This is a genomic window from Agilicoccus flavus, from assembly GCF_014857905.1.
Taxonomy (GTDB): Bacteria; Actinomycetota; Actinomycetes; order Actinomycetales; family Dermatophilaceae; genus Agilicoccus; species Agilicoccus flavus.
In genome coordinates this window covers 57672-170664 of record NZ_JACYXE010000009.1, presented here as the reverse complement: position 1 = coordinate 170664, position 112993 = coordinate 57672, and the positions used below count along the sequence as shown (strand labels likewise).

At 73.9% G+C, this 112993-nt stretch carries 106 protein-coding genes, 2 tRNA genes and 1 pseudogene (1 of these 109 running past the window's edge); 60 read left to right on the top strand and 49 right to left on the bottom strand.

What is annotated here, in order from left to right:
* The 7 genes from treZ to ICW24_RS14200 form a co-directional block, all read left to right on the top strand.
* Window positions 1–1646, top strand: partial view of a malto-oligosyltrehalose trehalohydrolase gene (gene treZ, locus ICW24_RS14230; RefSeq protein ID WP_226346380.1) — the 3' portion only. It extends 145 nt beyond the left edge of the window; 1646 of the gene's 1791 nt are visible here — the last part of the coding sequence; the start codon falls outside the window, past its left edge; its stop codon occupies window positions 1644–1646.
* A gap of 31 nt (window positions 1647–1677) precedes the next feature.
* A complete protein-coding gene (locus tag ICW24_RS14225) occupies window positions 1678–2391 on the top strand; it encodes a hypothetical protein (RefSeq protein WP_226346379.1) in 714 nt (237 codons plus the stop codon).
* A gap of 232 nt (window positions 2392–2623) precedes the next feature.
* A complete protein-coding gene (gene pstS / locus ICW24_RS14220) occupies window positions 2624–3754 on the top strand; it encodes a phosphate ABC transporter substrate-binding protein PstS (protein ID WP_226346378.1) in 1131 nt (376 codons plus the stop codon).
* A 47-nt stretch (window positions 3755–3801) separates the two neighbouring features.
* Window positions 3802–4800, top strand: a complete 999-nt coding sequence (pstC, locus tag ICW24_RS14215) for a phosphate ABC transporter permease subunit PstC (RefSeq protein ID WP_226346377.1) — start codon at window positions 3802–3804, stop codon at window positions 4798–4800.
* On the top strand, window positions 4797–5810 hold the full coding sequence (gene pstA, locus ICW24_RS14210) for a phosphate ABC transporter permease PstA (protein WP_226346376.1): 1014 nt from the start codon (window positions 4797–4799) through the stop codon (window positions 5808–5810). The genes pstC and pstA overlap by 4 nt, the downstream gene beginning before the upstream one ends.
* A 38-nt stretch (window positions 5811–5848) precedes the next feature.
* The gene (gene pstB, locus ICW24_RS14205; RefSeq protein ID WP_226346375.1) at window positions 5849–6625 is read left to right on the top strand and encodes a phosphate ABC transporter ATP-binding protein PstB; all 777 of its coding nucleotides are present in this window, start codon (window positions 5849–5851) and stop codon (window positions 6623–6625) included.
* 232 nt (window positions 6626–6857) lie between these two features.
* On the top strand, window positions 6858–7124 hold the full coding sequence (locus ICW24_RS14200; protein ID WP_226346374.1) for a hypothetical protein: 267 nt from the start codon (window positions 6858–6860) through the stop codon (window positions 7122–7124).
* Window positions 7125–7370: 246 nt separating this feature from the next.
* Here the strand turns inward: ICW24_RS14200 and ICW24_RS14195 are convergent, their stop codons facing one another.
* From ICW24_RS14195 to ICW24_RS14180, 4 genes are all read right to left on the bottom strand, one after another.
* Window positions 7371–8309: an NUDIX hydrolase gene (locus ICW24_RS14195; protein WP_226346373.1), complete on the bottom strand. Its 939-nt coding sequence runs from the start codon at window positions 8307–8309 to the stop codon at window positions 7371–7373.
* A complete protein-coding gene (locus tag ICW24_RS14190; protein ID WP_226346372.1) occupies window positions 8306–10570 on the bottom strand; it encodes an RNA degradosome polyphosphate kinase in 2265 nt (754 codons plus the stop codon). Before ICW24_RS14190 ends, ICW24_RS14195 begins: the two co-directional genes overlap by 4 nt.
* A gap of 90 nt (window positions 10571–10660) precedes the next feature.
* On the bottom strand, window positions 10661–11617 hold the full coding sequence (gene mshD / locus ICW24_RS14185; protein ID WP_226346371.1) for a mycothiol synthase: 957 nt from the start codon (window positions 11615–11617) through the stop codon (window positions 10661–10663).
* 83 nt (window positions 11618–11700) lie between these two features.
* Window positions 11701–12405 carry a winged helix-turn-helix transcriptional regulator gene (locus ICW24_RS14180; RefSeq protein ID WP_226346370.1) on the bottom strand — a complete coding sequence of 235 codons (705 nt, stop codon included), beginning with the start codon at window positions 12403–12405 and terminating at the stop codon, window positions 11701–11703.
* 74 nt (window positions 12406–12479) lie between these two features.
* On the opposite strand from ICW24_RS14180, the gene ICW24_RS14175 reads away from it, so the two are divergent.
* The 8 genes from ICW24_RS14175 to ICW24_RS14140 all read left to right on the top strand — a co-directional run bounded on the left by ICW24_RS14175 (window position 12480) and on the right by ICW24_RS14140 (window position 18695).
* Window positions 12480–12743, top strand: a complete 264-nt coding sequence (locus ICW24_RS14175) for a MoaD/ThiS family protein (RefSeq protein ID WP_226346369.1) — start codon at window positions 12480–12482, stop codon at window positions 12741–12743.
* A 225-nt stretch (window positions 12744–12968) separates the two neighbouring features.
* On the top strand, window positions 12969–13712 hold the full coding sequence (locus ICW24_RS14170; protein ID WP_226346368.1) for a hypothetical protein: 744 nt from the start codon (window positions 12969–12971) through the stop codon (window positions 13710–13712).
* A gap of 49 nt (window positions 13713–13761) precedes the next feature.
* On the top strand, window positions 13762–14265 hold the full coding sequence (locus ICW24_RS14165) for a heme-binding beta-barrel domain-containing protein (RefSeq protein WP_226346367.1): 504 nt from the start codon (window positions 13762–13764) through the stop codon (window positions 14263–14265).
* Between the two features lie 78 nt (window positions 14266–14343).
* On the top strand, window positions 14344–15378 hold the full coding sequence (ygfZ, locus tag ICW24_RS14160; protein ID WP_226346366.1) for a CAF17-like 4Fe-4S cluster assembly/insertion protein YgfZ: 1035 nt from the start codon (window positions 14344–14346) through the stop codon (window positions 15376–15378).
* Between the two features lie 123 nt (window positions 15379–15501).
* Window positions 15502–15984, top strand: coding sequence for a helix-turn-helix domain-containing protein (locus ICW24_RS14155; RefSeq protein WP_226346365.1), 483 nt, complete (start codon window positions 15502–15504; stop codon window positions 15982–15984).
* 34 nt (window positions 15985–16018) lie between these two features.
* Complete coding sequence (locus ICW24_RS14150) at window positions 16019–17344, top strand: hypothetical protein (protein WP_226346364.1); 1326 nt, start codon at window positions 16019–16021, stop codon at window positions 17342–17344.
* Between the two features lie 188 nt (window positions 17345–17532).
* The gene (locus ICW24_RS14145; RefSeq protein ID WP_226346363.1) at window positions 17533–17868 is read left to right on the top strand and encodes a DUF2516 family protein; all 336 of its coding nucleotides are present in this window, start codon (window positions 17533–17535) and stop codon (window positions 17866–17868) included.
* Complete coding sequence (locus ICW24_RS14140) at window positions 17865–18695, top strand: alpha/beta fold hydrolase (RefSeq protein ID WP_226346362.1); 831 nt, start codon at window positions 17865–17867, stop codon at window positions 18693–18695. The genes ICW24_RS14145 and ICW24_RS14140 overlap by 4 nt, the downstream gene beginning before the upstream one ends.
* A gap of 13 nt (window positions 18696–18708) precedes the next feature.
* Here the strand turns inward: ICW24_RS14140 and ICW24_RS14135 are convergent, their stop codons facing one another.
* Window positions 18709–19491 carry a class I SAM-dependent methyltransferase gene (locus tag ICW24_RS14135; protein ID WP_372360764.1) on the bottom strand — a complete coding sequence of 261 codons (783 nt, stop codon included), beginning with the start codon at window positions 19489–19491 and terminating at the stop codon, window positions 18709–18711.
* Window positions 19492–19622: 131 nt separating this feature from the next.
* On the opposite strand from ICW24_RS14135, the gene mshA reads away from it, so the two are divergent.
* The 3 genes from mshA to ICW24_RS14120 are packed head-to-tail and all read left to right on the top strand — an operon-like array spanning window position 19623 to window position 22242.
* A complete protein-coding gene (mshA, locus tag ICW24_RS14130) occupies window positions 19623–20957 on the top strand; it encodes a D-inositol-3-phosphate glycosyltransferase (protein ID WP_226346360.1) in 1335 nt (444 codons plus the stop codon).
* The gene (locus ICW24_RS14125; protein ID WP_226346359.1) at window positions 20954–21502 is read left to right on the top strand and encodes a type III secretion system chaperone family protein; all 549 of its coding nucleotides are present in this window, start codon (window positions 20954–20956) and stop codon (window positions 21500–21502) included. The genes mshA and ICW24_RS14125 overlap by 4 nt, the downstream gene beginning before the upstream one ends.
* A complete protein-coding gene (locus tag ICW24_RS14120; protein WP_226346358.1) occupies window positions 21499–22242 on the top strand; it encodes a phosphoglyceromutase in 744 nt (247 codons plus the stop codon). Before ICW24_RS14125 ends, ICW24_RS14120 begins: the two co-directional genes overlap by 4 nt.
* Window positions 22243–22356: 114 nt before the next feature.
* Here the strand turns inward: ICW24_RS14120 and phoU are convergent, their stop codons facing one another.
* Window positions 22357–23025: a phosphate signaling complex protein PhoU gene (gene phoU / locus ICW24_RS14115; protein WP_226346357.1), complete on the bottom strand. Its 669-nt coding sequence runs from the start codon at window positions 23023–23025 to the stop codon at window positions 22357–22359.
* A gap of 220 nt (window positions 23026–23245) precedes the next feature.
* On the opposite strand from phoU, the gene ICW24_RS14110 reads away from it, so the two are divergent.
* Both ICW24_RS14110 and ICW24_RS14105 read left to right on the top strand, forming a co-directional pair.
* Window positions 23246–24505 (top strand): sensor histidine kinase, encoded by a 1260-nt coding sequence (locus tag ICW24_RS14110; RefSeq protein ID WP_226346356.1) that lies wholly within the window; start codon window positions 23246–23248, stop codon window positions 24503–24505.
* A complete protein-coding gene (locus ICW24_RS14105) occupies window positions 24502–25182 on the top strand; it encodes a winged helix-turn-helix domain-containing protein (protein ID WP_226346355.1) in 681 nt (226 codons plus the stop codon). Before ICW24_RS14110 ends, ICW24_RS14105 begins: the two co-directional genes overlap by 4 nt.
* 215 nt (window positions 25183–25397) lie before the next feature.
* Here the strand turns inward: ICW24_RS14105 and ICW24_RS14100 are convergent, their stop codons facing one another.
* Window positions 25398–26060 carry a hypothetical protein gene (locus ICW24_RS14100; protein ID WP_226346354.1) on the bottom strand — a complete coding sequence of 221 codons (663 nt, stop codon included), beginning with the start codon at window positions 26058–26060 and terminating at the stop codon, window positions 25398–25400.
* 421 nt (window positions 26061–26481) lie between these two features.
* Between ICW24_RS14100 and ICW24_RS14095 the strand changes: the two genes are divergently transcribed.
* The 9 genes from ICW24_RS14095 (at window position 26482) to rlmB (ending at window position 34049) form a co-directional block, all read left to right on the top strand.
* A complete protein-coding gene (locus tag ICW24_RS14095; protein ID WP_226346353.1) occupies window positions 26482–26964 on the top strand; it encodes a CarD family transcriptional regulator in 483 nt (160 codons plus the stop codon).
* Window positions 26961–27671, top strand: a complete 711-nt coding sequence (gene ispD, locus ICW24_RS14090; protein WP_226346457.1) for a 2-C-methyl-D-erythritol 4-phosphate cytidylyltransferase — start codon at window positions 26961–26963, stop codon at window positions 27669–27671. Before ICW24_RS14095 ends, ispD begins: the two co-directional genes overlap by 4 nt.
* On the top strand, window positions 27668–28165 hold the full coding sequence (gene ispF, locus ICW24_RS14085) for a 2-C-methyl-D-erythritol 2,4-cyclodiphosphate synthase (RefSeq protein WP_226346352.1): 498 nt from the start codon (window positions 27668–27670) through the stop codon (window positions 28163–28165). Before ispD ends, ispF begins: the two co-directional genes overlap by 4 nt.
* A 123-nt stretch (window positions 28166–28288) precedes the next feature.
* Window positions 28289–29371: an S-(hydroxymethyl)mycothiol dehydrogenase gene (locus ICW24_RS14080; protein ID WP_226346351.1), complete on the top strand. Its 1083-nt coding sequence runs from the start codon at window positions 28289–28291 to the stop codon at window positions 29369–29371.
* Window positions 29368–30027 carry an MBL fold metallo-hydrolase gene (locus ICW24_RS14075; protein WP_226346350.1) on the top strand — a complete coding sequence of 220 codons (660 nt, stop codon included), beginning with the start codon at window positions 29368–29370 and terminating at the stop codon, window positions 30025–30027. The genes ICW24_RS14080 and ICW24_RS14075 overlap by 4 nt, the downstream gene beginning before the upstream one ends.
* 402 nt (window positions 30028–30429) lie before the next feature.
* Window positions 30430–30918, top strand: a complete 489-nt coding sequence (locus tag ICW24_RS14070) for a hypothetical protein (RefSeq protein WP_226346349.1) — start codon at window positions 30430–30432, stop codon at window positions 30916–30918.
* Window positions 30915–31520: a hypothetical protein gene (locus ICW24_RS14065; protein ID WP_226346348.1), complete on the top strand. Its 606-nt coding sequence runs from the start codon at window positions 30915–30917 to the stop codon at window positions 31518–31520. Before ICW24_RS14070 ends, ICW24_RS14065 begins: the two co-directional genes overlap by 4 nt.
* 96 nt (window positions 31521–31616) lie before the next feature.
* Entirely contained in the window at window positions 31617–33083 is a 1467-nt protein-coding gene (cysS, locus tag ICW24_RS14060; protein WP_226346347.1) for a cysteine--tRNA ligase, read from the top strand.
* Between the two features lie 6 nt (window positions 33084–33089).
* Complete coding sequence (rlmB, locus tag ICW24_RS14055) at window positions 33090–34049, top strand: 23S rRNA (guanosine(2251)-2'-O)-methyltransferase RlmB (protein ID WP_226346346.1); 960 nt, start codon at window positions 33090–33092, stop codon at window positions 34047–34049.
* A gap of 63 nt (window positions 34050–34112) precedes the next feature.
* Here rlmB and ICW24_RS14050 read toward each other — a convergent pair whose 3' ends face one another.
* The 4 genes from ICW24_RS14050 to ICW24_RS14035 form a co-directional block, all read right to left on the bottom strand.
* Window positions 34113–35360, bottom strand: coding sequence for a DUF4032 domain-containing protein (locus tag ICW24_RS14050; protein ID WP_226346345.1), 1248 nt, complete (start codon window positions 35358–35360; stop codon window positions 34113–34115).
* Between the two features lie 137 nt (window positions 35361–35497).
* Window positions 35498–36577 (bottom strand): ABC transporter ATP-binding protein, encoded by a 1080-nt coding sequence (locus ICW24_RS14045; RefSeq protein WP_226346344.1) that lies wholly within the window; start codon window positions 36575–36577, stop codon window positions 35498–35500.
* A 187-nt stretch (window positions 36578–36764) separates the two neighbouring features.
* On the bottom strand, window positions 36765–37595 hold the full coding sequence (gene otsB / locus ICW24_RS14040) for a trehalose-phosphatase (protein WP_226346343.1): 831 nt from the start codon (window positions 37593–37595) through the stop codon (window positions 36765–36767).
* Between the two features lie 47 nt (window positions 37596–37642).
* Window positions 37643–39070: an alpha,alpha-trehalose-phosphate synthase (UDP-forming) gene (locus ICW24_RS14035; RefSeq protein WP_226346342.1), complete on the bottom strand. Its 1428-nt coding sequence runs from the start codon at window positions 39068–39070 to the stop codon at window positions 37643–37645.
* Between the two features lie 260 nt (window positions 39071–39330).
* Here ICW24_RS14035 and ICW24_RS14030 point away from each other — a divergent pair, with 260 nt between their 5' ends.
* The 10 genes from ICW24_RS14030 to ICW24_RS13990 all read left to right on the top strand — a co-directional run bounded on the left by ICW24_RS14030 (window position 39331) and on the right by ICW24_RS13990 (window position 47815).
* Window positions 39331–41427 carry a serine/threonine-protein kinase gene (locus ICW24_RS14030; protein ID WP_226346341.1) on the top strand — a complete coding sequence of 699 codons (2097 nt, stop codon included), beginning with the start codon at window positions 39331–39333 and terminating at the stop codon, window positions 41425–41427.
* 513 nt (window positions 41428–41940) lie between these two features.
* A complete protein-coding gene (locus ICW24_RS19750; protein ID WP_307781353.1) occupies window positions 41941–42573 on the top strand; it encodes a transglycosylase family protein in 633 nt (210 codons plus the stop codon).
* Window positions 42574–42740: 167 nt separating this feature from the next.
* Window positions 42741–42813 (top strand) — tRNA-Thr (locus tag ICW24_RS14020).
* Between the two features lie 376 nt (window positions 42814–43189).
* Window positions 43190–43504 (top strand): hypothetical protein, encoded by a 315-nt coding sequence (locus ICW24_RS14015; protein ID WP_226346340.1) that lies wholly within the window; start codon window positions 43190–43192, stop codon window positions 43502–43504.
* A complete protein-coding gene (locus ICW24_RS14010; RefSeq protein ID WP_226346339.1) occupies window positions 43494–43739 on the top strand; it encodes a YlcI/YnfO family protein in 246 nt (81 codons plus the stop codon). Before ICW24_RS14015 ends, ICW24_RS14010 begins: the two co-directional genes overlap by 11 nt.
* A gap of 604 nt (window positions 43740–44343) precedes the next feature.
* Complete coding sequence (locus ICW24_RS14005) at window positions 44344–45420, top strand: SDR family oxidoreductase (RefSeq protein WP_226346338.1); 1077 nt, start codon at window positions 44344–44346, stop codon at window positions 45418–45420.
* Window positions 45421–45610: 190 nt separating this feature from the next.
* A complete protein-coding gene (locus ICW24_RS14000) occupies window positions 45611–46030 on the top strand; it encodes a DoxX family protein (RefSeq protein ID WP_226346337.1) in 420 nt (139 codons plus the stop codon).
* A 112-nt stretch (window positions 46031–46142) separates the two neighbouring features.
* Window positions 46143–47438, top strand: a complete 1296-nt coding sequence (locus tag ICW24_RS13995; protein ID WP_226346336.1) for a TRAP transporter large permease subunit — start codon at window positions 46143–46145, stop codon at window positions 47436–47438.
* On the top strand, window positions 47357–47539 hold the full coding sequence (locus ICW24_RS19955; RefSeq protein ID WP_372360721.1) for a TRAP transporter large permease subunit: 183 nt from the start codon (window positions 47357–47359) through the stop codon (window positions 47537–47539). The genes ICW24_RS13995 and ICW24_RS19955 overlap by 82 nt, the downstream gene beginning before the upstream one ends.
* Window positions 47540–47554: 15 nt before the next feature.
* Window positions 47555–47815 (top strand): hypothetical protein, encoded by a 261-nt coding sequence (locus ICW24_RS13990; RefSeq protein ID WP_226346335.1) that lies wholly within the window; start codon window positions 47555–47557, stop codon window positions 47813–47815.
* A 41-nt stretch (window positions 47816–47856) separates the two neighbouring features.
* Here ICW24_RS13990 and ICW24_RS13985 read toward each other — a convergent pair whose 3' ends face one another.
* The 5 genes from ICW24_RS13985 to ICW24_RS13965 form a co-directional block, all read right to left on the bottom strand.
* Window positions 47857–48723, bottom strand: coding sequence for a carbohydrate ABC transporter permease (locus tag ICW24_RS13985; RefSeq protein ID WP_226346334.1), 867 nt, complete (start codon window positions 48721–48723; stop codon window positions 47857–47859).
* A complete protein-coding gene (locus tag ICW24_RS13980) occupies window positions 48723–49574 on the bottom strand; it encodes a carbohydrate ABC transporter permease (protein WP_226346333.1) in 852 nt (283 codons plus the stop codon). The genes ICW24_RS13985 and ICW24_RS13980 overlap by 1 nt, the downstream gene beginning before the upstream one ends.
* 110 nt (window positions 49575–49684) lie before the next feature.
* Window positions 49685–51106, bottom strand: coding sequence for an ABC transporter substrate-binding protein (locus ICW24_RS13975; RefSeq protein ID WP_226346332.1), 1422 nt, complete (start codon window positions 51104–51106; stop codon window positions 49685–49687).
* Between the two features lie 156 nt (window positions 51107–51262).
* Complete coding sequence (locus ICW24_RS13970) at window positions 51263–52048, bottom strand: hypothetical protein (RefSeq protein WP_226346331.1); 786 nt, start codon at window positions 52046–52048, stop codon at window positions 51263–51265.
* Between the two features lie 165 nt (window positions 52049–52213).
* Window positions 52214–52987 carry a hypothetical protein gene (locus ICW24_RS13965; protein ID WP_226346330.1) on the bottom strand — a complete coding sequence of 258 codons (774 nt, stop codon included), beginning with the start codon at window positions 52985–52987 and terminating at the stop codon, window positions 52214–52216.
* 127 nt (window positions 52988–53114) lie between these two features.
* On the opposite strand from ICW24_RS13965, the gene ICW24_RS13960 reads away from it, so the two are divergent.
* Complete coding sequence (locus ICW24_RS13960) at window positions 53115–53840, top strand: hypothetical protein (protein ID WP_226346329.1); 726 nt, start codon at window positions 53115–53117, stop codon at window positions 53838–53840.
* A 13-nt stretch (window positions 53841–53853) separates the two neighbouring features.
* Here ICW24_RS13960 and ICW24_RS13955 read toward each other — a convergent pair whose 3' ends face one another.
* Window positions 53854–54999 carry an acyl-CoA dehydrogenase family protein gene (locus ICW24_RS13955; protein ID WP_226346328.1) on the bottom strand — a complete coding sequence of 382 codons (1146 nt, stop codon included), beginning with the start codon at window positions 54997–54999 and terminating at the stop codon, window positions 53854–53856.
* 123 nt (window positions 55000–55122) lie between these two features.
* On the opposite strand from ICW24_RS13955, the gene ICW24_RS13950 reads away from it, so the two are divergent.
* From ICW24_RS13950 to ICW24_RS13935, 4 genes are all read left to right on the top strand, one after another.
* On the top strand, window positions 55123–55539 hold the full coding sequence (locus ICW24_RS13950; RefSeq protein ID WP_226346327.1) for a TOBE domain-containing protein: 417 nt from the start codon (window positions 55123–55125) through the stop codon (window positions 55537–55539).
* An 89-nt stretch (window positions 55540–55628) separates the two neighbouring features.
* The gene (gene modA, locus ICW24_RS13945) at window positions 55629–56399 is read left to right on the top strand and encodes a molybdate ABC transporter substrate-binding protein (RefSeq protein WP_226346326.1); all 771 of its coding nucleotides are present in this window, start codon (window positions 55629–55631) and stop codon (window positions 56397–56399) included.
* Between the two features lie 89 nt (window positions 56400–56488).
* Entirely contained in the window at window positions 56489–57232 is a 744-nt protein-coding gene (locus tag ICW24_RS13940) for an ABC transporter permease (RefSeq protein WP_307781352.1), read from the top strand.
* Window positions 57229–58428, top strand: a complete 1200-nt coding sequence (locus tag ICW24_RS13935; protein ID WP_226346324.1) for a sulfate/molybdate ABC transporter ATP-binding protein — start codon at window positions 57229–57231, stop codon at window positions 58426–58428. The genes ICW24_RS13940 and ICW24_RS13935 overlap by 4 nt, the downstream gene beginning before the upstream one ends.
* Here the strand turns inward: ICW24_RS13935 and ICW24_RS13930 are convergent.
* Together ICW24_RS13930 and selA are read right to left on the bottom strand one after the other, a co-directional pair.
* A complete protein-coding gene (locus ICW24_RS13930; protein ID WP_307781351.1) occupies window positions 58425–60275 on the bottom strand; it encodes a SelB domain-containing protein in 1851 nt (616 codons plus the stop codon). The genes ICW24_RS13935 and ICW24_RS13930 overlap by 4 nt on opposite strands.
* 26 nt (window positions 60276–60301) lie before the next feature.
* Window positions 60302–61660 (bottom strand): L-seryl-tRNA(Sec) selenium transferase, encoded by a 1359-nt coding sequence (selA, locus tag ICW24_RS13925; protein WP_226346323.1) that lies wholly within the window; start codon window positions 61658–61660, stop codon window positions 60302–60304.
* 170 nt (window positions 61661–61830) lie between these two features.
* On the opposite strand from selA, the gene ICW24_RS13920 reads away from it, so the two are divergent.
* On the top strand, window positions 61831–62799 hold the full coding sequence (locus ICW24_RS13920) for an immunity protein CdiI family protein (RefSeq protein ID WP_226346322.1): 969 nt from the start codon (window positions 61831–61833) through the stop codon (window positions 62797–62799).
* Between the two features lie 30 nt (window positions 62800–62829).
* Here ICW24_RS13920 and cobF read toward each other — a convergent pair whose 3' ends face one another.
* The gene (gene cobF, locus ICW24_RS13915; protein WP_226346321.1) at window positions 62830–63603 is read right to left on the bottom strand and encodes a precorrin-6A synthase (deacetylating); all 774 of its coding nucleotides are present in this window, start codon (window positions 63601–63603) and stop codon (window positions 62830–62832) included.
* Between the two features lie 47 nt (window positions 63604–63650).
* Window positions 63651–63746, bottom strand: a tRNA-Sec gene (locus ICW24_RS13910).
* A 116-nt stretch (window positions 63747–63862) separates the two neighbouring features.
* Here ICW24_RS13910 and selD point away from each other — a divergent pair.
* Window positions 63863–64891 (top strand): selenide, water dikinase SelD, encoded by a 1029-nt coding sequence (gene selD, locus ICW24_RS13905; RefSeq protein ID WP_226346320.1) that lies wholly within the window; start codon window positions 63863–63865, stop codon window positions 64889–64891.
* A gap of 181 nt (window positions 64892–65072) precedes the next feature.
* Entirely contained in the window at window positions 65073–66104 is a 1032-nt protein-coding gene (locus ICW24_RS13900; RefSeq protein WP_226346319.1) for an asparaginase, read from the top strand.
* Between the two features lie 222 nt (window positions 66105–66326).
* Here ICW24_RS13900 and nrfD read toward each other — a convergent pair whose 3' ends face one another.
* The 3 genes and pseudogenes from nrfD to fdh form a co-directional block, all read right to left on the bottom strand.
* The gene (gene nrfD, locus ICW24_RS13895; RefSeq protein WP_226346318.1) at window positions 66327–67508 is read right to left on the bottom strand and encodes an NrfD/PsrC family molybdoenzyme membrane anchor subunit; all 1182 of its coding nucleotides are present in this window, start codon (window positions 67506–67508) and stop codon (window positions 66327–66329) included.
* On the bottom strand, window positions 67505–68695 hold the full coding sequence (locus tag ICW24_RS13890; RefSeq protein WP_226346317.1) for a 4Fe-4S dicluster domain-containing protein: 1191 nt from the start codon (window positions 68693–68695) through the stop codon (window positions 67505–67507). Before ICW24_RS13890 ends, nrfD begins: the two co-directional genes overlap by 4 nt.
* Before the next feature lie 152 nt (window positions 68696–68847).
* Window positions 68848–72117 (bottom strand): annotated as a pseudogene (gene fdh, locus ICW24_RS13885) (formate dehydrogenase); the annotation flags it as partial.
* A 203-nt stretch (window positions 72118–72320) separates the two neighbouring features.
* Here fdh and ICW24_RS19745 point away from each other — a divergent pair.
* From ICW24_RS19745 to ICW24_RS13870, 3 genes are all read left to right on the top strand, one after another.
* A complete protein-coding gene (locus tag ICW24_RS19745) occupies window positions 72321–74537 on the top strand; it encodes a DUF6421 family protein (protein WP_307781354.1) in 2217 nt (738 codons plus the stop codon).
* A complete protein-coding gene (locus ICW24_RS13875; RefSeq protein ID WP_226346315.1) occupies window positions 74534–75346 on the top strand; it encodes an SDR family NAD(P)-dependent oxidoreductase in 813 nt (270 codons plus the stop codon). The genes ICW24_RS19745 and ICW24_RS13875 overlap by 4 nt, the downstream gene beginning before the upstream one ends.
* Before the next feature lie 86 nt (window positions 75347–75432).
* Window positions 75433–76524, top strand: a complete 1092-nt coding sequence (locus tag ICW24_RS13870) for a threonine aldolase family protein (RefSeq protein ID WP_226346455.1) — start codon at window positions 75433–75435, stop codon at window positions 76522–76524.
* Between the two features lie 49 nt (window positions 76525–76573).
* Here the strand turns inward: ICW24_RS13870 and ICW24_RS13865 are convergent, their stop codons facing one another.
* Together ICW24_RS13865 and ICW24_RS13860 are read right to left on the bottom strand one after the other, a co-directional pair.
* The gene (locus ICW24_RS13865) at window positions 76574–77578 is read right to left on the bottom strand and encodes an aldo/keto reductase (protein WP_226346314.1); all 1005 of its coding nucleotides are present in this window, start codon (window positions 77576–77578) and stop codon (window positions 76574–76576) included.
* A 72-nt stretch (window positions 77579–77650) separates the two neighbouring features.
* On the bottom strand, window positions 77651–78607 hold the full coding sequence (locus ICW24_RS13860; RefSeq protein ID WP_307781350.1) for a class I SAM-dependent methyltransferase: 957 nt from the start codon (window positions 78605–78607) through the stop codon (window positions 77651–77653).
* 98 nt (window positions 78608–78705) lie between these two features.
* Here ICW24_RS13860 and ICW24_RS13855 point away from each other — a divergent pair, with 98 nt between their 5' ends.
* Complete coding sequence (locus tag ICW24_RS13855; RefSeq protein ID WP_226346313.1) at window positions 78706–79368, top strand: winged helix-turn-helix transcriptional regulator; 663 nt, start codon at window positions 78706–78708, stop codon at window positions 79366–79368.
* A gap of 27 nt (window positions 79369–79395) precedes the next feature.
* On the opposite strand, the gene ICW24_RS13850 is transcribed toward ICW24_RS13855, so the two are convergent.
* Both ICW24_RS13850 and ICW24_RS13845 read right to left on the bottom strand, forming a co-directional pair.
* Window positions 79396–80121: an SGNH/GDSL hydrolase family protein gene (locus ICW24_RS13850; RefSeq protein ID WP_372360761.1), complete on the bottom strand. Its 726-nt coding sequence runs from the start codon at window positions 80119–80121 to the stop codon at window positions 79396–79398.
* A gap of 56 nt (window positions 80122–80177) precedes the next feature.
* Window positions 80178–80867, bottom strand: coding sequence for a uracil-DNA glycosylase (locus ICW24_RS13845; RefSeq protein WP_226346311.1), 690 nt, complete (start codon window positions 80865–80867; stop codon window positions 80178–80180).
* 122 nt (window positions 80868–80989) lie between these two features.
* On the opposite strand from ICW24_RS13845, the gene ICW24_RS13840 reads away from it, so the two are divergent.
* The 4 genes from ICW24_RS13840 to ICW24_RS13825 all read left to right on the top strand — a co-directional run bounded on the left by ICW24_RS13840 (window position 80990) and on the right by ICW24_RS13825 (window position 84066).
* A complete protein-coding gene (locus ICW24_RS13840) occupies window positions 80990–81283 on the top strand; it encodes a DUF3263 domain-containing protein (protein WP_226346310.1) in 294 nt (97 codons plus the stop codon).
* Between the two features lie 302 nt (window positions 81284–81585).
* On the top strand, window positions 81586–83220 hold the full coding sequence (gene groL, locus ICW24_RS13835) for a chaperonin GroEL (protein ID WP_226346309.1): 1635 nt from the start codon (window positions 81586–81588) through the stop codon (window positions 83218–83220).
* Window positions 83221–83449: 229 nt separating this feature from the next.
* Window positions 83450–83677: a DUF2191 domain-containing protein gene (locus ICW24_RS13830; RefSeq protein WP_226346308.1), complete on the top strand. Its 228-nt coding sequence runs from the start codon at window positions 83450–83452 to the stop codon at window positions 83675–83677.
* Window positions 83668–84066: a PIN domain-containing protein gene (locus tag ICW24_RS13825; RefSeq protein ID WP_226346307.1), complete on the top strand. Its 399-nt coding sequence runs from the start codon at window positions 83668–83670 to the stop codon at window positions 84064–84066. The genes ICW24_RS13830 and ICW24_RS13825 overlap by 10 nt, the downstream gene beginning before the upstream one ends.
* Before the next feature lie 11 nt (window positions 84067–84077).
* Here ICW24_RS13825 and ICW24_RS13820 read toward each other — a convergent pair whose 3' ends face one another.
* Both ICW24_RS13820 and ICW24_RS19740 read right to left on the bottom strand, forming a co-directional pair.
* A complete protein-coding gene (locus tag ICW24_RS13820; RefSeq protein ID WP_226346306.1) occupies window positions 84078–85085 on the bottom strand; it encodes a serine hydrolase in 1008 nt (335 codons plus the stop codon).
* The gene (locus ICW24_RS19740; RefSeq protein WP_307781349.1) at window positions 85082–85906 is read right to left on the bottom strand and encodes a LysR family transcriptional regulator; all 825 of its coding nucleotides are present in this window, start codon (window positions 85904–85906) and stop codon (window positions 85082–85084) included. Before ICW24_RS19740 ends, ICW24_RS13820 begins: the two co-directional genes overlap by 4 nt.
* A gap of 118 nt (window positions 85907–86024) precedes the next feature.
* Between ICW24_RS19740 and ICW24_RS13810 the strand changes: the two genes are divergently transcribed.
* Window positions 86025–87974 (top strand): penicillin-binding transpeptidase domain-containing protein, encoded by a 1950-nt coding sequence (locus ICW24_RS13810; protein ID WP_226346305.1) that lies wholly within the window; start codon window positions 86025–86027, stop codon window positions 87972–87974.
* Window positions 87975–88146: 172 nt separating this feature from the next.
* Here the strand turns inward: ICW24_RS13810 and ICW24_RS13805 are convergent, their stop codons facing one another.
* The 3 genes from ICW24_RS13805 to ICW24_RS13795 form a co-directional block, all read right to left on the bottom strand.
* Window positions 88147–89064, bottom strand: a complete 918-nt coding sequence (locus ICW24_RS13805) for an NAD(P)-dependent oxidoreductase (protein WP_226346304.1) — start codon at window positions 89062–89064, stop codon at window positions 88147–88149.
* A 172-nt stretch (window positions 89065–89236) separates the two neighbouring features.
* Window positions 89237–90673: a four-carbon acid sugar kinase family protein gene (locus ICW24_RS13800; protein ID WP_226346303.1), complete on the bottom strand. Its 1437-nt coding sequence runs from the start codon at window positions 90671–90673 to the stop codon at window positions 89237–89239.
* Window positions 90674–90811: 138 nt separating this feature from the next.
* Window positions 90812–91531, bottom strand: a complete 720-nt coding sequence (locus ICW24_RS13795; RefSeq protein ID WP_226346302.1) for a FadR/GntR family transcriptional regulator — start codon at window positions 91529–91531, stop codon at window positions 90812–90814.
* Between the two features lie 90 nt (window positions 91532–91621).
* On the opposite strand from ICW24_RS13795, the gene ICW24_RS13790 reads away from it, so the two are divergent.
* Entirely contained in the window at window positions 91622–92383 is a 762-nt protein-coding gene (locus tag ICW24_RS13790; RefSeq protein ID WP_226346301.1) for a DUF4031 domain-containing protein, read from the top strand.
* Window positions 92384–92422: 39 nt separating this feature from the next.
* On the opposite strand, the gene ICW24_RS13785 is transcribed toward ICW24_RS13790, so the two are convergent.
* The 14 genes from ICW24_RS13785 to ICW24_RS13720 form a co-directional block, all read right to left on the bottom strand.
* Window positions 92423–93193: an HD domain-containing protein gene (locus ICW24_RS13785; protein ID WP_226346300.1), complete on the bottom strand. Its 771-nt coding sequence runs from the start codon at window positions 93191–93193 to the stop codon at window positions 92423–92425.
* Window positions 93190–93522, bottom strand: a complete 333-nt coding sequence (locus ICW24_RS13780) for a DUF3349 domain-containing protein (RefSeq protein ID WP_226346299.1) — start codon at window positions 93520–93522, stop codon at window positions 93190–93192. Before ICW24_RS13780 ends, ICW24_RS13785 begins: the two co-directional genes overlap by 4 nt.
* 223 nt (window positions 93523–93745) lie before the next feature.
* Window positions 93746–94102 (bottom strand): DUF3349 domain-containing protein, encoded by a 357-nt coding sequence (locus ICW24_RS13775; protein WP_226346298.1) that lies wholly within the window; start codon window positions 94100–94102, stop codon window positions 93746–93748.
* A gap of 122 nt (window positions 94103–94224) precedes the next feature.
* Window positions 94225–94515: a hypothetical protein gene (locus ICW24_RS13770; protein ID WP_226346297.1), complete on the bottom strand. Its 291-nt coding sequence runs from the start codon at window positions 94513–94515 to the stop codon at window positions 94225–94227.
* A 13-nt stretch (window positions 94516–94528) separates the two neighbouring features.
* Complete coding sequence (locus ICW24_RS13765; RefSeq protein WP_226346296.1) at window positions 94529–95749, bottom strand: inorganic phosphate transporter; 1221 nt, start codon at window positions 95747–95749, stop codon at window positions 94529–94531.
* A gap of 189 nt (window positions 95750–95938) precedes the next feature.
* Window positions 95939–96232, bottom strand: coding sequence for a WXG100 family type VII secretion target (locus ICW24_RS13760; protein ID WP_226346295.1), 294 nt, complete (start codon window positions 96230–96232; stop codon window positions 95939–95941).
* Between the two features lie 171 nt (window positions 96233–96403).
* A complete protein-coding gene (locus ICW24_RS13755) occupies window positions 96404–97690 on the bottom strand; it encodes a S1C family serine protease (protein WP_226346294.1) in 1287 nt (428 codons plus the stop codon).
* Window positions 97691–97778: 88 nt separating this feature from the next.
* Entirely contained in the window at window positions 97779–99317 is a 1539-nt protein-coding gene (locus tag ICW24_RS13750; RefSeq protein WP_226346293.1) for a sensor histidine kinase, read from the bottom strand.
* Window positions 99314–100051: a response regulator transcription factor gene (locus ICW24_RS13745; protein ID WP_226346292.1), complete on the bottom strand. Its 738-nt coding sequence runs from the start codon at window positions 100049–100051 to the stop codon at window positions 99314–99316. The genes ICW24_RS13750 and ICW24_RS13745 overlap by 4 nt, the downstream gene beginning before the upstream one ends.
* Window positions 100052–100123: 72 nt before the next feature.
* A complete protein-coding gene (locus ICW24_RS13740; protein ID WP_226346291.1) occupies window positions 100124–101812 on the bottom strand; it encodes an alpha/beta hydrolase in 1689 nt (562 codons plus the stop codon).
* A 148-nt stretch (window positions 101813–101960) separates the two neighbouring features.
* Window positions 101961–103196: an MFS transporter gene (locus ICW24_RS13735; RefSeq protein ID WP_226346290.1), complete on the bottom strand. Its 1236-nt coding sequence runs from the start codon at window positions 103194–103196 to the stop codon at window positions 101961–101963.
* A gap of 162 nt (window positions 103197–103358) precedes the next feature.
* On the bottom strand, window positions 103359–104987 hold the full coding sequence (mdlC, locus tag ICW24_RS13730; RefSeq protein WP_226346289.1) for a benzoylformate decarboxylase: 1629 nt from the start codon (window positions 104985–104987) through the stop codon (window positions 103359–103361).
* A gap of 106 nt (window positions 104988–105093) precedes the next feature.
* Window positions 105094–106773 (bottom strand): DNA repair helicase XPB, encoded by a 1680-nt coding sequence (locus ICW24_RS13725; RefSeq protein ID WP_226346288.1) that lies wholly within the window; start codon window positions 106771–106773, stop codon window positions 105094–105096.
* Window positions 106770–107606 (bottom strand): FkbM family methyltransferase, encoded by an 837-nt coding sequence (locus ICW24_RS13720; protein ID WP_226346287.1) that lies wholly within the window; start codon window positions 107604–107606, stop codon window positions 106770–106772. Before ICW24_RS13720 ends, ICW24_RS13725 begins: the two co-directional genes overlap by 4 nt.
* 571 nt (window positions 107607–108177) lie before the next feature.
* On the opposite strand from ICW24_RS13720, the gene ICW24_RS13715 reads away from it, so the two are divergent.
* From ICW24_RS13715 to ICW24_RS13705, 3 genes are all read left to right on the top strand, one after another.
* Window positions 108178–109359, top strand: coding sequence for an acyltransferase family protein (locus ICW24_RS13715; protein WP_307781348.1), 1182 nt, complete (start codon window positions 108178–108180; stop codon window positions 109357–109359).
* 305 nt (window positions 109360–109664) lie between these two features.
* Window positions 109665–110600 carry a hydroxymethylglutaryl-CoA lyase gene (locus tag ICW24_RS13710; protein WP_226346285.1) on the top strand — a complete coding sequence of 312 codons (936 nt, stop codon included), beginning with the start codon at window positions 109665–109667 and terminating at the stop codon, window positions 110598–110600.
* Entirely contained in the window at window positions 110597–111118 is a 522-nt protein-coding gene (locus ICW24_RS13705; RefSeq protein WP_307781347.1) for a GNAT family N-acetyltransferase, read from the top strand. The genes ICW24_RS13710 and ICW24_RS13705 overlap by 4 nt, the downstream gene beginning before the upstream one ends.
* A gap of 361 nt (window positions 111119–111479) precedes the next feature.
* Here ICW24_RS13705 and ICW24_RS13700 read toward each other — a convergent pair whose 3' ends face one another.
* Together ICW24_RS13700 and ICW24_RS13695 are read right to left on the bottom strand one after the other, a co-directional pair.
* A complete protein-coding gene (locus tag ICW24_RS13700; RefSeq protein ID WP_226346284.1) occupies window positions 111480–112205 on the bottom strand; it encodes a VOC family protein in 726 nt (241 codons plus the stop codon).
* 252 nt (window positions 112206–112457) lie between these two features.
* Window positions 112458–112970 carry a sulfite exporter TauE/SafE family protein gene (locus ICW24_RS13695; protein WP_226346283.1) on the bottom strand — a complete coding sequence of 171 codons (513 nt, stop codon included), beginning with the start codon at window positions 112968–112970 and terminating at the stop codon, window positions 112458–112460.
* Between the last annotated feature and the right edge of the window lie 23 nt (window positions 112971–112993).

Sequence of the window (112993 nt, the reverse complement as noted above, 5' to 3'; positions counted from 1 at the left end):
CCGCTGCCGACGGCGCCCGGTACGGGTTCTCGATCGACGGATCAGAGCCGCTGGCCGACCCCCGCGCTCTGCGCATGCCGGACGGGCCGCACGGGCTCTCGGCGGTGTTCGACCCGGCGGACTTCGCCTGGAGCCCCGGCGAGTCCGACTGGGAGGGTGTCGAGCTCGCGGGCAAGGTCGTCTACGAGATGCACGTCGGCACGTTCACCCCCGAGCGGACGTTCGAGGCCGCCATCGGCCACCTCGACGACCTCGTCGAGCTGGGCGTCGACATCGTCGAGGTCATGCCCGTCGCCGGCTTCCCCGGCCGGCACGGCTGGGGCTACGACGGCGTGGCGCTGTGGGCGGTGCACGAGCCGTACGGCGGGCCGGAGGGGCTGCTGCGGTTCGTCGACGCGGCGCACTCCCGCGGCCTCGCCGTCGCCCTCGACGTCGTCTACAACCACCTCGGCCCCGACGGCAACTACCTCTCGTCGTTCGGCCCCTACTTCACCGAGCGCCACGAGACGCCGTGGGGCGCGGCCGTGAACCTCGACGGTCCCGACTCCGACCCGGTGCGGGAGTTCGTCATCGGCAACGCGCTGCACTGGCTGCGCGACTTCCACGTCGACGCCCTCCGGCTCGACGCGGTCCACGAGCTGCGCGACGACCGCGCCCTGCACCTCCTCGAGGAGCTGGCGATCGCCGTCGACGACCTCGAGGAGGAGACCGGCCGCGCCGTGGCGCTCATCGCCGAGTCCGACCGCAACGACATCCGCACCGTGACGGCCCGCGAGTTCGGCGGACTCGGGCTCGACGGACAGTGGGCGGACGACGTGCACCACGGGCTGCACGCGGCCCTCACCGGCGAGTCGCAGGGGTACTACGGCGACTTCGCGCTGCCCGGCGTCCTCGAGACCGTCCTGACGACGCCGTTCCTGCACGCCGGGTCGTGGTCCACGTTCCGGGGGCGCACGCACGGCCGCCCGGTGGATCCGTCGCGCGTGGACGGGTCGCAGTTCGTCGCCTCCCTGCAGACCCACGACCAGGTCGGCAATCGGCGTGCGGGCGACCGCCTGTCGCACCAGATCGACCAGCGGCGCCTCGCGTGCGGGGTCGCGCTGCTGCTGACCGGCCCCTTCACGCCCATGCTCTTCATGGGGGAGGAGTGGGCCGCCTCCACGCCGTGGCAGTACTTCACGGACCACACCGACGACGACCTCGCGCAGGCGGTCCGCGACGGGCGGCGCGGCGAGTTCGCCGCCCACGGGTGGGACGAGGACTCGGTGCCCGACCCGCAGTCCGAGGACACCGTGGTGGCCTCCACCCTCGACTGGGGCGAGCGCGCAGAGGGCGACCACGCGAGGACCCTCGCCTGGTACCGCGCCCTGCTCGCCCTGCGCCGGGCCCGCGCCGACCTGCGCGACGGTGACCTGCGGGAGGTGCGGGTGCAGCGCACGCCGACCGCCGGGGCGTTCGTCGTCGAGCGCGGCCGGCACCGCGTCGCCGTCAACCTCTCCGACGAGCCGGTCCGTCTCGACGTGCGCGTCCCGGGGGTGCCCCGCCCCGTCGTCCTCCTCTCGCTCGACCCGACCGTCGAGCTCGCCGACGGGCACGTCGACCTCGCCCCCGAGTCGGTCGTCGTCGTCGGCCCGTCGGCGCCGTGACCGGCGGCGGTGAGCCGGCGGTGAGCACGCGATGACGTCCCCGCAGCGCCCGCGCCGGCCGGCGTACCTGCCGCCGTCGGCGATGGACGCCTTCGCCCAGGAGCGCCTCGACCCGGCCGTCATCACCCAGGTGGCCGACGAGAGCGCCGCGGTCCTCGTCCGGGTCGGGCGCAGCAGCGACGACCCGGTGCTCACCGCCCGGCTCATCGACCTCGTCGACGAGATCGGGCTCGCGACCCTCGCGGAGATGTGGGCCGACCGGCCCGCCCGGAGCCTGGCCGGCGCCCTGTGGCGGCTGTACGTGCTCCGCGAATGGGTGCGCCGCGACCCGGCCGGCGCGAGCCACGACTACCGGGACGGCGTCGTCCACGCCGACGTCGCCGGCGTCGTGGCCGGCGTGGCCGACCCGCCCGGCCCCGACGAGCTGCGTCGCCTCGTCGACGACATCCTGCGCGGGATCTTCACCGGCGACTTCGCCGTCGCCCTCGAGCGCGCCGCCGCCTTCTGCCGCGTCGTCGCCGCGGGCCGCGGCACGGACTCCGCCGCCGATGCGGACGCCCGAGCCGACTCCGCGGACGACGCCGGTCGATCCGGCGCGACCGGCACGCCCGTACCACCTGGCCCGAACTCCCTTGGACTGCAAGGTATTTGGTCCGATCGGGCCCGTCGGGGGGCGGCTCTGCTGACGACCGCCGACGACCTCGAGGCGACCGCCCGGGCGTGGCGGATCGACCCGCTGGCCTGAGACCGTCCGCGGGCCACGGCACCCACGGAGGCCGTGCGCAAAGGGCGCGCCCGGGGCGTCGAGACCCCGTGTGACCTGCGCGTCCGGGGCGGTCGTCGCCCGACGCACGGCTGGTGTTCATCGCCAGTTCACCCACCGCCACCGAGCAGGACACCCGTCCTCCCTACCGTCACGCTTGGCGGTCGTCGGCCGCCCGCACACCCCGGTAGTTCAGCGGAGAGGTACTCAGATCGTGAAGACCCAGCGTTTGGCCGTAGTTTCGAGCCTTGCCCTCACGGGCGTCCTCGCCCTCGCCGGATGCGGCGGCGGGAACTCCGGGTCGACCAACCCGGGCGGAGGCGGCGGTGAGACCCAGGCCGCGGAGAGCGGCGACGGCAACTGCTTCTCGGGCAACCTGACCGCCGAGGGCTCGTCGGCGCAGAAGAACGCCTTCGAGGAGGCGGTCAACCTGTACTCCGAGAACTGCCAGGACGCCAAGATCTCGTACAACCCGACCGGTTCGGGTGCGGGGATCAAGCAGTTCATCGCCGGTCAGGTCAACTTCGCCGGCTCCGACTCGGCGCTGAAGACCGAGGCGAAGGACGGCAAGATCGAGCAGCAGCAGGCCGACGCCGCCTGCGCCTCGCCCGCCTGGAACATCCCCATGGTCACCGGCCCCATCGCCATCGCCTACAACGTGCCGGGCGTCGAGAAGCTCACGCTCACGCCGGCGGTCACGGCCGACATCTTCACCGGCAAGGTCAAGACGTGGAACGACCCGGCCATCGCCAAGGTCAACGCGGGTGTCAACCTCCCCGCCACGCCGATCAAGCCGTTCTTCCGCTCCGACGAGTCGGGCACGACGGAGAACTTCACCAAGTACCTCGCGGCCGCCGCGCCCAAGAACTGGACCGCCGAGCCCGCCAAGAAGTGGTCCGGCAAGGGCCAGGGCGTCGAGAAGTCCGCGGGCGTCACGAACGGCGTGAAGGGCACCGAGGGTGGCATCACGTACACCGAGCTCTCGTACGCCAAGGACGCGGGCCTGAAGTACGCCCAGATCGACAACGGCGCGGGCCCGGTCGAGCTCACGGGTGAGTCGGTCGGCAAGGCCGTCGCCGCCGCGAAGCCGGCCGGCGAGGGCAACGACCTCAAGCTCAAGCTGGACTACGCCACGAAGGAGGCCGGCGCCTACCCGATCCTCCTCGTCACCTACGAGATCGTCTGCTCCACGTACAAGGACCAGGCGACCGGCACCAACGTGCGCAGCTTCCTCACGTCGTTCGCGTCGCAGGACACGCAGACGGCCATCGAGGAGATCGGCTACGCCCCGCTGCCCGCCGAGGTGCGCAGCAAGGTCGAGACGGCCATCGCCGCCATCAAGTGACCGGCGCCCGCCCGACCGGATCCCAGCAGTAGAGGACAACAGGACCCATGACCAGCGTGACCGGCGTCTCGGCGCCCGATCCCAGCCCCACGTCGTCCGTGGCCTCCCGGTCGACGGGACGCCTGGGTGACCGGGTGTTCTCCGGACTCTCCATCGGCGCCGGCACGCTGGTCGTCGTCCTCGTCCTGCTCATCGGACTCTTCCTCGTCACCCAGGCCGTGCCGGCCCTGCAACGCAACGAGGTCAACTTCCTCACGTCCTCCGAGTGGACGGTGAGCGGCGAGCACCCCCGCTTCGGCGTCGCCGGCCTGCTCTGGGTGACGGTGGTGTCGTCGATCATCGCGATGCTGCTCGCGGTGCCGGTCGGCGTCGCGGTGGCGCTTTTCCTCACGCAGTACGCCCCCACGTGGCTGGCCCGGCCCGCCGCCGGCACCATCGACCTGCTCGCGGCGGTCCCCTCGATCGTCTACGGCCTCTGGGGTCTGCGGCAGTTCGGACCGGTGCTCGTGCCGGTCCAGCAGTTCTTCGCCCAGTACTTCGGGTGGATCCCGATCTTCGCCCCGAACAACGGCCTCAGCGGCAACGTCTCGACGATCTTCGTCGTCGGGGTCGTGCTCGCGATCATGATCCTGCCGATCGTCACCGCCCTGTCGCGGGAGGTCTTCGCGCAGACCCCGAGGGCGCACATCGAGGGCGCCATGGCCCTCGGGGCCACGAAGTGGGAGACGATCCGCACGGCCGTCCTGCCCTTCGGCAAGCCCGGTGTCATCAGCGCCGCGATGCTCGGCCTGGGCCGCGCCCTCGGAGAGACGCTCGCGGTCACGATCATCCTCGCGACGCTCGCGCCCGGCACGCCCTGGGTGGCCAGTCTGTTCAACGGTGGCGAGACGTTCGCGTCGAAGATCGCCAACAACGCCGGCGAGTTCGACACCCCGCAGAAGACGGGCGCGTTCCTCGCCGCGGGCCTCGTCCTGTTCCTGTTGACCTTCGTCGTCAACGCCATCGCCCGTATCGTCATCGAGCGCCGGAAGGCCTTCAGCGAATGAGCGCCAGCACGCCCAAGCAGGGCCGACCCGACGCCGCCGCGGAGGACGTCCGGACCCTCGAGGCCACCCCCTCCTGCTCCGCGACCCGCGTCGTCGAGCGGGACGCCGAACCGGCCGGTCCGGCCGGCAACCCCCGGAACGAGGGCGCGAGCGGCCACAAGTCGGGCGGCCGCGCCGCCGCCGACGTCGCGGCGCGGATCATCATGTGGGGCGCGTTCGTCCTCGCGGTCATCCCGCTCGTGTGGATCCTGTGGTCGGTCGTCTCCAACGGTCTCGAGCTCGTCGGCTCGCCGCGCTGGTGGTCCGACGACGCGGCCGGCACGAGCGCCCGCCGCCCGGGCGGGGGCGCGCTGCACGCCATCGTCGGCACCCTCGAGATGGCGGCCGTCACGGCCCTCATCGCCGTCCCGATCGGTGTCCTCACCGCGGTCTACCTCGTGGAGTACGGCCGGGGCCGCCTCGCCCGACTCGTCAGCTTCATGGTCGACATCCTCACGGGGGTGCCGTCGATCGTCGCCGGTCTGTTCATCTACGCCTTCTGGGTGACCACCCTGGGAGGCCAGCGCATCCCGTTCGCCGCGACGCTCTCGCTCGTGCTGCTCATGATCCCCGTCGTCGTCCGGTCGACGGAGGAGATGCTCAAGCTCGTGCCCAACGAGTTGCGCGAGGCGTCCTTCGCGCTCGGTGTCCCCAAGTGGAAGACGATCGTGCAGGTGGTCCTGCCGACCGCGTTCTCCGGGATCGTCACGGGCATCCTGCTGGGCCTGGCCCGCGTCATGGGCGAGACGGCGCCGCTGATCATCCTCGCGCCGTACACGAAGTATCTGCAGGGGGACCTGTTCGCCAACCTCATGGCCACCCTGCCGACGATGATCAACGACAACCGTACCGAGGTCACGCAGGCCGCCATCGACCGCGCGTGGGCCGCCTCGCTCACCCTCATCCTCATCATCCTCGCCTTCAACCTGGTCGGCCGGCTCATCGCCCGCACGAGCAAGGTCAAGGCCTGAGCACGCCGCCCCGCACACCGAAGGAAACGACGACCTCCATGGCCAAGCGCATCGACGTCCAGGACCTCGACATCTACTACGGCAAGTTCAAGGCCGTCGAGGGCGTGTCCATGCGGATCGAACCCCGCTCCGTGACCGCCTTCATCGGCCCCTCCGGCTGCGGGAAGTCGACCGTCCTGCGCACCCTCAACCGCATGCACGAGGTGATCCCCGGCGCGTCCGTCGACGGCCAGGTGCTGCTCGACGACAAGGACCTCTACGCCAAGGACATGGACCCGGTCGCCGTGCGCCGGACCATCGGCATGGTGTTCCAGCGGCCCAACCCGTTCCCGACGATGTCGATCTTCGACAACGTCGCCGCGGGTCTGCGCCTCAACGGCGTGAAGAACCGCAAGGTGCTCTCCGAGACGGTGGAGCGCTCCCTCAAGGGCGCGAACCTGTGGAACGAGGTCAAGGACCGCCTCGACAAGCCGGGTGCGGGCCTCTCCGGCGGCCAGCAGCAGCGCCTGTGCATCGCCCGCGCGATCGCGGTGTCCCCCGAGGTGCTCCTCATGGACGAGCCCTGCTCGGCGCTCGACCCCATCTCGACCCTGGCGATCGAGGACCTGATCCACGAGATCAAGGAGAAGTACACGATCGTCATCGTCACGCACAACATGCAGCAGGCGGCCCGCGTCTCCGACCGGACGGCCTTCTTCAACCTCGCGGCGACCGGCAAGCCCGGGAAGCTCATCGAGATCGACGACACGCAGAAGATGTTCAACCGGCCGTCGGAGAAGGCGACCGAGGACTACATCTCGGGCCGCTTCGGCTGATCGCCGGCTCCCGACACGGCACGGCCCCGGGCGCGACGATGGTCGCCCCCGGGGCTTTGCTGTGCCTGCTGCCGGCCGATTGAGCAAACGAGCGGATCCGGTCCGGCCGACCGCCCTCCGTCGCTACCCTGGAGTAGAACGACCGACCAGGTCGATCGACCGTCGATCGGATCCCCCCGCGCCACCGGACGGCTCGGAGGTCGATCTCGATCTCGTCCCGCGAGGAGGCTGCATGCGCAGGTGGCCGCGACCGTGGGCCCGGAAGGCCCGCCCTGACGTCGTCGAAGAGCTGCCCCGCCCTCTGGTGGAGCGCGGCTCGTTCGCCCACGGCGTGTGTATCTCCTGCGGCTGGGAGGGCCCGGGGCGCCGCGCCCGCTCCGCCGCCCTCACCGATGCCGAGCTGCACGGTATGGCCGGCTGCCCGCCGGCCGCCCTGCCCGAGTCCGTCCCGGCGGTCCCGGCCGTCGACGCGCCGTCCTCGCAGCCCGAGCGCGTCTGAGACAACCGGGTCGGTCAGGTCCGTCCCGGCTCACGACGCAGCAACGCCCGGTGGAGGACCTCCACCGGGCGTTCGTGCGTGCGCCGGACCGGGAGCGCCTCACGGCGCACGGCCGCTCGTGGCGGCGTATTTCGGGACCCGGGGCTACCGCGGCCCGGCGCACATCCCGTTCCAACCGACGAGCCGCCCGTGATGTTCCCGACGGGGCGTCGAGTTCGACGAATTCCTCGATGATCCCCGGCGGGGTCAGTCCGAGGCCGGCGCGTGCCGCTCGACCGCCACGACGCGCGGCTCGGCTCCGCCGACGACGTGGGAGACGAGGATCTCGCCCTTCTCGAGGTTGCCGATCACGGCCTCGTCGAGCGCGACCCGCACCTGGCCCTCGGCTCGCGCGGCGAGCGCGGCGAGGAGGTCGGGCAGCACCGGGCCGTGCGAGCACAGCGCCACCGTCCGGTCGCGGACGATCTCCCGCTCGAGCGTCGCCACGGCCCGCTTGGCCGACGCCGCGTGCCCCTCCTCGGACAGGTGCTTCGTCGTGACGAACTTCGCGCCCGAGCGCTTCGCGTAGGGCTTGACGGTGTCGACGCAGCGCACCGACGTCGAGCTGACGATCCGGTCGAACCGGTAGGCCCCGAGGACGGCGACGAGGTCGGCGGCCTCACCCGTGCCGCGGGCGTCGAGCGGCCGCCGCCAGTCGGGCTTCTTCCACTTCTTGCGGGGGCGGGCCTTCGCGTGGCGCACGACACCGAACGGGCGCGTGTCGAGCGCGCCGACGCCGAAGGCGGCCTCGAGGGCGTCGAGCTGCTCGGCGTCGTCGTCGCGGCTGAGCCGGCGCCGGGCCTCGTCGGGCGCGCACCACGCGACGTCGTCGACCTCGTGCTCGAGGACGCCGTCGCCGCCGACGACGGTCGCCGCCCAGTAGCGCACGACCTTCGGGCGCCCGCTCACGTCGTAGCGCGAGGTGGGCAGCGCCACGCCCAGCCGGACGTGCAGGCCGGTCTCTTCCACCGTCTCGCGGGCGGCGGCGACGCTCCAGTGCTCGCCCTCCTCGAGCTTGCCCTTGGGCCACGACCAGTCGTCGTAGCGGGGCCGGTGGATGAGGGCGACCTCGAGCGTCCCGTCGCGTAGGCGCCACGGCAGCGTCCCCGCAGCCTCGACGACCTCGAGCGAACCCGACCCGGTCACCGCTGACGGCTCCGGCGCCGGCGGGAGTGCTCGGCGATGAGCGCGCTCTGCATGTCGACGAGCGGCTCGCCGTCGGGCCCCTTGTGGTGGCGCGTCCAGCGGCCGTCGCCGTCGAGGTGGAAGCTCGACGTCTCGTCGCTCATCCCGCGCCGCAGCAGCGAGGTCAGGTCGTCGAGGTGGCGCGGGTCGGTGATGCGCACGAGCGTCTCGACGCGGCGGTCGAGGTTGCGGTGCATCATGTCGGCGCTGCCGATGTAGACGCCGTTGCCGCCCTCGGGGCCGAAGACGAAGACGCGGGAGTGCTCGAGGAAGCGTCCGAGGATCGAGCGGACCCGGATGTTCTCGGAGAGCCCGGGCACGCCCGGCCGGAGCGCGCAGATGCCGCGGACGAGGATGTCGACGTACACGCCCGCCTGGGAGGCGCGGTAGAGCGCGTCGATGAGGGCCTCGTCGACCATCGAGTTGACCTTGATGCCGACGTAGCCCGGCCGCCCGGCCTCGGCCTCCGCGATCTCGTGGTCGATGCGCTCGAGCAGGCCGGAGCGGACCGTGCGGGGGGCCACGAGCAGCCGCTTGAACTTGCTCCGCGGTGCCCACCCCGAGAGCTGGTTGAAGAGCTTCGTCAGGTCCTCGCCGACCTTCGGGTCGCACGTGAACAGGCCGAAGTCCTCGTACAGGCGGGCCGTCTTGGGGTGATAGTTGCCGGTGCCGACGTGGCAGTAGCGGCGCAGCCCGTCGGCCTCCTGGCGCACGACGAGGGACAGCTTGCAGTGGGTCTTCAGGCCGACGACGCCGTAGACGACGTGGACGCCCGCGTGCTCGAGCTTGCGGGCCCACTCGATGTTGTTCTGCTCGTCGAACCGCGCCTTGATCTCGACGACGGCGAGGACCTGCTTGCCGGCCTCGGCCGCGTCGATGAGGGCGTCGATGATCGGGGAGTCGCCGCTCGTGCGGTACAGGGTCTGCTTGATCGCGAGGACCTTCGGGTCGGCGGCGGCCTGCTCGATGAACGCCTGCACCGACGTCGAGAACGAGTCGTAGGGGTGCTGGACGAGCACGTCCTTGGCCCGGACGGCCGAGAGGATGTTCGCCGCCTTCGAACTCTCGACCCGGGCGAGGTCGGGGTGGGTGCGCGGGACGAACGGCGGGTACTTCAGCTCGGTCCGGTCGAGGTCGGCGACGGAGTTGAGGCCGCGCAGGTCGAGCGGAGCCGACAGGCGGATGACCTCGCGCGGGTTGACGGCGAGCTCGCGCGCGAGCAGCTCGAGGACGTGATCGGTCACCTCGGCGTCGACCTCGAGGCGCACGGGCGGGCCGAAGCGGCGCCGCGTCAGCTCCTTCTCGAGGGCCGTGAGGAGATTCTCCGCGTCGTCCTCTTCCACCTCGAGGTCCTCGTTGCGCGTGACCCGGAAGGTGAAGTGCTCCCGCACCGTCATCCCCGGGAAGAGCTGGTCGAGGTGGGAGGCGATGACCTCCTCGAGGGGCACGAACCGCGCGGCGTAGAGGTCGTCGCCGTTCTCGACCCGCACGAAGCGGGGGAGCAGCGGCGGCACCTTGACCCGCGCGAAGTGCTCGGTGCCCGTCTTGGGGTTGTCGAGGACGACCGCGAGGTTGAGCGAGAGCCCCGAGATGTACGGGAACGGGTGGCTCGGGTCGACGGCGAGCGGGGTGAGGACCGGGAACACCTGGTCGGTGAACCACGTGCCGAGGCGGTCGCGCTCGTCGTCGGAGAGGTCCTCCCACGAGACGACGGAGATGTCCTCCTCGGCGAGGGCGGGCCGGACCTGGTGCTCGAACACGGCGGCGTGCTTGCGCATGAGCTCCTCGGCGACCGAGTGGATCGCCTCGAGGACCTCGCGGGGCTCGAGGCCCGACGCCGAGCGCACGGCGAGCCCGGTGGCGATGCGCCGCTTGAGGCCGGCCACCCGGACCATGAAGAACTCGTCGAGGTTGCTCGCGAAGATGGCGAGGAACCTCGCCCGCTCGAGCAGCGGCATGGTGTCGTCCTCGGCGAGCTGCAGGACGCGCTCGTTGAACTGCAGCCAGGAGATCTCGCGGTCGAGGAACCGGTCGGGCGAGAAGGTGTCGCCGGAGCCGTCGGCATCGTCCTCGTCGAGCCGCACGAAGCGGCCGTTCGAGCTCCGCGGCCGCGTCGACACGGTGGCCGCCACCGTGACGGGGGCAGCGTCCTGGGCGGAGGCGGCGTCGGGGGTGTCGGCGGCGGACTGCGCGGCATCGGCGGGCGTCGTCATGGGGTCCATGGTGTCACCGTCGGGGTCGTCGATGGGCGGCGCGTCCGGCCCACGAGGTCGCCGCGAGCCCTGGCGCTCGGACGGCCGTCGAACGCGTCCTCAGCCCAGTTGCACGTCGAGGGCGACGCGCTCGAAGCCCTGGCGCCGGTACGTGGCGATCGCGGCGGCGTTGTCGCCGTCGACGTAGAGGTCGACCTCGGGAACGCCCCGCGACCGCAGGTGGGCGAGGCCGGCCCGGGTCACCGCGCCGCCCAGCCCCGACCCCTGGTAGGCCGGGTCCACGCCGACGACGTAGACCTCGCCGAGACCCTCCTCGATCTTGGTCCAGTGGAACGCGGCGAGGCGGGGGGCGCGTTCGTCGCGGACGTCCTCCACGAGGAGGAATCCGGCGGGGTCGAACCACGGCTGCTCGGTGCGGGCGCGCAGGTCGGCGGGGCCCAGGCGGCCCTGCTCCGGGTGGTCGGCGAACGCCGCGGCGTTGACGGCGAGCCACGCCTCGCCGTACGCCGGGGTGAACGTGCGGAGACGGAACCCCTCGGGGAGGGGGACGTCGGCCGGGTCGTCGCCGACCGTCGCGGCGAGGTCCGCCGCGGTGACGGACATGCGCCACAGCTCGCGCCGCACGCTCAGTCGGTGGGCCGCGGCGAACGCGCGGGCCGGATCGAGGAACCCGTGGGCCCAGAACAGCGGTGGCGCCTCGGCCGCGGCCCGGACCCCGGCCAGGAGGGCGGAGCCGGAGCCGCGGCGCCGGGCCCCCGGCGCGACGACGATCTCGGCCGCGGGCGCGTCACCGGCCGGGTCGTCAAGGGCGGCGTACCCGCGCAGCTCGCCGTCGACGACGTCGACCAGATGGAGCCATCCGGTGTCGGCGGTACGTGGCCGAGTGTCGGCCGAGGGGTCGGCCGAGGGGTCGGACGAGGGGGAGTCGGGGGCCAGGCGCAGCCGTGCCTGCTCCGACAGCGCTCCCACCCCGTCCTGTGCGGAGGCTTCCGCCGCGAGGGCGAGCGCGGCCCGGGCCAGGGCGGGGGTCAGGGCGGGGGAGGTGGAGACGGCCATGCCCCATCACAGCACGGCGCGCCGACCCTGCGACCTCGCGCCCCGGCGCCCACCCGGCACCCGCCCCCGGGCGGGACGAGCGATCAGGCGGTGTCGCCGGTCGCGTGGTCGCCGGCGTCCGGGACGAACCGGTACCCGACGTTGCGGACGGTCCCGATGAGGGCCTCGTTGTCGCGGCCCAGCTTGGCGCGCAGCCGACGCACGTGGACGTCGACGGTCCGCGTGCCGCCGAAGTAGTCGTACCCCCACACCTCCTGGAGGAGCTGGGCGCGCGTGAACACCCGGCCCGGATGCCGGGCGAGGTGCTTGAGCAGCTCGAACTCCTTGTAGGTGAGGTCGAGCGACCGGCCGCGGAACCGGGCCGTGTACGCGTCCTCGTCGATCTGGAGGTCGCCGGTGTCGAGGGGCCCCGCCTCGGGCGCCGCGCCGAGCAGGGACCGCGCGCGACCGGTGGCGACCCGCAACCGCGCCTCGACCTCGGCGGGGCCGGCGGTGTCGAGGACGACGTCGGCCACGGGCCACTCCGCGCTCAGCGCGGTGAGCCCGCCCTCGGTGAGCACGACGAGGACGGGGGCGCTCAGGCCCGTCGTGTCGAGCAGGCGGCACAGCGTCCGGGCCTGCGCGAGCTCACGCCGGGCGTCGACGAGGACGGCGTCCACGTGGTCGTCGTCGAGCAGGGCGGACGCGTCGGCGGGCACGACGCGCACGTGGTGGGCCAGCAGTCCCAGCGCCGGGAGGACCTCGGCGCTCAGAGCGAGCGCATCGGTCATGAGCACGAGGGAGGCCACACCAGACAGGTTAGTCGGGCCCCGCCCGACTCCCTCGTTGGCGTGGCCGGGGCCGACCTGAGAGGGTGTCGTGCGTGACCGCCGACCCGCCCGCCACGCCGATCCCGCTCACCGTGCGGTACTTCGCCGCCGCGGCGGCCGCGGCCGGCGTGGAGCAGGAGACGCGGCCCCCCGGTCGAGTCGGCGACGTCCTGGCGGGGGCCTGCGACGCCCACCCCGGCCTCGAGACGGTCGCCGCGGTCTCGACGTTCCTCCTCGACGGTCTTGCCGTCGACCGCGAGCACGACGCGCCCGCCGGCTCGACGCTCGACGTCCTGCCCCCGTTCGCGGGCGGCTGAGCCGTGCCGTCCCACGCCGCCACGCCCTCGGACGCCGCCGAACCCTCCGGGTCCGCCGGCGCGTCCGGGCCGAGCGGGGCCCGAGGCCGACGCGGGTCCGGCCGTCCCGCGGGGACGCCGGATCCATCGGGGCCGCGGCGCCCGTCGGGGTCGCCCCGCAGCGCGACGTCGCCGGCCGTCCACCCCCGCCCGCCGCTGCGGCCCCCCCGTCCGATCGTGCCGGCGGTGGCGGCCCTCGCGGCGGTCGCGCTCGCGCTCTCGACCGCCTGGACCCCCGCCCTCTTCGTCGTCGCCGGCGCGGGCATGCTCGGGCTCGCCGCGGGCTGGGTGCTGCTCCTCGGGCTGCCCAGCCCCCGCGGCACGACCGCGACCCTCGTGGGCGCCTCGGTCATCCTCCTCGCGTCGGGGCTGCTGTCGCGCGAGCTGCGCGAATCGGTGCTGCCGGGGGCGCTCGCGCTGGCGATGATCGTCGAGTTCGTCCACCAGCTCGCCCGCCGCGACGGACGCCCGCGCCTCGTCGAGTCCGTCTCGGGATCGATCACGGGCATCTCCGTCCTCACCTCGATCGCCTGTCTCCTGCTCATCCCCGACGATCCCGACGGCGTCGCCGCGACCGCGACGGTCATGGCCGCCGTCGTCGCGGGCTGCCTCGGCGACGTCGCGCGCGTGGTCGGATTCGCCGATCGCACGTCGGCGTTCATCGCGCTCGCGGCCGGGGGCGTCGCGGCCCTCGGGGCGGGGCTGGCGCTCTCGCTCGACCTCGGCTGGTGGGTGCTGCTGTTCGCCGGCGTCCTCACCGGGGGTGCGAGTCACGGGGTGCGCCAGGCGCAGTCGATCCTGCCCACGCTCGCCCGCCGCCGGGCCCGCATCGCCAGCGGCCTCGCGTCGGTGCTCTCGGTGGGGGTCGTCGCCTACGCCCTGGCCTGGCTGTCCCTCGGCCCTGAGATGATGGCCGCGATCACCCGCTGACCCGCATCCGCTTCGCCGGGCGGCGTCACCGCAGACGAGGGAGCCGACCGTGCCGTTCGAGATCGACCCGACCATGGACCACCGCCTGGCCCCCCTGGCCTGGCTCATCGGCTCCTGGGAGGGCGCCGGGGTCGTGGGCTACCCCGACACGGAGTCCGAGAACTTCGGCCAGGAGCTCGACATCACCCACGACGGTGGGCCCTTCCTCGAGGTGAGCAGCCGCGCCTGGGTGCTCGACGAGTCGGGCGCCAAGGTGCGCCCCCTCGCCCGCGAGGTGGGTTTCTGGCGCGTGCTCGACAGCGGCGAGATCGAGCTGCTCGTCGCCCACCCGACCGGCATCCTCGAGATGTACGTGGGCCGCCGCGACGCCGATCGGCCCGTCGTCCAGCTCGCCACCGACGGCGTCATGCGCTCCCCGGAGGCGCGGCGCTACGACGCGGCCGAGCGCATGTACGGCCTCGTCGACGGTCAGCTCATGTGGGTCCTCGACATGGCCGCCGAGGGCCACCCCATGCAGAGCCACATGTCCGCCCAGCTCAAGCGCGTCGGCTGACCGCTCGCGTCGGCGACCCGGCTCCCGCCTCCAGCTCCCGGCCCGAGCCGGCCGCGCGGGCGTGCGTAGGGTGGTGACGTGGAGAGCGAGCCGACGGGCGGGTACGTGTCGGAGCTGCTGAGGCGGCCGGGAGCCGTGGCGGCGTCGGGGATCGACGCCGGCGTGGCCGCCCATTACGGCGATCCGCACCGCGAGCAGCGCCTCCTCGAGGAGGGGCTCGCGGTCGTCGACCTCTCCCACCGGGGCGTCGTCACCGTCACGGGTCCCGACCGGCTCAGCTGGCTGCACTCGCTGACGACGCAGCACCTGACCGGTCTGGCGCCGCGGACGTCGGTCGAGTCGCTCGTCCTCTCACCGAAGGGGCACGTCGAGCACGACCTGCACCTCGTCGACGACGGGGAGACGACCTGGATCACGGTCGAGCCGACGACCGCCCCCGACCTCGTGGCCTGGCTCGACAAGATGCGGTTCATGCTCCGCGTCGAGGTGGCCGACCGCTCCGACGCCTACGCGGTCGTCGGCGAACCCACCGGCGCCGAGGGGCTGCCGGGCGAGCCGGTGACGTGGTGCGATCCCTGGCCGGGCCTGTTCGGCGACACCGCCGCGTACGCCGGCGCCGACCCCCACCCGGGCGCCGACCGTCCCTGGCGCGAGATGATCGTCGAGCGGGACGCGCTCGCCGCCACCGTCGGCGACCGGCCCCTCGCCGGGACGTGGGCCGCGGAGGCCGTGCGCGTCCAGGCCTGGCGGCCCCGCCTCCTCGTCGAGACCGACCACCGCACGATCCCGCACGAGCTCGACTGGCTCCGCACCGCCGTCCACCTGCACAAGGGCTGCTACCGCGGGCAGGAGACCGTCGCGCGGGTCCACAACCTCGGGCGCCCGCCCCGCCGCCTCGTCTTCCTCCACCTCGACGGCTCCGGGCACGTCCTGCCCGACCCCGGCGCCGAGCTGTCGTTCGGCGGCCGGGTCGTCGGCCGCCTGACGACGGTGGTGCGCCACCACGAGGACGGGCCCGTCGCGCTCGGCGTCGTCAAGCGGAACACGCCCGTCGACGCCACCTTGGAGGCCGGGACCGTCACGGCGGCGCAGACGGTGATCGTCACCCCCTGACCGGTGCCGACCGGGCGGCGCAGCCGACCTCGGGCAGCCGACCTCGGGCAGCCGGCCGCCCGCAGTGCTAGCCCTGGTTAGCGTGCGCTTGCATGTGCTCGCACGTCCGCGCACACTGGCGATGTGCCCAAGCTGACCCCGAACCTGCCCGGCGTCTCCGACCTCGGCGCGTACCTGCGCGAGCAGCGCGAGAACGCCCAGCTCTCGGTGCGCCAGCTCTCGCGGGCCGCGGGCATCTCCAACCCCTACCTCAGCCAGATCGAGCGGGGCCTGCGGCGGCCGAGCGCCGAGATCCTGTCCTCGCTGGCCAAGGGCCTCGAGATCTCCGCCGAGACGCTGTACGTGCGCGCGGGTCTGCTCGACGACAGCACCCAGGCCCAGAGCGTCGACGCGCGAGCCGCCCTCGTGCTCGAACGCCGGCTCACGGCGCGTCAGCGGCGGATCCTGCTCGACCTCTTCGACTCGTTCGTCGCGGCCGACGACCCGGTCGGCTTCGACGGGCCCGAACCCGACGCCCGCCCCCACCTTCGGTCGGTCGACACGCACGACCCCGTCATCGATCCGGCCCCCCACCCGGCGCCGCCGGCGGGGTCGACCACCGCCTGACCGTCCATCCGACGTCGACCCGAGGACACCACCCATGACGCTCGCCAAGAAGTTCCGCGACGACCTCATCGGTCTCACGCCCCTGTTCGCCGTGGTCGGGGCCACCGACCTCGCCGCCGCCAAGCTCCGCGAGCTGGGCGCAGACCGGCCGCGTGGCACGGAGGTCGAGGGCGAGCCCGAGCGCCGTGGGGTCACCCACGACGTCGAGCTGCTCGTCCGCGGCGCCCGCCGCGTCCCCGGCTTCGCCATCGAGCAGGCCGTCAACCGCGTGACCCTGACCCAGACGGCGTACGAGGACCTGGCCGGCCGCGGTCGCCGCCTCGCCGGCCGCGCCCGCGCGGAGGGCGAGCAGGGCGCCGAGGCGGGGCAGGAGCGCGCAGCCGAGGCCGTGCGCACGGCCGGCCGGCGCGTCGACGCGACCCGCCGCCGCGCCCGCACCGTCTTCGACCGCACCCGCGAGGGCGTCGCCACGACCGCGTCCACCGCCGCCGCGACCGGCCGGCGTGAGGCCGGCGAGGTCGTCGACGCCGTCGAGCACGGTTCCCGCCCCCGCCGCGGCCGCGTGGGTGTCACGGAGCCCCAGGCCCCGCACACCCCGCCGCGCCGCCGCCGCACGAGCGCGGCGGCCCGCACGGCGGCGCCCGCCCCCATCCGTCCCGCCGTCGTCGAGCCCGACCCGAGCGGCGCGCCCTCGCCCGCCGGCGGGGGCATCGAGTCGGCCGCGGCCACGCCGCGCCTCGCGGGCCGTCCGAGCACCCGGCGGAGGCCCACCCGCGACGTCCCCGAGGTCGCGAGCCCCGCGGGTGACGCCGCGGCGGCCACCCCGGTGCGTCGACGCCGCCGGGCCACAGCCTCGGCCACGCCGGGCGAGCAGCCCGACCTCGTGTCCGTGACCCCCGACGTCGGCTCGGTCACGCCGTCGAGCACTCCGGCCCCCGCCGCCACCCCGGCCCCGGCGCCGACCGCGACGGCGGCCGCGACCCCGACGACCACTCCGGCCGCCGCGCCCGCCTCGGGCCTCGGTGCCGGGTCCGCCGGGGGCGCCGGCCCCTCCGCCGTCGGCGCGCCGACGACGACTCCGCGCCGACGCCGCCGCCCGACCACCACGGCCGCGGCGACGACGAACGCCGCTGTCTCCGAGGGCGCGGGGGACGCGGGCCCGGCCCGGGCGGTGCCGACGACGCCCGCGGCGCCCTCGACGTCTGCGGTGCCCACGACGACGCCGGCGCCGTCGAGCGCGGCGGACGGCACGCCCCCGGCGACGCGCCCGGCCCCCCGCCGCCGGACCCGGCCCACCTCGGCCGCCGCGGACCGCCCGATCCCCTCGCCCGCGGACAGCCCCCTCGACCCCGAGGCCTGACCCGGCCGCCCGACCGGACCCGACCGAGCGGACCCGTCCGCTCGTGACGACGAGGCGCTCGGGCCGGGTGGCCCGGCGCCTCGCCGACCGGCCGACGGCGCGGTCCCGGGCCCGCTCTGGCGCCTCGCCGGGTCGCCGGAGCGAGCGGACGCGGCGGGCTCCCAGCTCGCCCCCGTACCCTGGAGCGCATGGAGATCTTTGGCGACCTGCAGCGGGTGCTGCTCCTCGCGCTCGGGGTCGCGGCCCTCGCCCTCGAGATGTACGCCCTGGTCGACGCGCTGCGCTACCCCAAGGAGGCGTACCCGGCGGCGGGCAAGCTGACGAAGGCCGGGTGGGTGGGCATCCTGGCCGTCGCGACCGCGGTCGGTGTCGTCACCGTCGGCTACGTCATGGGCTTCGGGGTGCTCGGGGTCGTCGCGGCCGGCGTGTACCTCGCCGACGTGCGACCCGCGCTGCGCGCCATCTCGCCGCGTCGCCGGGGCCGCCGCGGCGCCTCGGGGTCGGGGCCGTACGGCTCCTGGTGATCTCGGGCCCCGTCGAGTACCGGACCGTCGGCTCGGGCCGGCCGAGCACCGTCGTCGCCCACGGGCTGGGCGAGTCCATCGAGACCACCCGCCCGTTCGCCTCGGGGCTGCGGGGGCGGCGCACGTTCCTGCACTTCCGCGGCCACGGGGGTTTCCGCGCGACCGCGCCCGTGGACGCGACGGGGGCAGCGGCGGCGACCGGCGATGCCGAGCACGCCGCCGACCCCTGGACGTACGAAGGGCTCGCCGACGACCTCGAGGGGGTCGCCGACCGCGTCGATGCGACGCGCGCGATCGGGGTCAGCCTGGGGACGGGAGCCATCCTCGCCCTGCTCGCGCGGCGGCCCGACGCGTTCGAGGCCGCCGTCCTGCTGCTCCCGGCCGCCCTCGCCCGGCCCCGGCAGGGCGCCGGGGTCGCCCGGTTCGCCGCCATGGCCGACCTCGTCGACGCCGGCAGGGTCGACGACCTCGCCGCTCTGCTCGTCGACGAGCAGGCCGATCTCGGGGCCGACCCCGCCCGCGACGACGTCCGGGCCTGGGCCCGCCGCCGGGCCGAGGCGATGACCGCCGCCGGCCTCGCGCCGGCGCTGCGGGCGATGCCCGGGCGGGCACCGCTGCCGCACCCGGCCCATCGGGCACTGGCCCGGGTCAGCGCCCGGTGCCTCGTCGTCGGCGCCGAGGGCGACGACGTCCACCCGGCGTCCGTCGCGGCCGACCTCGCGGACGCGCTGCCGGACGCCCGGCTCGAGATCCTGCCCCCGGGCGGGCTCGTGTGGGCCCACCGCGACCGCCTCCGGCACCTCGTCACCGACGCGTTGCGGGCGTGAACCGCCCGCCGGATCACGGGGCGACGGCCGACCAGGCGACGGTCAGCTCGCCCTGACGCCACCGCCGCGGTTCGCGCGCGATCGGCCAGCGCGCCGTCGCGTCGGCGACGGCGGAGAGGAAGCGCTGGCGACGGCCGAACGACGCCGCCGGCGCGGCCCGGGCCCACGCGCCGTCGAGGTCGGCGAGGAAGGCATGGATCGCCTCCCCGGGCACGTTGTGGTGGATGAGCGCCTTGGGCAGGCGTTCCGCGAGGTCGGACGGGGTCTCGAGGTGCCGCAGGCTCATCGCGAGGGTGAGGGTGACCGGGCCGCGACGGTCGAGGCACACCCACGTCGCGCGGCGGCCGAGCTCGTCGCACGTGCCGTCGACGGCGATCCCCTCGGGGTCGAGCCGAGCCGCGAGCCGCTCCCAGGCACCGGCGACCTCCGCCTCGTCGTACTGGCGCAGGACGTTGAAGGCCCGGACGACGCGGGCGTGAGCACCGCCCGGCAGCGGGACCTCGAACCCGCCGACGGCGAACCGCAGCCCCTCTCGCTCGTGGGGCCGGGCCACCCGCACCCGCTCCGGGTCGATCTCGAGTCCGACGACCTCGACGTCGCCGGCCACCCGGCGCAGGCGGCGGTGCAGCTCGACCGCGGTGACGGGCGACGCACCGTAGCCGAGGTCGACGACGACCGGCGGGCGCGCGCCCCCGCGCAACCGGAAGGCCTGGGGCCCGGCGAGCCACCGGTCCACCTTGCGGAGGCGGTTGGGATTGGTCGTCCCCCGCGTCACGGTCCCCACCGGTCGTGTCACCGCCACCCCAGCAGGGTAGGCGGGCGATGCGCGCGGCCGGGCGGCGCCCGGACGGGCCTGGTCGCGAGACGCCCACGCGCGTGGGCGAAGATGGCGCGGGCGGGCACGAAGCCGCCAGGACGGAGGAGCGGATGGGCACCGACCCGCGACGCGTCGCGATGATCTCGCTGCACACCTCGCCGCTCGACACCCCCGGTTCGGGCGATGCGGGCGGGCTCAACGTCTACGTGCGCCAGAGCGCCGACCGACTCGCGAGGCTCGGGGTCGAGGTCGACGTCTTCACCCGCGCCCGAGCCGCCACCGATCCTGTCGTCGTCGGTCTCGCTCCGGGCGTCCGCGTGCACCACGTCGCCTCCGGGCCGTTCGAGGGGCTCGTCAAGGACGACCTCCCGGCCGAGATCTGCTCCTTCGCGGCCGGTCTCGCGCGGGCGATGGCCGCCCGCCCCGAGGGCTTCTACGACGTCGTCCACTCCCACTACTGGCTCTCGGGGCGGGTCGCGATGATCGCGTCCCGGCGGTGGGGCCTGCCCTTCGTGCACACCATGCACACGATGGCCCGGGTCAAGAACCGCGGCCTCGCCGGCGGCGACCGGGCCGAGCCGCCGGCCCGCGAGCGGGGCGAGGCGCAGATCGTCGCCGTCGCCGACGCCCTCGTGGCCAACACCGAGCTCGAGGCCGGCGACTTGGTGCGCCTCTACGGCGCCCGTCCCGAGCGGGTCCGGGTCGTGCCGCCCGGCGTCGACCTCGACGCGTTCGAGCCGCCGGGGGCCGACGGCGGCGACGAACGCGCCCGCACCCGCGCCGAGGTGGGGCTGGCGGCCGACGACCTTGTCGTCCTCTTCGTCGGCCGCATCCAGCTGCTCAAGGGGCCGGACGTGCTGCTCCGCGCGATCGCGGTGGCCCGGGAGCGGGCCGCGGCCACGCATCCCGACGTCGCGCGCCGGTTGCGGGTCGTCGTCCTCGGCGGGCCCAGCGGAGAGGAGACCGCCACGCCCGGTCGGCTCGCGGACCTCGCGGCCGACCTCGGGCTGACCGAGGTCGTCCGGTTCGTCGACCCCGTGCCGCAGCCCCGCCTCGCCCGCTGGTACCGCGCCGCGGACCTCGTCGCCGTCCCCTCGCACAACGAGTCGTTCGGTCTCGTCGCGATCGAGGCGCAGGCGTGCGGCACGCCCGTGGTCGCGGCCGACGTCGGCGGCCTGCGGACCGCGGTCGGCGGCGGGGTGCTCGTCGACGGCCACGACCCGGGGGACTGGGCCGACGCCCTGCTCGCCCTGCTCGCCGACCCCGGACGCCGCGCGCGGCTCGGCCGGGCCGCCCGCGCCCACGCCCTCGAGTTCGGGTGGTCGCGGACGGCGGGGCGGCTCGTCGACGTCTACCGTGAGGCCATGGAGAACCGCGCACACCCCGCATCCGGCGCCGGCCGGGGCCGATCCGGATCCGGCCCGTCGCCGGAGCGTCCGCGATGAGCGCCGGGCCCGACCGCGAGGAGGTCGTCGAGCGCCTGCTGGCGTTCGCGCGCTCGGCCGAGCTCGACGCGGAGCGCGGCAGCCGCGGCGGCGAGGTCGTGCTCGTCCTCCCCGGGGAGAAGAAGCTGCGCACCGTGCTGTCGCTCGTCGTGGGGGAGCGGGACGTGTCCGCGTCGGCGTTCGTCGTCCGCAACCCCGACGAGAACCACGCCGAGGTCTACCGTTTCCTCCTGCGCCGCAACCTGCGGACGCCGGGGCTCGCGTACGCGATCGACGCCGCCGGAGACGTCTACGTCGTGGGCCGCCTGCCGATCGCCGCGCTCGACGACGACCCGCTCGACCGCCTTCTCGGAGTCGTGCTCGACGCCGCCGACTCGTGCTTCAACGACCTGCTGGCCCTCGGTTTCCTCACCTCGATCCGGCGGGAGTGGGCCTGGCGGACTTCGCGCGGGGAGTCCCGGCGCAACCTCGAGGCATTCGCCCACCTCATGGAGGAACAGGGCGATTCGCAGGGCGAGGGGGGTCCTCCTAGGGTGGAGGCATGACCTACACCCTCGTGCTCCTCCGCCACGGCGAGAGCGAGTGGAACGCCAAGAACCTGTTCACCGGCTGGGTCGACGTGGGCCTGTCCGACAAGGGTCGCGAGGAGGCCGCGCGCGGCGGCAAGCTGCTCGCCGACGCCGGCGTGCTGCCCGACGTGCTGCACACCTCGCTCCTGCGCCGGGCCATCACCACCGCGAACCTCGCGCTCGACGCCGCCGACCGCCTGTGGATCCCCGTGACCCGGTCGTGGCGGCTCAACGAACGGCACTACGGCGCGCTCCAGGGCAAGAACAAGAAGGAGATCCGCGACGAGTACGGCGAGGAGCAGTTCATGCAATGGCGTCGCTCCTACGACGTCCCGCCGCCGCCCCTGCCCGCCGACGACGAGTGGAGCCAGGCGGGCGACCCGCGGTACGCCGACATCGACGGCACGGCGCCCGACACCGAGTGCCTGAAGGACGTCGTCACCCGCATGCTCCCCTACTGGGAGAGCTCGATCGTCCCCGACCTGCGCGCCGGCAAGGTCGTCTGCGTGGCCGCCCACGGGAACAGCCTGCGCGCGCTCGTCAAGCACCTCGACGGGATCTCGGACGAGGACATCGCCGGGCTCAACATCCCGACCGGCATCCCGCTCGTCTACCGCCTCGACGAGGACATGTCGCCGACCGTCCCCGGCGGCGAGTACCTCGACCCCGAGGCGGCCAAGGACGCGATCGCCGCGGTCGCGGGACAGGGCCGCTGAGGCGGTCCGAGCAGCTCAGGCACGTCACGACGAACACGAGGCCGGGACCCGACGGGTCCCGCCTCGTGTCGTGCGACCGCCGCGAGCGGGGGCCGCTCACGTGTCGAGCGTCGGTCAGGCCTGCTCCTCGGCGAGGATGCGGTGCTCCCACTCGCCGGTCACGAGGTAGACGACCTGGCGGGCCACGGAGACCGCGTGGTCCCCGAAGCGCTCGAAGTAGCGACTGAGCAGGGTGAGGTCCACCGACGTCTGGGTCGGGTGCGCCCAGGAGTCGGCGGCGAGCATCGTGAAGACGCTGCGGTGGAGCCGGTCCATGAAGTCGTCGTCGGCCTCGAGGGACTTAGCCGCGTCCACGTCCTTGGCCGCGATGATCGACCCGGCCTGCGAGATGAGGCGCACGGCGACCTGGCCCATGTCGGTGATGATGCCGCGGGCCTCGGCGGGCACCGCGGAGTCGGGGAAGCGCAGCCGCGTGACCTTCGCGACGTGCTCGGCGAGGTCGCCCATGCGCTCCAGGCTCGAGGCCATGTGCAGTGCCGTGACGACGATCCGCAGGTCGGTCGCGACCGGCTGCTGGCGGGCGATCAGCTCGACCGCGAGGTTGTCGATGTCGTTGCGGATGGCGTCGATCTGGTGGTCGGCGTCGATGACGCTCTCGGCGAGCTCGAGGTCGGCGTCGAGCAGCGAGGTGGTCGCCCGCGACATCGCTGACCCCGCGAGCCGCGTCATCTCGACGAGGCGGTCGGAGATGTTGTCGAGGTCCTCGTGGAACGCGTCGCGCATGGTGTCCTTCTCGGTCGAGCTCGGTCGAGCGCTGGGTGGGCGCCGCCCGGCGCCGAGGCGGGCCGGGCAGGCGTCACAGGTGGTCCGCGAGCCGCGGACCGAGTCGACCGTGTCAGGCGTCCGTGAACGCGGATGGCCTCCCAGGTGAACACTTCCCGACGCGGGCCCGCCCGGCCGCCGCGTGGACGTCCGCACCACCGGGCCGTCGTAGCCTTCGGGAGTGACTGTGTCGGTGCCGCTCCTGCTCGCGTCGCTGGTGGCCGGCGCCCTCGTCGGGTTCCTCGCGGCTTCGTGGGCGGCCGCCCGGCGGGGCCGCCCGGGCCACCTGGGTTCGCCCGCGTCGGCCGAGCCGGCCGGGTCGCCCGTCTCGCGCGGAGGCCACCGGATCGGCGGCGGCTCCGTGAACGGGGCTGCACCGTCGGGGGCCGCGTCGGCCGACCTCGGCATCGAGTCGCTGCTGCCGCTGCTCGCCTCCGCGGGAGTCGTGCTCGACCCGAGCGACGCGGTCGTCCACGCCAGCCCGGGGGCCCGGCGGCAGGGGCTCGTCCGCGGGCGGGAACTGGTCCACGCCCAGCTGCGGGAGCTCGCGCGGGCCGCGCGGCGCGACGAGGCGATCCACGAGGCGGAACTCGACCTCGCCCGGGGTCCGGTGGGTGAGGGCCGGCTCAGCGTCGCGGCGCGCGCGGCGCGCCTCTTCGACGGCGACGTGCTCCTGCTCGTCGAGGACCGGACGCGGGCGCGGCAGGTCGAACACGTCCGGCGCGACTTCGTCGCCAACGTCAGCCACGAGCTCAAGACCCCGGTCGGCGGGATCGCCCTCCTCGCCGAGGCCGTCCTCGACGCGAAGGACGACCCCGAGGCCGTCGACCGGTTCGCCCGGCGCATCGTCATCGAGAGCAACCGGCTCACCAAGCTTGTCAAGGAGATCGTCGACCTGTCGCGGCTGCAGGCGTCGGAATCCGTCACCGAGCCCGAGCTCGTCCGCGTCCGCGACGTGGCGCAGGACGCCCTGGAGATGACGAGCGCCCTCGCCGAGGGCCGCGACATCACCGTCGCCCTCGCCGTCGAGGGCGATCCGTGCGTCTACGGCGATCCCGCCCTGCTCCGGACCGCCGTGTCCAACCTGCTGTCCAACGCGGTCAACTACTCCCCGAACGACACCCGCGTCGCCGTCTCGGTCCGGCCGGTCGGCCAGACCGTCGAGATCGCGGTCGCCGACCAGGGCACCGGGATCAGCCGCGCCGACCAGGCCCGGGTCTTCGAGCGGTTCTACCGCGTCGACGCGGCCCGCTCGCGGGCCACGGGAGGAACCGGCCTCGGCCTCGCCATCGTCAAACACATCTGCACCAACCACGGGGGCGAGGTGACGCTGTGGAGCTCGCCCGGGCACGGGTCGACCTTCACGATCCGGATCCCCCTGGCCGGGGAGGACGCCCGGCCGACACCCGAACCCATGCTCGACCGAAAGGACGCACGATGACCCGGATCCTGGTCGTCGAGGACGAGGAATCGTTCTCCGACCCGCTGTCGTACCTGCTGCGCAAGGAGGGGTACGACGTCGCCGTCGCCGAGACGGGCCCCGACGCGCTCACCGAGTTCGAGCGATCCGGAGCCGACCTCGTGCTGCTGGACCTCATGCTCCCCGGCCTGTCGGGGGTCGACGTCTGCCGCACGATCCGACAGACGTCGATGGTGCCCGTCATCATGCTCACCGCCAAGGACGGGGAGATCGACAAGGTCGTCGGGCTCGAGATCGGCGCCGACGACTACGTGACCAAGCCGTACTCGACCCGCGAACTCCTCGCCCGCATCAAGGCCGTGCTCCGCCGGCAGGCCGAACCCGAGGCGCTCATGTCGAACGTCGTCGAGGCGGGACCGGTCCGCATGGACGTCGAGCGGCACGTGGTGACGATCGACGGGGCGACGGTGTCGCTGCCGCTCAAGGAGTTCGAGCTGCTCGAGATGCTGCTGCGCAACTCGGGGCGCGTCCTGACCCGCCTTCAGCTCATCGACCGGGTCTGGGGCAGCGACTACGTGGGCGACACGAAGACCCTCGACGTGCACGTCAAGCGCCTGCGGGCCAAGATCGAGCCCGACCCGTCGCACCCTCGCCACATCGTCACCGTGCGCGGGCTCGGCTACAAGTTCGAGACCTGACCACGCCCTTCCAGGAGGCGACGACATGGGTGCCGACCCCGCCGGCCTCGCGGAAGTCGCCGCCGTTCTGTGCCGCCGCCGGAGCGCGAGAGAGCGCCTGAACGCGATCCAGGCCTGAACGCGATGCAGGGTGCCGCCGGCGTCGACCCGTGGGCCCGACCCTCGGAGCGGGGCCGCCCGGCCTGCGGGGCCGTGGGCCGTCGACGAGTGTCGGCTCAGCCTGCGGTGGACGTCGGGGTGGCCGGAGCCGTCTGCGTGGTCTCCGGCTGCGTGGCGGTCGGGGCGGGCGTCGCCGTGGTCGTGGGTGCCGGCTCCTGGGTGCCCGTGGCGGCGGGGGGCGCCGAGCCGGTGGGCTGGGCGGCGCCGCCGGTGGGGGCCAGTGTCTTGTAGTACTCGGTGGCCGGCAGCACCGGAGCCTGGATGTCGGTCCCGCCGACGCTCGTCTCGATGCGGACGTTCGTGTACGCGCCCGGAGCCGCGTCGACCTTCGCCAGGGTGGTGGCGGGGCCGTTCGCCTGCGTGAGCTGCGCCGAGCCCCGGGCCGGGACGACGATCTTGGCGCCGCCCTGCGCGCCCGCGACGCTCACGTCGACCGGCTGATCGGAGGAGTTGACCGCGTAACCGACGACGTTGCCGGGTCCGCCCTGCTTCTCGGCGACGACGAGCACGTTCCGGAGCTCGAGCGGGCCCACGTTCGCCTCCCAGCCGTCGGCGGGGACGTACTGGCGGTCGGTCTGGATCGTCGACGTCCACTGGCACGCCCCGAGGGTCAGCGTCGCGGCCGCCGCGAGGGCGGCCACCTTGGCCGTGCGCGCACCGCGGCTCCCGCGGCGGGAGGCGGTGGGGGTCGGGTCGCTGCCGGCGTGTCGTCGCATCACGCGGTCAGGATACCGGCCCGGGGCCGGCTGCGTCGCGGAGCGGCCCGCGCTTCGTGAGCCCCGCGTCGTCGCAGCGGCCGGGGGGGCGGGCCACCCGCCGCCGGGGGGCGCTCACCGGCGTGTCCCGGAGAGGCCCGCGACGGGCCGACGGAGGACGTGTGCAGGGGCCGCGGCGGACCTGCGAGGGGCCACCGACGGGCCGTCGCGTCGTCCCCGGTCGGAAGCGGTGGGCGACCCGTGGTGGGCGCCCCGGGGGGCGGCACTATGTCGCGCGATACCCGCACGACTGTCCAGGTGTCAACCCCTACCCGCGGGTCATTTCGCGACGCCGAGGCCCTGACCAGCGCAGATATCGACGTCGCAGTTCCGTGGAGCACGCGGGGCGTGTTAACCTGGAAGCCGCGAAAGGGGTCTATCACACATGGTCTTCAAGGTCGGCGATACGGTCGTTTACCCGCATCACGGGGCAGCACTCATCGAACAGATCAACACCCGCACCATCAAGGGCGAAGAGAAGATGATCCTCGTCCTCAAGGTCGCCGAGGGTGACCTCACCATCCAGGTTCCGGCCGACAACTGCGACCTCGTGGGTGTCCGCGACGTCGTCGGTCAGGACGGCCTGGATCGCGTCTTCGAGGTGCTGCGCTCCCCGCACGCCGAGGAGCCGACCAACTGGTCGCGCCGGTTCAAGGCCAATCTCGAGAAGCTGGCGTCGGGCGACGTCATCAAGGTGGCCGAGGTCGTCCGCGACCTCTGGCGCCGCGAGAAGGACCGCGGCCTCTCAGCCGGCGAGAAGCGGATGCTGGGCAAGGCGCGCAAGATCCTCGTCTCCGAGCTCGCGCTCGCCGAGAACACCGACGAGATGCGTGCCGAGACGCTCCTCGACGAGGTGCTGGCCTCCTGAGCGTCGCCGTCCTCGTCGTCGCGGCCGGTGCCGGCCTGCGACTGGGGGCCGGTGAACCCAAGGCCTTCGTCCGCCTGGCCGGGCGTCCACTCCTGCGGTGGGCGCTCGACCAGGCGTTCGGCGTCCCGGAGGTCGGCACGGTCGTCGTGGTCGCGCCCCCCACCCACCTCGACCAGGCCCGTGAGCTGTTGAGTCCGCTCGAGGCGCAGGCCGCGGTCGTCGTCCCGGGTGGGCCCGAGCGGAGCCACTCGGTGGCCCTCGGTCTGTCCGTCCTGCCTCCCGGGCACGACGTCGTGCTCATCCACGACTGCGCCCGCTGCCTCGCGCCGCCCGCGCACTTCGAGCGGGTCGTCGCCGCCGTCCGGGCGGGGGCCGCCGGCGTCGTGCCCGGTCTGCTCGTCACCGACACCATCAAGGCGGTGGACGCCGCCGGGCGCGTCGTCGCCACGCCCGACCGGGGCAGCCTGCGCGCCGTCCAGACCCCGCAGGGGTTCCGTCCCGACGTCATCGCCGCTGCCCACGCCGGCGGCGGGCTCGCCACCGACGACGCCGCCCTCGTCGAGGCCATGGGCGAGACGGTGGTGGTCGTCGAGGGCAGCGACCTAGCCTTCAAGATCACCGGCCCCGACGACCTGCGCCGCGCCGAGGCGCTCGTGTCCGCCGGCCTTGCGGCGCGAACGCCGGCGGGGCAGGGGGGACGCCCGTGACCGCGCCGCCGGGGCTGCCCCTCGTCGGGATCGGCACCGACGTCCATGCGTTCGCGCCTCCGGACCGGCCCCGCCCGCTGTGGGTGGCCGGCCTGCGGTGGGAGGGACTGCAGGGGCTCGAGGGCCACTCCGACGCCGACGTCGCGGCCCACGCCGCCTGCGACGCGCTCTTCTCGGCGGCCGGCATCGGTGACCTCGGCGCCCACTTCGGCACGAGCCGACCCGAGTGGGCGGGCGCGTCGGGGGCCGCCCTGCTGGCCGAGGCGGCCCGGCTCGTGCGGGCCGCCGGTTTCGACGTGGGGAACGTCGCCGTGCAGGTCATCGGCAACGTCCCCAAGATCGGCACCCGGCGCGACGAGGCCCAGCGCGCGTTGTCGGAGGCGTGCGGGGCGCCCGTCCGCGTGTCCGGCACGACCACCGACGGCCTCGGCCTCACCGGCCGGGGCGAGGGCGTGGCCGCCGTCGCCACCGCCCTGCTCGTCCCGCGCGGGTGACCCGACCCGCCGCGCGCCGCAGGTCGGCCCGACCTCGCCGGTGCGTTCACTTGTCGTGACGGCCCGACATGAGGAAATGTGGCGGTCGTCGCAGGTCCACAGGAACACGGCGGAGGAATCCACATGAGCAGCACCGTCAAAGGCGTCATCGCACGGTCGAAGGGAGCTCCCGTCGAGCTCGTCGACATCGTCGTGCCCGATCCGGGTCCGGGGGAGGCGGTCGTCGACATCCAGGCGTGCGGCGTCTGCCACACCGACCTGCACTACCGCGAAGGTGGGATCAACGACGAGTTCCCCTTCCTCCTCGGCCACGAGGCCGCGGGCGTCGTCAGCGCCGTCGGCGAGGGCGTGCGGGAGGTCGCGGTCGGCGACTTCGTCGTCCTCAACTGGCGGGCCGTGTGCGGCCGCTGCCGGGCCTGCAAGAAGGGCGAGCCGCAGTACTGCTTCGCGACGCACAACGCCACGCAGAAGATGACGCTGACCGACGGGACGGAACTGTCACCGGCGCTCGGCATCGGCGCCTTCGCCGAGAAGACCCTCGTCGCGGCGGGGCAGTGCACGAAGGTCGAGCAGGCCGACCCCGCCGCCGTCGGCCTCCTCGGCTGCGGGATCATGGCGGGCTTCGGCGCCGCCGCCAACACGGGCGCGATCCGCCGCGGCGAGTCGGTCGCCGTCATCGGGTGCGGCGGCGTGGGCTGCGCCGCCATCGCCGGTGCGTCGGTGGCGGGCGCGACGACGATCATCGCCGTCGACATCGACGACGAGAAGCTCGGCAACGCGAAGCGGTTCGGGGCGACCCACACGGTCAACTCGGCCCAGACGGACCCGGTCGAGGCGATCCGTGACCTCACGGGAGGGAACGGCGCGGACGTCGTCATCGAGGCCGTGGGCCGTCCCGAGACCTACCGCCAGGCGTTCTACGCGCGCGACCTCGCCGGCCGGGTGGTCCTCGTCGGCGTGCCGACGCCGGAGATGACGATCGAGCTGCCCCTGCTCGACGTCTTCGGGCGCGGAGGCGCGCTGAAGTCGAGCTGGTACGGCGACTGCCTGCCGGAGCGCGACTTCCCGATGCTCGTCGACCTCTACCGGCAGGGGCGGCTCGACCTCGACGCGTTCGTCACCGAGCGCATCGGTATCGAGGACGTCGAGGCGGCCCTGGAGAAGATGCACGGCGGCAAGATCCTGCGCTCGGTGGTGGTCCTGTGAGCACCCGTGTCACGACCCCGGCCCAGGTGGAGGGCATCCGCGTCGACCAGGTCGTCACGTCGGGCACGTTCAGCCTCGACGGGGGGACGTGGGAGGTCGACAACAACGTCTACGTCGTGGGCGACGACGACGAGTGCGTCGTCGTCGACGCCGCGCACGACGCCCGCGCCATCCTCGACGCGGTCGACGGTCGCGTGGTGCGCGCGATCCTGCTCACCCACGCCCACGACGACCACATCGACGTCGCCGGCGAGCTGCACGACGTCACCGGCGCCCCGCGCCTTCTCCACCCCGACGACGCCGAGCTGTACGCCCGGGTCTACGACTCCCCGCCCGAGGGCGAGCTGTCCGACGGCCAGGTGATCGAGGTGGGCGATCTGCGGCTGCGGGTCCTGCACACGCCGGGCCACGCCCCCGGGGCGTGCTGCTTCCACGCCCCGGCGCTGTCGGCCGTCTTCAGCGGCGACACCCTGTTCCAGGGCGGCCCCGGGGCGACCGGGCGGTCGTTCAGCGACTTCCCGACGATCGTCGAGTCCATCAGCGGCCGGCTGCTCACCCTGCCGAGCGAGACCCTCGTCCTCACCGGCCACGGCGACGCGACGACGATCGGCGCCGAGGCGCCGGACCGACAGGAGTGGATCGACCGCGGCCACTGAGACCCTAACCGTGATCAGATCGTGACCTGATCGTGATCCGATTCGGTCGATCGGCGGCTCCCGACGCGAAAGTGCTTGTCGGGAGTCCCCGTTCGCGTGTTCGGCCGGCTCCGGCCGCAGTGTCGTGGGCGCGGTCGAGCGCCGCGAGAACCGGAACGCTCGTTCAGGACGGGTGGACGAGTCCCACGGCGCTCGGGCATGATGGATCCGTCCGGCGGTGCCACGATCGCCCCCGATCCATGCGGATCGACGCGGGGGAGAGGGGCCACACGGACGCGAGCGGCCGACCGCGGCCGCGCATATCGACGACCTCGCCCGCACGGGCGAACGCGAGGCATCACCGGCTGGGGGGTCGGCGCCCGCGTGGTCGCGTATGAGCCGTTCGAAGGGGGAGGAACATCCATGTCACAGCACGTCTCCGCGGCGACCTCGGTCGCGCGGCTGCCGCACCCGTCCACCGAACCGGGCCTCGTCGTCCTCGGTGATCTGCCGCAGGGGTGGACCGCGCAGATCGACCGGGTCGCCGTCCTGCTCGGTCCCCGCCGCGGCGACGGTCCCCGCCCGGAGCTGCGCCTCAGCGTCTCCCGCGACGCCGCCGGTCTCGACGCCGCGACCCAGGCGTTGATCGGCCGTCTCGTCACCGAGCGCCCCGACCGTCTCGTCGCCGGGTGCGACATCTGGCCCCACGTGCGTTTCGGCGAGGGTCGCTATGTGCAGACCGCGCACGTCGAGGGTCCCGAGACGCTGGCCCACGACGTCTACCTCTTCACGCACGAGGGCCTGCGCATCCAGGTCGAGGTCGACTGCCGGCTCGTCGACCTGCTCCACATCGAGGAGCAGGTCGCCTCGATCGTCGGGCGCCTCGCGGTCGAGACCGGGGCCGGGGCGTGAGCGCCGTCACCGGGCGGGCCACCGCCGACCCGAACGCCACCACCGAGACCACTGCCGAGGGCATCGCCGGCGTCACAGGCGGCCCCGCCGCTGACCCGCAGGTCCTCACGCTCGTCGAGCGCAGTGCCGCCGGCGTCGTCCGGACCCGCGTCGCGGTCACCGCCGGCGCGGTCCTCGTCGAGGGCCCGGACGGTCCCCGGACCGAGCCCGCCGACGCCCTGCCGCTCGTCCTCGGCCGGTTCGCCGGCCTGCGGCCCTCGCCGATCCTCGACGGCGACGAGACCCTCGTCGACCGCGCCGTGCTCGAGGCGCGCCTGAACGACCCGGCGACCCCGGCCCCGGCCGACGCGCCGGAATGGCTGCGCCGAGCCTGGGCGGCGCCGTGGCGCCGCTGGACCGTCGAGACCGACGCCGCCGACCTGCGTCTGCTCGACCACATCGACGCCGCCGAGGCGGGCCAGCTCGTCGTCCGCCCCCACGACGCCACGCGGGTCGCGATCCAGACGCGGCCCGAGGGCCTCGTCTGGGGCGAGCTGCAGACGGTCCCGGCGCTCCTTGCCGCCGCCCGCGGGGAGATCGACCCCGACGCCTCGGAGTGGTGACCCTGCAGGCTGAGCGCGACAGAAGAGTCCGCACACGCCTGCGCGTGACCTGCGCACCCGTCGGGGGCGGGGTCGGCGCCCGGTAGGCTCCAGTTCGTGAGTCTGCATCTGTTCGACACGGCCGCCCGCGAGCTGCGGGAGTTCCACCCCCTGTCCGAGGGCCGGGTCGGCATGTACATCTGCGGGCTCACCACCCAGGGGACCCCGCACATCGGTCACATGCGGTTCGCCGTCGCGTTCGACATCCTGCGGCGGTGGCTCGAGCTGGGTCACGGTTACGAGGTGACCCTCGTCCGCAACGTCACCGACATCGACGACAAGATCCTGCGCAAGGCGGCCGACGCCGGCGCTCCGTGGTGGGCCTGGAGCTACCGTCACGAGCTCGAGACGGCGCACGCCCTCGAGACCCTCGGGGTCGCGGCTCCGACGTACGAGCCGCGCGCGACGGGTCACGTCACCGAGATGGTCGAGCTCATGGACGCCCTCGTCGAGCGCGGGCACGCCTACGCGGCGCAGGACGGGAGCGGCGCCGTCTACTTCGACGTGCGGTCGTTCCCCGAGTACGGCTCGCTGACGAACCAGTCGATCGACGACATGGAGGCCGCCGCCGACGCCGACCCGCGCGGCAAGCGCGACCCGCGCGACTTTGCGCTGTGGAAGGGGCACAAGGAGGGCGACCCCGAGACGGCGAGCTGGCCCACCCCGTACGGCCGCGGGCGGCCCGGGTGGCACCTCGAGTGCTCGGCGATGGCGCGCAAGTACCTGGGCGACACGTTCGACATCCACGGCGGCGCCGTCGACCTGCGCTTCCCGCACCACGAGAACGAGCAGGCGCAGTCCCACGCCGCCGGGCTCGGTTTCGCGCGCTACTGGATGCACAACGCGTGGCTGACCGCCGCCGGCGAGAAGATGAGCAAGTCGCTCGGGAACGGCATGACGGTGGCCGAGGTGACGCGCACGACCCGCCCGCTCGCGCTGCGCTACTACCTCGGGGCCTCCCACTACCGCTCGACGATCGAGTACCAGCCCACCTCGCTCGAGGAGGCCACGAGCGCCGTCGAGCGCATCGAGGGCTTCCTGAGGCGCGCCGGTGACCTGGCCGACGCGCCCGGCACGGGAGGCGCGGCCGCCGACGTGTCCGCCGACCCGTTCCCTGCCGCGTTCCGTGAGGCGATGGACGACGACCTCAACGTCTCCGGGGCGCTCGCCGTCGTCCACGACACCGTGCGCGCCGGCAACTCCGCCCTAGACGACGGCGACCCCGAGGCGGCCGCTGCCGCCGCGACCGCGGTCCGGGCGATGACCCGCGTGCTCGGCATCGACCCCGAGGACCCGGTCTGGGGCGAGGGCGAGCGCGGCGGCTCGGACGCCCACGCCGCCCTCGACGCCCTCGTCGCGGACCGCCTGGCCGCCCGCGCCCAGGCCCGCCGCGAACGTGACTTCGCCTCCGCCGACGCCATCCGCGACCAGCTCGTCGCGGCCGGCATCGCCGTGGAGGACACCCCGTCCGGGGCCAGGTGGAGCCTGGCCCGGACTCCCGACACCCAGCAGGAAGGCCGGTGATCGGCCATGGCCGGTAACGCCCACCGCCCCGGCGCCACGCGCCGCGGCGGTTCCAAGAAGGGCGCGACCGTCGGCAGCGGCGGTCAGCGCCGTCGCGGTCTCGAGGGCCGCGGCCCGACCCCCAAGGCCGAGGACCGCGTCAACCACAAGGCGCACAAGCAGTCGAAGCGCGACGACAAGCGGCAGACGTCGGCGCCGGGGCGGCGCCCGACCCGACGCCCCAAGGGTTCGAGCGAGATCGTCGCGGGGCGCAACCCCGTGGTCGAGGCCCTGCGCGCCCACGTCCCGGCCTCGACGCTGTACGTCGCGAGCCGCATCGACTCCGACGACCGCGTCCGGGAGGCCATCACGCTCGCCACGCAGCGCGGCATCCCCACCCTCGAGACCCCGCGCGGTGAGCTCGACCGACTCACGGACGGGGCGACCCACCAGGGCCTGGCCGTCCAGGTGCCCCCGTACGAATACGTCGACTGCCGCGACCTGCACGACCCCGACCTGCCCGGTGTGCCGCTCGTCGTCGCGCTGGACGGCATCACCGACCCCCGCAACCTCGGGGCCGTCATCCGCTCGGTGGCCGCGTTCGGTGGGCACGGCGTCGTCGTGCCCGAGCGCCGCTCGGTGGGCATGACGGCGTCGGCGTGGAAGACGAGCGCCGGTGCGGCCGCCCGCGTCCCCGTGGCCCAGGCGACGAACCTCACCCGCGCGCTGGAGGACTTCCGCAAGGCCGGCTTCTTCGTCGTCGGGCTGGACATGGACGGCGACGTCAGCCTCCCGGGCCTCGCGCTCGCCGACGAGCCGCTGGTCGTCGTCGTCGGTTCCGAGGGCAAGGGCCTCTCGCGGCTCGTGCGCGAGACGTGCGACCAGATCGTGTCGATCCCGATGGCGGGCGAGATGGAGTCCCTCAACGCCGGCATCGCGGCCGGTGTGACGCTGTACGAGATCGCCCGCTCCCGGGCTCAGCGCTGACCCGTCCGAGCGCTGGACAGCGGATCGAGCGGCCGGGCCGAGCGGTCGGGGGCGTCGACGGGCTCAGTCGTCGAACAGGGCGATGACGGGCATCTCGACGGTGTCGACCCCGACCACCGACTGCTCGTCCGGCTTGGCCGGGAGGACCTCCGCGAGGTAGTCGGCGAAGGCCCACTGGGTGGTGACGTCCATGTCGTGACGCTCCGACAGGTACCAGCGATGTTCGAGGACCTCGTGGAACACCTGGGCGGGTTCGAGCTTGCGGGCGAGGTCGCGCGGGATGTTCGCGGCGATGGGTTCGTACACCTCGCGCATCCAGTCGTGGGCGACCATCTCGTCGCTGTCGTTCTGACGGCCGACCGCGGCCTGATAGGCGTCGAGGTCGTTGAGCAGGCGGCGGGCCTGGTTCTCCTCGACGTCGAGCCCGGTCAGGCGCATGAGGCGGCGGGAGTGGTGGCCGGCGTCGACGACCTTGGGCTGGATCTGGATCGTCGTGCCGTCGAGGTCGGTCGAGATCGCGAGCTCGTCCACGTCGAACCCGATCTGGTTGAGGCGCCGGATCCGCTCGTCGACCCGCCACTTGTCGCCGGTCTCGAACCGCTCGACCTCGGTGAGCTCGCCCCACAGCTGCTCGTAGCGGGCGACCATGCGGCGGGAGATGAGGATCGGGTCGGCGCCCTCCTCGAGGACGCCGCCGGCCTCGAGGTCCATGAGCTCCCCGGCGATGTTGACGCGGGCGATGTCGAGGTCGTGCTCCCGCTGCCCGTCGGACAGCGCCGGAAGGAGCTGCCCGGTCTCGGCGTCGACCAGGTAGGCCGAGAAGGCGTCCGCGTCGCGGCGGAAGAGCGCGTTCGACAAGGAGACGTCGCCCCACCAGAAGCCGGCCAGGTGCAGGCGGACGAGGAGGACGGCGAGGGCGTCGAGGAGCTTGTCGGCCGTGCCGGGCCGCAGCCGCTGGCTGAACAACGCGCGGTAGGGCAGCGAGAACTGCAGGTGCCGGGTGAGCAGGCAGGCGTCCAGCTCGCGGCCGTCGGGGGTGGTGCGGCCGTCGATGACGCCGTACGCCTTCACGCACGGCATCTCGAGGCGGCGGAGTTGACGGAGCATGTCGTACTCGCGCCGGGCGATGTCGCCGCGGATCTCCTTGACCGCGATGACGCGCCCGCTCACCTCGACGAAGCGGACGACGTGCCGGGAGATGCCCCGGGGCAGGGCCGCGAGCAGCGCTGGGTCCCACTCCTCGAGCGGTTCGTGCCAGGGCAGATCCAGCAGGGTGGAGTCTGCGCGGTTCGCGGTGATGTTGAGCGCCACCGCACCATGCTGGCACGTGCCGGCACGTCCACGGGCCAGAGTCCCCTCCGGCCGGAGGGCGGACCCCGGGCGGGGGACGCCGACGGGCCGCCCTCGTGGAGACGAGGACGGCCCGTCGGCGTGCCGGGTGGTGAGGGTCAGTCGCCGAGGCGCAGGCCCGTCTCCACGTCGAACAGGTGCACGTGGTCGGCCTTCGGCTTCACGTGGATGACGTCGCCCTTCATCGGAGGCCGGCGGCCGTCGACGCGCGCGATGATCGGGCGGTCGCCGGGGTCGGTGCCGGCGACCGAGCCGTACACGTAGGCGTCCGCGCCGAGCTCCTCGACGACGTCGATGTTGATGGGCAGGCCGTCCTCACCGGAGACCTCGAGGTCCTCGGGGCGGACACCGAGCGTGATGCGGTTGCCGGTGGATCCGAGCACGGAACGGTCGACCGGGTGCACGCCGTTGCCGAACTTCACGCCGCCCTCGGCGACCGGGACCTCGAAGAGGTTCATGGCCGGCGAGCCGATGAAGCCCGCGACGAAGACGTTGTTCGGGTGGTCGTACATGCGACGGGGGCTGTCGCACTGCTGGAGGATGCCGTCCTTGAGGACCGCGACGCGGTCACCCATGGTCATGGCCTCGACCTGGTCGTGCGTGACGTAGACCGTCGTGATGCCCAGGCGGCGCTGCAGCGACGCGATCTGCGTGCGCGTCTGCACGCGCAGCTTGGCGTCGAGGTTGGACAGCGGCTCGTCCATGAGGAAGACCTTGGGCTCACGCACGATGGCGCGACCCATGGCGACGCGCTGACGCTGACCACCGGAGAGAGCCTTGGGCTTGCGCTCCAGGTAGGGCTCGAGGTCGAGGATCTTGGCGGCCTCCTCGACGCGGCGGCGGATCTCGCCCTTGTCGATGCCGGCGATCTTGAGCGCGAAGCCCATGTTGTCGGCGACGCTCATGTGCGGGTAGAGCGCGTAGTTCTGGAACACCATCGCCACGTCGCGGTCCTTGGGCGAGAGGTCCGTCACGTCCTTGTCGTCGATGAGGATGCGACCGCCGTTGACCTCCTCGAGGCCGGCGAGCATGCGCAGGCTGGTGGACTTGCCACAGCCGGAGGGTCCGACGAGGACGAGGAATTCGCCGTCCGCGATGTCGATGTCGAGGGCGTCCACCGAGGGCTTGTCGTTGCCCGGGTAGAGGCGGGTGGCATTGTCGTACTTGACCGTGGCCATGACGTCGTTGTCCTTCCTTCACCGGCAGGAACGTGCCGGACGATCCGTTGTAAAGGGCCGGCACAGGCGATGTGCCGTTTGCCACGCCGGTCAGCGCGGTGTGCTCATCGTGCCACCTGCGTGGGTGTGCGACGACACACCGGGACCAGGAATCCGCGTTTCGCGCAAAGCTCGTCGGAGGCGAGGGTCAGCGCGTATCGGGCGAGGACCCCGTGCGGGCCTCGACGAAGACCCGGAACGCCTCGGCGACCGAGCGCTCGTCGGGCAGGCGGCACACGGCGGCGCTGTCGCCCGCCCCGACCTTGACCGTGACGTCCCCGGAGGCCGGGTCGAGGATCGTGAAGACCGTCTCGTCGGTGACGTCGTCGCCGAAGTAGCACGTGACGTCGACGGACAGGGCGGCGCCGACGGCAGCCAGGGCCGTGCCCTTGCTGACGTCGGTGACCGCCAGCTCGACGACGTCCTTGCCCTGCAGGGGGTGGGTGCCGTCGACGGCCGCGCCGATCGACAGGGCGGCGGCGCCCGCGGCGGCGCCCGCCTCCGTGGCCATCCCGCGCGTGTGCAGGACCACGGCGGCCGGCTTGCGCTCGATGCGCGCGCCGGGGTGGGCCTCGACCAGCTCGACGAGCCGGGCGTCGAGGTCGGACAGGGCCCGGGTCTGCGCGTCGGTCAACGGCGGGTGTTCGAGCAGGTCGGGGCGGCTGCCCTGGCCGCCGTGGCTGCCGAGCAGCACGATCGGGTCGTCTTCGCCGCCCGCCGAGGTGAGCGTCGCGAGGGTCTGGAGGTCCCGGCCCGAGACGACGGCGACCGTCACCCCCTCGAGCTCGGTCGCCGTCCGCAGCAGCTCCATGGCCCCGTCGACGGGACGCACCGCCATCGGGTCGTCGCCCAGCGGGGCCAGCACCCCGTCGAAGTCGGTGGCGAACAGGACGCGCCCCGCCCGGGCCGCGGCCTCGAGGCGCTCCCGCAGGTCGGTCGGCACATCGGGGCCGGTCTGCGGCCCGGTGGTCTCGGTCATCGTGGCTCCGGTCTGCGCCGATGGGGGAGGGGTGGGGCGGCTCGACGTCAGTCGGGTCGGCCCGGGGCGGCGGCCAGCGCGTCGAGGAACCGCGAGGCCCAGCGCTGGACGTCGTGGTCGCGGACGCGCCGGCGCAGCGATCGCATGCGCGTGCGCTTGGTCCGGTCGTCGTCGAAGATCGCCCGGAGGATCGTGTTCTTCAGGCCCTGGATGTCGTGCGGATTGTGCACGTAGGCGCCGCTGCGCAGCTCGTGGACCGCGCCGGTGAACTCCGAGAGCACCAGCGCGCCGCCGTTGTCGGCGCGACAGGTGACGTACTCCTTGGCGACGAGGTTCATGCCGTCGCGCAGGGGCGTGACGAGCATGACGTCGGCGGCCTGGAACATCGCGGCCATCTCGGCGCGGTCGAAGGACTGGTGCAGGTACTGGACGGCCGCCGCACCCACCGTCGAGTAGTCGCCGTTGATGCGGCCGACCGTGCCCTCGATCTCCTCCTTGAGGTGCCGGTACGCGTCGACGCGCTCGCGGCTCGGCACGGCCACCTGGATGAGGCCGACGTCCGGGGGCGCGATGCGGCCGTCGGCGAGAAGCTCCTGGTAGGCCTTCAGCCGGTGCCGGATCCCCTTGGTGTAGTCGAGGCGGTCTACGCCGAGCATGAGCACCCGCGGGTTGCCGACCGACTCGCGGATCTCCTGCGCCCGGGCGCGGACCTCGGGGGAGCGGGCGAGCTCGTCGAGCTGACGGAAGTCGATGGAGATCGGGACGGCGCTCGCGCGGACCTCGCGCGTCGTCTCGCCGGACGTGGTCGTGACGACGTCGCCCCTCGTCTTCTTGCCCGCCAGCTGCCGGCACGCGCGCACGAAGTTGCCGGCGTCGGCCGTGCGCTGGAAGCCGAGGTAGTCGGCGCCGAGCAGTCCCTCGATGATCTTCTCGCGCCAGGGGAGCTGGGCGAACAGCTCGACGGCGGGGAACGGGATGTGGTCGAACCAGCCGATGCGGACGTCGGGGCGGAGCTCTCGCAGGAGGGCGGGCACGAGCTGGAGCTGGTAGTCGTGCACCCACACGGTCGCGCCCTGCGCGGCGACGTCGGCCGCCGCCTGCGCGAACCGCTCGTTGACCCGGCAGTAGGCGTCCCACCAGCGCCGGTGGAACGTCGCCGGGACGATGACGTCGTGGTAGATCGGCCACAGGGTGTCGTTCGAGAAGCCCTCGTAATAGTCGCGGACGTCCTCGGCCGACAGGCCGACCGGGCAGAGGTACATGCCCTCGTCGACGAAGGGCTCCGGGGCGTCCCCGGGGTCGCCGGCCCACCCCACCCAGGCGCCGTCGCGCCCGCGCATGACCGAATCCATGGCGGTGACGAGACCGCCGGGACTGCGTCGCCACTCGGTCTGCCCGTCCGCCACCTCGACGCGGTCGACGGGCAGACGGTTGGCGACGACGACGAAGTCGAAGGGCGGGCTCGGTTCGCTCATCTGGGACGACTCATCTCCTCGAGAGGGTTTCGGCCGCTCCGATCCTAGGGCCACGTCGTCACGCCCGCTCGGTGACCGCCCAGGTCGGCGGCCTCCCCCGGGACGCTCGACCGGCCTCCGGCCCGGCGTCCAGGAACGGTTCGGGGTCGGCCGCTATGGTCGGGACAGGAGTGGCCCGGGTCGTGGGCCCCGGCCTCGATCCGGCGCCGGTCGAGCGCTGACCATCCGCGGCCGGCGCCGCCTGCGAGGGAGGACGACACGTGACGACGTCAGGTTTCGTGACGCCCGGGCGGGGCGTCCGGCGCAGTGACGCCCTGCCCTCGTCGTCCGCGCCGTCGTCCTCGTCGTCGACCCCGTCGTCAGGTCGGCCCGACGAGGTGCGCCTCGGTACCTACCGTCTCGTCGAGCGCATCGGGGAGGGCGGCATGGGCGTCGTCCACCTCGCCGTCGACGGCAACGGGCGCGCGGTGGCCGTCAAGGTGTTGCGCGACCACGTGGCCGGCGATCCCGCCGCCCGCGAGCGGCTGGGGCGGGAGTTCGCGTCGCTCAGCCGGGTGCGCCACCCGGGGGTGGCGGGCGTCGTCGACGCGGATCTCGACGGGGAGCGCCCGTTCCTTGTCACCCAGTACGTCCGCGGCCGTCCCCTCGACGAGTGGATCACGGAACGCGGACCCCTCCGCGGCACCGAGCTCCTCGTCTTCGCCCGGGCGCTGGCCACGGCCCTCGACGCGATCCACGCGGCCGGCGTCGTGCACCGTGACCTCAAGCCGAGCAACGTCCTCGTCCGCGACGCCGCCCCCGTCGTCATCGACTTCGGGATCGCCCACATCGCCGACGAGTCCCGGCTCACGCGCACGGGCCTCGTCATGGGAACCCCCGGCTTCCTCGCCCCCGAGCTCCTCGACGACGACGCCACCGAGGTCGGCCTCGCGACCGACTGGTGGGGCTGGGCCGCGACGATCGCGTTCGCGGCGACCGGCCGGCTGCCGTTCGGGCGCGGGCCGGTCGGGGCCGTCTACCACCGCGTGGCGCGCGGCGAGGTGGACCTCGCGGGCGTCGACCCGATCCTCGCGGGCCTGCTGCGCGCGGCCCTCGACCCGCAGGCGCACCTGCGGCCCGCGCACGACGAGATCGTCGCCCGCCTCGACCGACTCGAGGCCGGCGCGCGCGGAGACTTCTCGGGGCGCCGGCCCGGACCCGACGGGTCCGAGGGGGCGCCCGGCGACCCGTCCGACGCGGCGCCCACCCGGGTGTTCACAGTCGCGACGCCGCGCCCCGGGCCGCGGCCGCCCTCCCCGGCCCCCACCGGCCATCGCGACCGGGTCGGCCGGACGGGGTGGTTCCGCGCCCACGGGCGCGACGCCCGGGAGCGGTCGAGCCGGGACCCCGGCGCTCCGGTTCGCGGCGACGACGGATCGCGCGCGCCCCACGGTGACGGGGGGACCCGTCCGCAGCCCGTGGTCTCGCCCCCGACGACCGCCGCACCGGTCGTCTCGACGCGCACGATGCCCGCCGTCCCCGCGCCCGAGCCGCGGCCGGGGTGGGCGTACGCCCGCTTCCGGGACCCCGCCGCCCCCGTGCAGGCCTTCGGCGGAGCCCCCACCTCGGTCGTCGGGCGTGAGTCCACCCCTGCCCCGGTCGATCCCCACGGCCCGGGCCGGGGGTGGCCGGACGGCCCTCCCGGGTCCGCCGGACCAGCGGCCGGCGGCAGCCACGTCGTGGGGTCGGTCCCGGGTCAGCGGCCGCCCGGGCCGTCGCGGCGCCGTCGCTCGCGGCCGGTGCTCGCCGCCGGCGCGCTGCTCACCGTTGCCGCCGCGGCGTCGTTCCCGCTGCTGACGCTCATCGCGGCGCTGGGTTGGGGAGCGCTCGCGCGCACCGTCGGCGACTCGGCGCGGTCCGTCCACCTGCGGCGCCTCGAGCGCGGCCGCGCCGTGGCGGGCGACGTCGTCCGCGCAGCCGCCGCGTCCCCGCTGCGCCTGCTCGGCGCTGCGGTGACGACGCTGCTCCTCGCGGCCGTGCAGGCGCTCGTCGTCGTGCCCGCCCTGTTCGCCGCCGAGTTCGCCCTGCAGGCCGCCGGAGGTGTCGACATCGGACCGCTGAGCGAGGGCCCGCTCGCGGTGGCCGCCGCCGTGGCGCTGCTCTTCGCCTGGTGGGGTCCGGGCGGAGGCGGGGTGCGGACCGGTTCGAGGCTCGTCGTGACGGGCCTCACACCCGGACCGTGGACGCCGTGGTCCGTGGCCGCCCTCCTGCTCATCGCGGCGGCCGTCCTCGGCGTCCGCACGCAGGGCACGGCCATCGACCCGAGTTGGTGGCCGATGGTGGGTTCGCCGACCGAGGTGTGGCGTCTGCCCTGGTGAGCGGCCCGGACGGCGCCTCTTGCGCGAGCTGGGTCCCGCCGATAGATGCGCGCCGAACCACGTTTCGACGAGCGGATCGGACCCGCGGGATCGGCCGCGCGGACGGCTCAGGTCGTCCTCGACATGGACGAATCGGGAAGAGACCTTGACTCCCGCGTGACCGAAACGATGCGCAAAAGTGACCGTTCGGGTTCACTCCTCGCCGGGTCTGCTCTAGAGTCCGTCAGGTCTGGCCGACAGGATTCCTGTCCTCGGGGGCCTGCACAACTGCATACACATCCATCAGCATGCGTGTCCGCAGCGCCTAACTTCGTCGCCGGACACCCCGCCGGGCATCGCCCCGGGCAGACGAAGGTGGGGGACCCACTGGCCGCCTCGGCGGCCGTGGCCGGAGGTCGCGGTACGCCGCGCCCGTCGGTCTGGGGGTGAAGTCGGCGACGCCGACCGGGCACCTGACGCCCGAACCCGACAGCTAACCCCTCAGGCGCTCGTCAGGAGAGGACATTTCCCCGCATGCGTTACATCGGTACGCACCGCCCTGCCCGCACGTCGTCGTCCACCACCGGTCTGCGCGCCATGGGCGTGGCCGTCGCCGGAGGAGCCACCATCGCCGCCGGCCTCGCGACCGCCCCGACCGCCTCCGCGGCCGGTGGCGTCTGGGACCGCGTCGCGGCCTGCGAGAGCGGCGGCAACTGGTCCATCGCGACCGGCAACGGCTACTACGGCGGCCTCCAGTTCTCGGCGAGCAGCTGGCGCGCCGCGGGCGGCACCCGCTACGCGAGCCTCCCGCACCGTGCGAGCAAGGGTCAGCAGATCGCCGCCGCCCAGCAGCTCCTGCGCCAGCAGGGCCCGGGCGCCTGGCCGGTCTGCAGCAAGAAGGCGGGCCTCACGCGCGCCAACGGCCTCGGCTCGGCCGGCGGCAACATCACCGCGTCGCGCTCGACCGCTCGCAAGTCCACCTCGAACGCCTCCACCGCCATGTCGCGCGGTTCCGTCAAGGAGCTGCAGCGCAAGGTCGGCGCCCGCGTCGACGGCATCGTCGGCCCGGAGACCGTCCGCAAGACCGAGCGCGCCCTCGGCCTCCAGCTGACCGGCAAGCGCTCCTTCTCCGCCTCGACGCTCGTCAAGGCGAAGCGCTTCATCTGAGTCCGTCCCCGTCGGCTCGGTACACCGAACGGCTCGGCCCCCTGTGGGGCCGGGCCGTTCGGCGTGCGGCGACGCGTCCGCCGGTCCGGCCCCGGCCCCGCGCCGCGTGCGAAGATGGACCCCGCCCCGGCTCGCCGGGGTGGCCGCCCGCCGCTCCCGGCGGGCCCGCTGGAGTGGCGCAATCGGTAGCGCACCTGTCTTGTAAACAGGTGGTTGAGGGTTCGAGTCCCTTCTCCAGCTCTCCGAACCGTGTAGATGCCTCACCTGGGCCGGGTGTTTCGAGGCATCCGGGTCCGCTTACTGCTCGGAAACCGTACCGGGCGAGAGCGCTGCGCCTTGCTTCAGGCTGCGCGTCGATGATCTCTGCCAGGAGCATCTCGTCACGCTGCGTCATACAAGGGGCTTGCCTCGCGGAGCACCGACGTGGGCCCCGGACCACGGACGCGGGTAGGTGCTCGGACCCTAGGCCCTCAAGGGCGGGCCACATCGCCGTCTCCTATCGACCACCTAGGGCGACGGCCTCCGGTCATCGGCACGACCGCCCCGCGGCAGAATGGGGCGTTCCGCCCTCAATGCGACCTGAGCGTGTGTAGTCGCTTGGTATACACTCGGCAGCATGAGCGAACCGTTCGACCTTGACGCGCTCGATGACAACGAGCCCTTCGAGATCGACACGCAAGCAGCTCATCTGTTCAAGCATCCGCACCTTGGGTTGGAGGACGTGATGGACGTGTGGAGCAGCGATCCGCTGTTCTACCCGGCCAAGCCACCTGCCGACTGGTTGATGCTCGCCGAGGTCGGCGGGCGAGTGCTCCTCGTCCCACTGGCCCCATCACGCTCGGGCGACCCGAGCGCATGCCGACCGATCGGCTGCTACGAGGCATCTTCGGGCCTCGCCGCCACCTACCGAGGGGACCGAGATGAGTGCTGACCAGAACCACCGTGAGATGACTCCCGAGCAGGAGCACGAGTTCTACGCCGACCCGGCCAACCAGGAGCCCCAGGGCCCCGCCCGCCGCCGGAAGAGCCCGCTGAGCACGCCCGTGCCCGTGCGATTCCCGGCCGACCTGCTCGAGGACGTCAAGCGAGCGGCGGAGGCCGACGACCGCTCGGTCTCGGCGTGGATCCGGCGAGCCGTCGAGCACGAGCTGTCCCGCTCCGCCTAAAACTTCTGACGTCCGACGCGCGGCATGAGCGCCTGTTCGATGATGCTTTGCCGTTGCTGAAAGACCGTCCTCGGCGATGTACTGATGTGCAATCGGGGTTCGCACAAAACGGAGGTGCGCTTCGTGACGAGTGACAACGAGCTGGGCGAGCGGATGGCCGGGGGTGCTTCTGCTGGGCAAGCCCCGGTAGACCGACTCGTCTACAGGAATAGGCGTGCATTCCGACGTCACCACGTCGGCTCCGCGGCTCGCAGCAGAGTAGGACGTGGCCTGGATTCGCCGAGCTGTCGAGCACGAGCTGTCCCGCACCGGCTAGATCGGTCGCTCGCACCCCGCGCGGCATGACAAGGCGATGACGACAGCGCCCGGCCGTCGATCGAGCGTTGTCGGCTGGTGCCTCGACATGCTCTATGCGACCGCGCTCGTCGACGTGGTGATGGCGAACTGGTCGGTGGTGACCGGACCCTACCGCCGCGGCCGCTTCCCGCGCACGGCAGCGGCACGCCGCCCCTGCGGCGCCCGCAACGGATCGACGTCCGTATCGTCGTCCCGGTCCGGGTGGAACCGGACGATTCCCCTGACGTCGACCTCCGAAGGATCGCGCATGGACTCGAACTCACCCGGAACCGCGCTCGTCGTCGGCGCGACCGGCATCTCCGGCCAGACCGTCTGCCGCGAACTGTGCGAGCGGGGCTGGACGACGTACGGACTGTCGCGGCGCTCGACGCTCGCCGACCCCGACGTTCTCCCCGTGCGGGCCGACCTGCTCGACGCCGACTCGCTGCGGGCCGCCCTCGCCGACGTCGCGCCGCAGGCCGTGTTCATCACGGCGTGGCAGAAGCGCGACACGGAGGCCGAGAACATCGAGGTCAACGGGGCCATCGTCCGCAACGTCCTCGACGCGCTCGCGCCGCACGGTTCGGTGCGACACGTCGCGCTGATGACCGGGCTCAAGCACTACCTCGGCCCGTTCGAGGACTACGGCACCCAGGTCGCGGCCGAGACCCCCTTCCACGAGGACGAGCCGCGGCTGGACTCGCCGAACTTCTACTACGCGCAGGAGGACGCGCTGTTCGCCGGCGCCGCCCGCCTGGGCGCCACGTGGAGCGTGCACCGGGCCCACACGGTCTTCGGGTTCGCGACCGGCAACGCGATGAACATGGCCCTGACCCTGTCCGTGTACGCCACCCTCTGCCGCGAGACCGGCGCCCCCTTCGTCTTCCCCGGTTCGGCGACCCAGTGGAACGGCCTCACCGACGTCACCGACGCCGGGCTGCTCGCCGAGCAGATGGTGTGGGCGGCGACCTCGCCGGCCGGCGCCGACGAGGCGTTCAACGTCGCCAACGGCGACGTCTTCCGCTGGCGGTGGCTGTGGCCGCGGATCGCCGAGCTCTTCGACGTCGAACCGGTCGGGTTCCAGGGCGAACCCCAGCCGCTCGAGGGGCGCATGGGGCACGCCGCCGAGGCGTGGCGGGAGATCGCCGCCCGGTACGACCTCGCCGAGCCCGACGTCGACCGCCTCGCGTCCTGGTGGCACACGGACAGCGACCTCGGGCGCGACCTCGAATGCCTCACCGACATGACGAAGAGCCGGCAGGCCGGCTTCCTCGGCTTCCGTTCCACGCCGGACAGCTTCGCGTCCCACGTCGAGGCCTACCGCCGCGCGCGGATCATCCCCTGACGCGGCCCGCCGCCGGCGACCGGCTCCCACGACGTGGACCATGCCGGTCGGGGCGGGCCATGCCGTTCGGGCGGCACGGCCGAGCCCGGTCGGCGTCGTCCACCCGCCGGGCCCTCCGGCGGGTGCGCCGTCGCCGGCGCGGAGGGGGCGGGGTCACGTCCCGGATCCGCGCGGGAGGAGGCTGGGGCGCATGAGCCTTCCCCGCACCCTCGGCCGTGTCCTCCTCGGCGGGTTCCTCGCCTTGGCCGGCGTCGGGCACCTGACGTACGCCCGGCGGGAGTTCCAGGCGCAGGTGCCGACGTGGATCCCGCTCGACCCCGACGCCGTCGTCCTCGCCTCCGGCGGCGTCGAGATCGGCCTCGGCCTGGCCCTGATGCTCTGGGTGCGGCGCCGCGTCACGCTCGGGTGGGTGGCCGCCGCGTTCTTCGTCGCGGTCTTCCCCGGCAACGTCTCCCAGTTCCTCACCCGCACCGACGCCTTCGGCCTCGATTCCGACCTCGCCCGCGGCCTGCGCCTCCTCGGTCAGCCGGTCCTCGTGGTGTGGGCCCTCTGGTGCACCGGGGCGTGGCGCGCGTGGCGGACCTCCCGCCGGTCGCTGCGCGACGGGTGAGCGATCGGGAAGAGCGGGATGCCCCGTCGCGGCCGGGGCGTCGCTAGCCTCGGGTGGGTCCGCACCGGGGCGCGCTCGCCGCCCCGGCCCCGACCACCGGAAGCTGGTGACCGTGGGCATCGTCGCCCTCCTCGTGTTCATCGCCGTCACCGTGGTGATGAACGTCCCGCTCAAGCGGCCGATCTCCGAGGCGCTCCTCGTCGCCCTCGTCGCGACGTCGCTGGTCGGGGGAGCCGACGCCCCCGGCCTCTTGTGGGCCGGCGTCCGCGACGCGGTCGACAACGACGTGACGTTCGCCGGCATGGCCTTCGTGTTCATGGGCGCCGTCGTGTCGGCGACCGGGCTCATCGAGCGCCTCATCGGCATCCTCAACTCCCTGTTCGGCCGGGTGCGCGGCGGCGCGGCCTACGTGTCGACGGCCGGCTCGGCGGCCATCGGCCTCGTGGCCGGGTCGACGGCCGGCAACGCGGCCACGGTCGGGTCGGTGACCATCCCGTGGATGAAGGAGAACGGGTGGTCGAGCACCCGGGCCGCGACCCTCGTCGCCGGCAACTCCGGGCTCGGGGTGTCGCTGCCGCCCAACTCGACGATGTTCATCCTCCTCGCGACCCCGGCCGCGGCGGGGGTCGCGGCCGGCGACGTCTACGTCGCCCTGCTGGTGGCGGGGATGTACTGCGTCATCTATCGGATGATCGTCGTCTTCGTCTGGACGCGGCGGGACGGGATCCGGCGCAGCCCGTCGGATCACCTGGCGCCGTTCGGCCGGGCTCTGCGCGACGGCTGGAGCTCGCTGCTCATCTTCGTCGGCATCCTCGTGCCCGTCGCGCTGACCTTCGGGCCGCTGGCGGACGTTTTGGGGGAGGAGTCGCGGCTCGGGGAGGAAGCGCGGGGTGAGATCTCGATCATCGTCTGGGTGCCCGTGCTCATCTCGGTCATCGCCCTCGTCGAGGGCCGGAAACGGCTCCGGGGCCGGTGGGGCACCCTGCGTCGAGCCCTGCGCGCCGAGACCCCCCAGTTCGCGACGGTCGGCATCTCGCTCTTCGCGGCGCTCGCGGCGTCGAACATCATGAGCGACCTCGGGGTCGGGCCCCAGCTCAGCGGCGCCCTCGCCGGCATGAACCTGCCCAAGCCGGTGCTCGTGCTCATCGTCAGCGCGGTGGCCGTGCTCGTGGCCACGCCCCTGTCGTCGACGGCGACCGCGGCCGCCGTGGGTGCGCCCGCCGTCATCGCGCCTTCTGTCGCGCTCACTGCGGCTCGCGAGCTCGCCTTCGTTCGCCGCTCGCCCTCGGGACCGTCGACGTCCCCACGACCGTCGCCATCTGCGCCGTGCTCATCTCCACCTCGACCGAGGGCGCGTCCCCGCCGGTCGGGGCCCCGATCTACCTCGCCTGCGGCATGGCCGAGGTGAACCCCCAGCGCACGTTCGTGCCGCTCGTGGTCTGGTTCGTCGTCCCGATCATCGGCCTGGCCTGGCTCGTGGCCATGGGCTGGCTCCCGATCCCCAACTGAGGCAAGGAGATTCCCGTGCGACGCGTCGTCGAGGTTTTGTTCTGGGCCACCCTCGTGGCCTTCCTCGTGCTCGGCCTGCTCATCGTCCTGGGGCAGGCCGCCGGGGTCGTCCTCGGCAGCGGCTCCCTCGTGGCCGGCACCGCCGGGCTGCTCGACGCGCCCGCGTTCTCGTGCGCGACGGCGTGCGCCGTGGCCGCCTTCGTCCTCGCCTACCTCGACGGCCCGTCGCAGCCCGAGGAGCCCGAGCAGTCCGGACAGGGCGCGGCCGCCCGGTAGGGGCCGGTGACCGACGCGCGCCCCGCCGGGCGGGGGTCGGGTCAGCCCTTGTCGGCCCCGGCGGTGAGTCCTTCGGTGAGGGCGCGCTCGGCGATGCCGTAGAGCACGATGATCGGCACCGTGAGCAGCACCGACCCGGCCATGAGGATCGTCTTGGGCACCTCGATGCCGTTCGAGAGTTGCGACAGCCCCAGCGACACCGTCCACAGCCCCGGCTTGGCCGCGAGGAAGAGCAGCGCGAAGAGGAACTCGTTCCACGCGATCATGAAGACGTACAGCGCGGTCGACATGATCGACGGCATGGCCAGGGGCAGGACGACCTTCGTCAGCGTCTGCCCCCGCGAGGCGCCGTCCAGCGCGGCGGCCTCCTCCAACGAGTCGGGGATCGTCTCGAAGTAGTTGCGCAGCATGTAGATCGAGACCGGCACGGTCTGCGCGACGTAGACGAGCATGAGCCCGGCGAGGGACTGGTAGAGGCCGATCTTCGAGAAGAGGATGACGAGCGGGATCGCGAGGACGATGGCCGGGAACAGGTACACCGCGAGGAACAGCGCGTTCACCTGACGGCGCCCCGTGAAGGTGAGTCGGGCCACCGCGTACGCGCCGAGGATCGACACGAGCAGCGTGATGAACACCGTGACGAGGGCGACGAGCGCCGAGTTCCGCATGAAGCCCGCGAACCCCTGGCCGCCCTCGTCGCGCGAGCGCAGCACGCTCGCGTACGTGTCGACCGTGAGCGTGGACAGGTCGGGCCAGATGCGCCACGGGTTGCGCAGGAGCTCGGAGATGGGCGTGAAGCTCAGCATGAGCATGTAGTAGAACGGAAAGACCGTGATGAACAGGAAGAAAGCGATCGTCACCCACTTGAGCACGCGGAAGGTCTTCACCTCGACGGCGTAGCGCGACATCACACCTCCTCCGTCCGGTTGGCCATGAACTTGATGTAGATGACGAGGAAGACGGCCATGACGAGGCTGAGGACGAGGGCCTGGGCCGCGGCACCACCGGCGTCGAACCGGCCGGTCAGGTAGTCGTAGACCCGCACCGCCGCGATGTCGGTGCCGGCGTTGCCGCCGGTCAGCAGATAGACGTCGTCGAACTTGTTGAACGTCATGATGAACCGCATCACCGACAACAGGGCGATGACGCTGAGCAGCTGCGGGAACAGGATGTGCCGGAAGTGCTGCAGCGGCGTCGCGCCGTCGATGAGGGCGGCCTCGTCCATCTCGCGGGGGACGGCGATGAGCCGGGCCATGATGAACATGAACGCGAACGGGAAATACCGCCAGATCTCGAACGCGATGACGGTCATGAGGGCGTACGGCTCCCGGCCGAGGAAGTCGATCGGCTGGTCCCAGCCGAGGAGGCGCGTCCCCATGGCGTTGACGACGCCGTACTGGGTGTTGAGCATCATCTGCCACACGAACGCGACGGCGACGACGGGCGCGACGTACGGCAGCAGCATGAGCGCCCGGACGACGGCCCGACCGCGGAACGCGTCACGCAGGGCGAGCGCCGCGACGAGTCCGACGGCGATCGACCCGATCGTCGAGCCCGCCGAGTAGATGAGCGTCGTGCCGATGCTCTGCCAGAAGCCGGGAGCGAGGATGACGCGCTCGATGTTCGAGAGGGTGTACGGCCCCGCGAGGCTGGCCTTGCGGATCTGCAGGAAGCTGAGCTTCTGGAACGCGAGGAGCACGTTCCACAGCACGGGGATGACGATGACGACGAGGACGACGATGACGGTGGGGCTCACCATCAGCCACCCGTCGCGGTTCTCCGCCCGCGCCCGGCGGCTGCGGCCGGGGCGCGTCGCCGGCGTGGTCGTCTCCGGCGGCCGTGCGGCCGCCGGAGACGTGGCCGGGGCCGTCACTGCAGTCCGCTCTTGATCTCGGTGACCGCGTCGTTCGCCTGCTTCTGCGCGTCGGCGGCGGAGGTGCCCGATCCGAGCGAGGCCACGGCCTTCGAGATCGGCAGTTCGGCCATGACCGACCCGAGCAGGCGACCCTGCCCCTGCGGGATGCCCCACACCTGCAGGTTCTTCACCGAGTCCTGCATGACCTTGAGCGTCTCGGGGGCGTACAGCGTCGACAGCGGCGCCTTCTTGTCGACCCCGGCGGGCAGCTTGGCCCACGCCTCCGCGTACTCGTTCGACCCCGCCGACGTGCCGAGGCGGACCGGGTACTTGCCCTCGGGAGCCTGCCCCAGCCACTTCGTGTAGCCGTCGGAGAGCATGTACTGCACCCACGCCTTGGCCTGCGCGGTCTCCTCGCCACCGGCGGTGACCACCCACGAGCTCACCTCGCCGAAGCCGCCCTGTCCGGAGCCGTTCGGGCCCTTGATGTTCGTGACGATGCCGGAGTTCTTCGAGAGGAACGTCGGGTCGGCCTTGCACTCCGGGCAGGTGGGCAGGGCGTCGTTCCGCAGGCCCGCCATCTCGTCGAGGATGAACGTCGACCACATGACCATGGCGGCCTGCCCGGAGAAGTAGGCGGCGCGGGTGGTGTCGACGTCCTGCTTGCCCTTGGGCGACGACTTCTGCGCCAGGTCGGCGTACAGGCCGAACGTCGTCGAGCAGTTGCCGCTGGACAGGGCCGGGTTGCCCGAACCGTCGACGAGCTGGCAGTCGTTGCCCACGGCGAGGCTCTCGAACGTCTGGGTCGTGAACGGGTCGGCCGGGTCGGTCGCGAGCGTGACGCCGAACTGCTTGCCCGAGGTCAGCTTCGTCGCCGCGGCCTGCAGGTCCTCGTACGTCTGCGGCGGCTTCAGCCCGGCCTTGGCGAAGAGGTCCTTGCGGTAGACGAGGATCTGGCTCCACGAGTCGGAAGGGACCGCGAGCTGCGCACCCTGGTCGGCGACGAGATCAAGGGCGCCCTTGGCGAACGTGTCCTTGCCGAGGGCGTCGACGACGGCGGTGTTGGCCTCACGGTCGACGAGCTGCTGACCGTCGATCTGGCGCACGTACCCCAGCGACAGGGACCCGATCGCGTCGGGCAGGTTGCCCGACTGGGCGGCGCTCGCGACGAGCTGGGGGAACTGGGCCTCGTCGATGCCCACGAGCTCGACCTGCGTGCCCGTCTTGGCCTGGAAGTCGGCGACGATCTTCTTCTGCTGCGCGATGCGGTCGGGCTGGTTCTCCAGCGACCACACGAGGAGCTTGCCGCCCCCGCCGGCGGTGCCGTCACCACCCGACGGTGACGCGGAACCCTCGTCGCCCCCGCCGCAGGAGGCGAGCAGGGTGGCGAGGACGGCGGTCGAGCCGACGAGCAGCGTCCGGGTGCGACGGGACATGGCAACCTCCTGGTCACGGGGCGCGTGCCGGATGCGTCCCGCCGCCCGGGTGGGCGAGGAGGACGCGACCCTGCGCCGGTTAGGGGCATATTGGACCACATCGCGTGGCCGGGCCACCGGAGGCGAACCCTGCCGAGGGCGCGCCGACGGGAACGATCAGGCGCGAGCGGACCGCAGGCGGGCGGCCTGCTCGTAGCGCGAGTCGAACCTGTCGCGGAAGCGGTCGAAGCCGACGCGTTCGACGGGCATGAGCAGTTCGAGGCGGTCGGCCCCGAATCGCCGGGCCGCCTCCGTCGCGACGGCCAGGGTCGCGGCGTACTGCTCCTCGAAGGGGGCGTCCGTGTGGGTCTCGCCCGAGAGCAGACCGAACGGTCCGGGGTCGGGCGCCTGCAGGAGCGTGCCGCGTTCGCGGTCGAGGTGCCGCAGGGTCAGGGGGTGCCCGTCGATGGCGTCCGTCACGGTGAGGGTGTAGCTGATCGGGCCGTGGTGATCGAGGAGCGCGGCCCGTGCCAGCAGCAGGCTGACGAGGTCGCCGAGCTTGGCCTCGACGTCGGCCAGGAGGACGTGGCCGGGGTGGGCGTGCGTGTCCGTCTCGGACAACAGGCCGTTGCGCGTCCCGCCGATCGCGGTGATGCCGCCCGGCCCGAGGCCGAGGAGCACCTCGAGATAGGGGTTCCCACCGTGGTCGAGGCGGTACGTGGCGGTGTGGAACTCCTCGCGGACGTCGACGAGGGGCTCGCCGGTCGCGTACGCGATGGGCCCGAGGGGGAAGTCGCCGATCGCGGTCGCCAGTTCCGCGAGATCGGCGAGGTCGCCGGGCCGGCTCCCCACGGACAGGTCGACGTCACCCAGCCGCCCGACGCCCACCACCCAGGCGGCCTGCGCCGTGGTGAGCTCGGCTGCTGCGATCTCGAGCGAGGCGAGCACCAGGTCATCGACCATCGTGGAATCTACGTACACGTCGTGGGAGGGCCCCGCGGAAAGGCATAGCACGGGCCGATTCAGCTCACGGTCCAGGACGATCGATCGACCCGAATCCCGGGCGATTCGACACGACGGATTATCGAGTCGGCCGGGGCCGGCGCCATCGGGGTCGGCGCGGTGGGCTCAGGGTGCGACGGACCCCGCCCGCGCCTTGATCGCCGGGGGGAGCAGCAGCTGAGGGCCGGGCGCGCCGAACCGCTCGGCCAGCTCCACGGCGATGTCGTAGGCGGCGGCGTGGCCGAGGTCGTTCTCACCCACGACGTAATCGAAGCCCATCGGATCGAAGGCTCGGTGACGGACGTCGAGGTCCATCTCGCCGGTGATCTCGTCGAGGCAGCGCAATCCCAGCGGCTCGTCGGCGACGTCGCAGAAGAGCGCCAGCAGCACGCGGGTTGGGCCGCGGTAGCCGATCTGGGCGCACCGGACCTCGAGGAAGACGAGGAGGTCGGCGACTCCGGCCTCCACGTCGGCGAGGAAGACGTGGGAGGCCGTCATCGTGCCGGGAGAGACCTGGCCGCGCCGCGTGCCCGCGACGGCCACGAACCCGCCAGGCCCGAGTTCGAGCTCCACGGAGATGAACGGATTCCCGTCGTCGTCCGGCATGTCGATGCGCGCGGTGTGGAACGGCGGTTCGGAGGCGATGCTGATGGGGTTGCGGCCGTAGGCCAGGGGACCCGTGGGGAAGGCTCCGGTGGCGTGGGCCTCGGACAGGACGACGTTGAGGTCCCCGGACGTGCTCGGGAGATCTGCGTCGACGCCCACGGGCCGCGCGACCCCGACGACCCACGCCTCGTGGGCCGTGTCGAGCCGGGTGGCGATCGCACGGGCGTGGGCGAGGAGGCCGACGTCCGGCGACGGTCCGTGGGCGGCGTCGTCGCCGGGCGGAGGGTGGGTCACACGGCCATCGTAAGACTCGGCAACGGGTGGAGTAGCCCCCCGCGCCACGTGAAATGATATGGGGCCGTGCGGTGGTCCGGTCGGGCACTTTGCTCAGATCGGGGCCGAATCGTCCGACCGGTCCGACATGAGCGATTGGCGGCAGGACGTGGTCGATGCCCTCGCGCGGATGCGAGTGAGCTTCGGCGCGCGCACGGCCGCGCGCAACCTGCCCGATTGCCTCGATCCCGGTGAACTCGTGCGCGAACTCGTGGCCTGTACCTACGCCGGCGGCGACGGCCTGCTCGTCCTCACCGACCGCCGGGTCCTCGCGGTCCGCGACGACTACGGGCGCTACCGGGTGCAGGCGGTGCCGCTCGCGGAGGCGTACGCCGTCGACTACGCACCGAAGGTGCACGACGGGCTCGGCGTCCTCACCCCGAGCGGGCGGATCGCGGTCCGTCGCATGAACCGCGAGGACAGCGGCCGTCTGGTCCACGCGCTGGTCACCGCGCATCCGCACGTCGTCATCGGCGCCAGTCGCCCCCGCCCGCCGGCGGCCCCCACCGGGCGCCCCGCCGCCCCGGCGACGCCCGCGGCGTCGGTCGCGGCGCCGACCCCGGCTGCCCCCTCGGTCCCCGCATCGAGGGCGACCGTGCAGCCGGAGGCGCCGGCGTCACCTCCGACCGCCGAGGTCGCCGCGCCCGTCGAGGCGCCGGCGGCGGACCCCGTCGACTCGGCCGTCGACGCCGACACCGACGTGCTGCTCGGCGTGCTCGCCGACCTGCACGCCAAGGGGCTGCTCACCTCCGACGAGCTCGCCGCGAAGATCGCCCAGCTCACCGCGTCCTCGGCCGGGCCCGCCGCGTCGTGAACCGGGCGGACCGTCAGCCGCGCAGCAGGTCGCGCGAGATGACGAGCCGCTGGATCTGGTTGGTGCCCTCGAAGATCTGCGTCACCTTCGCCTCCCGCATGTACCGCTCGACGGGGAAGTCCTTCGTGTAGCCGGCGCCGCCGAGCACCTGGACCGCGTCGGTGGTGACGCGCATCGCGGCGTCGGTGCAGACGAGCTTCGCGACGCTCGCCTGCCGCCCGACGCTGCGACCGGCGTCCTTGAGGCGGGCCGCGTGCAGGTACGTGGCCCGCGCCGAGGCGACCGCCGCCTCCATGTCGGCGAGCAGGAACGCGAGGCCCTGGAACTCGCCGATGCGGCGGCCGAACTGCTCGCGCTCGTTCGCGTAGCGGACGGCGACGTCGAGGGCCGCCTGCGCGAGGCCGGTCGCGGCGGCGGCGATGCCGAGGCGCCCCGCGTCGAGGGCCGACAGGGCGATGCCCATGCCCTGACCCTCCGCGCCGATGCGATCGTCGGCCGGGACTCGCACGTCCTCGAAGATCACCTGGCCGACGGTGTCGCTGTCGAGGCCCATCTTGCGCTCGGGCGCCGCGAAGACGAGGCCGGGCGCGTCGGCGGGCACGTGGAAACACGACAGCCCGCGGCCGCCGTCGTCGCTCGTGCGGGCGAAGACCGTGTAGAAGTCGGCGTGCCCCGCGTGGCTGATCCACGCCTTCGTCCCGCGCAGCCGGTACTCCTCGCCGTCGCGGATCGCGCGCGTGGAGATGCCGGCGACGTCCGACCCCGCGGTCGGCTCGGACAGGCAGTACGCGCCCAGGGTCGCTCCGCCGAGCATGCTCGGCAGCAGCCGGTCCCGCTGCGCGGCGGTGCCGAACGCGACGACGGGGTTGCAGGTGAGGGAGTGCACGCTCACCCCCACGGCGACGCTCATCCACGCGCTCGCGATCTCCTCGAGGACCTGCAGGTAGACCTCGTAGTCCTGCCCGCCCCCGCCGATGTCCTCGGGGTAGGCGAGGGTCAGCAGGCCCGAGCGGCCGAGGAGGTCGAAGATCTCGCGCGGGAAACGCGCCTGCGCCTCGGCGTCGTCGACCACCGGGCGTAGCCGGTCGTCGCAGATCTCGCGGGTCAGGTCGATGAGGTCGTGGGCGTCGGCGGTGGGCAGGAGGCGGTCGACGGGCATGCGTCGACGGTATCCGGCCCCCGCCTCCGGCGGTGAGGTTCCCGACGCACCGCACGGATGGCGCGACCGGCATCTGCGGAGCTTCTGGCCTTGTAGAGCCGCACCTGCGGTATCTTCGTCGCCATGGAGGACGTATCCGCGCCGAGGTATCGGGTCCGCGAGGCGGCCGAGTTGCTCGGAGTGAGCGATGACACCCTGCGCCGCTGGATCGACCAGGGCGCCCTGGCGGGGCGGCGTGCCGGCGCCGACCGCCTCTGGGTCGACGGGGTCGACCTCGCCGCCTTCGCCCGTGCGCGGGCCGCCGCCCCGCCGGAGGGGCTCGGCATCGGCTCGAGCGCGAGGAACCGCTTCACGGGCCTCGTCACGCGCGTCGTGTCCGACCGTGTCATGAGCGAGGTCGAGCTCCAGTGCGGCCCCTTCGCCGTCGTGTCGCTCATGAGCACCGAGTCGGTCCGGGTGCTCGGCCTCGCCCCGGGAGCCCGCGCCGTCGCCGTGGTCAAGGCGACGACCGTCATCGTCGACACCCCGGCGTCGTCGTGACCGCCGGGGAGGCCGGGGTCGGGCGGGGGCGACCTTCCCGGCGTCCGAGGTCGTGGCGCCGAAGCGCCGGGCTCGCGGCGCTCGTCGCGGTGCTTGCCGGATGCGGTGCGGGCGTCCCGTCGGCGCAGACGCCGTCGGGGTCGGCGGCCGGCAGCGGCGCGGGCGCCTCCATCACCGTCTTCGCGGCCGCCTCGCTGGCTCGGCCGTTCGAGGAGATCGGCGCGCAGGTCGAGCGCACCCACCCCGGCTCCGACGTGCGTTTCCAGTTCGCGGGCTCGGCCGACCTCGTGACACAGCTGCGCGAGGGCGCCCCCGGCGACGTCCTCGCCACCGCCGACGAGGCGAGCATGGCGCGCGCAGCCTCGGCCGGCCTGGTCGAGGAGACCGCCCCGTTCGCGACGAACACGCTGACGATCGTCGTCCCGACGGGCAACCCGGCCGCGATCACATCGTTCGCCGACCTCGCCCACGACGGCGTCGCCACCGTCGTCTGCGCCCCCCAGGTCCCGTGCGGCGCCGCCACGGAACGGGTCGAGGCGCTCACCGGGGTACGGCTCTCGCCGGTGAGCGAGGAGAACCGCGTCGACGACGTCCTCGGCAAGATCACGTCGGGGCAGGCCGACGCGGGCGTCGTGTACGTCACCGACGCGCTCCGGGCCGGCGAGGCCGTGGCGCGGGTAGACGTCCCCGAGGCCGACCGGGCGGTCAACCGGTACCCGATCGGCGTCCTCGCGGGGGCGGGCGGAGCCGACGCCTCGCACCGCGGCCCGAACCGGGCGTTGGCCACGGCGTTCGTCGACGCGGTGCGCGGGGGGCCGGGTCGGGCCGCCCTGACCCGAGCCGGGTTCGGCACGCCGTGACCGGGTCGACGGCGGCTCCCCACCTCACCCGTCGACCCACCACCGGCCGGTCGAGGCGCCCGGGCCCGGGGCTTCCCACGTGGGTGTACGTGCCCGCCGTGCTCGGGATCGTCGTCGTCGTCCTTCCCGTGGTCGGCATGGCGGCGAGGGTCGGCTGGGCCGACCTGCCCGCCCTGCTGAGCAGCCCCGCCGCCCTCGACGCCCTGCGCCTCAGCCTCCTGACCTCGAGCGCGAGCACGCTCGCGTGCATCGTCCTCGGCGTCCCGCTCGCACTCGTCCTCGCCCGAACACGGTTCCCGGGCCAGGGCCTGCTGCGGGCGCTCGTGCTGCTCCCGCTCGTGCTGCCGCCCGTCGTCGGGGGGCTGGCACTGCTCGCGACGTTCGGCCGCACGGGCCTGCTCGGCGCGCACCTCGAGGCGCTCGGCGTGCGGATCGCCTTCAGCACGGTCGCGGTGGTCCTCGCGCAGACGTTCGTCGCGTTGCCCTTCCTCGTCGTGGGGCTCGAGGGGGCGCTGCGCACGGCCGGACGGGACCACGAGGCCGTCGCGGCGACCCTCGGTGCGTCGCCGACGCACGTCCTCGCCCGCGTCACCCTTCCGCTCACCCTGCCCGGCCTCGTGTCCGGGGCGGTGCTCGCGTTCGCCCGCTCCCTCGGCGAATTCGGAGCGACGCTGACGTTCGCCGGGTCGCTGCAAGGCCGCACCCGCACGCTGCCGTTGGAGATCTACCTCGCCCGCGAGGCCGACCCCGACGCAGCGCTCGCCCTCGCGCTGTTGCTCGTCGTCGTCGCTCTCGTCGTGGTCGGGGCCGTCCACGGGCGGTCCCGGTCGTGACGGCCCTCGCCCCGGCGATGCGGTCCGGCCGCGGCGCCGGTCTGACGCTGACGTCCCGGCTCGCCACGCACGGCGTCGACGTCACGCTCGACGTCCCGGCGGGAGCGGTCCTCGCGCTCCTCGGGCCGAACGGCTCGGGCAAGTCGACCACGCTCGGAGTGGCCGCCGGGCTCGTGCACCCGGATGCCGGGCGCGTCGCCCTCGGCGAGAAGGTGCTCCTCGACGTCGGCGCGGGGATCGACGTTCCCCCCCACCGGCGCGGCGTCGCGCTCCTGCGCCAGGACGCGCTGCTCTTCCCGCACCTGTCCGTGGCCGACAATGTGGCCTTCGCGCCGCGGGCGGCCGGGGCGTCGCGCCGCGCTGCGGCCGCCGCGGCCGGGCACTGGTTGGCGCAGGTCGGCGCCCTCGACCTCGCCGCCCGCCGCCCGGACGAGCTGTCCGGCGGGCAGGCGCAGCGTGTGGCCCTCGCGAGGGCCCTCGCGGCAGACCCACACCTGCTCCTGCTCGACGAGCCGTTTGCGGCGCTCGACGTCCGCAGCGCCCCCGAGCTGCGCGGCCTCGTCCGCCGCGTGCTCCTCGAGGCCGGGCGGACGGCCGTCGTCGTCACCCACGACGTGCTCGACGTCGTCGCGCTCGCCGACCACGTCGCCGTGCTCGAGGCCGGCGAGGTCGTCGAACGCGGCCCGGTCCGCGACGTGCTCGCGGCCCCGCGAAGCGCCTTCGCCGCGGGGATGGTCGGCACCAACCTGCTCACCGGGACCGCGCTCGGCCGCGGCCGCCTCGCCCTGGCAGGGGGCCCGGTCGTCGTCGGGGTGGGGGAGGTCCTCGCCGGGCCGGCGGTGGCCGTCTGCCCGCCGCGCGCCGTGGCGCTCTACCGCCCACCCACCGGCCTCGCCGAGCCGCCCGCCGGCAGCCCCCGGAACGTCCTGCCCGGGGCCGTGCTCGACGCGACCGACCGGGCGGGTGTGATCCGCGTGCGGGTGGCCCTCGACGATCCGGCCGGTGGCGCCCCCGGCCCGCACGTGATCGCCGCCGATGTCACCCCCGCGGCCTACGCCGACCTCCGGCTCGAGCCCGGCGCCCGCGTCCGCGCCGTCGTCAAGGCGCAGGAGGTCGCGCTGCACCCCGGCGGGCGCGGCGACGACCCCGCCGCACCAGTCGCCCCTGACGCCCTGACTGATCGGTCAGGACCTTAGCGACGCACCTCCCGGTGGCCGCCGTCGAGGCGCCGGGTCCAGCCGCGGGTGTCGAGGTGTTCGAGCAGGGGGATCGCGACGCGCCGGGTCGTGCCCAGGGCCTGGCGGGCCTCGCTCGTCGTGAACGGCTGGGGCAGGGCGGCGAGGACGCGCATCGCCCGCGCGGGCGCGGTGGGCGACAGGACGACCTCGTCGCGCAGTCGCACGAGGCGCCCCAGGGCGGCGGCCGCGGCGACGTGGGCCGCGTCGAGCCCCGCGGCGGCGAGGTCGTCCGCCTCGGGGGCGGCGAACGGCTCGGTGCGCCACCGCTCCTCCCATCGCGCGAGACCCGCCTCGGCCGCACCGAGGTCCGGACGGGCGCCCGGACGACCCACGCGCCCCCGCTCGACCTCCAGGCCCGCCCCCGAGCGACCCGTCGCCACCACCGCGGCCGTCTCGGGGTCCGGCAGGCCCGCGGCGTCGGCGGCCGCCTTGAGGGACATGCGGGGATCGAGCGGGTGCGCGGCGGCGTGGGCGTCGACGGCCCCCGCGAGGGCGGCGGCCCACCCGTCCCACGTGGCCGCCGAGACGAGCAGGGCCCCGATCCGACGGACCCGGGGCTCGTCCGGGGCGAGGACGCTCGGATCCAACCCCAGCGCGAGGGCGCGATCGACCGTGAGCCGGCCGCGTCGCTCGACCTCCGTCAGCAGGTCGAGGGGGCCGGCGGCGAGGTGGTCGCCCCGCCGGGCGGCCTCGCCGCGCCGGGTGAGCTCGGCGGGGTCGGCCTCGACGACGCGCGCCCCCCACAGGGCGTGTCCGGAGGCGTCGCCCGGGTCGCGCAGCAGCACCCGGTCCCCGACGGCGACGGGCAACGGGTGGGCGAGGGTGAGGCGGGCCGCGTCCGGGCCCAGCGGCCGGCGGTGGACCTCGACCCCGGCCGTCCCGAGATGCAGGGTCAGACCCGCCGGGGCCTGGGCCCACCGCTCGCCCGCGCCGCCGTCGAGCACGACGTCGACGCGGACGGTCTCGGGCAGGGACCCGGGCGTGAGCAGGCTCTGGCCCCGGTGGACGTCGCCGTGCTCCACGCCGCGGAGGTTGACGGCCACCCGGGCCGGCGCGGGGACACGCTCCCTCGGCTCGCCGAGGCACTCGAGCCCCCGGACTCGGACCCGGACCCGGACCCGGACCCGGACCCGGACCCGCCGACGGTCGCGGGCCTGGGTTCCGACGGTCAGCTCGAGCTCGTCGCCGACGGCGAGGGTGCCGTGGCTCAGCGTGCCGGTGACGACGGTGCCGGCGCCCACGACGGGGAACACGCGGTCGATCCACAGCCGGACGGGGCCGTCGATGCGCGGGGCGGGCATCCCCAGTGCGAGGTCGTCCAGCAGTTCCCGGAGCCGGGGCAGACCCGCGCCGGTGCGGGCGCTGACGGCGACGTCGGGGACGTGGGCCAGGGAGGTGCTCGCGAACTTCCGTCGCGCCGCGGCCAGGGCGGGCCCGGGGTCCGCGAGGTCGCTGCGGGTGACGACCAGCAGGCCGTGTCGGACGGCCAGGGCGTCGAGCGCGGCGAGGTGCTCGTCGGACTGCGCCTCCCAGCCGCCGTCGGCCGCGACGACGAACATCACGGCGGGGGCGGGTCCGATCCCGGCGAGCATGTTGCCGATGAACCGCCGATGGCCGGGCACGTCGACGAACGCGAGCCGGTCGCCCGAGGCCGTCGTCGTCCAGGCGTAGCCGAGGTCGACGGTGAGGCCGCGCCGCTTCTCCTCCGCGAGCCGGTCGGGTTCCATCCCGGTGAGGGCGCGCACGAGGGTGGACTTGCCGTGGTCGACGTGACCGGCGGTGGCGACGACGTGCATGTCGGACATGGTCCTTCCCAGTTCGTCGAGGGCGGTCAGGCCCCGGCCGCGTCGACCGGTGTCGGCGCCTGCGGGTCGCCGCGCAGGACCGCGACGAGCGCCTCCTGCAGGACGGGCCCGTCGGCCTCCGGGACGCACCGCAGGTCGATCAGGGTGGCGCCGCGTTCGACCCGGGCGACGACGGGCGTCGCGCCCGTTCGGAGCTGCGCCGTGAGGTCGCCGGGCAGCGCGACGGCCCACCCGGGCAGGTCGAGACCCGGGGCGCCGCCGCCGCCGACGCGCCCGGCGACCGCCACGACCTCGCCGGCCCCGACGGCGTCGGCGAGCTCGATCGTGCGCTCCCGCAGGCGGTCCGGGTCGACGTGCAGGGCGAGGTCGGTGGGGGTGGGGCCGCCGCGCAGGGTCGCCTCGAGCGCGGCCAGGGTGAGCTTGTCGACGCGCAGGGCCCGCGCGAGGGGGTGGCGCCGCAGGGTGTGCACGAGGTCGGCCCGGCCGAGGGCGAGCCCCGCCTGCGGCCCGCCGAGCAGCTTGTCGCCGCTGCACGTGACGACGTCCGCGCCCGCCGCCAGCGCGGTGGCGGCGTCGGGCTCGTCGGGCAGCAGCGGATCCGGGCGCAGGAGGCCGCTGCCGATGTCGGCGAGCAGGGGCACTCCGGCGGGGCGGCACACGGCGGCGAGGTCGCGGGTGGAGGCGGCGCCGGTGAACCCCTCGATCCGGAAGTTGCTCGGGTGCACCTTGAGGACGAGGCCGGTCGCGGGGCCGAGGGCGCCGGCGTAGTCCCGGGCCTGGGTGCGGTTCGTCGTCCCGACCTCGACGAGGCGGGCGCCGGTCGAGGCCATGAGCTCGGGCAGCCGGAAGCCGTCGCCGATCTCGACCATCTCGCCCCGGCTCACGACGACCTCGGGGCGGCCCGCGGCCACGGCGAGGGCCGTGGTCGCGAGGACGAGCGCGGCGGCGCCGTTGTTGACGACGAGCACGTCCTCGGCGGCCGGGACCGCCCGGGCGAGAGCGGCGAGGGTGCCGCGGCCGCGGCGGGCCCGCTCGCCGGTGCGCAGGTCGAACTCGACGTCGACGTAGCCGGCGGCGTCGAGCAGCGCGCGGCGGGCGTCGGGGGACAGGGGCGCTCGGCCGATGTTGGTGTGGAGCACGACGCCTGTCGCGTTGAGGACCGGGCGGAGGTCGCTTGGGTGCGCTGACCGTTCGGTCAGGATCTCCGACACGTGGGCGATCACCTGCTCCGGGGCGAGGTGCCCGGCGCGCGCCGACCCCTGGGCCGCCGCCACCTCCGCCTTGACCGCATCGCCGCCGAGCCGGGGCAGGAAGGGTGCGACCGACGGGTCGGCGAGGACCGCGTCGGTGCGCGGAATGCGTCGGCGGGGGTCGTCACCGCTCACGTGGGCCTCCCGCCGATGTCTGCGGCGGCGTCGGCACCCGCCGTGTGCGGCCACCCTAAGGCGAGGGACGCGCCGGGCGCGGACCGGCCTCGACACGGGCGGTCCGGGCGCAGGACCGCCCGGATCGGCCTCCGACCGGGCACGATGGTGGCGGAACGAGGAGGTGGACGGTGAGCGACGACGATCTGCTGCCGTCGTGGATCAACGGCGGCGACGACACGGGCCCCCGCGGACGGGGCGGACGCGCCGACCGGTCCGATCGGCGACGCGATGACGCGTCGGCCGACGACGCGGCCGGGGTCGACGACGGCGCCGGCGAGGTCGCCTTCGAGGTCGAGCGCGGCGCCGACGAGGGGTGGATCGCCATCGCGCCCCTGGCCGGCGAGACGTTCGCCCCCGACGGGCCCTCGCCGGCCGGTGCAGAGCCCGACCTGCACGCCGTAGGGGCGCCCGTCGCGGGCCTGCTGTGGCCCGACGGCCCCGAGGTCGACCGCTCCGAGGTCCCCGTGGCGGACATGACCGGCCTGTGGCTGTCCGCGGAGACCGGCCGGGAGAGTCCGCTGCGCATCGACGGCCAGCCCCTCGACCCCCGCGACGCCGGGATCGACGACGACCTCGCCCTGCGCCTGCTCGACTACTCCGACATGTGGGCCCGCGACTGGGACCCGGCCACGGGATGGCGCCCCCGCGCCCGCCCCGACGACTTCGAGGCGCTCGGCGGGCACCTCGCGCGGCGCCTCAAGGACGCCCTCGGCGCCACCGAGGTGACGCTCTACCTCGCGCACCTGGGCCGCTCCGGCGTCGTCGTCGTGCCGCCGGCGGAGGAGCGTGAGCCGATCCGCGTCCGACTGATGAACGAGTACGGGGCGCCCATGCCGGTCTGGGGCGACTTCGTCACCGAGGCCGGCGTGGGGAGCTTCTCCTCCGAGCTCAACCTCAAGCTCGAGGCCTGGGCCGAGGTGTTCGCCGAGAACATGCACCACGAGACCGGTTGGCGCCGTCCGGAGATCGTCCGCGCCTACCGGGCGCAGGCGTACGCGTTGGCCGAGCAGATGCGCGACGAGCTCGGCCCCGATTACGTCGTCGACGTCGACCTGTGGGAGCTGGACGGCGACGGGCCGGGGGACGACGGGCGCTGACCGGGCGGCGTCGCGTCGGGCCCCGACGGTTCAGACGTCCAGGGGCGCGCGCCGCAGCAGGTAGGTGTCCATGACCCAGCCGTGCCGCTCCCGGGCCTGCGCGCGCACCCGCTCGATCTCGGGTAACACCTCGCCCAGCCGACCCGACACGAGCAGTTCGTCGGGGGTGCCGAGGTAGGCGCCCCAATAGACGTCCACATCGTCGTCGGCGTAGGCGCGGCACTCGAGGTGGGAGTCGAGCATGACGACGACGTCGTCGACGCCGTCGGGCCACGCCTGCGCGAGCCGGCGGCCGGTCGTGATCTGGACCGCGCCCGCCACGCGGTTGAGGGGGATGCGGTGGCGCGCGGTGAGCGCGTGCACGGCGCTGACTCCGGCGACGACGTCGTGGTCCGCCTCGAGGCCGCCCGCGAGCAGGTCCTCGACCATGCGGATCGTCCCGTCGTACAGGGACGGGTCGCCCCAGACGAGGAACCCGCCCACCCCGTCGGGCCCGAGCTCGCCCTCGATCGCCGCGCGCAGGCGGCGGACGCGCTCGTCGCGCCACGCGACGACCGCCGCCTCGTAGGCCGCGGCGTCGGCCGGGTCGCGGTCGCGGGGCGGGTCGGGCACGTAGACGAGGCGGCCCGGGTCGTCGGGGACGAACCGGTCGACGATCGCCTCCCGCGCGCGGGTGAGGTCGGAGGCCGGGCCCGGCTTGTCGAGCACGAAGAACGCCTCGACCTCGCGGAGTGCCTCGACGGCCTCCACCGTGACGAACCCGGGGTCACCGGCCCCGATCCCGATGATGCGCAGTCGTCGCATGGTGTCCTTTCGTGCCGCCCGCTCGAGTGAGCACGGGCCGAGGTGGGTGGCGGAGGCGGACGGGAATCGAACCCGCCTACGACGGATACCGCCGTACTCCGGTGTTGAAGACCGGGGGGACCACCAGGAACCCTGACGCCTCCACGGTCAGCCTAACCAGCCCGCCGCACGCGCTTCGACCTCCCGGCACCCCGCCGGGCCCGGCGTCCCCCTCGCGGCCCCAGGGCGGCGGCGCTGCCGAGCTGCGTAGGGTTCCGGCATGACCTCCACCACCGCGCCCGACGGGTCGGCGCCCCCGATCCGCCTCACGCAGTACGCCGCCGGCGGGGGGTGCGCGTGCAAGATCCCGGCGGGTCGGCTGGAGTCCATGCTCGCCGGGCTGGTCGGGGCGGGGGCCCGTCCGGGCGACGGCGCCGGCGGCCTCATCGTCGGGCTCGACGACGGGGACGACGCCGCCGCCGTGCGAATCGAGGGGGGCGCGGCCGTCATCTCGACGACCGACTTCTTCACCCCCGTCGTCGACGACGCCTACGACTGGGGGCGGATCGCCGCGGCCAACGCCCTCTCGGACGTGTATGCGATGGGGGGTCGGCCGATCCTCGCGATCAACGTCGTCGCGTGGCCGGTCGACGTCCTGCCCGACGAGCTGCTCGCCGAGGTGCTGCGCGGCGGGCTCGACGTGGCGACGCAGGCCGGGTGCCCCGTCGCCGGCGGGCACTCCATCACCGGCCCCGAGCCCGTCTACGGCATGGCCGTCACCGGGATCGGCGACCCGGACCGCTTGCTGCGCAACGACGCCGCCGAGCCCGGCCTGCCGATCAGCCTCACCAAGCCGCTCGGCGTGGGCCTGCTCAACAACCGGCACAAGGCCACGGGGGAGCGTTCGCAGGCGGCGATCGATTCGATGACGACCCTCAACCGCGACGCGGGCGCGGCGGCCCTCGCGGCGGGGGCGCGCGCGGCCACCGACGTCACCGGCTTCGGGCTGCTCGGGCACCTGTCGAAGATGTGCCGCGCCTCGGGCGTGAGCGCCGTCGTCGACCACGCGACCGTGCCGTACCTGCCGGGGGCCCGCGAGGCGCTGCGCGACGGGTTCGTGCCCGGCGGCAGCCGCCGGAACCTCGACTGGGTCCGCCCCCACCTCCGGGCGGACGTCGGCGAGGACGAGCTGCTCCTCCTCGCCGACGCCCAGACCAGCGGCGGGCTCCTCGTCGTCGGCGAGGTGCCCGGCGCCCCGGTCGTCGGCGAGACCCGCCCGGCGGGCGAGACGCGCATCGTCGTGCGCTGAGGCCGCGAGGTCGCCGGCAGGGCCTCGCGCCGCGCGTGCCGGTCGGTGGGAGCGGTGCACGGCCGGGCACGCCGTCGGCGAGATCACGGCCGGGTGGAGCCGACCAGGGCGTCCGGGCGGGCAGTCCCGCCGACGACGAGGGGCTCCGCGCGCCCGACCTCCCGCGCGAGAGGATGGACCCATGTCGTCCGCGTCGCCTCGCGTCCTCGTGCTCGCCCTCGGCGGCACCATTGCCTCGGTCCCCATCGCCTCCGGCGGGTCGGCGCCGTCGCTGACCGCGCAGGACCTCGTCGCCATCCCGGGTCTCGCCGACGAGGCGCGCATCGAGGCCCGCACGATCCGGTCGACGTCGTCCGCGGGCGTCGTCCCGCAGGATCTCGTGGGCATCGCCGCCGAGGTCCGGCGCCGCAGCGGCGGCACCGAGGACGCCGCCGACGGTGCCGGCGACGACACCCGGGAGATCGACGGCGTCGTCGTGACGCAGGGGACCGACACCCTCGAGGAGAGCGCCTTCCTCCTCGACATGCTGCTGCGCCCCCGGGTCCCGGTCGTCGTCACCGGCGCGATGCGCACGCCCGGCACGCCCGGCGCGGACGGCCCGGCCAACGTCCTCGCGGCCGTGCGGGTCGCCGCGAGCCCGGCGGCGCGCGGGCTCGGGGTGCTCGCGGTCCTCGACGACGAGATCCACGCGGCGGCCGCGGTCGCCAAGCGCCACACGAGCTCGACCGCGGCCTTCGTCAGCCCGGGCGGCGGCCCCCTGGGGCGGGTGATCGAGGGGCGGGTCCGGCTCGACGTGCGCCCCGCGCACGCCACTCCACACGTGCCCGTGCAGGAGGGCGCGAGCTGGCCGTGGGTGCCCGTCGTGCGCGTCGGCCTCGGGGCCGAGCCGCGGGACGTCACCGCGTTCTCGGGGGCGGACGCCGTCGTCGTCGAGGGTGTGGGAGGCGGTCACGTGCCGGAGCGGCTCGTGGGTCCGCTCGCCGACCTGGCCGACCGCGTCCCGGTCGTCCTCGCGGCCCGACCGGGGGCCGGCGGCACGTTGAGCCGCACGTACGGCTACCCCGGGTCCGAGATCGACCTGCTGCGCCGCGGCCTGATCGGCGCCGGACGCCTCGACGCCCTCAAGGCCCGGCTGCTCATGGCGGCCGTCTTCGCCGGCGACTCCCGCGCCGGCCACGACGACGTGCGCCGCGTCTTCGCCGAGCTCGACTGAGCGACGACGCCACGGCCGGACGCCGGTCGCCCGTTCGCGTCCGTGGGCCGACGGAAGAACCATTCGGGCCTGGTCGACGCCGGCCCGGGCCACCTGCGGATCCGGACGCGACTGCGGGGCAACACCTTTCGGTTTGCCCCTCATCTTGTGGGCCTGCCGACCCGGCCCGAATGGTTCGTGGCCGGCGACGACCGGTCGGTCAGGGGTGCGCGTTGGGCGGCGTCAGCCCGTCGTGATGCCGTGCGGGTCGGAGCCGGCGGCGCGCCGCGCGGCGAGGCGCGCCCGCTGCGGTTCGACGGTGTACCGCGGGTCCTTGGCCGAGGCGATCCCCGCCTCGAAGACCGCGAACCGGATGAGGGCCGAGGCCGCGTTGAGCGCGATCCCCGCGGCCACCGCCGCGGGCCGGTTGCGCCCGAACGCGGCGGTCACGGCGAGTCCCCCGAGGGCCGCGGCCTGGCTGACCCGGCCGAACCGCCCCGGCCGGCCCTCGTGCAGCGGCTCGGCGAGCATGCCCAGGCGCTTCTCCATGAGGTGGTGGGCGACGAACTCCATGGCTCCGCCGAGCAGCGCGACCCGGCGCGCCGGCGCCGCCTCCTGCGTGGGCGTCGTCACCATCGCGAATCCGCCGGCGGCGAGCAGCGCCGACCCGACGAAGACGAACGGCAGTTCGCGGTAGGCGCCGTGCCACGTGGGCGTGGCCGTGTCGGCGAGCAGGACCGCGGTGTAGGCGGCCAGCGGGGGAGCGAAAGCGGCCGAGCCGAGCGCCATCGGACGGTCGGCGAACCGGGCCACCGCGGCGACCCGGCCGAGGGCGCCCGTGGTCGGGAGGACGGCGCGGGCGACCTCGCACGCGAACGCCCCGCCGGTGAAGGCGCCGTACCCGGTGAGGATCCACGTGCCCACCGACATCGGCGACGTGAGCTTGACCGTCCGCATCATGTTGAGGAACCGGCTCGGCTTGCCGAGGTCGGCGACGAGGGCTCCCATCGAGCCGGCCAGGGCCGCGACCGCCGTGTATCGGGTGTTCCGGCGCAGCGTGTCGCGTCCGGAGAGCTCGGCGCCGGCCGCGAGCATGGCCGACCCCGCCGCGAGCCCGCCGAGGTAGAGGTAGGCCGGGATCTCGTGCTTCCACGGGGCGGGCTTGACGATCTGCCGGCCGTAGTACGACGAGAACTGCGCGTCGGGGACCATGACGTCCTCGCGCCCATGACCCCGCCCCTTGCGCCGGCCGAACCGGCGCCCGCCCGCCCGGCCGGCGGTGCCGTCCACCGGCCCGCCCGGCGCGTCCGGCCCGCCGGCATCACCGTCGTCGGTGGCCGCGTCGGCGCGGCCCGGGCGCGGTCCGTCGACCCGGCCCTGCGGCGGGGTGAACACGAGCGTCTCGTCGGGGTCCAGCCGGCTCATCGCCGCCCCCCGAGGAACGCGGCCGCGGCGAGACCGATCATCGCGCTCGCGGCGAAGCCGGCCTTGCGGAAGATGTCGGGCAGGTCGGCGGTCGTGACGATCGGGTCGGGCGGGAGGCCGTACACCTCCGGCTCGTCGAGGAGGAGGAAGACCGCGCCGGTGCCCCCGACGCCGTCGTTCTCGTTGGCGCCGTACACGCGGGCCTCCGTGAACCCGTTGGCGTGCAGGGCGTCGGCGCGTTCCTGGGCGCGGCGGCGCATGTCGGCGAGGTCGCCGAACTGGATCGACGTCGTCGGGCACGCCTGCGCGCAGGCCGGGGTCTGGTCGACGCCGAGCCGGTCATAGCAGAGGGTGCACTTCTGGGCGATGCCGTGCTCGACGTCCAGGACGTACTTCGCCTCGGCCTCGGGCGGCGCCTCCCGGCGCTCGATGACGCCGAACGGGCAGGCCGGCACGCAGTAGCCGCAGCCGTTGCACACGTCGTCCTGGACGACGACGGTCCCGAACTCGGTCCGGAACAGGGCACCGGTCGGGCACACGTCGAGGCACCCGGCGTGCGTGCAGTGCTTGCACACGTCGGAGGCCATGAGCCAGCGGAAGTCGGGCAGCGTGCCGGTGGCGGCGGCCAGCTCCGCCGCGTCCCGGGCGGCGCCCAGGTCGGTGACGTCGGGGCCCACCTGTCCGACGGGCGCACCGCCGCCGCACCCGCCGCCCGAACCCGACCCGCAGCCGCAGCCCGACCCGCCGTCGGCGGCCGCGAGGCCCGACCCGGAGGCGATGGTGCCGGGACCGCCCAGCGGCAGGGGGCCGGGCGTGGCGCGGGAGAGGCGCTGGGCCGTGGCCGACGGCAGCGGCTCGCCCTGCGGGCGCAGCGCGGGCATCCCGAGGTCGACGAGGGCCCGGCCCGACTCGCGCGCGGTCTCGATCCGCTCGGTCGTCTGCTCCACGAAGGCGACGTGTCGCCACGTGTTCGCGCCGAGCGAGATCGAGTTGTCGTAGGAGTCGCCCGTCATCCCGAGGCGGTCCATGGGGATGCCGTTCCACTGCTTGCAGGCGACCTCGCACGCCTTGCAGCCGATGCAGATGGAGGTGTCGGTGAAGAACCCCTTCCGCGGCGGCGGGTCCTCCCAGCCGGCGTCCCGGGCGGGGTCGGTCGGCCCGGCCAACTGCTGGTGCCAGAAACTCATGCCTCGTCCTCGTCCTCGCGTGGGTCGGCGGGGTACGACCCGGCCGCGGCGTCGCCCTCGTCGTATCGGCCGCCGTCCCCGTCGGAGTCGCCCGAGTCGTCCTCGGGTGTGGGGGAGGCCTGGGGGACCGCGTCGACGTGGCGGCGGACGTTGCCCGTCGTCGTCGTCACCCCGGCCCGGGTCAGGTAGTCCTCGACGAGCGCCCGCAGGGCCGGGCCGGTCGGCCGGCGACCCGCGCGGATGTCGCAGGTCGAGGCCTTGCTCTCCTGGATCGCGACGTTGGGGTCCAACGTCACGCCGAGGAGGTCGTTGGCCCCGTCGCCGGTGACGACGGCGCCCGTGCCGCCCTGACCCCAGTGGTAGGGCAGCCCGATCTGGTGCACCGTCTGCTCGCCGATGCGCAGCGGACGCATCCGCTCGGTGACGAGCACCCGCGCCTCGATCGCCGAGCGCGGCGAGACGATCGTCGCCCACCCGCCGTTCTCGAGGCCGCGTTCGGCGGCGAGCTCGGGCGAGACCTCGCAGAAGAACGCCGGCTGCAGTTCCGCGAGGTACGGCAGCCACCGGCTCATGCCGCCGGCCGTGTGGTGCTCGGTGAGCCGGTACGTCGTGAAGACGTACGGGTACACCGACGAGCCCGGGTCACCGGCCGAGGGGGCCGACGGGTTGTCGGGGCGGGGGTAGACGAACCGGGCCGGGTTGCGCTGCTGGTGGTACAGCGGGTTCGCGACCGGCGACTCCTGCGGCTCGTAGTGCGTCGGCATCGGCCCGTCGAGCAGCCCCTTGGGTGCGTACAGCCACCCCTTGCCGTCGGCCTGCATGACGAACGGGTCGTCGCCGGCCAGGCCCTCGATGCCCGCCGTGCCCTTCGGCGGGCGGTACGACGGCGGGGTGGTCAGGGGGAAGTCGGGCCGGTCGTGGCCGGTCCAGCGGCCCGCCTCCTCGTCCCACCAGACGTAGGCCTTGCGCTCGCTCCACGGCTTGCCGTCGAGGTCGGCCGAGGCGCGGTTGTAGAGGATGCGCCGGTTGTCCGGCCACGCCCAGCCCCACTCGGCCGAGACCCAGTTCTGCTCGGCGTCCGGCTTGCGCCGGTTGGCCTGGTTCACGCCGTCGGCGTAGACGCCGCAGTAGATCCAGCACCCGCCGCTCGTCGAGCCGTCGGCCTTCATCGACGAGTACATGGGCAGCATCTGGCCGGCCTTCTCGCCGGTGAGGAAGCGCCCGTTGATCTCCTGCAGGACGGCGTCGGCCTCGATCTCGCCGTGCTCGTCGACGGCGTAGTCCCACGTGAGGTCGAGCAGGGGCCGGTCGCGCGGGTCGGTGCTCTGCGCGAGCCGCTCCCGCAGGCGCAGCCCGAGCTTGTAGAAGAAGTCGAGGTCGCTCTGGCACTCGCCGGGCGGCGCCACGGCCGCCTCGCGCCACTGCAGCAGCCGCTGCGTCTGCGTGAACGTGCCGGACTTCTCGGCGTGGGAGGCGGGTGGGAGGAAGAACACCTCGGTCCCGATGTCCTCCGTCTTCATCTCGCCGGTCGCGATCTCGGGCCCGTCCTTCCAGAACGTGGCCGACTCGATGAGGTTGAGGTCGCGCACGACGAGCCACTTGAGGTTGCTCATGCCCGCGCGCTGCAATCGCCCGTGGCTCGCGCCCACGGCCGGGTTCTGGCCGAGGAGGAAGTAGCCCTCGACCGTGCCGTCGATCATGCCCATCGTCGTCGCGTACGTGTTGTGGTTGCCGTCGATCCGCGGCAGGTACGCGAACGCCCAGTCGTTGTCCTCGGTCGCCGCGTCGCCCCACCACGCCTTGAGCAGGTTGACGGCGTACGCGTCGGCGTTGACCCAGTACCCCTTCTGGCGCGGGGAGGCGATGCTCGCGATGTAGTCGTCGAAGTCGTCGTGCCGGCCCGCCCACGGCATGGGCAGGTAACCGGGCAGGAGGTTGAACAGCGTGGGGATGTCGGTGCTGCCCTGGATGCTCGCGTGCCCGCGCAGCGCCATGATTCCGCCGCCGGGCCGCCCGATGTTGCCGAGCAGCAGCTGGAGGATCGCGGCCGTGCGGATGTACTGCGCACCCAGACTGTGCTGGGTCCACCCGACGGCGTAGGCGAAGCACGAGGTCCGCTCGCGTCCGCTGTTCTCGGTCAACGCGTTCGCGAGGTAGGCGAAGTCGTCGGCCGAGATCCCGCACGTGCGCTCGACGAGTTCGGGCGTGTAGCGGGCGTAGTGCCGCCGCAGAACCTGCAGGACGCAGCGGGGGTGCTGCATCGTGTCGTCGCGTTCGACCTCGGCGTGCTCGAGCGACGGCCCGCCGGAGCCGTGCTCGTCGCCGGCGGAGCGTTCCTTGCGGCTGCTGCCGTGCTCGTCGCCCTCGCGCTCCGAGGACTGCTCGACGTGGTCGTCACCCGCGGCCGAGTCGTACCCCCACGACGTCATGTCGTAGGTGCCGGTCTCCGGGTCGTAGCCCGAGAAGATCCCGTCGAGCTCCTCGGTGTCCTGGAACGACTCGTCGACGAGCGTCGCGGCGTTCGTGTAGGCCCGCACGTACTCCTCGAAGTAGGAACCCGTCTCGAGCACGTGCCGGATGAGCGCGCCGAGCAGGACGATGTCGCTGCCCACGCGGATCGGGACGTGCTTGTCGGCCACGGCCGACGTGCGCGTGAACCGGGGGTCGATGTGGATGATCTTCGCGCCGCGCGCCTTGGCCTCCGTCACCCACTGGTAGGCGACGGGGTGGCACTCGGCCATGTTCGATCCCTGGATGACGACACAGTCGGCGTTGGCCATGTCCTGGACGAACTGAGTGGCGCCGCCCCGCCCGAACGAGGCCCCCAGACTGGGGACCGTGGAGCTGTGTCAAATACGCGCCTGGTTCTCGATCTGCACCGCGCCCAGCCCCGTGAAGAGCTTTTTGATGAGGTAGTTCTCCTCGTTGTCGAGCGCCGCGCCGCCGAGGGCCGCGATCCCCATGGTCCGGTTGAGCCGCAGGCCGCGGGCGTCGGTGTCCTGCCACGTGCGGCGGCGGGTCTCGAGGATGCGGTCGGCGATCATGTCGGTCGCCGTCTCGAGGTCGAGGTGGGTCCACTCGGTGGCGTGCGGGGCCCGGTACATGACCTTCGTGACCCGCGTGGGCGAGGTGACGAGCTGGGTGCTCGCGCTGCCCTTGGGGCAGAGGCGACCGCGGCTGATCGGCGAGTCGGGGTCGCCCTCGATCTGCACGATCTTCTCGTCCTTGACGAAGATCTTCTGACCGCAGCCGACCGCGCAGTACGGGCAGACGCTGCGCGCCACCCGGTCGGCCGTCGTCGTGCGCGGCTGCCGCGCGCGCGTGCGCGCCGACGTCACCGCCGCGCCGCGACCCAGCAGGTCGCCCGAGCGCACCTGGCGCAGCACCGGCCAGTCGAGGAACGTCCTGCGTGTGCCGCTCATCGCGAACCTCCGCCGTGGTGGGAACAGCTGTCCCGGAAGGGTAACCCTGCGCCCCCGGGCGGCGCGCGCGGCGGGGCGGGGTGAGCCGGACCGTTGTGCTCGCCGACCGACTGCACTGTCGAGGACGCTGAACCGTCCACCCGGTACAGCTCGGGCCCGTAGTCTGGTCCCGTCACGATCGGACGACGAAGGGGTCGATGAGGATGGGCGTGTTCCCGCGCGTGGTCATGGACGAGTCGCACAGCGAGGCCTGGTCGCTCGACCCGGCCGTCGCGGCCCGCATCAACCCGGCCCAGCCGGCGGACGCCTCCTACGCACTGGCCGCCGAGGCGTTGCGTCACCGGGGGTTCGAGGTGGTCGCGCACACGCAGGGGCCGATCGACCAGGCCGTGGCGCCGGGGGACGTCCTCGTGATCGCCCACCCCGCGCAGCTCGGCTCGGAGCGCAGCTCGGGGGCCGGGTCTCCGGTCTTCGCCGCCGGCGAGATCGACGCGCTCGAGGCGTTCGTCCACGCGGGCGGCGGCCTCGTCGTCCTCGCCGAGTGCGACCAGGACAAGTACGGCACCAACCTCGACGAGCTGCTGCGCCGCTTCGGGGTGCACGTCCGGAGCCTGACGTGCCACGACGGCACGAGCCGGCACAACCGCGTCTCGGCGTGGGTCCTCGCCGACCTCGGTGCGGGGGCCGGCCAGGGCGTGCTCGCCGGCGTGGGGCAGGTCTGCTTCTACCGTGCGGGCGCGTTGGAGGTCGGGGGCGAGCAGGCGGGTGGTGGCGCCGCCGCGCAGGTGCTCGCCCGGACGGGCGCGCAGGCGTTCCCGCCGGGCGCGCCGCTGGCGGCGGCGGTGCGGGTCGGCCGCGGGCGGGTCGTCGTCTTCGCCGACTCCGACCTCTTCGGGGACGACTCCATCGCCGAGCTCGACCACCGCACGCTGTGGACCAACGCGGTGACGTGGGCCGCGGGCTCGGCGGCGGCGGCCCCCGAGCCCCGCGCGCCCGGGCGGGCGTGGGCGAGCGACCCCCGTTGGCTCGACCTCAAGGCGGCCGTCGAGGCGCTGCGGCCGCTGCAGGTGAAGGACGGCTCGATTCCCGACGCCGGTCAGCACGGCGTCGCGGCCGCGCTCGTCGGCCGCGTCGTCGCCGGGATCGCCGCGCTCGCGCCCGAGTTCCCGCACGACGCCGAGTACCTCGACGCAGTCCGGGCCGACCTGGCGCGCTGGGCCGACACCGGGTTCGGGGTGCCCGACTTCCTCGACTCGCTCCTGGCCTTCCGCCCCGAGCGCAGCCGCGCCGACGGGGTCGTCCACCTCGTCGTCTTCCCGATGTACACCCAGAACGGCAACCCGAACCGCAACGTCGAGGCCGTGCTGTGCTCGGTCTTCTGGCCCGACTGGCTCGCGCAGATCGAGCGCGACTTCGACAACCCGGCGTTCCTGTCGTTCGACTTCGTCGACTTCACGAGCGGCTACGACACGAACTCCGCCGTCCTCTTCCCCGAGACCGTCGCGGTCCGCGAGGTGCCGCGGTTCACGTGGGGCGCGATCTTCTCCGACCGGGAGGCCGCCCGGTTCCGGGCCGTCACCGGGGCGGCCGCGGACCTGCTCAAGCTCGACCTGCCGCCGGACGCCGAGCGGCTCGTCGTCTCGCAGGAGCTGGCCCAGTCGGTCTTCGCGATGTGGGACCTCGTCCACGACCGCACGCACAGCCACGGCGACCTGCCGTTCGACCCCTTCATGATCAAGCAGCGGATGCCGTTCTGGATGTACGCGCTCGAGGAGCTGCGCTGCGACCTCAACACGTTCCGCCAGGCCGTCGTCCTCGAGGGGCGCGGCCAGCCGTTCGCCCGGGGCGTGCAGTACGCGATCGTCTTCGACCGGATCTTCCGGTTCGCGATCACCGGGGAGCGGGTCCGCAACTACGACGGGCTCGGCGGGCAACTGCTCTTCGCCTACCTGCACCGCCACGACGCGCTGCGCTGGACCGACAACCGGCTCACCTTCGACTGGCGCCGCGTGCCCGAGACCGTCGTCGCCCTGTGCGACGAGGTCGAGGCGCTCTACCGCGACGGCATCGACCGCAGCAAGGTCGCCCACTGGATCGCCTCCTACGCGTTCGTCAGCGCGCACGTCGCCCCGCACCCGCGCTCGACGTGGGCCAAGGGACCGGACGCCCTCCCGCTCGACGGGCCGCCCCGGGGGCTCGTCGACCTCGTCCTGCCCGACGAGTTCCCGCTCAACGTCTTCTTCGAGGCGCTGCGCGGCAAGCTCGCGCCCGTCGTCGCCTCCACGCGCGGGATCACCGGGCGCGGGCACCACGAGGTGACCGCCGGCGACGGCGACTCCGGCGAGGGTTCCGCCGGTCGCGCCCCGTCTTCGTCGCCGTCACAGCCACCCGCTCGCGAGACGCAGGGGGTGCCGGCATGAGCGCGCCCGAGGCCTCGACGCCGGACCTGACCGGGCGGGTCGTCGTCGTCGCGGGCGCCGCCGGGGCGGCGGGTCCGCCGCTCGTCTCCGCGCTCGCCGTGGCCGGCGCCCATGTCGTCGCGGCGGGCCGGGACGCCGCGCGCCTCGCCCCGGTCGTCGACGCCGCCACCGCGGCGGCCACCGCGGCCGGGTCCGGGGGGCGGGCGCAGGCCGCGGTCGTCGACCTCCTCGACGAGGCGGCCATCTCCGCGTGGGCGGCCGGCGTCCGTGCCGAGCACGGTCGGGTCGACGGGCTCGTGCACCTCGTCGGCGGCTGGCGGGGCGGAAAGGGGATCGTGGGGAGCGACCTCGCCGACTGGGCGTGGCTGCAGGACATGATCGTCGTCACGCTGGCGCACACGACGCGCGCGTTCCACGACGACCTCGTCTCCTCCGGGGGCCGGCTCGCGATCGTGTCGACGGTCCAGGTCGAAGCGCCCACCGCGACGAACGCGGCCTACGCCGCGGCCAAGGCCGCCGCGGAGGCGTGGACCCTCGCCGTGGGCGACTCGTTCGCCCGCGCGGCGTCGGGCGCCGGTCGAGGTGTCGCAGAAGCGGGCAACGTCACGGCCGACGAGGCGGCCCGGCCGGCCGCGGCGGCCGTGATCGTCCGCGTGAAGGCGCTGCTCACCGACGTCATGCGCGCCGCGAAACCCGACGCGGCCTTCTCGGGGTACACCCACGTGGACGACCTCGCCACCCGGCTCACGCGCCTCTGGGACACCCCGGCCGACGAGCTCGTCGGCCGACGCGAGACCCTCGTGCCGTGAACGCACGACACGACGACCAGACCGATCACGGCGAACAGGGTGAGGCGCGCGCGGCCGACACCGCGGAGGAGACCCGCGAGGCGGCGCTGTCCGCGCCGCGGCCCGGCGGCACCCCGCACGCCGGCCTCACCCGCCTGCACGACGCCGACTTCCGCGGCTTCGCCAGCGACAACTACTCGGGGGTGCACCCCGAGGTGCTCGAGGCGCTCACGCTCGCCAACGGCGGGCACCAGCGCGCCTACGGCGCCGATGCGTACACGGCCGCCCTCGCCGACGCGGTCCGGCGCGAGTTCGGGGACCGCGCGGAGGTGTACCCGGTGTTCAACGGGACCGGCGCGAACGTCGTCTCGCTCGACCTCATGACGCAGCGGTGGGACAGCGTCGTGTGCGCCCGCAGCGCCCACATCAACACCGACGAGTGCGGGGCCCCCGAGAAGATCGCGGGGCTCAAGCTCGAGACGGTCGAGACCCCCGACGGCAAGCTCACGCCCGAGCTCGTCGACCGGGTGGCCTACGGGTGGGGCGACGAGCACCACGCGCAGCCCGCGGTCGTGTCCGTCACGCAGAGCACCGAGCTGGGCACGCTGTACACGCCCGACGAGCTGCGTGCCGTCGCCGACCACGCCCACGCCAAGGGGATGCGGGTGCACCTCGACGGCGCCCGCCTGGCGAACGCCGCGGTCGCGCTGGGGGTGCCGCTGCGCGCGATCACGACCGACGTCGCGGTCGACGTCCTCTCCTTCGGCGGGACGAAGAACGGGCTCATGGGCGCCGAGGCCGTCGTCGTGCTCGATCCCGACGCCGTGAGCCGGCCGTTGTTCGCCCGCAAGCTCAACGGCCAGCTCGCCTCGAAGATGCGGTTCCTGTCGGTGCAACTGCTCACCCTGCTCGAGGGGGAGCTGTGGCGCCGTGGGGCCGGCCACGCCAACGACATGGCGCGGCGGCTGGCCGACGCCGTCCGCGACATCGACGGCGTCCGCCTCACGCGCGAGCCCGCCGCCAACGCCGTGTTCGCGATCCTGCCGCCCGAGGTGACCCGGCGGGTGCAGGCCCGCTACCCCTTCTACGTGTGGGACGAGGCGACCGGCGAGGTGCGCTGGATGTGCAGCTTCGACACGACCGAGGGCGACGTCGCGGGGTTCGCCGACGCCCTGCGGGAGGAGTCGGCCGCCCGCTGACGGGCGTGGCGCCGGGCCGTCGACCGGTCGGTCGACCCCTCCGGCGCACTCACCAGCGGGTGTGTACGTGCTCGCGGATCCGCTCGTCGTAGATCCGTTCGATGCGCGCGAGGGTGCCGGCGTCGAGTCGGGTGAGGTCGGCCGCCGCCGCGTTGCCGCGGGCCTGCTCACCGTTCCGGGCACCGGGGATGACGGTGCTCACGCCGGGCTGGTCGAGGATCCACCGCAGCGCCACCTGCGCCGTGCCGACGCCGTCGGGGGTGAGCGCGGCGACCTCGCGGGCGGCGGCGACGCCCACCTCGAAGGGGACCCCGGCGAAGGTCTCGCCGACGTCGAACGCCTCCCCGCGGCGGTTGAAGGTCCGGTGGTCGTCGGCGTCGAAGGTCGTCGACTCGTCGTAGCGGCCCGTCAGCAGCCCGCTCGCCAGCGGCACTCGCGCGATGATGCCGACCCCCGCGGCCGCGGCAGCGGGCAGCACCCGCTCCAGCGGCTTGCGCCGGAAGGCGTTGACGATGATCTGGACCGTGGCGACATGCGGTCGCGCGATGGCGCTCAGGGCCTCCTCGCACGTCTCGACCGAGACCCCGTAGGCCGCCGTGCGGCCCTCCTCCACCAGGGTGTCGAGGTCGTCGAAGACCTGGTCGAGGGAGTACACGGGCGTCGGCGGGCAGTGCAGCTGCACGAGGTCGAGCCGGTCGACGCCCAGGTTGGCGCGACTGTCGTCGTTCCACCGGCGGAACGCATCGAGGGTGTAGGCCGAGGGGTCGTGGGGATCGGCGCGTCGGCCCATCTTCGTCGCGACGACCAGGGGCGACGTCCCCGGCCCGCCGCTTCCTGCCCGCTCGGCGAGGAAGCGTCCGATGAGTCGCTCGTTGCGCCCGTCGCCGTACACGTCCGCGGTGTCGAGGAACGTGACGCCCGCGTCGGCCGCGGCCTCCAGCGTGGCCAGGGCGTCGTCCTCGTCGACCTCACCCCAGCCGCCCCCGATCTGCCAGCAGCCGAGCCCGATGACGCCGACCTCGCGCCCTGTCCGTCCGAGAATGCGCGTCTCCATGGTCGGCGAGTCTAGGCGCGCGCGGCGGCACCAGGGTCGTCGAACGACCCGGTCCGGGCGCGGCGATCGGGCTCAGCCGCCCGCGCGTCGGGCGGTGAGGATGCGGTACTCCCAGTCCATGCCCGCCTCGTCGCCCCCGCCGGTTCGCCCGTCGGCGGCGAGCGCGTCGGCGGCGAGGGCGTCGAGCGCCGCGTCCAGTTCGTCGCCGCGGCCCTGTCGCCCCGCATACGCACGTACCGCGATGGTCGGCCCGTAGGTCGCCGCGAAGTACTCCCTGAACTGCTGCGGGGTCTCGAAGCGGGTCACGCGGAGTGTGGCGACCCGGGAGACGACGTCGGTGACGCCCGATCCGAGCAGCTCACGCACGTACGCCTCGTCGCCCCACAGGGGAGGCGGGGACGCCCCGGGGGGTGGCGGCGGGGCGAAGGGGCGCATGACGGCGAACATCCTCCCGATGAACCCGCCCGGCGTCCACGCGAGGATCCCGATGCGGCCTCCGGGGCGGCAGATGCGCACGAGCTCGGCCGCAGCCAGGGCGTGGTGCGGCGCGAACATCACCCCGATGCAGGAGGTGACGACGTCGAACTGGCCGTCATCGCACGGGAGGTGCTCCACGTCGGCGGTGCGCCAGGGCAGGGTGAGGCCCTCGGCCTCGGCGCGCGCCCGTCCCGCGTCGACGAGTTCGGGCGTGAGGTCGGAGGCCGTGACTTCGGCCCCGACGCGCGCCGCCGCGAGGGCGGCGTTCCTCGCTCCCGCACACGCCACGTCGTGGACGCCTTCGCCGGCGGAGACGCCGAGCGCTGCGACGAGGGCGGGGCCGAGCGGGGCCACGAGGTCGCGGGCCAGGCGCGGATAGTCGCCGGTGGCCCACATGGCGCGGTGGGCCGCCTTGAGTGCGAGGTCGGCGGTCAGTGCGTCGTGGGCCCCTCGTGCAGAGGCGGTCGTGTCGGCTGTGGCGGTCCCGTCGGTCGGGTGCGAAGCGGAGTCGGTCGACGTCGGGGGCGGGGCGGGGCGAGCGAAGGTCGTCATGCCATCGACGGTCCTCCGCGGCGGGGCATCGGCCCAGTCCAGGATCTGTACCTGTCCGGTACAGCTTCATGGACCGATACTGGTGGAAGGAGGCCGCCATGGAGTCCGAACGTCTCACGTACGGGCAATACTGTCCCCTCTCGCGCGCACTCGACGTCCTCGGCGAACGCTGGTCGTTCCTCATCCTGCGTGACCTCACCCTGGGGACCACCCGGTTCAACGACCTGTCCCGCGGCCTGCCGGGGCTGTCTCGCAGCCTGCTCGCCAAGCGCCTGCGTCGTCTCGTCGCCGACGGAGTCGTCGAGCGACTCGACGGGGCCTACCTGCTCACGGACGCGGGCCGGGCGCTGCAGCCCGTCCTCTGGGGGCTCGGGGAATGGGGCAGCCGGTGGGCGTTCGGCGACCCGCAGCCGACAGAACTCGACCCGGACCTGCTCGCCTGGTGGATGCACGCCCGCCTCGACACCCCCGACTGGCCGGGCCACCGCCACGTCATCGAGCTGACGTTCGCCGACCACCCACGGCGCTTCTGGTTCGTCATCGAGCGGGGGACGCCGTCGGTGTGTCGCACGGACGCCGGGTACGCCGTCGACGTCGTGCGGCGGGCCGAGCTCGCGGCCCTGTACCTGGTGTGGCTCGGCCGCCTGACGTTGTCGGCGGCCCTGCGCGACGGGCGGGTGACCTGCCAGGGCCCGGCGGCGTTGACCCGCCGGCTGGGGCGGGTCCTGCGGCTCAGTCCCCTCGTGGCCGCCCCTGCCTGAGGGGCGCGGCCCGATCCGCGGGGTCGGTCACCGTTCCGGGCGCAGCGGTTCCGGGCGCTTGGGGGTGCGGTGGTCGCCGGAGGAGCGCCCCGTGAGCCGGCGCTGCACCCACGGCCCGAGGTGCTCACGGGCCCAGGCGCGGTCGGCGCGCAGTCGGTCGACGCGCGGCACCGGCGGCGCGGGCGGGAGCGGGGTGGCCCACTCGGTCTCCTCCGGGGCGTGGCCGAGCGCGGCGAAGGCGGCGAGCGCCACCCGGCGGTGCCCCTCGGGGGTCATGTGGATGCGGTCCTCGCTCCACATGCGCCAGTCCTTGAGGGCGTCGAGGCCCCACTGGTCGATGACGGCGCAGCCGTGCCGGCGGGCGATGGACCAGATGTGCGCCGTGAACGTGGCGTGCCGCCCGCGTACGTGCCGAATGACGGGGGCGTCGCGCGGGTCCGTGGGGGTCGCGAGGAGGACGTCGGCGCCCGTCGCGCGGATCCGGACGACGGCCTCCTCGAGCCGCCCGGCGAGCGCGTCGATGTCGGCCTTCGGGCGCAGGATGTCGTTGCCCCCGCCCACGATGCTCACGAGGTCCGGCTCCAGCGCGAGAGCGGCGGGCAGCTGGTGGCCGGTGACGTCGTCGAGCAGCCGCCCGCGCACCGCGAGGTTGGCGTAGGTGAACTCGCCCTCGGCGACGGCGGCGAGGTGGGCGGCGAGACGATCGGCCCAACCGACGTAGACGTCGGCCCGGGTGGGGTGGGCGTCGCTCATGCCCTCGGTGAACGAGTCGCCGATCGCGACGTAACGGGTCCACACGCGGGCGTCGGTCACGGCAGGCTCCAGTCGATGGGGTCGGCGCCCTGCTCGCGCAGGAGCTCGTTAGCCCGGCTGAACGGCCGGGACCCGAAGAACCCGGACCGCGCCGAGAGCGGGGAGGGGTGCGCGCTCTCGACGCAGGGGATGCCGTGCAGGTGCAGGGCGAGGTTGCGGGCGTCGCGCCCCCAGAGGATCGCGACGAGCGGCTGACCGGCGGCGGCCCGCTCGACCAGGGCCTCGATGGCCCGCGCCGTCACCTCCTCCCAGCCCTTGCCGCGGTGGCTCGCGGAGGCGCCGGGGGCCACGGTGAGGACACGGTTGAGCAGGAGCACGCCCCGGTCGGCCCACGGTGTGAGGTCGCCGGTGCTCGGGCGCGCGACCCCGAGGTCGGTGGTCAGCTCCTGGTAGATGTTGGCCAGGCTCTTGGGGATGGGGCTGACGTCGGGGGCGACGGAGAAGGACAACCCGACGGCGTGGCCGGGAGTGGGGTAGGGGTCCTGCCCGACGATGAGCGCGCGCACGTCGGGCAGGGGCCGCTCGAACGCCCGCAGGACGTGCGCGCCGCCGGGGAGGTAGGAGCGCCCGGCCGCGAGCTCGGCGCGCAGGAACTCGCCCATGCGCGTGACCTGGTCGGCGACCGGTTCCAGCGCCTGCGCCCACGTGGGGTGCACGAGCTCGGACAGGGGGCGCGGCTCGCTCATGCGCCTCACCCTAGAGGCTGGGTCCGACATCCACCGGGCCGCTCCGAGTCGGCCGCCGGGTGAATGACACCGGTGTGCTTTCGTGCGACCATGACAACCGGACCGCCAGAGGAGGGGACGTGATGGGGACGAGCGCACACGCACCGGTGTTGACGCAGGGTCGGCGCGAGCTCAACGACTCCGAACGCGAGATCCTCGCGTTCGAGCGGCAGTGGTGGAAGTACCCGGGCGCCAAGGAGCAGTCCATCAAGGACCTCTTCGACATGAACTCGACGCGGTACTACCAGACCCTCAACGCGCTCATCGACACCGAAGCGGCGCTCGCCCACGACCCGATGCTCGTCAAGCGGCTGCGGCGGATGCGCGCCTCCCGCCAGAAGGCGCGCTCGGCCCGCCGCCTCGCCGGCGACCTCTGACACGCGCCCCAGACCCCCGCGCGGCCCGTCCACCCCACCGGTGGGCGGGCCGAGTCATTTGCACTCACCATGCCCGAGTGCTAATCATGGGATTAGCACTCTCCCTCGTCGAGTGACAGAACAGGCGGCTCCGGCCGGCGTTCCGGACCGCGGCGAGGTGGGGGTGAGGAGCACCATCCTGAACGGACCGGACCGATGAGGCCCGGTGGTCGCGGCGCGAACGGCGCGTCCGCCCCGGGTCGTCCGTCGCGGGCATCGCCCGGTCACCTCAAACCCGTTTCGTGTGGGAGGAACCACCGCACATGGCCAAGATCATCGCCTTCGACGAAGAGGCTCGCCGCGGACTCGAGCGGGGCATGAACCAGCTCGCCGACGCCGTCCGGGTCACCCTGGGCCCCAAGGGCCGCAACGTCGTCCTGGAGAAGAAGTGGGGCGCCCCCACGATCACCAACGACGGCGTCTCCATCGCCAAGGAGATCGAGCTCGAGGACCCGTACGAGAAGATCGGCGCGGAACTCGTCAAGGAAGTTGCCAAGAAGACCGACGACGTCGCCGGTGACGGCACGACGACGGCCACCGTGCTCGCCCAGGCGCTCGTGCGCGAGGGCCTGCGCAACGTCGCCGCCGGCGCCAACCCGATGGCCCTCAAGCGCGGCATCGAGAAGGCCACCCAGGCCGTCTCCGACGAGCTGCTCAGCATGGCCAAGGACGTCGAGACCAAGGAGCAGATCGCCGCGACCGCGTCGATCTCCGCCGCCGACCCGCAGATCGGCGAGATGATCGCCGAGGCCATGGACAAGGTCGGCAAGGAAGGCGTCATCACCGTCGAGGAGAGCAACACCTTCGGGCTCGAGCTCGAGCTCACCGAGGGCATGCGCTTCGACAAGGGCTACATCAGCCAGTACTTCGTCACCGACCCGGAGCGCATGGAGGCCGTCCTCGAGGACGCCTACGTGCTCGTCGTCAACAGCAAGATCGGGTCCATCAAGGACCTCATCCCGCTGCTCGACAAGACGAAGCAGGCCGGCAAGCCGCTGCTCATCATCGCCGAGGACGTCGAGGGCGAGGCCCTCGCGACGCTGGTCCTCAACCAGATCCGCCGCATCATCAACGTCGTCGCCGTCAAGGCCCCCGGGTTCGGCGACCGCCGCAAGGCGATGCTCGGCGACATCGCGATCCTCACGGGTGGCCAGGTCATCTCCGAGGAGGTCGGCCTCAAGCTCGAGAGCGCGGAGCTCGACATGCTCGGCACGGCCCGCAAGGTCGTCGTGACCAAGGACGAGACGACGATCGTCGAGGGCGGCGGCGACGCCGACCAGATCGCCGGTCGCGTCAACCAGATCCGGTCCGAGATCGAGCGCAGCGACTCCGACTACGACCGCGAGAAGCTCCAGGAGCGCCTCGCCAAGCTCGCCGGCGGCGTGGCCGTCATCAAGGCGGGCGCGGCCACCGAGGTCGAGCTCAAGGAGCGCAAGCACCGCATCGAGGACGCCGTCCGCAACGCGAAGGCCGCCGTCGAGGAGGGCATCGTCGCCGGTGGTGGCGTCGCCCTCCTGCAGGCGACGGACGCCGCGTTCGGCAAGCTGTCCCTGACCGGTGACGAGGCCACGGGCGCGAACATCGTCCGCGTCGCCTCCGAGGCCCCGCTCAAGCAGATCGCGATCAACGCCGGTCTCGAGGGCGGCGTCGTGGCGGAGAAGGTGCGTAACCTCCCCGCCGGCCAGGGTCTGGACGCGGCCACGGGCGAGTACGTCGACCTCATCAAGGCCGGCATCATCGACCCGGCCAAGGTGACGCGCTCGGCGCTGCAGAACGCCGCGAGCATCGCCGCGCTGTTCCTCACCACCGAGGCCGTCGTGGCCGACAAGCCGGAGAAGGCCGCCGCGCCTGCCGGTGGCGGCGACGACATGGGTGGCATGGGCGGCATGGGCTTCTGAGCCCTTCGCCTCACCCCGATCGACGAGACGGGCCGCATCCCTTCGGGGGTGCGGCCCGTCCCGCGTGGTCGACCACCTGCTGGACCATGCCGGGCCGGCTCGGGTGTGCCGCCGTGTCGGCACAGCTCGCCACTCCGGCATCGCCGACATCGGGTCGGGCTCGAGGCCTTTCTCGGGGGCATCGAAGGTCATGGCCAAGGTATGTACCCGAGGTCGATAGTTTGTCCTCATGACCGTCAAGCGCACCACCATCGAACTCGACGAGGCTCTCGCCTCCCGGGCGCTCGACGCGACGGGAGGCACGTTGCGCGCCACGGTCGAGAGGGGGCTACGGCTCGTGATCGAGCAGAGCGACGATGAGGAGCGACGCCGCCAAGACGCCCTCGACCGACACCTTTCGAGCGCACCCGCGAGCGTCGACGTCGGCGTCCTGTTGCCGGGCGACGCATGGCGCTGAACCTCTGGATCATCGACAAGAGCGCTCACGTCCGCCTGGCCGACGGGACCCCTTTGCCCGCGGGGATCAGCCCGGCCCGGTCGGCGATCTGTGAGATGGGCGTCCTCGAGTGGTTGTACTCGGCGCGGTCGGCCCGTGACGACGACCTGGAGTGTGCCGCACTGCGTGACACGTTCTCCGTGCTGGATGCTCCCGCGGACATCTTCGATCGTGTGCTGCGGCTCCAGGCCGACCTCGCCCGTCATCAGAGCAGGTGGCACCGGCGGGCGATCGGAGACCTCTTCATCGCCGAGACCGCCCTGTCGCACCAGGCCGGTGTGCTGCATGCCGACGGTGACGTCGACCTGATCGGACAGGTCCGTCCCGGACTCCTCCTGCAGGCTCTCTGACGGCCCTGGTCTCAGCACGGCGGTTCGCGAGGCGACCCGGGTTCGTGCGGAGGGGGCCACATGGCGAGGGCCGCCGGGGTGCGGAGCGCGTTGACGGCGCTCCGGGCGATCGCGCCGATGGCGGCGTCGACGCGGGGCTGGTGCATCTCCGGGCGGACGGAGACGGTCATGACCGCGACGGCGACGGGCAGCTCGTGGGGGAAGTGCACGACCGCCGCCTCGTGGCGCAGCCGGCCGAGCGTGCCGGTCTTGCCCGCGACGCCGACGTCGTCGTGTGGGAAGCCCGAGCCGATCCGGTGCCGCCAGGCCTGGCGGCGCATCGATTCCCGCACCCAGTCGTACTGCTCGCCGAGCCAGAGGATGCGCAGGATCGCCGTGAGTTCCCGGGCGGTTCCGGAACTCGTCATCGCCGAGTCGTATTCGCTCGTCCCGCGGTCGTGCCGAGGGTCGGCGAGGCGGCTCATCGCCTCGCTCAGGCTGCGCCCGCCGGTCTCCTCGATGATCCGGCGCAGGCTCTGCGCGGAGCCGCGACGCACCGCGGTCGCGGAGAGCCCGTGCCCGGCGAGCCACGCCGCGACGCGGGTGAGGCCGACGAGGTCGAGCAGCGCCTCGGCGCACGCGTTGTCGGAGACGGCGAGCATGAGCCGGACGGCGTCGCGCTGGGAGACCTCGACGTCGTCGGCGAGCGCGGCCACCCCGGTCTCGCCCGGGGCGCGGCCCCGCGACGGGAGCCGCAGCCGGGAGACGGGGTCGAACTCGCCGGCTGCGACGAGATCGGCCCAGGCGCCCGCCAACGCCGGCTTGTAGAGGGACGCGATCGCCGTCGGGGTGTCGGCCTCGACGGCGACCTCGGGTTCGAGCGCCTCGACGTCACGTCTCCCCGCCACCGGCGTGCTCGCCCCGGGCGCCTCCGCCTCTCGCGTCGTGGTCTCGACAGCCCGGGCGTGGACCCGCGCGTGCACGCCGGCGTCGGCCGCCAGGGCCCGGATCGTCTCCGCCGCGTCGTGCCACCGGGTCATCGGAGTAGCTCCTCGACCCGGGTCAGAAGGGCCGGCGCATCGACGCCGGAGCGCCGCACGCGCAGCGGGCCCATGACCACGCGCACCCGGATCTCGAGCGCCGCCACGGGCGCGGCGTCGACCTCGTGGCCCTCGCCGACGACGAGCGCCGCGGCACGGCCCGCCGCCACCCACGCGTCGCGCTCCGAGGCCGTGCCGAGCTCGACGACCGCCCCGCTGTGGCCGAGGCGCGCGAGGGCGTCGACGAGCTGGTCGTGCGCCGCAGGGTGGTGGCTGCGGGGCGGCACCGCGACGGGCAGCGCGATCGCGCCTCCCTCGGGGCCCTGCGCCACGAGCCGGGCCGGCGCCGAGAACACCGCCCCGGTGAGCAGGCCGTCGACGATGCAGGGGTGGCGGATCAGTGCGACGTCGACCTCGCCGTCGCGGGTCGCCTGCACGAGCGTGCTGCTCGGGCGGACGATCGGCAGCGGATTCCAGCCGTCGGCCGCGAGCGCGCGCAGCAGGCCGCCCCACCGTCCGAGCAGGTCGTCGGCGATGCCGAACCGGAGCGTCGCGCGAGGCGTCCAGGCGCGGGCCTGCGACACCCACCGGTCGGCGTCCCCGAGCAGGTCGCGTGCCGCGGGGAGCAGGTCGGCTCCGGCGGGCGTGAGCTGCACGCGCCGCGCGTCGCGGTCGAAGAGGCGCACGCCGAGATTCCGTTCGAGGCGCTGGATGCCCTGCGAGAGTGGCGGCTGGGCCATGCCGAGTTCGTCGGCGGCGTGGCCGAAGTGCAGGTGCTCGGCCACCGCGACGAAGAACCGGGCGTGACGAAGAAGGTCCACGACCCGACGATAGCGAGGGAATATCACGGGGCGCGGTTCATAGTCTTTGACTCTCGCTCGGCTCGGCGGGGACGATGAGCCGGTGCCGCTGCTCCGGGGGCAGGGAAGGGGATCGCCGATGCGGCGACGGGGATTCGCGGTTCTCATCAGCCTGATCGTGGTGGGGGTCGTCGCTGCGATCGCGATCGCGGGCGTCGTTCTCCTGCGCCCCGATCACCGGCAGGGAGCGCAGGAGTACGCCGAGGCCGCCGCCCGCAGCCTGGCGGCCGGGAGGGTGCCGGCGCCGGTCGACGTCGAGGAGGGCGCCGACGCCGCGGCCGCGCAGCAGCGCCTCACGGCCACGCTGGCGGGGATGGGCGGGATCCCGCACCGGGTCACGGTCGCGGGGCTGACCCTCGAGGAGGGGGAGGGCGCGGGGTCGGTCGCCCTCGACCACACGTGGACGGTGCACGCGGACAAGCAGCCGTGGACGTATCGCACGAGCATGCCCCTCCGCCGCGACGGCGACGTCTGGCGGGGCACGTGGTCGAACGCCGTCGTCGCGCCCGGCCTCGCGCCGACCGACCGCCTCGGCGCCACCCGGCGCGACGCCCCCCGCGGTCGCATCACCGGCGCCGGCGGCGCCGTGCTCGTCACCGAACGGGCCGTGCGCCGGATCGGGATCTCCCGCCCCGAGACCGCCTCGGTCGCCCAGGCCAGGACGTCGGCCCGGCGGCTCGCCGCGCTCATCGACATCGACCCGAGGGCGTACGAGGCGGCGGTCGCCGGCGCGGGCCCGCAGGCCTTCGTCGAGGCGATCGTCTACCGCGAGCCCAGCCGGGAGCTGGCCGCGATCGCCGGGCGGCTCGGCCCGATCCCGGGCGCGACCTCCGTCGCGGACGCCCGGCCGCTCGCCCCCAGCGCGACGTTCGCGGCGCCGATCCTCGGCCGGGTCGGCGAGGCCACCGCCGAGATCGTCGAGGCGTCGAAGGGGAAGGTCCGGGCCGGCGACACGACCGGTCTCGGCGGCCTGCAGTCCGCGCAGAACGACCGCCTCACGGGCAGCCCGGGATTCGTCGTCGAGGCGATCCCGACCGACGAAGGCAGCCCGAGGGCCTTGTTCGAGGTGCCGGCCCGTCGGGGGAGCGACGTCCGCGTGACGCTGGACCTCACCCGCCAGGTGGCCGCCGAGGCGGCGCTGGCCGGGGTGCGCCCGGCGAGCGCGATCGTCGCGATCCGCCCGTCCGACGGCCACGTGCTCGCCGCCGCGAGCGGACCCGGGGGCACGGGTGGGTCGACGGCGACCCTCGGGCAGTACGCGCCCGGGTCGACGTTCAAGGCCGTCACGGCCCTGGCCCTGCTGCGCGCCGGTCTCACCCCGCAGACACCGCTGGCCTGCGCGGCGACGACGACCGTCGACGGGCGGGTCTTCAAGAACTACGACGACTACCCGGCCGCGCGGCTCGGCCGGATCCCGCTGCAGGACGTCGTCGCCCACTCGTGCAACACCGGGCTCATCGCCGCCCGCGACCGCCTCGGCCCGGACTCCCTCGCCGAGGCGGCGGGCGCGCTCGGGCTCACTGCGACGCCGTCGCTCGGGGTACCGGCGGCCCTCGGCACGGTGCCGGCGACGACCGGCGGGACCGATGTGGCCGCCGCCGAGATCGGGCAGGGCCGGATCGTCAGCTCGCCGCTGGGCATGGCGACCGTCGCCGCGAGTATCGCGGCGGGCCGGCCGGTCCGCCCGGTGCTCGTCACCGAGCCGGCCGCGTCCGCGCCGTCGGCGACCCCGGTCGCCGCCCCCGTCACGGCGCCGGAGGCGCAGGCCCTGCGGGGCTTGCTGCGCCGGGTCGTCACCGGCGGCTCGGCCACCTTCCTCGCCCGGGCGCCCGGCGGGCCGGTCATGGCGAAGACCGGGACGGCCGAGTACGGCACCGACACCCCGCCGCGCACGCACGCGTGGATGATCGCGATCCAGGGCGACCTCGCGATCGCGGTCTTCGTCGCGGACGGCGCCGGCGGTGCGCGCACCGCCGGACCACTCCTGGCCGACGTCCTCGCCGACATCGCGACGGCGCCCTCGCGATGAGGTCGGCGACGTCGGGGCCTCGCGCCGACCTTCGACGACGGGCCGAGCTGCGGCGACGTCGACGCCTCGGCCGCGTGACTCGCCTCGGTACGGCACGGGCGGGGCGGGCTCACACCCCACCCGGCCTCACCCAGGAATCGGTCCGTTCGCGTCGTTCCAGGGTCGGGCGACCTCAGCCCCGCGCGCCCGCGTCGGCGGCGCGCTGCGGGGCGAGGACGGTGATCACGCTGGAGTCGTCGTCGGCGGCCTTGCCCTGCGCCTGGCCGAGCAGGTAGAGCTGCTCGGCGGCCGCGGCGATCGGGGTCGCCACGCCGGCGCCCCGGGCGGCGGTCGTGACGAGGCCCATGTCCTTGACGAAGATGTCGAGCCGGCTGCGCACCTCCGCGCCGCCGTCGCCGTACGCCTGCAGCATCCGGGGTCCGCGATCCCCGAGCATGAACGAGGCCGCGGCTCCGGCGCCGAGCGTCTCGAGCGCCAGGGCGGGGTCGAGGCCGAGCGCCTCCGCCAGGGCGAGCGCCTCCGCGCCCGCGGCGATGTGCACCCCGCACAGGAGCTGGTTGACGGTCTTCATGCACTGCCCGTCGCTGGGCTTGTCGCCGACCCGCGTCAGCGTCGAGGCCATGGCCTGCAGGACGGGCAGGGCGGCCGCCCAGGCCTCGTCGGTCGCGCCGACCGTGACGAGCAGGTCGCCGTTCCCGGCCCGGACGGGCCCGCCCGACACCGGCGCGTCGACGAGGCCGATGACGTCGCCCGCGAGCTCGGACGCGACGCGGCGCACCGCGTCGATGCCGACCGTGCTCGTCAGCAGGACCGTCGCACCCGGGGTCAGAACCGTCACGACCCCGTCGGAGGCACCCCAGAGGGCCTCGCGCAGCTGGGCGTCGTTGCGGACGGCGAGGAGGACGACGTCGGCGCCGGTCGCGGCTTCACGGGCGCCGGTGGCGGGGGTCGCGCCGAACTCGGCGCACGCGGCGGAACGGGCGGGGTCGAGGTCGTAGCCGCGCACGGCGAACCCGGTGGCGGCGAGGTGACGGGCCATCGGCGCGCCCATGGCGCCCAGGCCGAGGACGGCCACGGTCGTGGTGGTCATGAGGGTCTCCTTCGAGCAGGGGTGAGGTGCGGGGAACGGTCGTGCGGGGGCCCGGGCCGTCGCGCCGGGGAGCGACGGCCGAGGCCGGGTCTTCGCGCCGCCGGGCGTCGGCGGGTCGGGCGCGGCCGACGGGCGGGGGGCGAGGAGAAGGTCGGGCGCAGGCGCGGGGACCTCAGGCCGACAACGTGTCGACGACGTCGGCGAGCGACTCGGGGCCGCCGACGTTGCCGGCGAACACGATGTAGGGGATGCCGCGGGCGGGGCCGTCCATCGGTTCCCACAGCGAGACGATCCCGGGGAGCATCGGGCCGCGGACGTAGGCGCGGTCGATGGACAGGCCGCGGGAGGCGACGTCGGAGGAGGTGATGCCGCCCTTCGCCACGACGAAGCGCGGCGGGTACGCCGCGAGGATCCGCTGGGTGACCTCGACGACCGCCGAGGAGACGAGGCGGGCGATGGCGAGGGAGTCGTCGGCGTCGGCGCCCTTGACGAGGGTGCGCGAGGTGCGCACGGCGACGTTCCCGGAGGCCAGAGCCGCGACCGCGTCCGCCACGATCTGCGCGAGGTGGGCCTCGCGGGCCACCGCGTCGCGCACCGTCGCGACGTCGATCTCGAACTCGGTGGGTGCCGACCGTGCGCGCAGCGCCTCGAGCTGGCTCGTCGTCAGGGCAGTGTGGGAGCCGATCATGATGAGCCCGCCGACGGAGTCCTCCGCCACGCCGTCGACGCGGATGGCGCGCACCTCCCCGCCGGTCAGCGGCGTGCGCGGGGTCTGCCCGAGGCGGGCGCGCATGAAGGGCGGCCCGACCCGGTAGAGCAGCCGGACGCCGGTGGACTCGGCCCGCTCGAGCGCCGCCGACAGCAGGAGCAGGTCGTTCTCCTCGACGATGTCCACGACGAACGGCCGGCCGTCCCGCAGCGAGGTGAGGGCCGCCACGGTGGCCTCCGGGTCGGTGCGCAGCGTCGTGAGGTCGACGAAGGCGACGTCCTGCGCCGCCACGCGGCCGCCCGTCTTCTCGGCCACCCAGTCGGTCATCGCGGAGCTGCAGTACCCGAAGGTGGCGTCCGTCGCGAACTCCGACTCGCCGACCGGGACGAAGCCGGCCGCGTCGGATCCCGCGTAGTGGACGCCGCCGACGGTGATCCGGCCCGCGTCGCCGAAGGCAGGCACGACGACGACCCCGTCGACGCCCCGGCCGGTCGCCGCCTCGATCTCGGCGGCGAGGGTGTCGGTCTCCAACGGGAAGTGCCCGCGCAGCGTGGAGTCCGAGCGCGAGACGAAGTCGACGTCGACGCCGACCTTCGCCGCGGCCTCGAAGGCGGCGCGGGCGACCTCGACGTTGCGCTGCCGCGCGTCGGCCGGGTCGAGGCTGCGCGAGTTCGTCATGACGTAGACGGCCGGCCTGCCCTGGGAGAGTGCCCATTCCAGGCTCTCGACGCTCCAGCTCATCAGCACCGGGAGATCGGTCACCGACTGCGTGCCGGTCGGGTCGTCGTCGAGGACGACGAACACGCGCCGGGACCCGTCCACCCCCGCGGCGATCTCGGCGGGGTCGACGGCCGGGCCGGTCGGTCGGCCGGCGAGCAGGGTCTCGCGGGTCTGCGGCATCGGTGCGCACTCCTTCGTGGCAGGAATCAGAGGTCTGATCTCTTGGAGATTAGTGGAGGGGTGCGTCGGGCGCAAGGGCGCGGGAGTGGCCGACGCGCACGGGCGGACGCCGACCCGGTGGTGATCGGGCCGGGCGGGTCAGTCGCGCGGACGCCCCAGCACGTACGTGTGCAGGTCGTCGGCGGTCTGGTCCATGTGCGCGTCCATGGCGGCGGCGGCGCCCTCGGCGTCACCCGACTCGATCGCCGCGAGGATCGCGCGATGGTGGTCGACGGCGTGGTCGCGGATGGCCGCGACCTGCGAGGTCTGCTCGCGCGCGGACGCGAGCACCTTCTCCAGAGGGTCGTAGACGAGGGCGAGGAAGGGATTCGCGCAGCCGCGCAGCACCGCGTGGTGGAACGCCAGGTCGTGCGTGACGAACGTCGCCACGTCACCCGCGTCCCGCGCCCGGACCATCGCGTCGAGGGCCGACCGGAGGGCATCGACGTCCTCGGACGTGCGACGGGCCGCGCACAGCGACGCCGCACCCACCTCGATCATGCGGCGGATCTCGATGACCGACAGCGCGACCCGGGAGCTGCCGGTCTCGCGCGTCCGGACCCGCGAGAGCGCCGAGAGGTCGCTCCACTCGTGCGGCGGCCGGACGAAGGTGCCGTTGCCCGGCTGCACCTCGACCATCCCCTTGGCGGCCAGGGCGGTGATCGCCTCGCGCACCGTCAGCCGCGACACCGCCATCTGCTCGGCGAGCTCCCACTGCCCCGGCAGGGCCTCGCCGGCGGCGAGCTCGCCGCCGACGATGCGATCGGTGAGGGCGTCCACCGCCTCGTCGACGCGACTGGGGCGGGGGCTGCGGGCCATGCTCCCAGGATAGGGCGAGAGGTAGACCTCTGACGGCTCTACGCTGGCCGACATGGACGGACTCGAGCGCCGACGACGCGGAGGGCGGGTGTGATCCTCGTCGACCCGCCGATGTGGCCCTTCCGCGGTCGGGTCTACAGCCACGTGGCCAGCGACACGTCGGTCGCCGAGTTGCACGGCTTCGCGCTGGCCGCGGGACTGCACCCCCGTTCCTACGACGGAGACCACTACGACCTGCCCGTCGAGCGCTACGAGGAGATCGTCGCCGCCGGGGCCGTTCCCGTGAGCAACCGGGAGTTGCTGCGGGCCGTCCAGGCCGCCGGCCTGCGATTCCGCAAGCGCCGGGGGGAACGGCCGCTGGCGAGCGTCCCGGACGGGCTGCCGTTCCTGCGCGAGCCGCACACGCTCGAGATCCTGCTCTCGCCGTTCGAGCCCCCGGTCGCCACGACGATCGCGGCCGTGACCTTCGTCGGCGACGCGGCCGGCCGGCTCCTGCTCGTGCAGAGCCCGAACCGCGGCGGCTGGGAGGCCCCCGGCGGGTGGCGCGAGCCCGGGGAGAGCGGCCGAGAGGGGGCGGTCCGGGAGGTCGCCGAGGAGGCCGGGCTGCGGCTGGCGCCCGACGACCTGCACCTCGTCGGCTACGAGCGCATCCGCTTCGCGGCCCCGCCGGTCGACCACCGATTGCACCCCACGAGCCACGTCGCCGTCTACGCGGCGCGGCTCCCCGGAGCCGGTGAGGACGGCGTGGGCCCCGAGGGCCTGGCCGTTCGCTGGCTCGCCCCGGACGTGGTCCGCGAGGCGTGCGCGAGCGCGCCGTGGTGGCCGATCATGGAGCGGCATCTCTTCGGCTGACCGCGTGACCGCCCGGGCCGGGCCGGGCGATCGGTCCGGTCAGGCCCGCAGCCGATCGAGCTCCCGGGCGAGGTTGGCCCGGGCGGGCCGGGTCCAGGTCGCCTGCGCCTCGGCGGTGAGGTAGAACCGCGGCCGGCGGGCGAGGTCGCGCAGGATGTCCGTCCGGGCGGCCGCGTACGTGGCGTCGTCGACGAACGCGTACTCCGCCCGCACCTGGGCGCAATACGCGTCGAACCGATCGGCCGGGGCCGACAGGATCCACAGGTCGGCGTCGAGGAGGGCCTGTGCGGCCCGGACCCCCCGGGTGTCGCCCGCCAGGCCGTCGGGGACCCGGTGGGTCGCGGTGGCGTCCACGAGGTCGGCGACGAGGTCGACGAGGCGGGGATCGAGGCCGAGACGCGTGAGGTCGCGGCGGGCGACCTCGGCGCTGAGCGCCTCGTCGCTCGCGTCGTCGCCGGCCACGGCGTCGAGCTCGGAGACCTCGAGGGAGGGCGCGAGGGAGGGCGCGGGGGAGGCGTCGCGGCTGGAGCCGTGCACGACGTCGTGGAACCAGGCGGCGAGCACGGCGGCGTCGTCGGCGGGGTGGGGCGCCGACACGGAGTGCAACGCCTCTCGGACCTCCGCCAGGTGGCGCAGGTCGTGGTACCGCCGCCGGGGGTCCGCGTAGGCGTCGACCACCCCGGTCACGACCTCGTCGAGGTCGGCCGAGTCGCGGGCCCCCGCCCGCCGCAGGTCGGCCCGGAACGCCTCGGCCGTCGCCCGGGCGTCGACGACCGGCAGTGCGTCGTCACCGCCTCCCGAGGCCGTCACGACTCGCTCGGCGGGGACACGACGGGATGGTCGCGGCCGTCACCGGCCTCGTCGAGGCTCCAGCCGGCGTCGCGCAGGACGCCCATGACGCGCCGCATCTCGTCGTCGCTCGGGAGCTCGTGGGTGGCGCGCAGGTAGCCGACCCCGACGTCGATCTTGTCGGCCGGGATAATGCCGCGCGCGACGAGCTCGTCGCCGAGCGCCCGGGCCTCGTCGTCGCCGAGGCGCCGGTTGAGCAGGGCGAACAGGGGGACGTAGTCGCGCTCGGGGATGCCGTGCGGGTAGCCGGCACGAAGCCAGTCGACGATGCGTTGCAGGTGGGCGATCACCGGGCGTCCTCGGGGTGACGGCACCGCGCTCGGCGGTGTGATGGGAGACGTCGTGGCCGCACCGTGCCCAGCCGCGGCATCCGACCATGGTCCATCGTGACACCGGCGGGCCGCCGGGGCGAGGGGCCGAGGCCGGTCGGGGAGGCCGGGCTGCGCTTCGTCGGCCGCAAGAGCAACGAGGGCGTGCCACCGGTCCGTCGAGCGACGCGCCGTCGTGCTCCGCTCAGCCGGCCACGTCAGGGTCGTCGCCCTGGTTCTCGCGCGCGTCGTCGCGGTCACGGCCGAGGGTGTCCGGCCAGTCCCGGATCTCCCACCCGTACGCCCGAAGATGGTCCACCACGCGGGCCAACTCGTCGTCGCCGGCGAGCTCGTCGGTGATGCGCAGGTAACCGACGGCGACGTCGAGCTTGTCGGGGGTGATGAGCCCCTTCTCGACGAGGCCCGCGGCGAGCTGGCGGGCCTCCTCGTCGCTCAGCCGCCGACGCAGCAGGGCGAACAGCGGGATGTAGTCGGCCTCGGGAATCCCCTGCGGGTACCCGGCCCGGAGCCAGTCGACGACGCGCTGGAGGCGGTTCGGCATGTCTGGGTCCTCTCGGGCGTGATCAGGGTGGGTCTCGATCCGACGACGCCCCGACGGGTTCCTCCCGTCAGGGCGTCCGCGGTGGGCCGGCCCCGGGGCGGTGTCGCCGCCCCGGGGGTCGGTCACTTCTCGATGAACGTGGGCACGATGTGCTCGAACGACACCTTGTACCCGAAGCCCGACGACACGATGATCGCGATGCCGAGGGCGATGGCCGCGAGGACCACGGCGAAGATGAGGACGCCGGCCACCCGGCCGGCCGGGTGGCCGACCTGGTGGCCCGTCTCGGCGTCGCCGCCGGCGCCGTACGCCATGGAGCGCACGCCGAGGGCGAACAGGGCCGGGAGCCCGGCGCCGACGACGAGCCCGATGATCAGGACCTGCGCGATGGCGGTGAAGAACAGCTGAGTCATGGCGGGTGTCCTCTCAGGCCTGGGCCGACGCGGGGACCTGGGTCTCCGGGGTGGCCCGGTCCCAGTCCTCGTTGACGTTGTTGTGGTCGACCGGAGCCTTCTTCGAGCGCCACCACATGTAGCCGGACAGGCCGCACAGGAGCGCGAAGACGACGAGGGTGCCGAACAGGCCGCCGATGCCGTTGCCGATCCAGAACATGATCGCGCCGACGAGGCCCGCGCACGGCAGCGTGATCATCCATGCGGCGACCATGCGCCCGGCGACCCCCCAGCGGACCTCCGCGCCCTTCTTGCCGAGCCCTGTGCCGAGGATCGAACCCGTGGCCACGTGCGTCGTCGAGAGGGCGAAGCCGAGGTGGCTCGAGGTGAGGATGACGGCGGCCGACGCGCTCTCGGCGGCCATGCCCTGCGGGGAGGAGATCTCGACGAGACCCTTGCCGAGCGTGCGGATGATCCGCCAGCCGCCGAGGTAGGTGCCGAGCGCGATCGCCAGGGCGCACGTCAGCTTGACCCAGAACGGGACGTTCTCGGTGTCGGTCCACTGCCCCGAGGCGATGAGCGCGAGCGTGATGACGCCCATCGTCTTCTGGGCGTCGTTGGTGCCGTGCGCGAGCGAGACGAGGGAGGCCGACCCGATCTGGCCCCAGCGGAAGCCCGACTCCTTGTAGCGCTCCGCGACCCCCTGCGTGATCTTGTACACGAGCCACGTGCCGGCCGCCGCGATGATCGCGGCGATGACGGGGGACGCGAAGGCCGGCATGACGACCTTGCCGAGCACCCCGTCGAGCTTCGACCCGTCGCCCGTCCACTTGACGCCGCTCACGCCGAGCGCCGCCATCGTCGACCCGATGAGACCGCCGAAGAGGGCGTGGGAGGAGCTCGAGGGCAACCCGAGCAGCCACGTGAGCAGGTTCCAGACGATGGCGCCGACGAGGCCGGCGAACACGATCATCAGCAGGGTGAACCCGCCGTCGGCCGTGAGGGCCACGTTGGGCGCCCCGGACTTGTCCTGGATGTTGATGACCGCGTTCGTCACCGTGAGAGCCACCTCGACCGACAGGAACGCGCCGATGAGGTTGAGGACCGCCGAGAGCGTGACCGCGGCCTTGGGCTTGAGGGCACCGGTCGCGATGGACGTGGCCATCGCGTTCGCGGTGTCGTGGAAGCCGTTGGTGAAGTCGAAGGCCAGCGCCGTCACGACCACCAGACACAAGATGATGAGGGAAACGTCCACGTACCCATCCTGACGCGTCGGCGAGGGTGCCGGGGACCGGGCGTGGCACGAGGCCACCCGCCCTTGCGCACGCGACCAGGGCGAACGCCTCCCCGGCCACCCCGACGTCACCGAGAGTTCACCTTCTTTGGGCAAAACCGCCGCGCCCCGGCCCGTGCGTGCGGGCCGAGAGCGCGGCACGACGGCGTGTCAGCCGTGGAAGAGCGCCGCGTTGGCGGCCTCCACGTCCGCGTACTGCTGACCGGCCCGCGCGAGGGCCTGGCGCATCCCGGCGAGGGCGGTGAGCATCTGCCGCTGGGCCGCCACCCACGACTCGGCGTTGGTGGTGAACCCCGCGGCGGCGGCCCCCTGCCAGACCGAACGGAGGTCCTCGATGCCCCGTCGGGTGGCCTCGAGGTGCTCCTCGAGGCCGGAGCCTCGGCGGTCGAGGTCGGCCGACGCGGCCTGGATGCGGGCGGTGTCGACCTGGAACTGGGAGCTCATGAGCCCTCCTGGAAGCGGGCGGTGAGGGTGTCACCACCGACGGCGCGGGCCGCGGACACGACCCGACCTCGACGCTAGGGAGCCGGGTCGTCGCCGGAGGCGACGTCCCCAACGGCGTCGCCCCGGGGCGCGTCCTGCGTTCCCGGGGCGACGTCGTGTGGACGGGGGCGATCAGCCGGTCGTCGCCCCCTGCGCGACGAGCGTGGTCCGCAGGTCACGGCGCTCGCCGTCGCGGACGACGGTGAGCGTGATCGCCTGGCCGACGTTCTTCTCCCGCACCTGTGCGACGAGGGCGAGCCAGCTGTCGACGACGTCGCCGTCGACGGCGACCACCCCGTCGCCGGGGCGGACCCCGGCGCGGTCCGCCGGCGACCCCGACGCCACGGTCCCGACCACCGCGGCGGCCCGCTGGGCGCCGCCCTCGCGCACGTACTGCGAGCGCTCCGAGCCCGTCACGCCGAGGAGGGGGTGCTGGACCGAACCGGTGCGCAGGAGCTGGTCGCTCACGGAGCGCACCTCGGCGACGGGGATCGCGAAGCCGATGCCGATGTTGCCTCCGTCCTGGCTCGTCTGGGCGATGGAGGAGTTGATGCCGACGAGCTGCCCCGACGCGTTGACGAGGGCCCCGCCGCTGTTGCCGGGGTTGATCGCCGCGCTCGTCTGGATCGCGTTCGTGACGACCGCCTCGGCCGGCGAGGTCGCGCCCTCGGCCTGGGTCCGCACGGGCCGGTTGAGGGCGCTGACGATGCCGGTCGTCACGGTGCCCGCGAGGCCGAGGGGGTTTCCGACGGCCATGACCGGCGAGCCGACCTGGAGCTGGTCGCCGTCGCCCATGGTGATGGGGCGCAGGTCGTTCGGCGGGCTCTGGAGCGCGATGACGGCGAGGTCGGTGCTCACGTCGGTCCCGACGATCCGGGCCTGGTAGGCGCGCTTGTCGTCGAGCGTGACGAGGATCTGGGGCCGCCCTTCGCCGCCGGCGGCGACGACGTGCGCGTTGGTGACGACGTTGCCCTTGGCGTCGAGGATGACGCCCGAGCCCTGCCCCTGGGCGCTGCCGCTCGCGACCTGGATGGAGACGACGCTCGGCGCGGCCGCCTTGGCGGTGGCCGTCCAGTCGGGCGCCGCGGCGTTGGCCTGTTGCACCGGGGGTGCCCCCACGGGCCAGCGCTGGGCGTCGGTGGCGCCGCTCGAGGTCAGGGGGCTCGCCTGCTGCTGGCTGCGCACGGTCATGAACGTGGCCGCCAGCGCGAGCGTCCCGAGCAGGAGCACGACGGCGAGGGCGGCGGCGATCAGCGGCAGCCGGCGTCGCCGGCGACGCCGGGGCGGCCCGCCGGTGCCGGGGGTCGAGCCGTAGGCGGCCGGGCCCTGGCCCCACGGCCCTTCCGGCTCGTCGGCGCCGTGCCAGGTCGGGGACTCGCCTCCCGGCCGGGGCGGGTTCGGCGGGTACGGGTCGCTCATGGTCGTCTCCTTCAGGGGTGGGGACGTGGGTCGAGTCGGGCGGGCCGGCGGGAATCGGGTCGCGGCCGGCGGGGCTGGTCGTGTCGGGTCAGGTCGGTTCGGGTGGAGTGGGGCCGCGCGCCGCCAGGGGCAGGTCGACGACGAACGTCGCGCCCCCGCCGGCGGTCCGGGCCACGCCCACGCGGCCGTGGTGGCTCTCGACGATCGCGGCGACGATGGCGAGCCCGAGGCCGTGGCCCCCGCTCTCGCGGCGCCCCCGCGCGGGGTCGTTGCGGTAGAAGCGCTCGAAGACGCGGCGGGCCTCGTCGGCGGGGATGCCGGGGCCGTGGTCGCGCACCTCGAGGCGGGCACGGCCGTCGCGGGAGCCGACGAGCACCTCGACGGCGGTGCCGTCGGGGGTGTGGGTGAGGGCGTTGGCCAGCAGGTTCGTCACGACCTGGCGCAGCCGGGCCTCGTCTCCGGGCAGGATCGTCGGGGCCAGCCCGTCGTCGTCGAGCCCGAGCACGCGGATCTGGCGGCCCTCGGTCCGGGCCCGGGCGTCCTGGACGGCGTCGGCGGCGAGGACGGTGAGGTCGACGTCACCCATCTGCATCGGCCGCCGGTTGTCGAGCCGGGCGAGAGTGAGCAGGTCCTCCACGAGACCGCTCATGCGGGTCGCCTCGCCCTCGATGCGCCGCATCGCGGCCGCGACCGCCTCGGGCGAGGACGCGGCGCCCTGGCGGTACAGCTCGGCGTACCCGCGAACGGTCGCGAGCGGCGTCCGCAGTTCGTGGGACGCGTCGGTGACGAACCGCCGCATCCGCTCCTGCGAGGCCTCGCGGACGGCGAACGACGACTCGATCTGCGCGAGCATCGCGTTCAGGGACGCCGACAGGCTCGTCACCTCGTCGTTCGCGGGTCGCTCGGGGATCCGGCGGGTGAGGTCGCCCCCGGCGATCGCCGCGGCCGTGTCCTCGATGACGCGCAGGGGGCGGAAGGCCCGACGGAACCCGAGCCAGCCGACGAGGACGCAGCCGACGAGCAGGAACGCCCCGAGGACGGTCGCGATGATCGTCAGCCGCCCGACGGTCTGGTCGACCCCCCGCAGGGAGGTCGCGACGGCGTACAGGCCCGTGTCGTTCTGCAGGTGGCCGGCGCGCACGAGCCAGCGTGGGCCGTCGTCGTCGTTGGAGGGCACGACGAACGGGGTGTTGCTCTCGACCCGGGGGTCGCCCTCGGCGAGGTGCGGCAACGCCGGCTGGTACTGCCGGCTCGCCGGCGACATCCACCGCAGCACCTGCCCGCTGTCGGTCATGATCGCCACCGCGTAGCTGCTCGGGAACTCGTCCGCGTCGCGCCAGCGGTACTGCTCAAGCACCTGCGACGAGACCGTCGTCGAGGCGATCTGCAGCTCGTCGGCGGCCCGGGCCGTGAGGTAGCGCTTCATGAGCACACCGGTGGCGACGTTCGACACGGTCAACGCCCCGAGGAGGAGGACGACGAGCACCGCGATGAGCCGCCAGGTCAACGACCAGCGGTGGAACGGGGCGGCGAGGCGCCCGCGCACGAGCGCCGCGGCCTCCCGGCGAGTGCGTCGGGGGGCCGCGGCGTCGGGTCGCTCCTGCCGGGGCGCCGACGCGGGGCTCACGTCGTCTCGGGAGGCAGGCGCAGGACGTACCCGACCCCGCGCCGGGTGTGGATGAGCGGCGGGCTGTCGATGTCGATCTTGCGCCGCAGGTAGGAGATGTAGGACTCGACGATGCCGGCCTCCCCGCGGAAGTCGTAGTCCCAGACGTGGTCGAGGATCTGGGTCTTGCTCAGCACCCGGTTGGGGTTGAGCAGCAGGTAGCGCAGCAGCTTGAACTCGGTGGGGGAGACGTCGATGACCCGCTTGCCGCGGCGCACCTCGTGGCTGTCCTCGTTGAGCTCGAGGTCGTGGAAGCGGAGGATCGCGTCGTCGGTGACGTCGCCGCGCGTCCGGCGCAACACGGCCCGGATGCGCGCGATGACCTCCTCGAGGCTGAACGGCTTCGTGACGTAGTCGTCACCCCCGACGGTCAGGCCCTTGACCTTGTCGTCGACGGAGTCGCGCGCGGTGACGAAGACGATGGGCATGACGCGGCCGTGGTCGCGGAGCTTCTGGGTGACGCTGAACCCGTCGAAGTCCGGGAGCATGACGTCGAGGACGACGAGGTCGGGGTCCTCGCGGCTCGCGAGATCGACCGCGGTGGCCCCGTCGGCGGCGGTGAGCACCTCGAACCCGGCGAAGCGTAGGGACGTGGCGAGGAGCTCTCGGATGTTGGGCTCGTCCTCCACGACGAGGAGGCGGGCCTCGGGCGGTGCGCTGGTCACCCTCCCAGGGTGCGCCCCCAGGCTGGGCATTCGCTGGACGCACGCGGGGCGGCCGGGATCGTGTCCATCCCGGCCGCCCCTCGCGGCGGCGTCGGTCGCGGCTCAGCCGGCAGTGTACTCGTACACCTTCGTGTCGCCCGGCAGCGGGGTGCCGGTGCACTCCAGGTCGCGGGTCGGGAACACGCCCTGCTGCAGGTAGGCCATCGTGTGCTTGGCCACGCACGACGTCGGGGGCGCGGCGAGGAACGCGCCGTGGGCACCGGCGCCCTTGACGGTGATCATCCGCGTGTTCCGCACGGCCGCGTGCGCCCGCTTCGCGCCCTCGATGGGCGTCGCGGGATCGAGCTGGTTCTGCAGCATGAGCATCCGCGGCATCGGGACGCCGGCGATCTGGACCTTCTTGTCCACCGGCACCTTCCAGTAGGCGCACGGGGCGACGATCATGCCCGAGATGTACCCGAAGTTCGGGAAGCGTCGGCCCAGGTCGAGGATCTCCTTCTCGAACGAGGCGGGGGTGCGCGTGAACGGCCCGTCGTTGCAGATGATCGACTGCCGCACGGTCACGAGCGCCATCTTGGGCACGGCGGGCGCGACGGAGCCGCCGGGGACGGGGTTCATCCCCTCCGGCATCCGGAAGGCGGTGGGACGGCGACCGGTCCGCAGCGCCGTGGCCGTCTTGCCGATCTGCGTCGCGAGCGCCGGCAGGGTCTCGTCGGCGTAGAGCAACTGGAAGACGACGAGGTCGAGAGTGTTGGGCGTGAGCCCCGGGACCTTGCCGGCGCCCGCCGCTGCCCGGACCCTCTCGACGCTCGCCCGCACCGCGGCCGCGGTGGTGCCGAGCTTGTACTCGCGGTGGTGGCGCGCGGCCCAGGGCAGGAACTGGCGGTCGTAGCGGCGCTGGAAGCCCATCGGGAAGTCGTGGAACGACGTCCGCCAGTCGGAGGAGAAGTCCGTGTTGGCGTCGACGACGACGCGTCCGACGGTGCGCGGGTGCAGCCGGGCGTAGTACGCACCCATCCACGACCCGCCGGAGATGCCGAACCAGTCGGCCTGCGGGTACCCGAGGACGCGGCGCGCGAGGTCGTGGTCGTGGACGGTGTTGGCGGTCGTGATGTGCCGCAGGACCGACCGGTGCTCCGCCACGCACGTCTGCGCGAAGGTGCGGTAGGCGGCCTGCACCTTGGCGCGGGCCGCGCGGGTCGTCACCCGCAGGTCGGGGATCGGGTCCATGTAGGGCCGGCAGGGCAACGGCGTGCTGCCACCGGTCCCGCGCGGGTCGACGGCGACGATGTCGTGCGTCGTGCGGAGCATCGGCTTGGTGAGAGCGACGGGCGCCACGAGCAGGCCGGCCGGGCCGCCCGGGCCGCCGGGGTTGACGAACAGGCCCCGCGCCCGGGGGGCCCTGACCGCCCGGCGCACGGCCTTGGGGCGCACGGTGCGCGTGAGCTGCAGCACCATCGAACCCTTCGACAGGTCGCCCCAGTCCAGCGGCGTCCGGATCCGCGCGCACTCGATGACCGGGCGCTGCTTCTTCGGGATGTCCTTCAGCCCGGCGGCGATGTCGGGCGTGCACAGCTTGGCGCTCCACGTGGGCTTCTGGGCGACGTACTGGCTCCACCGGAGCGGAGGGCGCTTCATGGTGGGGGTCGGGACGGGGTCGCCGGCCGGGGCCGCGGTGACGCTGCGGGTCGGCGCGGCCGAGGCGGGCGCGATCGCGAGCGACGCGGGGGAGAGGGCGAGCGGGAGCGCGAGGGCCGCTCCCGTGACGACGCGGCGGGTCGATGAGGGCATGCAGGTTCTCCTGGCCGTGCGGCGGAACGAGCCGGCGCGCCGACTCCCTGAACGTGCGGTAAGGACACCCTGTCAAACAACTGGACGCCTGTCCGTCGGTTGTGGGGCACGGCCGACTCTCCCCGGCCGCCTCCGGGCCTGCCCCGGCTCAGCCCGTCCGGTCGGCGGCCACGACGGACGGGTCGATGTGCGCCGGCACCGTAAGGATCGCGAGCAGGGCCAGTCCGGCGACGAGCGCGAAGAAGTAGAACCCCCAGGGGTGCGCGAGCCCGGCGGCGAGCAGCGCCCCGGTGACGGCCGGTCCGGCGATCGCGCCGAGGCGCCCCACCCCGGAGGCCAGCCCCAGGGCCGTGCCGCGCACGTCGGGCAGGAACAGGTGGGCCACGAGCGCGTAGATGAGGACCTGGGCGCTGAAGACGAAGACACCCGTGGCGAAGAGGGCGAGGTCGAGCACGAGCGTGTTCTCCATCCGCACCGACAGGAGCGCGAGGAGCACCGCCGAGACCGCGTACCAGGCCAGGATGCTCGGCTTGATGCCGCGGCGGTCGGCGACCGTGCCCGCGAGGAGCAGCCCCACGACGGCGCCGACGTTCATGATGAGCAGCATCGTCAGGGCGGAGTCGAGGCTGTAGCCGGCCTCGTTCATGATCTTCGGCAGCCACGTGTTGAGCCCGTACACGAGGAGCAGGCCCATGAACGAGCCGACCCACGTGCCGATGCTCGCCCGCCTGTAGGGGCCGCGCAGCAGGGTGGACAGCGGGACGCGCGGGGTGGGTTCGTGCGCCGCGGCGACCTCGCGCGACTCGGGCATGGTCGACCACATGACGGGCAGCAGCAGGAGGCCGAGGACGCCGCCGGCGTAGAAGATGACGTGCCAGTTCGGCCCGGCCAGGAGGGCGAGCAGCGAGGTGGCGACGGCGCCGACGTGGTAGCCCGTCATGGTCAGGGTGGCCGACTTGGCCCGGTGTCGCGGTGGCGCGACCTCGCTCATGATCGTCAGGGCCGTGGGCATGCAGGCCCCGAGGCCGAGCCCGGCGACGAACCGGAACGTCGAGAAGAGGGCCGCGCTCGGCGCGAGCGGCAGCAGCAGGGTGAAGACGGAGAACAGCGCGACCGACCCGATGAGGGCGACGCGGCGGCCGAGGCGGTCGGCCAGCGGTCCGACCGACGCGGCGCCCAGGCCGACGCCGACGAGGGAGATCGTGGCGGCGAACGTGAGCGCCGGGACGTCCATCCCGAGATGCTGCGTCTTCGCGAGGGTGGGGATCACCGCCCCGAGCGCGACGAGGTCGTACCCCTCGAGGGCGACGGTGAGCCAGCAGAGGACGGCGGCCGCCACGTCGGCGGACCGGGCCGGAGTGGGCCGGGTGGAGGAGGAGGTCATGACGTCGGCTCTCGTGGGTCGGTGGGGGCGGGATCGGAGACAGACCGACCGGCGGCGGTCAGGGTGACCGGGGCGGCGACAGGGCGGTGGCGGGGCGGTGCCAGGGCGCAGACGGTGGGCTCATCCGCTGGGCCCACGGTGTGCGACCTCACGGTGACGGGCTCACTGCGGCCGGCTCGCGGCGGTGGGCACCTCGACCAGCCGTGGCCCGCGCGCGGGCTCGGCGAGCAGGTCTGCCAGCTCGGCCGCCGTGGCGACGGCCCGGCCGGGCACGCCGTAGCCGCGCGCGATGTCGACGGCGTCGATGCCGGGCAGGTCGATGCCGGGGGCGTCGGGGACCCCGAGCAGCTCGGCGAACCACGCAAGGGCGCCGTACCCGCCGTTGCGCAGGACGACGAACGTCACGGGCACGTCCAGCCGGGCCGCCGACCACAGGGCGGTGACGCCGTAGTGCAGCGAGCCGTCGCCGATCAGGCCCACGACGGGCCGGTCGAGCCCGGCGTCGCGGTGGGCGAGCGCGACGCCGACGGCCGCCGGCATCCCGAACCCCAGCCCGCCGGAGGCGGGGAAGTAGTACGAGCCGGGCGCCCGGAGGTCGCTCTGGGCCCAGAAGTCGGCGTTGGTGGAGGTCGACTCGACGACGTACGCGGTGTCGTGGGGCAGGCTCCGCCGCAGGGTCGCGACGACCTCGGCCGGGGCGAGGGGTTGCCCCGGGGCCGCGGCGCGGACGGGCGCGCACGGCACGAACGCCGCGTCGTCGCTCAGGTCGGCGTCGGGACCCGCCGCGAGGGCGTCGACGAGCGCGTCGACGACCGCCGCCGGGTCGGCGATCAGCGCCTCGCCCACGGGCGGGCGGGTCGCCGCGCCGGCGTCGTGGGTGACCTGCACGAGGCAGGTGCCGGCGGCGAGGTACTCGCCGGGCTCGTGCTGGTGGTAGCGGAACACCGGTGCGCCGAGGACGAGGACGAGGTCGTGCCCGGCGAGCCGCGCCGACACCGAGGCAATGCCCGCGGGCAGCACGCCCGCGAACCGTCGGTGCCGGTTGGGGTAGGGCAGCCGGAACAGCGACGGGGCCGCCCAGACGGTCGCGTCGAGCCGGTCGGCGAGCGAGACGAGCCGGCCCGGGGGCACCCGCCCGTCGAGGTCGCCGCCGAGCACGAGCGCCGGCCGCGCAGCGCCGCGGAGCGCGTCGGCGAACCGGTCGACCTGCGCAGGCGAGGGGTGCCCTCCCGTCTCGACGTCGCGCGCCAGGACGTGCTGCGCGCCGGGCGGCGCGGGGGCCGACCAGTCGTCGTAGGGCACCGAGACGTAGACCGGCCCCCGCCGGCCGTGCTGCGCCTCGAAGATCGCCTGCGCCATGGTGCGCGGCACGTCGCCGGCGCACGCGGGCTCGGCCGAGAAGCCGACGAGAGGGCGGGGCAGGAGGGCGGCGTCGACGTTGGCGAGCATGCCCTCGGTGCCGACGACCGACCGCACCTGCTGGCCGGCGGTGACGACGAGCGGGGTGCGCGCGGAGACGGCGTTGGTCAGCGCCCCCATCGCGTTGCCCGTCCCCGAGGCGGCGTGGAGGTTGACGAACGCCGGCCGGCCGCTCGCCTGGGCGTAGCCGTCGGCCATGCCGACGACGACGCCCTCGTGCAGCCCGAGGACGTAGCGGAACTCCGGCGGCAGCCCCGCGAGGAACGGCAGCTCGTTCGAGCCCGGGTTGCCGAAGATCGTCGTCAGGCCGTGGCGGGCGAGCAGCCCGTGCGTGAGCTCCTTCACGCTCGCGACCCGCGCGTCGTCGTCCATGCGCCACTCCCTCGTCGGCCCGCGCACCCGTTCGTCCGGCGGCCCTGCGTCGGGCCGTGGCGACACCCTAGACGCCGGGACCGACAGGGTCGGCGGGGCCGGCCCCTCAGGGAGCGGCGAAGAGGTCCTCGGCGTCGACGATGCGGTAGGCGTAACCCTGCTCGGCGAGGAAGCGCTGGCGGTGGGCGGCGAACTCGGCGTCCACGGTGTCGCGGGCGACGACCGTGTAGAAGTGCGCGGTCCGACCGTCGGCCTTGGGGCGCAGCACCCGGCCCAGGCGTTGGGCCTCCTCCTGGCGGGACCCGAACGTGCCGCTGACCTGGATCGCGACCGCCGCCTCGGGCAGGTCGACGCTGAAGTTCGCGACCTTGCTCACGACGAGGACCCGCAGCTCACCGGTGCGGAAGGCCTCGAAGAGCCGCTGCCGGGCCCGCACCGGGGTCTCGCCGGTGATGAGCTCCGCGCCGAGCCGCTCCGCGAGCGTGTCGAGCTGGTCGAGGTACTGCCCGATGACGAGCACCTGGTCGCCGGCGTGATCCGCGACGATGCGCTCGACGACGTCGTCCTTGGCGGGCGAGCACGACGCGAGGCGGTAGCGGTCCTCGGCCTCGGCGCTCGCGTAGGTGAGCCGTTCGGCCTGGCCGAGGGTGACCCGCACCTCGACGCAGTCGGCCGGCGCGATGTACCCCTGCGCCTCGATGTCCTTCCACGGCGCGTCGAACCGCTTGGGGCCGATGAGGCTGAACACGTCGTTCTCGCGGCCGTCCTCGCGCACGAGCGTCGCCGTCAGCCCGAGGCGGCGGCGGGCCTGCAGGTCGGCGGTCATCCGGAAGATCGGCGCCGGGAGGAGGTGGACCTCGTCGTAGAGCACGAGGCCCCAGTCGCGGGCGTCGAGCAGGTCGAGGTGGGTGTACGCGCCCTTCCGGCGCGTGGTCAGCACCTGGTACGTGGCGATGGTGACGGGGCGGATCTCCTTGCGGGCGCCCGAGTACTCGCCGATCTCCTCCTCGGTCAGGCTCGTGCGGCGCAGCAGCTCGTCGCGCCACTGCCGCGCGCTCACGGTGTTCGTCACGAGGATGAGGGTCGTCGCGCGGGCCCGCGCCATCGCGCCGGCCCCGACGAGAGTCTTGCCCGCGCCGCAGGGGAGGACGACGACGCCGGACCCGCCGTGCCAGAACCCCTCGACCGCCTGCTCCTGGTACGGGCGCAGCGACCAGTCGTCGGTGCGCAGGTCGATGGCGTGGGCCTCGCCGTCGACGTACCCGGCGCGGTCCTCGGCGGGCCAGCCCACCTTCAGCAGTTCCTGCTTGAGGTGCCCGCGCTCGCTGTTGTGGACGACGACGCGCAGGTCGTCGAGGCGCTCCCCGAGCAGCGGCTTCACCTTGCGGTGCCGCAGGATCTCCTCGAGCACGGGCCGGTCCGTCGTGCGCAGGACGAGCCGGCCGGCGGGGCCGCCGGCGTCGGGCACGTCGGGGCTCGCGTCCTCCTTCTCGAGGACGAGGCGGCCGTAGCGGTCCATCGTGTCGGCGATGTCGACGAGCAGCGCGTGTGGTACCGCGTACCGGCTGAAGGTGACGAGGGCGTCGACGACCTGCTCGGCGTCGTGCCCCGCGGCGCGGGCGTTCCACAGGCCGAGCGGGGTGACGCGGTACGTGTGCATGTGCTCGGGCGCGCGCTCGAGCTCGGCGAAGGGGGCGATGGCCCGCCGCGCCTCGCCGGCCCGCGGGTGGTCGACCTCGAGGAGCAGCGTCTTGTCGCTCTGGACGATGAGAGGGCCGTCGGTCATCCCTCCAGTCTGACGGACCCCCGCTGCGCGAGCGTCGTCAGGCAGGTGCGGGCCAGGCCGAGGGAGTCGTAGGCGAGGCCCACGACGCGCGCGAGCGCGAGCAGCTGCGCGTCCGCGAGGTCGGCCAGGGTGGCCGGGTCGCGCACGTAGAGGACGTCGGCCTCGACGAGGGTGTGGGCGTGGGCCTGGTCGGGGTCGGCCCACGGCGTCGGCGCGAGCGGCCACGTCTTCGTCGCCACGGTCAGGTGGGGCACGAGCCCCATCCCGCGCAGGAGCGCGTCGATCTGGCCGGCCGTCGGCTGGTCGACGTAGAGGCGGTGGTGGTTGACCTCGATCTGCACCGCGAGCACGTCCGCGAGGGTCCGCCGGCCGTGCTCGACGATCATCGCCTCGGCACCCTGGACGTCGATCTTGAGGTAGTCGACGCGGCCGACGTCGAGGTCGTCGAGACGGGCGGTGGGCACCGGCACCCGGGCGACGACCTCCGCCAGGCGCGGAAAGTCGGTGAGGAGCGCGAGCTGCCCCTCGTCGGGCGCCAGGATCGACGTGAAGCCCGACTCGGCGCAGACGGACAGCTCGTGGGTCCGGCCGTCGCCGAGGGCGTGGGGCAGGTACCGCTCGGCCGGTCCCGCCCGCTCGAGCAACCGGGCGAGGGCGTCGGGCTGCGGCTCGAAGCCGGTCACGCGGGCCAGGCCGGCGCGCAGCAGCGGCAGGTAGGGCGGGTCGCCGTCGATGGGGTTCGCGCCGACGTCGAGGACCTCGATCGGATCACCCGCGGGGAGCTCACCGGAGGTCAGGGCGGCGCGGACATCGGCGATCGAACACAGCTTCACGAAGATCAGTCTCCTCGTCGACCCGTGTGGGCGTGCGGGTCGGGGACGGCAGCGGGCCGGCCCGCCGCCGACTCGGGGTCGCTGCGAACCCACCCCGAGCCGCAGCCGAGCCGCAGCCGGGTTGAATGAGGGCGGGCGAATCACCCGGCTGCGCCACGAGGCATCGATCCCGAGCGGCTCGTCGCGCCCGACGTCAGGTGCACGCTCGCCCCGTGGGGAATCTCGCGCAGGCGCACCGACGATGCGGCCGGTATCTTCGCGTTCGCTCGGTTCTCTGCGCTCACGAGACACAGCCTTGGTGGGTGTACGTGCACGTGCGTATTCTCGTCCGTGGACGTCTGTCCAGATGATGCGAGGGGCCGGGGTCGGCCGTCGCGAGAGCCGACTGACGCAGCCGCCACGACGTGGTGGTGATGGAGTCATGACCGGGCACGAAGAACTTGGGGGTAGCAAGATGACGTCCGGTGAACCTCGACGCACTCGGTCACAGGAGCGGACTTCCTTGGACGTGCGCCGAGACGCGACAGCGCATCGAGTCCAGGCGCGGGCGGAGCGTCGGTTCTATCCCGAGGTGCAGGCGCTTCGGGCCGTGGCCATCGCCATGGTGTTGCTCTTTCATTTCGGCTCGGGCATCGATGCGTTCGGCGGCGGCTTCGTCGGCGTCGACGTGTTCTTCGTCATCTCCGGATTCCTCATCTCCGGGCACCTGCTCGCCGAGCTCGACCGGACCGGCCGGGTGCGCCTCGGGGCCTTCTACGCCCGCCGGGCGCGGAGGCTGCTGCCGGCCAGCCTGTCGGTGCTTCTGCTCGTGGGGGCGATGGTGCCCGTCGTCCTCCCGCGGTCGGAGTGGGGGGACGCGGGCCGAAGCATCTTCGCCGCGGCCTTTTACGCGATGAACCTGTACGCGGCCTACCTCACGTCCCTCGGTGGCCAGAGCGCGTTCGCCGATCTACCGACCGTCCATTACTGGTCCCTCTCAGCGGAGGAGCAGTTCTATCTGCTCTGGCCTCCCCTCATCCTCCTGGCCGTCGGGGTGGCGTCGTGGTCGAGGCGGCGCGGTCGAGCGGTGAGTTCCGTGTTCGCAGTCGGGACGGCCCTTGTCGTCGTCGCGGCCATCTCTTTCGTCGCGGCGCTGGTCTGGACGTGGCACGACCACCCCGTCGCCTTCTTCGTCACAGTCACGCGGGTCTGGGAGTTCGCCGCAGGAGGCCTGGTCGCGCTCCTCCTGCGGCGGTGGGCGCCGGGCCCCGCGGCCGCCACCGCGATGCGCTGGATCGGGCTGCTGCTCATTCTTCCCGGCTCGCTTCTACTCGTCCTGCCCGATGTCATCCCCGGTCCGGACGTCCTGCCCGCGGCGGCCATGTTCCCCGCCCCGTTGGCTCTGCCGGCGGTGCTGGGGACCGCGCTGGTCATTCTCGCGGGCGGCACCCGGCCGGGCACGATGCTGGATCGGATCGTCGCCTGGAGACCCACCCAGTGGCTCGGGCTCATCTCGTACTCCGTGTACCTGTGGCACTGGCCGCTCATTCCGCTGGCCGAGAACCTGATCGGGCAGATGGGTGGCTCCGTACGGCTCGTCCTGCTGGCACTTGCCCTCGGGCTCGGGCACGTGTGGCAGCGCTGGGTGGAGGACGCCTCGCGCTACGTGCCGGGCATGAGGGAAAGCACCCGAATGACGCTGTGGGCGGCCGCGGCGGGAATGCTCCTGGTCGGGGCGGTCGGGTTGCTGCTATCGATCGCCGGCGGTGGGTGAGACGACAGACGCGCAGCCGTCGCCGACGCGACGAGTCATGCACGCGACGGCCGTCGCGGTGCAGCAGCGGCGGGTAGGGAAAACGCCCGCCGATGAAGTCGGCCGACGTCGAGAACCTCGATCGGATCACCCGCAGGAGCTCCGAGGTGAGCGCGACGCGGACATCGGCCATCGATGTCAGGCGCTGCCGTGAGTCTCTGATTCGGCCCGGCCGTTCGGGCACCCGGGTCGGCGACGGGGAAGGCCGGGTCGGCGAGGATGGGGCACCGTTGTCGGTATCCGTCCCCACCACGAGGAGTGCAGCGATGCGTGAACCCCAGATCGAGCCCGCTGAGGGCCTGCCGGAGCGCGTGAGGATCTACGAGGTCGGCCCGCGGGACGGCCTGCAGAACGAGCAGGGCATCGTCCCCGTCGCCGACAAGGCGGAGTTCGTGCGCATGCTGGCGCAGGCCGGGCTGGGCACTATCGAGGTGACCTCGTTCGTGTCGCCGCGCTGGGTGCCGCAGCTCGCGGACGCCGCCGACCTGCTCGCCAACCTCGGCGAGCTCGGCCTCGGCAAGGACCGTCCCGTGCTCGTGCCGAACGAGAAGGGCCTCGACCGCGCCCTCGACCTCGGCGTGACGTCGGTGGCGATCTTCGCCTCGGCCACGCAGACGTTCGCGGAGAAGAACCTCAACTCGAGCGTCGACGGGCAGTTCGACATGTTCGCCCCGGTCGTCCGGCGCGCGAAGGACGCGGGGATGTGGGTGCGCGCCTACGTCTCGATGGCGTTCGGCGACCCCTGGGAGGGGCACGTGCCGATCGCCGACGTGGTGGAGGTGAGCCGGCGGCTCATGGACCTCGGCGCGGACGAGCTGTCACTCGGGGACACGATCGGCGTCGGCACCACCGGCCACGTGACGCGGCTGCTCGACGGCGTCGAGGCGGCCGGCATCGGGCTGGACGACGTCGCCGTCCACTTCCACGACACCTACGGCCAGGCGCTCGCGAACACCCTCGCCGCGCTGCGCCGGGGCGTGAGCATCGTCGACGCGTCGGCCGGCGGGCTCGGCGGGTGCCCGTACGCGAAGTCGGCGACGGGCAACCTCGCGACCGAGGACCTCGTGTGGGCCCTGCACGGCCTGGGCATCGAGACCGGTGTCGACCTCGATCAGCTCGTCGCGACGAGCGCGTGGATGGCGGGCCGGCTCGGGCGGCCGTCGCCGTCGGCCGTCGTCCGCGCGCTGACGGGGGCCTCGTGAGTGCCGCCGGCAGCGCGTCCGGTCCGCCGGAACCGCCGGAGCCCTCGACGCACGCCGAGCAGCCGGATCGGCCGGAGGTGACGGTGCGCGCCGGCCGGATCGAGGACCTCGAGGCCATCGTGGGCCTGCTCGCCCACGACGGGCTGGGGCGCGGCCGGGACGGCGGCGACCTCGCCCCCTACGCGGCGGCCTTCGCGCGGATGGTCGCCGACCGCAACCAGATCCAGGCCGTCGCCGAGCTGGGCGGGCAGGTGGTCGGGACGATGCAGTTCACGATCATCCACGGCTTGAGCCGGCGGGGGACGACCCGCGCGCAGATCGAGGGGGTCCGCACCCTGTCGACCCTGCGGGGCCGGGGGATCGGGGAGCAGCTGTTCGCGTGGGCGTTCGAGACCGCTCGGGCCAAGGGTGCGACCCTCGTGCAGCTCACCTCCGACACCTCCCGCGGCAACGCCCACCGCTTCTACGAGCGGCTCGGGTTCGTCGCCAGCCACACGGGGTTCAAGAAGGAGCTGTGACGTCGGGCGGCCGACGACGTCGGCGACGTGCTCGGTTCGCGACAGCCGGGTGCGCCCTCGGAACGCCCGCCCGGACCGTGCGTGTGGTGTGCGAGGGCTCGGGGGTTACCGGTCATGTCCTGCGGATCGAGGTCCCGGTCCGCCGTGCGCCGGGTCGTCGGGGACCAAGAACCATTCGGGCCGGGTCGGCATGGCGCTCGCATCAGGGCAAATTCGAGAATCGTTGTGCCGCAGTGGTTCCGAGATCCGCGCGTTGCCGGGGTCATGATCGACCCGGCCCGAATGGTTCTTCGCGCCGCGACCTGACGTCGTGCGATCGCACCGCCCGTCGGGGTCTCCGTCGGTACGGCATACGGCTCGGTCAGCCGCGGCCGCCCGCGCGCGGCAGTCGATGGAGCTCGAACTCGTTGCCGTCAGGATCGGCCAGCTCGACGACGTCCGCGTCCGGCTCGCGGAGGAGGACGGCGGCGCCGAGATCGGTGAGGCGGCCGACCTCGTGCGTGAAGTCGCCGTCGGGGACGGTGAGCTCGAAGCGCTGGCGGTTGCGCCCGTGCTTGGGCTCGAGGGGCGGGCCGCCCCAGGCGACCTTCGTGCCGCCGTGGGGGGACTGGATCGCGGTCTCCTGGTCCTGGTCCCAGACGAGCGGCCAGCCGAGCGCCTCGGCCCAGAAATAGCCGACCTGCTGCGTGCCGTCGCACGCGACCTCGCCGAGATGCCCGCACCCGGCGAGATAGGCGTTGCGCGGCTCGATCACGCAGAACTCGTTGCCCTCCGGGTCGGCCAGCACGATGTGCCCCTCCTCGGGGAGCTGCCCGACGTCGAGGTGAGCACCCCCGAGCCGTATGACGTGGTCGACGGTCGCCTGCTGCTCGTCAGCGTCGTGGCTGGTGAGGTGGAGGTGCAGGCGGTTGAGGCCGGCCTTGGCGCTCGTGGCGTGGGCGAAGCGGAGGCCGACCTGGGTGGGCGAGCCGGCGAGCGGACCGCGTGGGTCAGGGGCGACGGTGCGCCCGAGCAGGTCGGCCCAGAAGCGGGCGAGGCGATCGGGGTCGTCGGCGTCGAGGACCACGGCTGACAGGTGGGAGGACATGGTGTCGACGGTAGGCGTGGGGGTGACGCCGCGCCTGCGGATGAGGGCGGGGCGTCAGGTGCGGGGGGACTCGCACGCACAACGACCCATCGCCGCAGGACGCTGCCGCCGAACGGGCCGTTGTGCATGTGAGTTGTCGCCCTCGACCGGTCACGCGGCGTCCGTTGGGACGAGCTGGGAGGTCAGGCGTCGGCTGTCAGAGGGCGGTGACGATGGCGGTGGCGGCCGTGACGCTCAGCAGCACCAGCACGATCACGCGGAAGGTGCCCGGCGACAGCAGACTGCGGACGCGTACCCCGAGCAGACCCCCCCACGGCCAGCGCGGGCCACGGCCACGACAGGCGGTCCGTTGGTGCCGGTGCAGGTGGTGAGCATCCCGCTCAGTGTCCCGACCAGCAGGTCGACGCGGCGCGAGCTCCGGGCGAGAGTCGCGCCGCGGGCCAGGGCGACGACGGTCACGAGGATGACGGCGCCGATGGTGAGCTGCAGGACGCGGGCATCGCTGCGGGTGAAGGCGATGCAGCCGAGCGGCAGTCCCACCAGCGCACCCAGCAGCAGTCGGCCGATGACCGATCGATCGACGACCTTGCGCCCCTCGACGGCCTGGCCGAGGTTGTCGACGGTGGCGAGCAGCAGGGCGAGAAGGACCGCCTGGTGCGCGTCCGTGACGAGCGCGAGCAGCGGCACCGACACCAGCGCGAAGCCGAACCCGGTCGCGAGCTGCACGACCGCGGCCACGGCCACGACGACGAGGACGCCGATCATGACCGCGCCGCCGGGCGGGATGG

What these genes read in the sequence shown, in the direction of transcription:
- ICW24_RS14225 (WP_226346379.1), top strand. Translation starts at nt 1,678, where the DNA reads ATGACGTCCCCGCAGCGCCCGCGCCGGCCGGCGTACCTGCCGCCGTCG.
- pstC (WP_226346377.1), top strand. Translation starts at nt 3,802, where the DNA reads ATGACCAGCGTGACCGGCGTCTCGGCGCCCGATCCCAGCCCCACGTCG.
- pstA (WP_226346376.1), top strand. Translation starts at nt 4,797, where the DNA reads ATGAGCGCCAGCACGCCCAAGCAGGGCCGACCCGACGCCGCCGCGGAG.
- pstB (WP_226346375.1), top strand. Translation starts at nt 5,849, where the DNA reads ATGGCCAAGCGCATCGACGTCCAGGACCTCGACATCTACTACGGCAAG.
- ICW24_RS14200 (WP_226346374.1), top strand. Translation starts at nt 6,858, where the DNA reads ATGCGCAGGTGGCCGCGACCGTGGGCCCGGAAGGCCCGCCCTGACGTC.
- ICW24_RS14190 (WP_226346372.1), bottom strand. Translation starts at nt 10,570, where the DNA reads ATGGACCCCATGACGACGCCCGCCGATGCCGCGCAGTCCGCCGCCGAC.
- mshD (WP_226346371.1), bottom strand. Translation starts at nt 11,617, where the DNA reads ATGGCCGTCTCCACCTCCCCCGCCCTGACCCCCGCCCTGGCCCGGGCC.
- ICW24_RS14150 (WP_226346364.1), top strand. Translation starts at nt 16,019, where the DNA reads ATGACGCTCGCCAAGAAGTTCCGCGACGACCTCATCGGTCTCACGCCC.
- ICW24_RS14145 (WP_226346363.1), top strand. Translation starts at nt 17,533, where the DNA reads ATGGAGATCTTTGGCGACCTGCAGCGGGTGCTGCTCCTCGCGCTCGGG.
- mshA (WP_226346360.1), top strand. Translation starts at nt 19,623, where the DNA reads ATGGGCACCGACCCGCGACGCGTCGCGATGATCTCGCTGCACACCTCG.
- ICW24_RS14125 (WP_226346359.1), top strand. Translation starts at nt 20,954, where the DNA reads ATGAGCGCCGGGCCCGACCGCGAGGAGGTCGTCGAGCGCCTGCTGGCG.
- ICW24_RS14120 (WP_226346358.1), top strand. Translation starts at nt 21,499, where the DNA reads ATGACCTACACCCTCGTGCTCCTCCGCCACGGCGAGAGCGAGTGGAAC.
- phoU (WP_226346357.1), bottom strand. Translation starts at nt 23,025, where the DNA reads ATGCGCGACGCGTTCCACGAGGACCTCGACAACATCTCCGACCGCCTC.
- ICW24_RS14105 (WP_226346355.1), top strand. Translation starts at nt 24,502, where the DNA reads ATGACCCGGATCCTGGTCGTCGAGGACGAGGAATCGTTCTCCGACCCG.
- ICW24_RS14095 (WP_226346353.1), top strand. Translation starts at nt 26,482, where the DNA reads ATGGTCTTCAAGGTCGGCGATACGGTCGTTTACCCGCATCACGGGGCA.
- ICW24_RS14080 (WP_226346351.1), top strand. Translation starts at nt 28,289, where the DNA reads ATGAGCAGCACCGTCAAAGGCGTCATCGCACGGTCGAAGGGAGCTCCC.
- ICW24_RS14070 (WP_226346349.1), top strand. Translation starts at nt 30,430, where the DNA reads ATGTCACAGCACGTCTCCGCGGCGACCTCGGTCGCGCGGCTGCCGCAC.
- rlmB (WP_226346346.1), top strand. Translation starts at nt 33,090, where the DNA reads ATGGCCGGTAACGCCCACCGCCCCGGCGCCACGCGCCGCGGCGGTTCC.
- ICW24_RS14045 (WP_226346344.1), bottom strand. Translation starts at nt 36,577, where the DNA reads ATGGCCACGGTCAAGTACGACAATGCCACCCGCCTCTACCCGGGCAAC.
- otsB (WP_226346343.1), bottom strand. Translation starts at nt 37,595, where the DNA reads ATGACCGAGACCACCGGGCCGCAGACCGGCCCCGATGTGCCGACCGAC.
- ICW24_RS14035 (WP_226346342.1), bottom strand. Translation starts at nt 39,070, where the DNA reads ATGAGCGAACCGAGCCCGCCCTTCGACTTCGTCGTCGTCGCCAACCGT.
- ICW24_RS19750 (WP_307781353.1), top strand. Translation starts at nt 41,941, where the DNA reads ATGCGTTACATCGGTACGCACCGCCCTGCCCGCACGTCGTCGTCCACC.
- ICW24_RS14015 (WP_226346340.1), top strand. Translation starts at nt 43,190, where the DNA reads ATGAGCGAACCGTTCGACCTTGACGCGCTCGATGACAACGAGCCCTTC.
- ICW24_RS14010 (WP_226346339.1), top strand. Translation starts at nt 43,494, where the DNA reads ATGAGTGCTGACCAGAACCACCGTGAGATGACTCCCGAGCAGGAGCAC.
- ICW24_RS14005 (WP_226346338.1), top strand. Translation starts at nt 44,344, where the DNA reads ATGGACTCGAACTCACCCGGAACCGCGCTCGTCGTCGGCGCGACCGGC.
- ICW24_RS14000 (WP_226346337.1), top strand. Translation starts at nt 45,611, where the DNA reads ATGAGCCTTCCCCGCACCCTCGGCCGTGTCCTCCTCGGCGGGTTCCTC.
- ICW24_RS13985 (WP_226346334.1), bottom strand. Translation starts at nt 48,723, where the DNA reads ATGTCGCGCTACGCCGTCGAGGTGAAGACCTTCCGCGTGCTCAAGTGG.
- ICW24_RS13980 (WP_226346333.1), bottom strand. Translation starts at nt 49,574, where the DNA reads ATGGTGAGCCCCACCGTCATCGTCGTCCTCGTCGTCATCGTCATCCCC.
- ICW24_RS13975 (WP_226346332.1), bottom strand. Translation starts at nt 51,106, where the DNA reads ATGTCCCGTCGCACCCGGACGCTGCTCGTCGGCTCGACCGCCGTCCTC.
- ICW24_RS13970 (WP_226346331.1), bottom strand. Translation starts at nt 52,048, where the DNA reads ATGGTCGATGACCTGGTGCTCGCCTCGCTCGAGATCGCAGCAGCCGAG.
- ICW24_RS13960 (WP_226346329.1), top strand. Translation starts at nt 53,115, where the DNA reads ATGAGCGATTGGCGGCAGGACGTGGTCGATGCCCTCGCGCGGATGCGA.
- ICW24_RS13955 (WP_226346328.1), bottom strand. Translation starts at nt 54,999, where the DNA reads ATGCCCGTCGACCGCCTCCTGCCCACCGCCGACGCCCACGACCTCATC.
- ICW24_RS13950 (WP_226346327.1), top strand. Translation starts at nt 55,123, where the DNA reads ATGGAGGACGTATCCGCGCCGAGGTATCGGGTCCGCGAGGCGGCCGAG.
- ICW24_RS13930 (WP_307781351.1), bottom strand. Translation starts at nt 60,275, where the DNA reads ATGTCCGACATGCACGTCGTCGCCACCGCCGGTCACGTCGACCACGGC.
- cobF (WP_226346321.1), bottom strand. Translation starts at nt 63,603, where the DNA reads ATGCGACGACTGCGCATCATCGGGATCGGGGCCGGTGACCCCGGGTTC.
- selD (WP_226346320.1), top strand. Translation starts at nt 63,863, where the DNA reads ATGACCTCCACCACCGCGCCCGACGGGTCGGCGCCCCCGATCCGCCTC.
- ICW24_RS13900 (WP_226346319.1), top strand. Translation starts at nt 65,073, where the DNA reads ATGTCGTCCGCGTCGCCTCGCGTCCTCGTGCTCGCCCTCGGCGGCACC.
- nrfD (WP_226346318.1), bottom strand. Translation starts at nt 67,508, where the DNA reads ATGAGCCGGCTGGACCCCGACGAGACGCTCGTGTTCACCCCGCCGCAG.
- ICW24_RS13890 (WP_226346317.1), bottom strand. Translation starts at nt 68,695, where the DNA reads ATGAGTTTCTGGCACCAGCAGTTGGCCGGGCCGACCGACCCCGCCCGG.
- ICW24_RS19745 (WP_307781354.1), top strand. Translation starts at nt 72,321, where the DNA reads ATGGGCGTGTTCCCGCGCGTGGTCATGGACGAGTCGCACAGCGAGGCC.
- ICW24_RS13875 (WP_226346315.1), top strand. Translation starts at nt 74,534, where the DNA reads ATGAGCGCGCCCGAGGCCTCGACGCCGGACCTGACCGGGCGGGTCGTC.
- ICW24_RS13865 (WP_226346314.1), bottom strand. Translation starts at nt 77,578, where the DNA reads ATGGAGACGCGCATTCTCGGACGGACAGGGCGCGAGGTCGGCGTCATC.
- ICW24_RS13860 (WP_307781350.1), bottom strand. Translation starts at nt 78,607, where the DNA reads ATGACGACCTTCGCTCGCCCCGCCCCGCCCCCGACGTCGACCGACTCC.
- ICW24_RS13855 (WP_226346313.1), top strand. Translation starts at nt 78,706, where the DNA reads ATGGAGTCCGAACGTCTCACGTACGGGCAATACTGTCCCCTCTCGCGC.
- ICW24_RS13850 (WP_372360761.1), bottom strand. Translation starts at nt 80,121, where the DNA reads ATGAGCGACGCCCACCCCACCCGGGCCGACGTCTACGTCGGTTGGGCC.
- ICW24_RS13845 (WP_226346311.1), bottom strand. Translation starts at nt 80,867, where the DNA reads ATGAGCGAGCCGCGCCCCCTGTCCGAGCTCGTGCACCCCACGTGGGCG.
- ICW24_RS13840 (WP_226346310.1), top strand. Translation starts at nt 80,990, where the DNA reads ATGGGGACGAGCGCACACGCACCGGTGTTGACGCAGGGTCGGCGCGAG.
- groL (WP_226346309.1), top strand. Translation starts at nt 81,586, where the DNA reads ATGGCCAAGATCATCGCCTTCGACGAAGAGGCTCGCCGCGGACTCGAG.
- ICW24_RS13830 (WP_226346308.1), top strand. Translation starts at nt 83,450, where the DNA reads ATGACCGTCAAGCGCACCACCATCGAACTCGACGAGGCTCTCGCCTCC.
- ICW24_RS13825 (WP_226346307.1), top strand. Translation starts at nt 83,668, where the DNA reads ATGGCGCTGAACCTCTGGATCATCGACAAGAGCGCTCACGTCCGCCTG.
- ICW24_RS13820 (WP_226346306.1), bottom strand. Translation starts at nt 85,085, where the DNA reads ATGACCCGGTGGCACGACGCGGCGGAGACGATCCGGGCCCTGGCGGCC.
- ICW24_RS13810 (WP_226346305.1), top strand. Translation starts at nt 86,025, where the DNA reads ATGCGGCGACGGGGATTCGCGGTTCTCATCAGCCTGATCGTGGTGGGG.
- ICW24_RS13805 (WP_226346304.1), bottom strand. Translation starts at nt 89,064, where the DNA reads ATGACCACCACGACCGTGGCCGTCCTCGGCCTGGGCGCCATGGGCGCG.
- ICW24_RS13800 (WP_226346303.1), bottom strand. Translation starts at nt 90,673, where the DNA reads ATGCCGCAGACCCGCGAGACCCTGCTCGCCGGCCGACCGACCGGCCCG.
- ICW24_RS13795 (WP_226346302.1), bottom strand. Translation starts at nt 91,531, where the DNA reads ATGGCCCGCAGCCCCCGCCCCAGTCGCGTCGACGAGGCGGTGGACGCC.
- ICW24_RS13775 (WP_226346298.1), bottom strand. Translation starts at nt 94,102, where the DNA reads ATGCCGAACCGCCTCCAGCGCGTCGTCGACTGGCTCCGGGCCGGGTAC.
- ICW24_RS13770 (WP_226346297.1), bottom strand. Translation starts at nt 94,515, where the DNA reads ATGACTCAGCTGTTCTTCACCGCCATCGCGCAGGTCCTGATCATCGGG.
- ICW24_RS13760 (WP_226346295.1), bottom strand. Translation starts at nt 96,232, where the DNA reads ATGAGCTCCCAGTTCCAGGTCGACACCGCCCGCATCCAGGCCGCGTCG.
- ICW24_RS13755 (WP_226346294.1), bottom strand. Translation starts at nt 97,690, where the DNA reads ATGAGCGACCCGTACCCGCCGAACCCGCCCCGGCCGGGAGGCGAGTCC.
- ICW24_RS13745 (WP_226346292.1), bottom strand. Translation starts at nt 100,051, where the DNA reads ATGCCCAGCCTGGGGGCGCACCCTGGGAGGGTGACCAGCGCACCGCCC.
- ICW24_RS13740 (WP_226346291.1), bottom strand. Translation starts at nt 101,812, where the DNA reads ATGCCCTCATCGACCCGCCGCGTCGTCACGGGAGCGGCCCTCGCGCTC.
- ICW24_RS13735 (WP_226346290.1), bottom strand. Translation starts at nt 103,196, where the DNA reads ATGACCTCCTCCTCCACCCGGCCCACTCCGGCCCGGTCCGCCGACGTG.
- mdlC (WP_226346289.1), bottom strand. Translation starts at nt 104,987, where the DNA reads ATGGACGACGACGCGCGGGTCGCGAGCGTGAAGGAGCTCACGCACGGG.
- ICW24_RS13725 (WP_226346288.1), bottom strand. Translation starts at nt 106,773, where the DNA reads ATGACCGACGGCCCTCTCATCGTCCAGAGCGACAAGACGCTGCTCCTC.
- ICW24_RS13710 (WP_226346285.1), top strand. Translation starts at nt 109,665, where the DNA reads ATGCGTGAACCCCAGATCGAGCCCGCTGAGGGCCTGCCGGAGCGCGTG.
- ICW24_RS13700 (WP_226346284.1), bottom strand. Translation starts at nt 112,205, where the DNA reads ATGTCCTCCCACCTGTCAGCCGTGGTCCTCGACGCCGACGACCCCGAT.
- ICW24_RS13695 (WP_226346283.1), bottom strand. Translation starts at nt 112,970, where the DNA reads ATGATCGGCGTCCTCGTCGTCGTGGCCGTGGCCGCGGTCGTGCAGCTC.